General features: G+C 40.5%; 120 protein-coding genes, 1 other RNA gene and 5 pseudogenes (2 of these 126 running past the window's edge). 39 read left to right on the forward strand and 87 right to left on the reverse strand.

Going from position 1 to position 115,343, the window contains the following annotated elements; genetic code table 11:
* Both AC4IFO_RS04560 and grcA read right to left on the reverse strand, forming a co-directional pair.
* Positions 1–1,289: the 5' portion of an ankyrin repeat domain-containing protein gene (locus AC4IFO_RS04560; protein WP_490732212.1), read on the reverse strand. It extends 157 nt beyond the left edge of the window; the window shows 1,289 of its 1,446 coding nt (coding positions 1–1,289); it begins with the start codon at positions 1,287–1,289; its stop codon lies off the left edge, out of view.
* Positions 1,290–1,447: 158 nt separating this feature from the next.
* A complete protein-coding gene (grcA, locus tag AC4IFO_RS04565; protein ID WP_042844740.1) occupies positions 1,448–1,831 on the reverse strand; it encodes an autonomous glycyl radical cofactor GrcA in 384 nt (127 codons plus the stop codon).
* A 382-nt stretch (positions 1,832–2,213) separates the two neighbouring features.
* Between grcA and ung the strand changes: the two genes are divergently transcribed.
* On the forward strand, positions 2,214–2,894 hold the full coding sequence (gene ung, locus AC4IFO_RS04570; protein ID WP_490732214.1) for a uracil-DNA glycosylase: 681 nt from the start codon (positions 2,214–2,216) through the stop codon (positions 2,892–2,894).
* A gap of 55 nt (positions 2,895–2,949) precedes the next feature.
* Here ung and grpE read toward each other — a convergent pair whose 3' ends face one another.
* A complete protein-coding gene (gene grpE / locus AC4IFO_RS04575) occupies positions 2,950–3,543 on the reverse strand; it encodes a nucleotide exchange factor GrpE (protein WP_490732215.1) in 594 nt (197 codons plus the stop codon).
* Between the two features lie 101 nt (positions 3,544–3,644).
* Here grpE and nadK point away from each other — a divergent pair, with 101 nt between their 5' ends.
* From nadK to bamE, 3 genes are all read left to right on the forward strand, one after another.
* Positions 3,645–4,544, forward strand: coding sequence for an NAD(+) kinase (gene nadK / locus AC4IFO_RS04580; protein ID WP_490732424.1), 900 nt, complete (start codon positions 3,645–3,647; stop codon positions 4,542–4,544).
* 85 nt (positions 4,545–4,629) lie between these two features.
* The gene (gene recN, locus AC4IFO_RS04585) at positions 4,630–6,291 is read left to right on the forward strand and encodes a DNA repair protein RecN (protein ID WP_490732217.1); all 1,662 of its coding nucleotides are present in this window, start codon (positions 4,630–4,632) and stop codon (positions 6,289–6,291) included.
* Between the two features lie 112 nt (positions 6,292–6,403).
* A complete protein-coding gene (gene bamE, locus AC4IFO_RS04590) occupies positions 6,404–6,781 on the forward strand; it encodes an outer membrane protein assembly factor BamE (RefSeq protein ID WP_490732219.1) in 378 nt (125 codons plus the stop codon).
* Between the two features lie 151 nt (positions 6,782–6,932).
* On the opposite strand, the gene AC4IFO_RS04595 is transcribed toward bamE, so the two are convergent.
* Complete coding sequence (locus AC4IFO_RS04595) at positions 6,933–7,229, reverse strand: RnfH family protein (RefSeq protein WP_490732221.1); 297 nt, start codon at positions 7,227–7,229, stop codon at positions 6,933–6,935.
* The gene (locus AC4IFO_RS04600; RefSeq protein ID WP_490732223.1) at positions 7,222–7,656 is read right to left on the reverse strand and encodes a type II toxin-antitoxin system RatA family toxin; all 435 of its coding nucleotides are present in this window, start codon (positions 7,654–7,656) and stop codon (positions 7,222–7,224) included. The genes AC4IFO_RS04595 and AC4IFO_RS04600 overlap by 8 nt, the downstream gene beginning before the upstream one ends.
* A 153-nt stretch (positions 7,657–7,809) precedes the next feature.
* Here AC4IFO_RS04600 and smpB point away from each other — a divergent pair, with 153 nt between their 5' ends.
* Together smpB and ssrA are read left to right on the forward strand one after the other, a co-directional pair.
* A complete protein-coding gene (gene smpB, locus AC4IFO_RS04605; protein WP_206082532.1) occupies positions 7,810–8,292 on the forward strand; it encodes an SsrA-binding protein SmpB in 483 nt (160 codons plus the stop codon).
* Between the two features lie 48 nt (positions 8,293–8,340).
* Positions 8,341–8,704: a transfer-messenger RNA gene (gene ssrA, locus AC4IFO_RS04610) on the forward strand.
* Positions 8,705–8,864: 160 nt separating this feature from the next.
* On the opposite strand, the gene AC4IFO_RS04615 is transcribed toward ssrA, so the two are convergent.
* From AC4IFO_RS04615 to AC4IFO_RS04730, 24 genes and pseudogenes are all read right to left on the reverse strand, one after another.
* Complete coding sequence (locus AC4IFO_RS04615) at positions 8,865–9,470, reverse strand: phage baseplate protein (protein ID WP_490732426.1); 606 nt, start codon at positions 9,468–9,470, stop codon at positions 8,865–8,867.
* A gap of 546 nt (positions 9,471–10,016) precedes the next feature.
* Positions 10,017–10,397: pseudogene (locus AC4IFO_RS04620) on the reverse strand (phage baseplate protein); the annotation flags it as partial.
* A 5-nt stretch (positions 10,398–10,402) separates the two neighbouring features.
* Positions 10,403–11,062, reverse strand: a complete 660-nt coding sequence (locus tag AC4IFO_RS04625; protein WP_334001519.1) for a DUF2612 domain-containing protein — start codon at positions 11,060–11,062, stop codon at positions 10,403–10,405.
* The gene (locus AC4IFO_RS04630) at positions 11,059–12,246 is read right to left on the reverse strand and encodes a baseplate J/gp47 family protein (RefSeq protein WP_334001518.1); all 1,188 of its coding nucleotides are present in this window, start codon (positions 12,244–12,246) and stop codon (positions 11,059–11,061) included. Before AC4IFO_RS04630 ends, AC4IFO_RS04625 begins: the two co-directional genes overlap by 4 nt.
* Entirely contained in the window at positions 12,239–12,583 is a 345-nt protein-coding gene (locus AC4IFO_RS04635; protein WP_181468526.1) for a contractile injection system sheath initiator, read from the reverse strand. Before AC4IFO_RS04635 ends, AC4IFO_RS04630 begins: the two co-directional genes overlap by 8 nt.
* Complete coding sequence (locus AC4IFO_RS04640; protein ID WP_181468527.1) at positions 12,580–13,272, reverse strand: Gp138 family membrane-puncturing spike protein; 693 nt, start codon at positions 13,270–13,272, stop codon at positions 12,580–12,582. The genes AC4IFO_RS04635 and AC4IFO_RS04640 overlap by 4 nt, the downstream gene beginning before the upstream one ends.
* A 3-nt stretch (positions 13,273–13,275) precedes the next feature.
* Positions 13,276–14,091, reverse strand: coding sequence for a baseplate hub protein (locus AC4IFO_RS04645; RefSeq protein WP_181468528.1), 816 nt, complete (start codon positions 14,089–14,091; stop codon positions 13,276–13,278).
* Complete coding sequence (locus AC4IFO_RS04650; protein ID WP_181468529.1) at positions 14,084–14,377, reverse strand: phage baseplate plug family protein; 294 nt, start codon at positions 14,375–14,377, stop codon at positions 14,084–14,086. The genes AC4IFO_RS04645 and AC4IFO_RS04650 overlap by 8 nt, the downstream gene beginning before the upstream one ends.
* A 3-nt stretch (positions 14,378–14,380) precedes the next feature.
* Positions 14,381–14,908, reverse strand: coding sequence for a phage baseplate protein (locus tag AC4IFO_RS04655; RefSeq protein WP_181468530.1), 528 nt, complete (start codon positions 14,906–14,908; stop codon positions 14,381–14,383).
* A complete protein-coding gene (locus AC4IFO_RS04660; RefSeq protein ID WP_490732228.1) occupies positions 14,905–17,415 on the reverse strand; it encodes a phage tail tape measure protein in 2,511 nt (836 codons plus the stop codon). Before AC4IFO_RS04660 ends, AC4IFO_RS04655 begins: the two co-directional genes overlap by 4 nt.
* Positions 17,416–17,497: 82 nt before the next feature.
* Positions 17,498–17,956, reverse strand: coding sequence for a hypothetical protein (locus AC4IFO_RS04665; protein ID WP_181468531.1), 459 nt, complete (start codon positions 17,954–17,956; stop codon positions 17,498–17,500).
* A gap of 50 nt (positions 17,957–18,006) precedes the next feature.
* Positions 18,007–18,459, reverse strand: coding sequence for a phage tail fiber protein (locus AC4IFO_RS04670; RefSeq protein ID WP_096863412.1), 453 nt, complete (start codon positions 18,457–18,459; stop codon positions 18,007–18,009).
* 9 nt (positions 18,460–18,468) lie between these two features.
* Positions 18,469–19,956 carry a DUF3383 domain-containing protein gene (locus AC4IFO_RS04675; RefSeq protein ID WP_286210470.1) on the reverse strand — a complete coding sequence of 496 codons (1,488 nt, stop codon included), beginning with the start codon at positions 19,954–19,956 and terminating at the stop codon, positions 18,469–18,471.
* A 9-nt stretch (positions 19,957–19,965) separates the two neighbouring features.
* The gene (locus AC4IFO_RS04680) at positions 19,966–20,481 is read right to left on the reverse strand and encodes a phage gateway protein (RefSeq protein ID WP_181468533.1); all 516 of its coding nucleotides are present in this window, start codon (positions 20,479–20,481) and stop codon (positions 19,966–19,968) included.
* Entirely contained in the window at positions 20,471–20,839 is a 369-nt protein-coding gene (locus tag AC4IFO_RS04685; protein ID WP_181468534.1) for a phage collar protein, read from the reverse strand. The genes AC4IFO_RS04680 and AC4IFO_RS04685 overlap by 11 nt, the downstream gene beginning before the upstream one ends.
* The gene (locus tag AC4IFO_RS04690) at positions 20,839–21,297 is read right to left on the reverse strand and encodes a hypothetical protein (RefSeq protein ID WP_181468535.1); all 459 of its coding nucleotides are present in this window, start codon (positions 21,295–21,297) and stop codon (positions 20,839–20,841) included. The genes AC4IFO_RS04685 and AC4IFO_RS04690 overlap by 1 nt, the downstream gene beginning before the upstream one ends.
* Positions 21,297–21,728, reverse strand: a complete 432-nt coding sequence (locus AC4IFO_RS04695) for a DUF4054 domain-containing protein (protein ID WP_080972721.1) — start codon at positions 21,726–21,728, stop codon at positions 21,297–21,299. The genes AC4IFO_RS04690 and AC4IFO_RS04695 overlap by 1 nt, the downstream gene beginning before the upstream one ends.
* 2 nt (positions 21,729–21,730) lie before the next feature.
* Positions 21,731–22,072 carry a hypothetical protein gene (locus tag AC4IFO_RS04700; protein ID WP_181468536.1) on the reverse strand — a complete coding sequence of 114 codons (342 nt, stop codon included), beginning with the start codon at positions 22,070–22,072 and terminating at the stop codon, positions 21,731–21,733.
* Positions 22,073–22,128: 56 nt separating this feature from the next.
* Positions 22,129–23,196 carry a major capsid family protein gene (locus AC4IFO_RS04705; protein ID WP_181468537.1) on the reverse strand — a complete coding sequence of 356 codons (1,068 nt, stop codon included), beginning with the start codon at positions 23,194–23,196 and terminating at the stop codon, positions 22,129–22,131.
* A complete protein-coding gene (locus tag AC4IFO_RS04710) occupies positions 23,196–23,693 on the reverse strand; it encodes a structural cement protein Gp24 (protein WP_181468538.1) in 498 nt (165 codons plus the stop codon). The genes AC4IFO_RS04705 and AC4IFO_RS04710 overlap by 1 nt, the downstream gene beginning before the upstream one ends.
* Positions 23,693–24,949, reverse strand: coding sequence for a DUF2213 domain-containing protein (locus AC4IFO_RS04715; protein WP_490732233.1), 1,257 nt, complete (start codon positions 24,947–24,949; stop codon positions 23,693–23,695). The genes AC4IFO_RS04710 and AC4IFO_RS04715 overlap by 1 nt, the downstream gene beginning before the upstream one ends.
* On the reverse strand, positions 24,946–25,659 hold the full coding sequence (locus AC4IFO_RS04720) for a phage head morphogenesis protein (protein ID WP_181469339.1): 714 nt from the start codon (positions 25,657–25,659) through the stop codon (positions 24,946–24,948). Before AC4IFO_RS04720 ends, AC4IFO_RS04715 begins: the two co-directional genes overlap by 4 nt.
* A gap of 37 nt (positions 25,660–25,696) precedes the next feature.
* Entirely contained in the window at positions 25,697–27,199 is a 1,503-nt protein-coding gene (locus AC4IFO_RS04725) for a phage portal protein (protein WP_490732235.1), read from the reverse strand.
* Between the two features lie 4 nt (positions 27,200–27,203).
* Positions 27,204–28,808, reverse strand: coding sequence for a TerL protein (locus AC4IFO_RS04730; protein WP_490732237.1), 1,605 nt, complete (start codon positions 28,806–28,808; stop codon positions 27,204–27,206).
* 102 nt (positions 28,809–28,910) lie between these two features.
* Between AC4IFO_RS04730 and AC4IFO_RS04735 the strand changes: the two genes are divergently transcribed.
* On the forward strand, positions 28,911–29,390 hold the full coding sequence (locus AC4IFO_RS04735) for a hypothetical protein (RefSeq protein ID WP_490732239.1): 480 nt from the start codon (positions 28,911–28,913) through the stop codon (positions 29,388–29,390).
* A gap of 191 nt (positions 29,391–29,581) precedes the next feature.
* Here AC4IFO_RS04735 and AC4IFO_RS04740 read toward each other — a convergent pair whose 3' ends face one another.
* Both AC4IFO_RS04740 and AC4IFO_RS04745 read right to left on the reverse strand, forming a co-directional pair.
* On the reverse strand, positions 29,582–30,592 hold the full coding sequence (locus AC4IFO_RS04740) for a terminase small subunit (protein WP_490732241.1): 1,011 nt from the start codon (positions 30,590–30,592) through the stop codon (positions 29,582–29,584).
* 112 nt (positions 30,593–30,704) lie between these two features.
* The gene (locus AC4IFO_RS04745; RefSeq protein ID WP_490732243.1) at positions 30,705–30,947 is read right to left on the reverse strand and encodes a hypothetical protein; all 243 of its coding nucleotides are present in this window, start codon (positions 30,945–30,947) and stop codon (positions 30,705–30,707) included.
* Positions 30,948–31,348: 401 nt separating this feature from the next.
* Between AC4IFO_RS04745 and AC4IFO_RS04750 the strand changes: the two genes are divergently transcribed.
* Positions 31,349–31,480: an entericidin A/B family lipoprotein gene (locus tag AC4IFO_RS04750; protein WP_048607741.1), complete on the forward strand. Its 132-nt coding sequence runs from the start codon at positions 31,349–31,351 to the stop codon at positions 31,478–31,480.
* 271 nt (positions 31,481–31,751) lie between these two features.
* Here the strand turns inward: AC4IFO_RS04750 and AC4IFO_RS04755 are convergent, their stop codons facing one another.
* From AC4IFO_RS04755 to AC4IFO_RS04800, 10 genes are all read right to left on the reverse strand, one after another.
* Positions 31,752–31,955, reverse strand: coding sequence for a crAss001_48 related protein (locus AC4IFO_RS04755; RefSeq protein ID WP_490732246.1), 204 nt, complete (start codon positions 31,953–31,955; stop codon positions 31,752–31,754).
* Between the two features lie 590 nt (positions 31,956–32,545).
* Complete coding sequence (locus tag AC4IFO_RS04760; protein ID WP_490732248.1) at positions 32,546–32,995, reverse strand: lysis protein; 450 nt, start codon at positions 32,993–32,995, stop codon at positions 32,546–32,548.
* Positions 32,996–33,170: 175 nt separating this feature from the next.
* Entirely contained in the window at positions 33,171–33,641 is a 471-nt protein-coding gene (locus tag AC4IFO_RS04765; RefSeq protein ID WP_490732250.1) for a lysozyme, read from the reverse strand.
* A complete protein-coding gene (locus AC4IFO_RS04770; protein ID WP_004918813.1) occupies positions 33,641–33,910 on the reverse strand; it encodes an HP1 family phage holin in 270 nt (89 codons plus the stop codon). The genes AC4IFO_RS04765 and AC4IFO_RS04770 overlap by 1 nt, the downstream gene beginning before the upstream one ends.
* A gap of 169 nt (positions 33,911–34,079) precedes the next feature.
* A complete protein-coding gene (locus AC4IFO_RS04775; RefSeq protein WP_473743164.1) occupies positions 34,080–35,123 on the reverse strand; it encodes a hypothetical protein in 1,044 nt (347 codons plus the stop codon).
* Positions 35,124–35,248: 125 nt separating this feature from the next.
* Entirely contained in the window at positions 35,249–36,307 is a 1,059-nt protein-coding gene (locus AC4IFO_RS04780) for a DNA-methyltransferase (protein WP_490732253.1), read from the reverse strand.
* A gap of 141 nt (positions 36,308–36,448) precedes the next feature.
* The gene (locus AC4IFO_RS04785) at positions 36,449–36,646 is read right to left on the reverse strand and encodes a TrmB family transcriptional regulator (protein ID WP_109911379.1); all 198 of its coding nucleotides are present in this window, start codon (positions 36,644–36,646) and stop codon (positions 36,449–36,451) included.
* A 161-nt stretch (positions 36,647–36,807) separates the two neighbouring features.
* The gene (locus tag AC4IFO_RS04790) at positions 36,808–37,341 is read right to left on the reverse strand and encodes an antiterminator Q family protein (protein ID WP_264403720.1); all 534 of its coding nucleotides are present in this window, start codon (positions 37,339–37,341) and stop codon (positions 36,808–36,810) included.
* Positions 37,329–37,643, reverse strand: coding sequence for a Ref family recombination enhancement nuclease (locus AC4IFO_RS04795; RefSeq protein ID WP_473743162.1), 315 nt, complete (start codon positions 37,641–37,643; stop codon positions 37,329–37,331). Before AC4IFO_RS04795 ends, AC4IFO_RS04790 begins: the two co-directional genes overlap by 13 nt.
* Positions 37,644–37,654: 11 nt before the next feature.
* Positions 37,655–38,248 carry a DUF1367 family protein gene (locus tag AC4IFO_RS04800; protein ID WP_047755803.1) on the reverse strand — a complete coding sequence of 198 codons (594 nt, stop codon included), beginning with the start codon at positions 38,246–38,248 and terminating at the stop codon, positions 37,655–37,657.
* A gap of 140 nt (positions 38,249–38,388) precedes the next feature.
* Here AC4IFO_RS04800 and AC4IFO_RS04805 point away from each other — a divergent pair, with 140 nt between their 5' ends.
* On the forward strand, positions 38,389–39,882 hold the full coding sequence (locus AC4IFO_RS04805; protein ID WP_490732257.1) for a ParB N-terminal domain-containing protein: 1,494 nt from the start codon (positions 38,389–38,391) through the stop codon (positions 39,880–39,882).
* 94 nt (positions 39,883–39,976) lie between these two features.
* A complete protein-coding gene (locus tag AC4IFO_RS04810; RefSeq protein WP_490732259.1) occupies positions 39,977–40,822 on the forward strand; it encodes a DNA adenine methylase in 846 nt (281 codons plus the stop codon).
* Positions 40,823–40,884: 62 nt separating this feature from the next.
* Here AC4IFO_RS04810 and AC4IFO_RS04815 read toward each other — a convergent pair whose 3' ends face one another.
* The 7 genes from AC4IFO_RS04815 to AC4IFO_RS04845 form a co-directional block, all read right to left on the reverse strand.
* Entirely contained in the window at positions 40,885–41,223 is a 339-nt protein-coding gene (locus AC4IFO_RS04815; protein WP_490732261.1) for a hypothetical protein, read from the reverse strand.
* A gap of 39 nt (positions 41,224–41,262) precedes the next feature.
* Positions 41,263–41,736: a hypothetical protein gene (locus AC4IFO_RS04820; protein WP_490732263.1), complete on the reverse strand. Its 474-nt coding sequence runs from the start codon at positions 41,734–41,736 to the stop codon at positions 41,263–41,265.
* A 61-nt stretch (positions 41,737–41,797) separates the two neighbouring features.
* Positions 41,798–42,520 carry a replication protein P gene (locus tag AC4IFO_RS04825; protein ID WP_490732265.1) on the reverse strand — a complete coding sequence of 241 codons (723 nt, stop codon included), beginning with the start codon at positions 42,518–42,520 and terminating at the stop codon, positions 41,798–41,800.
* Positions 42,517–43,473 (reverse strand): phage replication protein O, encoded by a 957-nt coding sequence (locus tag AC4IFO_RS04830; RefSeq protein ID WP_490732267.1) that lies wholly within the window; start codon positions 43,471–43,473, stop codon positions 42,517–42,519. Before AC4IFO_RS04830 ends, AC4IFO_RS04825 begins: the two co-directional genes overlap by 4 nt.
* A gap of 1 nt (position 43,474) precedes the next feature.
* Positions 43,475–43,699: a hypothetical protein gene (locus tag AC4IFO_RS04835; RefSeq protein ID WP_490732269.1), complete on the reverse strand. Its 225-nt coding sequence runs from the start codon at positions 43,697–43,699 to the stop codon at positions 43,475–43,477.
* A 17-nt stretch (positions 43,700–43,716) separates the two neighbouring features.
* Positions 43,717–44,172, reverse strand: a complete 456-nt coding sequence (locus AC4IFO_RS04840) for a toxin YdaT family protein (RefSeq protein ID WP_272656982.1) — start codon at positions 44,170–44,172, stop codon at positions 43,717–43,719.
* 44 nt (positions 44,173–44,216) lie between these two features.
* Positions 44,217–44,465, reverse strand: coding sequence for a helix-turn-helix domain-containing protein (locus AC4IFO_RS04845; RefSeq protein WP_125892425.1), 249 nt, complete (start codon positions 44,463–44,465; stop codon positions 44,217–44,219).
* A 107-nt stretch (positions 44,466–44,572) separates the two neighbouring features.
* On the opposite strand from AC4IFO_RS04845, the gene AC4IFO_RS04850 reads away from it, so the two are divergent.
* The 8 genes from AC4IFO_RS04850 to AC4IFO_RS04885 all read left to right on the forward strand — a co-directional run bounded on the left by AC4IFO_RS04850 (position 44,573) and on the right by AC4IFO_RS04885 (position 50,777).
* On the forward strand, positions 44,573–45,325 hold the full coding sequence (locus tag AC4IFO_RS04850) for a LexA family transcriptional regulator (RefSeq protein WP_125892427.1): 753 nt from the start codon (positions 44,573–44,575) through the stop codon (positions 45,323–45,325).
* 378 nt (positions 45,326–45,703) lie between these two features.
* On the forward strand, positions 45,704–46,036 hold the full coding sequence (locus tag AC4IFO_RS04855) for a hypothetical protein (protein ID WP_490732272.1): 333 nt from the start codon (positions 45,704–45,706) through the stop codon (positions 46,034–46,036).
* 12 nt (positions 46,037–46,048) lie between these two features.
* On the forward strand, positions 46,049–48,019 hold the full coding sequence (locus AC4IFO_RS04860) for a phage-associated endonuclease (protein ID WP_490732274.1): 1,971 nt from the start codon (positions 46,049–46,051) through the stop codon (positions 48,017–48,019).
* Positions 48,019–48,519 (forward strand): siphovirus Gp157 family protein, encoded by a 501-nt coding sequence (locus AC4IFO_RS04865; protein ID WP_042844832.1) that lies wholly within the window; start codon positions 48,019–48,021, stop codon positions 48,517–48,519. Before AC4IFO_RS04860 ends, AC4IFO_RS04865 begins: the two co-directional genes overlap by 1 nt.
* 45 nt (positions 48,520–48,564) lie before the next feature.
* The gene (locus AC4IFO_RS04870; protein WP_096863384.1) at positions 48,565–48,744 is read left to right on the forward strand and encodes a hypothetical protein; all 180 of its coding nucleotides are present in this window, start codon (positions 48,565–48,567) and stop codon (positions 48,742–48,744) included.
* A 442-nt stretch (positions 48,745–49,186) separates the two neighbouring features.
* Positions 49,187–49,393: a hypothetical protein gene (locus AC4IFO_RS04875; protein ID WP_131680615.1), complete on the forward strand. Its 207-nt coding sequence runs from the start codon at positions 49,187–49,189 to the stop codon at positions 49,391–49,393.
* Positions 49,394–49,437: 44 nt separating this feature from the next.
* Positions 49,438–49,647, forward strand: a complete 210-nt coding sequence (locus AC4IFO_RS04880; RefSeq protein WP_096863381.1) for an excisionase — start codon at positions 49,438–49,440, stop codon at positions 49,645–49,647.
* Positions 49,602–50,777, forward strand: coding sequence for an Arm DNA-binding domain-containing protein (locus AC4IFO_RS04885; protein WP_490732278.1), 1,176 nt, complete (start codon positions 49,602–49,604; stop codon positions 50,775–50,777). The genes AC4IFO_RS04880 and AC4IFO_RS04885 overlap by 46 nt, the downstream gene beginning before the upstream one ends.
* Positions 50,778–50,840: 63 nt before the next feature.
* Here the strand turns inward: AC4IFO_RS04885 and AC4IFO_RS04890 are convergent, their stop codons facing one another.
* A complete protein-coding gene (locus AC4IFO_RS04890; protein ID WP_490732280.1) occupies positions 50,841–52,229 on the reverse strand; it encodes a hypothetical protein in 1,389 nt (462 codons plus the stop codon).
* Between the two features lie 362 nt (positions 52,230–52,591).
* On the opposite strand from AC4IFO_RS04890, the gene AC4IFO_RS04895 reads away from it, so the two are divergent.
* Positions 52,592–53,422: a hypothetical protein gene (locus AC4IFO_RS04895; RefSeq protein ID WP_490732282.1), complete on the forward strand. Its 831-nt coding sequence runs from the start codon at positions 52,592–52,594 to the stop codon at positions 53,420–53,422.
* 583 nt (positions 53,423–54,005) lie between these two features.
* On the opposite strand, the gene AC4IFO_RS04900 is transcribed toward AC4IFO_RS04895, so the two are convergent.
* The 9 genes and pseudogenes from AC4IFO_RS04900 to AC4IFO_RS04940 form a co-directional block, all read right to left on the reverse strand.
* Positions 54,006–54,215, reverse strand: a complete 210-nt coding sequence (locus tag AC4IFO_RS04900; protein WP_490732284.1) for a hypothetical protein — start codon at positions 54,213–54,215, stop codon at positions 54,006–54,008.
* Between the two features lie 76 nt (positions 54,216–54,291).
* Positions 54,292–54,486 (reverse strand): hypothetical protein, encoded by a 195-nt coding sequence (locus AC4IFO_RS04905; RefSeq protein WP_490732286.1) that lies wholly within the window; start codon positions 54,484–54,486, stop codon positions 54,292–54,294.
* A gap of 301 nt (positions 54,487–54,787) precedes the next feature.
* Positions 54,788–55,198 carry a phosphate-starvation-inducible protein PsiE gene (psiE, locus tag AC4IFO_RS04910; RefSeq protein WP_490732288.1) on the reverse strand — a complete coding sequence of 137 codons (411 nt, stop codon included), beginning with the start codon at positions 55,196–55,198 and terminating at the stop codon, positions 54,788–54,790.
* Positions 55,199–56,072: 874 nt separating this feature from the next.
* Positions 56,073–56,195, reverse strand: a pseudogene (gene ymcF, locus AC4IFO_RS04915) (cold shock small protein YmcF); the annotation flags it as partial.
* Positions 56,192–56,404, reverse strand: coding sequence for a transcription antiterminator/RNA stability regulator CspE (gene cspE / locus AC4IFO_RS04920; RefSeq protein WP_123381878.1), 213 nt, complete (start codon positions 56,402–56,404; stop codon positions 56,192–56,194). The pseudogene ymcF and the gene cspE, both read right to left, overlap by 4 nt.
* Before the next feature lie 381 nt (positions 56,405–56,785).
* Positions 56,786–56,992 (reverse strand): hypothetical protein, encoded by a 207-nt coding sequence (locus AC4IFO_RS04925; RefSeq protein WP_490732291.1) that lies wholly within the window; start codon positions 56,990–56,992, stop codon positions 56,786–56,788.
* Between the two features lie 2,177 nt (positions 56,993–59,169).
* Positions 59,170–59,358, reverse strand: coding sequence for a hypothetical protein (locus AC4IFO_RS04930; RefSeq protein ID WP_180312529.1), 189 nt, complete (start codon positions 59,356–59,358; stop codon positions 59,170–59,172).
* A gap of 661 nt (positions 59,359–60,019) precedes the next feature.
* A complete protein-coding gene (locus AC4IFO_RS04935) occupies positions 60,020–60,523 on the reverse strand; it encodes a GNAT family N-acetyltransferase (protein ID WP_490732293.1) in 504 nt (167 codons plus the stop codon).
* Positions 60,524–60,838: 315 nt separating this feature from the next.
* Positions 60,839–60,967 (reverse strand): annotated as a pseudogene (locus tag AC4IFO_RS04940) (transposase); the annotation flags it as partial.
* Between the two features lie 673 nt (positions 60,968–61,640).
* Here AC4IFO_RS04940 and AC4IFO_RS04945 point away from each other — a divergent pair.
* Entirely contained in the window at positions 61,641–61,895 is a 255-nt protein-coding gene (locus AC4IFO_RS04945) for a hypothetical protein (protein ID WP_272536583.1), read from the forward strand.
* Between the two features lie 773 nt (positions 61,896–62,668).
* On the opposite strand, the gene AC4IFO_RS04950 is transcribed toward AC4IFO_RS04945, so the two are convergent.
* Together AC4IFO_RS04950 and AC4IFO_RS04955 are read right to left on the reverse strand one after the other, a co-directional pair.
* Positions 62,669–63,028 (reverse strand): hypothetical protein, encoded by a 360-nt coding sequence (locus AC4IFO_RS04950; RefSeq protein ID WP_490732296.1) that lies wholly within the window; start codon positions 63,026–63,028, stop codon positions 62,669–62,671.
* A gap of 145 nt (positions 63,029–63,173) precedes the next feature.
* On the reverse strand, positions 63,174–63,320 hold the full coding sequence (locus tag AC4IFO_RS04955) for a hypothetical protein (protein ID WP_490732298.1): 147 nt from the start codon (positions 63,318–63,320) through the stop codon (positions 63,174–63,176).
* 125 nt (positions 63,321–63,445) lie between these two features.
* Here AC4IFO_RS04955 and AC4IFO_RS04960 point away from each other — a divergent pair.
* The 3 genes and pseudogenes from AC4IFO_RS04960 to AC4IFO_RS04970 form a co-directional block, all read left to right on the forward strand.
* Positions 63,446–63,694, forward strand: a pseudogene (locus AC4IFO_RS04960) (glycine zipper domain-containing protein); the annotation flags it as partial.
* A 141-nt stretch (positions 63,695–63,835) separates the two neighbouring features.
* A complete protein-coding gene (locus AC4IFO_RS04965; RefSeq protein ID WP_490732429.1) occupies positions 63,836–64,255 on the forward strand; it encodes an aspartate/glutamate racemase family protein in 420 nt (139 codons plus the stop codon).
* 743 nt (positions 64,256–64,998) lie between these two features.
* Positions 64,999–65,684: pseudogene (locus AC4IFO_RS04970) on the forward strand (tyrosine-type recombinase/integrase).
* 290 nt (positions 65,685–65,974) lie between these two features.
* On the opposite strand, the gene AC4IFO_RS04975 reads toward AC4IFO_RS04970, so the two are convergent.
* Together AC4IFO_RS04975 and AC4IFO_RS04980 are read right to left on the reverse strand one after the other, a co-directional pair.
* Entirely contained in the window at positions 65,975–66,574 is a 600-nt protein-coding gene (locus tag AC4IFO_RS04975) for a thiamine pyrophosphate-dependent enzyme (protein WP_490732300.1), read from the reverse strand.
* A gap of 450 nt (positions 66,575–67,024) precedes the next feature.
* Complete coding sequence (locus tag AC4IFO_RS04980) at positions 67,025–68,164, reverse strand: glycerate kinase (RefSeq protein ID WP_490732302.1); 1,140 nt, start codon at positions 68,162–68,164, stop codon at positions 67,025–67,027.
* Between the two features lie 762 nt (positions 68,165–68,926).
* Here AC4IFO_RS04980 and AC4IFO_RS04985 point away from each other — a divergent pair.
* From AC4IFO_RS04985 to AC4IFO_RS04995, 3 genes are all read left to right on the forward strand, one after another.
* The gene (locus tag AC4IFO_RS04985) at positions 68,927–70,417 is read left to right on the forward strand and encodes an allantoin transporter (RefSeq protein ID WP_490732304.1); all 1,491 of its coding nucleotides are present in this window, start codon (positions 68,927–68,929) and stop codon (positions 70,415–70,417) included.
* Between the two features lie 100 nt (positions 70,418–70,517).
* On the forward strand, positions 70,518–71,882 hold the full coding sequence (gene allB / locus AC4IFO_RS04990; protein WP_490732306.1) for an allantoinase AllB: 1,365 nt from the start codon (positions 70,518–70,520) through the stop codon (positions 71,880–71,882).
* Positions 71,883–71,952: 70 nt separating this feature from the next.
* Positions 71,953–73,248 (forward strand): uracil/xanthine transporter, encoded by a 1,296-nt coding sequence (locus tag AC4IFO_RS04995; RefSeq protein WP_490732309.1) that lies wholly within the window; start codon positions 71,953–71,955, stop codon positions 73,246–73,248.
* A gap of 185 nt (positions 73,249–73,433) precedes the next feature.
* Here the strand turns inward: AC4IFO_RS04995 and glxR are convergent, their stop codons facing one another.
* The 5 genes from glxR to AC4IFO_RS05020 form a co-directional block, all read right to left on the reverse strand.
* Positions 73,434–74,315, reverse strand: a complete 882-nt coding sequence (gene glxR, locus AC4IFO_RS05000) for a 2-hydroxy-3-oxopropionate reductase (protein WP_490732311.1) — start codon at positions 74,313–74,315, stop codon at positions 73,434–73,436.
* A 13-nt stretch (positions 74,316–74,328) separates the two neighbouring features.
* Positions 74,329–75,105 (reverse strand): hydroxypyruvate isomerase, encoded by a 777-nt coding sequence (gene hyi / locus AC4IFO_RS05005; protein WP_490732313.1) that lies wholly within the window; start codon positions 75,103–75,105, stop codon positions 74,329–74,331.
* A gap of 12 nt (positions 75,106–75,117) precedes the next feature.
* Positions 75,118–76,899, reverse strand: a complete 1,782-nt coding sequence (gene gcl / locus AC4IFO_RS05010; RefSeq protein ID WP_490732315.1) for a glyoxylate carboligase — start codon at positions 76,897–76,899, stop codon at positions 75,118–75,120.
* 178 nt (positions 76,900–77,077) lie between these two features.
* Positions 77,078–77,887: an IclR family transcriptional regulator domain-containing protein gene (locus AC4IFO_RS05015; RefSeq protein WP_219246744.1), complete on the reverse strand. Its 810-nt coding sequence runs from the start codon at positions 77,885–77,887 to the stop codon at positions 77,078–77,080.
* Between the two features lie 74 nt (positions 77,888–77,961).
* The gene (locus AC4IFO_RS05020; protein WP_490732317.1) at positions 77,962–78,447 is read right to left on the reverse strand and encodes an ureidoglycolate lyase; all 486 of its coding nucleotides are present in this window, start codon (positions 78,445–78,447) and stop codon (positions 77,962–77,964) included.
* A 324-nt stretch (positions 78,448–78,771) separates the two neighbouring features.
* Between AC4IFO_RS05020 and allS the strand changes: the two genes are divergently transcribed.
* Complete coding sequence (gene allS, locus AC4IFO_RS05025) at positions 78,772–79,698, forward strand: HTH-type transcriptional activator AllS (protein ID WP_490732318.1); 927 nt, start codon at positions 78,772–78,774, stop codon at positions 79,696–79,698.
* 11 nt (positions 79,699–79,709) lie between these two features.
* On the opposite strand, the gene AC4IFO_RS05030 is transcribed toward allS, so the two are convergent.
* The 5 genes from AC4IFO_RS05030 to fdrA are packed head-to-tail and all read right to left on the reverse strand — an operon-like array spanning position 79,710 to position 85,299.
* A complete protein-coding gene (locus tag AC4IFO_RS05030) occupies positions 79,710–80,546 on the reverse strand; it encodes an aldo/keto reductase (protein WP_490732320.1) in 837 nt (278 codons plus the stop codon).
* 33 nt (positions 80,547–80,579) lie between these two features.
* A complete protein-coding gene (locus tag AC4IFO_RS05035) occupies positions 80,580–81,482 on the reverse strand; it encodes a carbamate kinase (protein WP_490732322.1) in 903 nt (300 codons plus the stop codon).
* A gap of 25 nt (positions 81,483–81,507) precedes the next feature.
* The gene (locus tag AC4IFO_RS05040) at positions 81,508–82,320 is read right to left on the reverse strand and encodes an oxamate carbamoyltransferase subunit AllH family protein (protein WP_490732324.1); all 813 of its coding nucleotides are present in this window, start codon (positions 82,318–82,320) and stop codon (positions 81,508–81,510) included.
* Positions 82,321–82,352: 32 nt separating this feature from the next.
* Positions 82,353–83,618 carry a YlbE family protein gene (locus AC4IFO_RS05045; protein ID WP_490732326.1) on the reverse strand — a complete coding sequence of 422 codons (1,266 nt, stop codon included), beginning with the start codon at positions 83,616–83,618 and terminating at the stop codon, positions 82,353–82,355.
* Positions 83,619–83,628: 10 nt separating this feature from the next.
* Positions 83,629–85,299 carry an acyl-CoA synthetase FdrA gene (gene fdrA / locus AC4IFO_RS05050; RefSeq protein ID WP_490732328.1) on the reverse strand — a complete coding sequence of 557 codons (1,671 nt, stop codon included), beginning with the start codon at positions 85,297–85,299 and terminating at the stop codon, positions 83,629–83,631.
* A gap of 357 nt (positions 85,300–85,656) precedes the next feature.
* Between fdrA and allD the strand changes: the two genes are divergently transcribed.
* The 5 genes from allD to AC4IFO_RS05075 all read left to right on the forward strand — a co-directional run bounded on the left by allD (position 85,657) and on the right by AC4IFO_RS05075 (position 91,217).
* Positions 85,657–86,703, forward strand: a complete 1,047-nt coding sequence (gene allD / locus AC4IFO_RS05055; protein WP_004261559.1) for an ureidoglycolate dehydrogenase — start codon at positions 85,657–85,659, stop codon at positions 86,701–86,703.
* Between the two features lie 235 nt (positions 86,704–86,938).
* Positions 86,939–88,171: an allantoate deiminase gene (allC, locus tag AC4IFO_RS05060; RefSeq protein WP_490732331.1), complete on the forward strand. Its 1,233-nt coding sequence runs from the start codon at positions 86,939–86,941 to the stop codon at positions 88,169–88,171.
* 57 nt (positions 88,172–88,228) lie between these two features.
* A complete protein-coding gene (gene allE / locus AC4IFO_RS05065; protein WP_490732333.1) occupies positions 88,229–89,014 on the forward strand; it encodes a (S)-ureidoglycine aminohydrolase in 786 nt (261 codons plus the stop codon).
* Between the two features lie 168 nt (positions 89,015–89,182).
* Positions 89,183–89,761: a 2-oxo-4-hydroxy-4-carboxy-5-ureidoimidazoline decarboxylase gene (gene uraD, locus AC4IFO_RS05070; RefSeq protein WP_490732335.1), complete on the forward strand. Its 579-nt coding sequence runs from the start codon at positions 89,183–89,185 to the stop codon at positions 89,759–89,761.
* 439 nt (positions 89,762–90,200) lie between these two features.
* Positions 90,201–91,217 carry a linear amide C-N hydrolase gene (locus tag AC4IFO_RS05075; RefSeq protein WP_490732337.1) on the forward strand — a complete coding sequence of 339 codons (1,017 nt, stop codon included), beginning with the start codon at positions 90,201–90,203 and terminating at the stop codon, positions 91,215–91,217.
* A 66-nt stretch (positions 91,218–91,283) separates the two neighbouring features.
* On the opposite strand, the gene AC4IFO_RS05080 is transcribed toward AC4IFO_RS05075, so the two are convergent.
* From AC4IFO_RS05080 to AC4IFO_RS05120, 9 genes are all read right to left on the reverse strand, one after another.
* Entirely contained in the window at positions 91,284–92,768 is a 1,485-nt protein-coding gene (locus AC4IFO_RS05080) for a TolC family protein (RefSeq protein WP_490732339.1), read from the reverse strand.
* A complete protein-coding gene (locus AC4IFO_RS05085; RefSeq protein WP_490732341.1) occupies positions 92,768–94,636 on the reverse strand; it encodes an FUSC family protein in 1,869 nt (622 codons plus the stop codon). Before AC4IFO_RS05085 ends, AC4IFO_RS05080 begins: the two co-directional genes overlap by 1 nt.
* Positions 94,623–95,663: a multidrug transporter subunit MdtN gene (gene mdtN, locus AC4IFO_RS05090; protein WP_226693951.1), complete on the reverse strand. Its 1,041-nt coding sequence runs from the start codon at positions 95,661–95,663 to the stop codon at positions 94,623–94,625. The genes AC4IFO_RS05085 and mdtN overlap by 14 nt, the downstream gene beginning before the upstream one ends.
* A gap of 3 nt (positions 95,664–95,666) precedes the next feature.
* Positions 95,667–95,948: a YtcA family lipoprotein gene (locus AC4IFO_RS05095; protein ID WP_226693952.1), complete on the reverse strand. Its 282-nt coding sequence runs from the start codon at positions 95,946–95,948 to the stop codon at positions 95,667–95,669.
* 595 nt (positions 95,949–96,543) lie between these two features.
* A complete protein-coding gene (locus tag AC4IFO_RS05100; RefSeq protein WP_490732344.1) occupies positions 96,544–97,680 on the reverse strand; it encodes a Gfo/Idh/MocA family protein in 1,137 nt (378 codons plus the stop codon).
* A gap of 11 nt (positions 97,681–97,691) precedes the next feature.
* Positions 97,692–98,756 carry a sugar phosphate isomerase/epimerase family protein gene (locus AC4IFO_RS05105; protein WP_490732346.1) on the reverse strand — a complete coding sequence of 355 codons (1,065 nt, stop codon included), beginning with the start codon at positions 98,754–98,756 and terminating at the stop codon, positions 97,692–97,694.
* A complete protein-coding gene (locus AC4IFO_RS05110; protein ID WP_490732348.1) occupies positions 98,753–99,829 on the reverse strand; it encodes a Gfo/Idh/MocA family protein in 1,077 nt (358 codons plus the stop codon). Before AC4IFO_RS05110 ends, AC4IFO_RS05105 begins: the two co-directional genes overlap by 4 nt.
* Entirely contained in the window at positions 99,822–101,081 is a 1,260-nt protein-coding gene (locus AC4IFO_RS05115; protein WP_490732350.1) for an MFS transporter, read from the reverse strand. Before AC4IFO_RS05115 ends, AC4IFO_RS05110 begins: the two co-directional genes overlap by 8 nt.
* A gap of 27 nt (positions 101,082–101,108) precedes the next feature.
* On the reverse strand, positions 101,109–102,026 hold the full coding sequence (locus tag AC4IFO_RS05120; protein ID WP_490732352.1) for a GNAT family N-acetyltransferase: 918 nt from the start codon (positions 102,024–102,026) through the stop codon (positions 101,109–101,111).
* 269 nt (positions 102,027–102,295) lie between these two features.
* On the opposite strand from AC4IFO_RS05120, the gene AC4IFO_RS05125 reads away from it, so the two are divergent.
* The 3 genes from AC4IFO_RS05125 to AC4IFO_RS05135 all read left to right on the forward strand — a co-directional run bounded on the left by AC4IFO_RS05125 (position 102,296) and on the right by AC4IFO_RS05135 (position 104,542).
* Entirely contained in the window at positions 102,296–103,276 is a 981-nt protein-coding gene (locus AC4IFO_RS05125) for a LacI family DNA-binding transcriptional regulator (RefSeq protein WP_490732354.1), read from the forward strand.
* A 336-nt stretch (positions 103,277–103,612) separates the two neighbouring features.
* Complete coding sequence (locus AC4IFO_RS05130) at positions 103,613–104,188, forward strand: DUF2239 family protein (protein ID WP_490732356.1); 576 nt, start codon at positions 103,613–103,615, stop codon at positions 104,186–104,188.
* A gap of 24 nt (positions 104,189–104,212) precedes the next feature.
* Positions 104,213–104,542, forward strand: coding sequence for a GIY-YIG nuclease family protein (locus AC4IFO_RS05135; protein WP_490732358.1), 330 nt, complete (start codon positions 104,213–104,215; stop codon positions 104,540–104,542).
* A 59-nt stretch (positions 104,543–104,601) separates the two neighbouring features.
* On the opposite strand, the gene AC4IFO_RS05140 is transcribed toward AC4IFO_RS05135, so the two are convergent.
* From AC4IFO_RS05140 to AC4IFO_RS05165, 6 genes are all read right to left on the reverse strand, one after another.
* Complete coding sequence (locus tag AC4IFO_RS05140) at positions 104,602–105,180, reverse strand: histidine phosphatase family protein (RefSeq protein WP_490732360.1); 579 nt, start codon at positions 105,178–105,180, stop codon at positions 104,602–104,604.
* Between the two features lie 167 nt (positions 105,181–105,347).
* A complete protein-coding gene (locus AC4IFO_RS05145) occupies positions 105,348–106,955 on the reverse strand; it encodes a GMC family oxidoreductase (protein WP_490732362.1) in 1,608 nt (535 codons plus the stop codon).
* A gap of 369 nt (positions 106,956–107,324) precedes the next feature.
* Complete coding sequence (gene uhpC, locus AC4IFO_RS05150; RefSeq protein WP_490732364.1) at positions 107,325–108,650, reverse strand: MFS transporter family glucose-6-phosphate receptor UhpC; 1,326 nt, start codon at positions 108,648–108,650, stop codon at positions 107,325–107,327.
* A gap of 183 nt (positions 108,651–108,833) precedes the next feature.
* Positions 108,834–109,463: a Rossmann-fold NAD(P)-binding domain-containing protein gene (locus tag AC4IFO_RS05155; protein ID WP_490732366.1), complete on the reverse strand. Its 630-nt coding sequence runs from the start codon at positions 109,461–109,463 to the stop codon at positions 108,834–108,836.
* 62 nt (positions 109,464–109,525) lie between these two features.
* On the reverse strand, positions 109,526–110,782 hold the full coding sequence (locus tag AC4IFO_RS05160; RefSeq protein WP_490732368.1) for a type II toxin-antitoxin system HipA family toxin: 1,257 nt from the start codon (positions 110,780–110,782) through the stop codon (positions 109,526–109,528).
* Complete coding sequence (locus AC4IFO_RS05165) at positions 110,779–111,099, reverse strand: helix-turn-helix domain-containing protein (RefSeq protein WP_353243041.1); 321 nt, start codon at positions 111,097–111,099, stop codon at positions 110,779–110,781. Before AC4IFO_RS05165 ends, AC4IFO_RS05160 begins: the two co-directional genes overlap by 4 nt.
* Positions 111,100–111,427: 328 nt before the next feature.
* Here AC4IFO_RS05165 and hemP point away from each other — a divergent pair, with 328 nt between their 5' ends.
* From hemP to AC4IFO_RS05185, 4 genes are all read left to right on the forward strand, one after another.
* Positions 111,428–111,601, forward strand: coding sequence for a hemin uptake protein HemP (gene hemP / locus AC4IFO_RS05170; protein WP_225819117.1), 174 nt, complete (start codon positions 111,428–111,430; stop codon positions 111,599–111,601).
* A 360-nt stretch (positions 111,602–111,961) separates the two neighbouring features.
* Positions 111,962–113,974 carry a TonB-dependent hemoglobin/transferrin/lactoferrin family receptor gene (locus AC4IFO_RS05175; RefSeq protein WP_490732371.1) on the forward strand — a complete coding sequence of 671 codons (2,013 nt, stop codon included), beginning with the start codon at positions 111,962–111,964 and terminating at the stop codon, positions 113,972–113,974.
* A gap of 26 nt (positions 113,975–114,000) precedes the next feature.
* Positions 114,001–115,050: a hemin-degrading factor gene (locus AC4IFO_RS05180; protein WP_490732373.1), complete on the forward strand. Its 1,050-nt coding sequence runs from the start codon at positions 114,001–114,003 to the stop codon at positions 115,048–115,050.
* 18 nt (positions 115,051–115,068) lie between these two features.
* A protein-coding gene (locus tag AC4IFO_RS05185) for a heme/hemin ABC transporter substrate-binding protein (RefSeq protein ID WP_219246671.1) crosses the window boundary here: on the forward strand, positions 115,069–115,343 show its 5' end (the start). 547 nt of this gene lie beyond the right edge of the window; only the first 275 of its 822 coding nucleotides appear in the window; it begins with the start codon at positions 115,069–115,071; its stop codon lies beyond the right edge, outside the window.

The raw sequence follows: 115,343 nt of genomic DNA on the forward strand, positions 1-115,343 counted from the left end.
ACATCTAATGCATGACTATTTAAAGCATCATGCAATGGCGTATTACCTAAACTATCTTTAATATTAACCAGCAAACCATTCTCTAACAGTATTTGGGACTGCATCACTCGGCCACTTTGCGCGGCTAGATGTAAAATACTTTTATGTTGTGTTAACTGTGAACTCTTAATCGCTTGCCCATAAGGGGAATCAAGCAAGACTTGCATAAATTGCCCATTTATTGCCCTAGCCGATTGCTGAGCGAGAAAATTAATATCGCAAGATTTATCATGGCTTTTTATAAGATTTGAAAACTCCACAATATTGCCTTTTTTAATTGCACTCTTACAACATTCTTGCCAATTTATATTTTGTTTTTCATCAGCCGCCGGAAATAATTTTAACGGAATTTCCACCTCTTTATCATATTCCCCTGTAATTGCATTCCAATTATTCCACGGTTTATGTTTACACATCATTTTAATGATTTTCACCATCGAATGGGCAATAAAACTTCTTGTTAATAATCGGTGCGGTAACCAATTTTTCCAAGAACTCTGTTCGCTATAAGCCATTTTAATACGCGTTCCCAGCGCTGAAGGGATAGGTAAAGTATTTTGTAATGAGTCAAGCCAGTCATATTGTACGGTATAAAACCGGATCAGCCCGTCTCTCGCTATTTGTTCCGCAATGTCATAATCGAGCCCAATTCGGTTTACAGTATTCTTTGCAAGACCAGCTGGACTAAATGCAACTCCTGGGCTTTGGCTGGCTAATGCAGCAATTGATGCAAGGCCACCACCTAATGAATGCCCTGTACAAATCATCTTTCCATTGACTGAATTAGACAAAATATTAGCTAAACCAACTGCTTGGTAGTATTGCGGCTCATATTGACCAAGACCTTGGCGAATATTGGCGTAAAAATCAACGATGTCATTTGTTCCCGCAAAGCAGAGTATGTATAAATTATCGTATCGGCATATATTGGCTTGAAACCCTGAAGACTCATCTCCCAATAACTCCGCATCAATTCCTAATACGTTAAGTTGTGTCGTATTTAATCTTTCCACTCCCAAAATGTGTTGCCAGTCTTTGTAGTAAGCTCCATGTGACAATAAAGCCAAAATATAGTCTTTTTTTTGAGCATCAAAGCCCCAAAAATGGTCTTTTGTCATATTTTGGGGCCAGCGCTCTCTTTCACACAGTGGAATATCTAAACTGTGATTTTGCAAATAGATACTTAAACCTTCCCTAGCGAGAGAAAGCTCATCCAATGAGTCTAGTGTTGGTTGTATTGATAAAGGCATAGATTCTCCCTAACAAATGCGTATGTTGGAAGAATATTGAATGCTAAATAGTGTTGAAGAGAAATACTCAACTTTATTAGAGGTAAATAAAAAGCCATTGATATCAATGGCTTTAGAATTTATTACATTATGCTAGATGTGATAGTGTTTAAACTTTATTACAAACTTTCAGTGAAAGTACGGGTAATAACATCACGTTGTTGTTCAGGGGTTAACGAGTTAAAACGAACTGCATAACCTGAAACACGGATAGTTAACTGAGGATATTTTTCTGGGTTTTTCACTGCATCTTCTAATGTTTCACGACTTAATACGTTAACATTTAAGTGCTGACCACCTTCCACACGGACAGTTGGTTTCATTTCCAGTGGCACTTCACGGTACTCAAAAGCCCCTAATTCGTCTTTAGCAACGATCTGGCCTTCATTATAATCAGCTTTAGCACAAACGCAGCGCGCTTCATTTTTCTCGTTATCCAGTAACCAGAAAGAATTCAATAATGCTGCATTATCAGTTTTAGTAATTTGAATACCTGTAATCATGTCGACCTCCACGTTCGAACTAGATTGCGCTCGATTTTTGTATCAATCAAAGCTGCATTAACCATCAATCTTATATACATTTGCAATTGGATATTTGGTCTAACCAATGTCTCTGAGTATTTTATACCAGCTCAATAGGTCATTTTCTTTGATATTTATCAATTATTCCGTATAGCAATTAACCAAACCAGTTCAACTTTATGATTTAAATCAATATTCATCATGATGACATTTTAATTATTTTTATAAATTTTCAAATTAATTTGAAATGAATTATAAAGATCAGGGCTTTATCTCTGCTCAACGAACCAGTAAGCTTATTACCATCATTTGGTTCAGTTATAAATTGCGCCAGCCAACATTCATTGTTATGGAAAATTTCATGTCAAATACCATTACATGGCACGACGTCATTGGCCCTGAAAAATTAAAACCGTATTTTAAAGAAACCTTATCCTATGTCGCGCAGCAGCGCCAAGCTGGCAAAGTTATCTATCCGCCACAAGATGATGTTTTTAATGCTTTCCGCTATACCGAACTTGCAGATATTAAAGTCGTTATCTTAGGCCAAGACCCTTACCACGGGCCAGGACAGGCTCATGGACTCTCATTTTCAGTTTTACCGGGTATTAAGCCACCTCCATCCCTTGTGAATATGTATAAAGAACTCGAAAAAGACATCGCAGGGTTTACGCGACCATCACATGGTTATCTACTCAGTTGGGCGCAGCAAGGTGTGTTGCTATTAAATACTGTGCTCACTGTAGAGCAAGGTAATGCGCATTCTCATGCCCATTTAGGGTGGGAAACATTTACAGATAAAGTCATTGAAGCGATTAATGAAAATACCGAAGGCGTCGTATTTTTACTTTGGGGCTCACATGCTCAGAAAAAAGGCAAAATTATCGATACCAAACGCCATCACGTTTTAAAAGCACCTCACCCTTCTCCACTTTCTGCTCATCGTGGCTTTTTAGGTTGTGGTCATTTTTCACAGACGAATGAAATTTTAATTCAACAAGGCAAAGCGCCAATTGACTGGAACCCTGTGATTAATGAATAGCTGCCTGTTTTAGGTAAGAAAAAGAATGGGATACACATGTATCCCATTTAAACAATTATTTCGAAACAATAACCATTGCAGGTCTGAGTAATCGGTTATTTAACGTATACCCTTTTTGCATCACGTTAATCACATGATTAGGTTGGTGATCAGGTGATTCAATCATTGTCATTGCTTGGTGAACTTCAGGGTTGAATGGTACATTCGCATCCCCCACAGGTTCGATACCAAACTTAGCGACAGCATCTAAGAACGTTTTCAGCGTTAAATCTAACCCTTCTAACATCGCTTTAGATTGCTCATTATCGCGATCAGCGGCATCGATAGCACGTTCCAAATTATCAATCACAGGCAAAAGCTCATTTGAGAACTTCTCAAGTGCAAATTTGTGCGCTTTCTCGATATCTTGCTCCGTACGACGACGAATATTTTCAATTTCAGCATGTGCGCGTAACATCGCTTCACGTTCTGTTTTTTGAGAAGCCACTAATTGTTCCTCAAGCTCAGCAATACGCGCTGCTAACGCTTGTTCGTTTGCTTGCATTTCTTCAGCTTGCTGAACATCCATTTCTTGCTCTGTTTGCACTTTTTGTGATTCATTTTGCTCAGAAGCTTGCTCATCATGCATATTTTGGTCTTTACTACTCATGAATATCTCCGCGTATTTAGCATTAATCCCATATATGAGAGTATTATGGGGATCTAATACAGGGATTCAAGGGAAGTCATACAATGAGAGGCCAAAAAAGTATGCAAAAGGACAATAATACAGCACATTCTCACTTCAAAACGATAGGCATTGTCGGGCACCCAAGGCATCCTGAAGCGTTAGCAACTCATGAACTTATTTATCATTGGTTAATTTCAAAAAATTACCATGCCATTATTGACAAGCAAGTCGCTAAGGATTTGAAGTTAGTGAATGCGACAACTGGCACGTTAACTGAAATTGGCCAACAAGCCGATTTAGTCATCGTAGTGGGTGGTGACGGTAACATGTTAGGTGCAGCTCGTATATTATCTCGCTATAACAATAAAGTTATTGGTGTGAATCGTGGAAATTTAGGTTTTCTCACTGACCTAGACCCCGATAATGCCCTACAGCAACTTTCACGCGTGCTTGAAGGCGAATATCGTGAAGAAAAACGTTTTCTTCTTGAAGCCCAAGTCATTAAGCCTAATCAAAAAGCACGCAAGAGCAGTGCGATTAATGAAATCGTACTCCACCCCGGCAAAGTTGCTCATATGATTGAGTTTGAAGTCTATATTGATGATAAATTTGCATTCTCACAACGTTCTGATGGGTTAATTATTGCCACACCGACAGGCTCAACAGCCTACTCTCTATCCGCGGGAGGCCCTATTTTAACCCCTAATTTAGATGCTATTGTCTTAGTTCCTATGTTCCCGCATACCTTATCATCACGCCCGTTAGTTATAAGTAGCGATAGCAGTATTCGCTTAAAATTTATACGCACCAATATTGATTATGAAGTCAGCTGTGACAGCCAAATCATGTTACCAATTCAAGATGGTGAGGAGGTCATTGTAAAACGTAGTAATAAAAGTCTGAATCTTGTGCATCCTCAAGACTATAATTATTTCAATACATTAAGCTCAAAATTAGGGTGGGCGAAAAAAACTTTCTAGTTTTTTTGCTCTGCCTCTTTACTGTATAAAAAAACAGGCTAAACTGTATGAAAACACAGGTGTGTATTTTTACAGGAGAGCGCAGATGCTTACCCAATTAACCATCAATAATTTTGCTATCGTTCGTGAGCTAGAAATTGATTTTCGTAGCGGTATGACCACCATCACTGGTGAAACAGGTGCGGGTAAATCTATTGCAATTGATGCGCTTGGCCTGTGTTTAGGTAACCGCGGCGAAGCCAATATGGTGCGTCCAGGCGCTCAACGAGCTGATCTTTGCGCTCGCTTTTCTTTATCAGATGCAAAAATGGCAGCGAATTGGCTGGCAGAGCATCAACTTGATAACCAAAATGAATGCTTACTGCGTCGTACTATTGCCTCAGACGGTCGTTCACGTGGGTTTATTAATGGTGTTTCGGTTCCACTCTCCCAACTTAGAGAATTAGGTACCCTATTAATTCAAATCCACGGTCAACACGCACATCAATTATTGCTTGATACTGCACATCAAAAATCTCTGCTTGATGCCTATGCAAACCAGCAAGACCTGCTTGCACAAATGAAGCAAGCTTGGCAAACATGGCATGATTCATGCCAACAACTTGCTGTATTTCAAAAACAAATGCAAGAACGTGAATCACGTCAGCAATTATTGGATTATCACTTAAAAGAACTCAATGAATTTCTTCCTGTTCAGGGGGAATTCGAAGAAATTGATCAAGAATACAAACAGCTTGCTAATCATGGTCAATTTTTAACAATTGGGCAGAATGCCGCACAAATTTTGTCTGAGAATGATGATGCCAATGTCATCAGCCTGCTAAACATGGCAAAAAATGAGTTAACGGATCTCGTCGCACTAAATCCTAAATTTTCAGGCTTACTTGATATGCTAGAAGAGGCATCGATACAAGTCAGCGAAGTCAGTGATGAAATAAAACACTACTGCGACCAATATGAACTTGATCCTAATCGTTTGTTTGAACTAGAGCAGCGTATTTCTAAACAAATCAGTTTAGCGCGTAAACATCACATTGCGCCCGAAGCTCTACCTGAATTATTTCAACAACTTTTGTCTGAACAAACGCAAATCGCCAACCAAAATGAAGACTGTGAAGCATTAAACTCACAAGTCCTTGCTGATCACCAAAAAGCGTTGGCTTGTGCTGAACGCTTACATCATGTTCGTTTACATTATGCGCAAGAACTTAGCACACTTATTACTAGCAGCATGCACCAGCTATCTATGCCACATGGCTTATTCACGATTGATGTAAAATTTGCACCTGAACAACTTCAAATTGATGGTGCTTGTAAGATTGAATTTAATGTCACAACCAACCCAGGGCAACCACACCAAGCACTTGCAAAAGTCGCTTCTGGGGGCGAACTTTCTCGCATAGCACTTGCAATCCAAGTGATCACTGCGAAAAAAATGGATACCCCTGCATTAATCTTCGATGAAGTGGATGTCGGCATTAGTGGTCCAACTGCTGCCATTGTAGGTAAATTACTACGTGAGCTTGGTGAATCAACGCAAGTCATGTGCGTCACCCACCTACCTCAAGTTGCAGGTTGCGGCCATCATCATTTTTATGTGAGTAAAGAAACAAATGGCGTTGACACCGAAACACATATGCAATTACTAGATAAAAAAGCACGATTACAAGAACTGGCAAGGCTTTTAGCGGGTTCTGAAGTCACAAAAAATACGTTAGCAAATGCAAAAGAGTTGCTTGCAGCATAATTTTTGACAACTTTTTTGCGCTCGTGTGGTCTTAGAGTCGATAAGGAAGGTTTTAAAATGTATCAATGTCGATTATCATTGATGTTCTGACTCCAAAAGGAATGAGATATCCATGCGTTATAAATTGTTAACTGCTGCTGCACTATCACTCGCATTAATGTCTACGGGCTGTTCAATGATGGAACGTCTTGTCTATCACCCGGACATTAACCAAGGTAATTACCTCACAGCGAAAGATGTTGCTAAGATCCAAAAAGGAATGACTCAGCAACAGGTCGCTTATACTTTGGGCACACCAATGTTATCCGACCCGTTTGGTACTCAAACCTGGTATTATGTATTCCGTCAAGAACTGGGGCATGATCCTGTTAAACAAGAGACTTTGACACTTATTTTTGATCGCAACGGTATCCTTACTGACATCAAAAATGAGAAAAATCTTGCAGCTCAAGAGTCTATGGAAGCAGCTGAGGCTAAAACAGCTGACTAAAAGTATGGACACATTGATCTATAACTAAAACGTAACTAACCCCCCGATTATTCACCGGCGGTTAGCTATGTTTGTCACTGTGTCATAGCTGTTACTGAGTGACGAATACAAAAAAGCCGAGCAACAGCTCGGCTTATCAATGTCACAAAGCCTAAATTTTTTTCGCTTCTTTTGATTTTTCAGCACGCTTACGGCGTAACTCTTTAGGATCTGCAAGTAAAGGACGATAAATTTCAATCCGTTCCCCATCTTGCACTACATCCGAAAGCTTCGCTGGACGACTATATATCCCTACTTTATTCTTCTTTAAATCAATATCATCACGCAAAGAAAGAATGCCAGAAGCGACAATTGCCTCTTCTATAGTCACACCATCAGTAAGCTTTACAGATAATAAATATTGTTTCTCAGGTAGTGCATACACCACTTCAACATTGATATCAGACACTATAGACATCCTTAGCTCTTAGTGTGAAAGCCTGAACCATGTTATTGGCCAGTTCTTTAAATATTTTTCCAAATGCCAACTCAATGAGTTTATTGGTAAATTCAAAATCAAGGTGAAATTCAATTTTACAAGCATCGGCACTTAAAGGAATAAACTTCCATCCACCAGATAGTTTACTGAATGGACCTTCTACTAATTGCATATGGATGCATTGATTATCTTCAAGTACATTTTTAGTAACGAACGTTTTACTGATTCCCGCTTTTGAGACTTCAACAGAAGCCGTCATTTCCTCAGCACTATGGCTGATAATACGACTCCCCACACACCCAGGCAAAAAACTTGGGTATGAAATCACATCATTTACGAGTTTATACATTTGTTCTGCACTAAAAGGGACTAACGCAGAGCGACTAATCTGTGGCATATCAATTCCTATCCCTAAAAACTGCGCATATAATAGCACTATTGATTGGTTAAACAAAAAACAAAACCCGCACAGGGCAAGAAATGCACAATCAAAAAAATATCAGCGCAGAAAGATTTCATTCAACGCATCTTACAGTATAATGAATGCACTATGACAAAGAAAAAACCATATAAACCCGGTTCAGCAACAATTGCAATGAACAAGCGTGCTCGCCACGAATATTCTATCGAAGAGGAGTTCGAGGCGGGTTTGTCCCTACAAGGTTGGGAAGTTAAATCACTACGTGCTGGCAAAGCTAACATTGGTGACAGTTACGTATTACTTCGAGATGGCGAGGCCTATTTATTTGGTGCTAACTTTACGCCTCTCAATGTTGCATCTACTCATGTGGTCTGTGACCCAACACGTAGTCGTAAACTTTTGTTAAATCAACGTGAATTAGACACCCTTTATGGTAAAGTTAACCGTGAAGGCTACACCGTCATCGCACTTTCTCTCTATTGGAAGAATGCATGGTGTAAAGTAAAAATCGGTGTTGCTAAGGGTAAAAAAGCCCATGATAAACGTTCAGATATTAAAGAACGTGAATGGCAACTCGATAAAGCACGTATAATGAAACATTCTAATCGCTAAGTCCTAGCTTTATAGGATAATTTTCTGTTATACTGCGTTCAACAACTTGGGGCTGATTCTGGATTCGACGGGATTTGCGAAACCCAAGGTGCATGCCGAGGGGCGGTTGGCCTCGTAAAAAGCCGCAAAAAAATAGTCGCAAACGACGAAAACTATGCTTTAGCAGCTTAATAACCTGCTTAGAGCCTTCTCTCCCTAGCCTCCGCTCTTAGGACGGGGATCAAGAGAAGTCAAACCCAAAAGAGATCGCGTGGATGCCTTGCCTGGGGTTGAAGCGTTAAACTTAATCAGGATAGTTTGTTGATGGCGTGTCTGTCCGCAGTTGGCAAATGAATTTAAAGACTAGACTAAGCATGTAGTACCGAGGATGTAGAAATTTCGGACGCGGGTTCAACTCCCGCCAGCTCCACCAAATTTGGTGGGTCAGTGATAGGACAACAGGTTTAAAAACAGGAAGTTAGCAAAATCAGTTGGACTAGACACTGGCAACATTAAGGCTAGAAAGTGCACGTGAAATGCACGCGCATTTGAAAGTTACTAAAAGCCCACTTCGGTGGGCTTTTTTATTATTTTTAACTAACTCGATACCACCCCATCAACATAATATAAGCGTTAGTTATATTTACAGCTGCACCGCTTCCCGCGTTACCAATCATTCCTGTCACTGTATGACTATGTGCTCCACTATTTGATGTATCCCCAGTCCATGCATTAGCAGCGCTTATATTAATCTGAGTTACATCCGCATTAACGACGCCAGAAGCGGTATTTACTTTGAGACTTCGTGTCGATTTACTGAATGCGCCGGAAGCAAAGCCCGGTGCTTGTGATTCTGATTTTCCCCCACCAAGAGCCAATGAGCCTGTTATGTTCATTGTTCCCCTATTATGAGTATGTCCCCCCGCAGAGGATGTTGAACCTGAGAAACTGTGGCTATGAGCTGGCATATGTGAAGCCGTTAACGTCACTGAATCAGAGCCACCAGTTGTCAACACATTCGCACCACTCGCTGCAGCTAATCGAATAGTTTTATTTTCGCCGATGTATTGCCATTTCGTACCAGGGAATAATGTATTGGGGTTCTTGTTTTGCGCGAACCACACCACAATACCAATAGGGTAAATGGTATTAAGATTGACCGCGTTTTGTAATGCATCAGTGACGGCTTTCTGACTCATCACGCTAGTTGTTGATGCGCCAGTCGATTGGACGACACTACTTGTATTGAGCTTATTATTAAGCCCGTTATTGAGTGCTGTGTTTGTTGCATAATCCCCCGATGGTTGATAATTCCCCTTAGCTTGGTACCGTGTATCCCCTTCCGCTTTGGTGTAGCTTTCGCCTTTGAGAGCGTAATTACCCGCAGGGGCATAATTGCCCTTAGGTTGATAGTTGGTATCAGACTCCGCTTTTGAATAACTATAGCCTGCTGCTTGATAGCTGCCTTTAGGTTGATACTTACCATCGGTCTCAGCCTTGGTATAACTATCCCCTTTTAAGGCATAGTCCCCTGATGGTTGATAACTGCCTTTTGGCTGGTATCGTGTATCCCCTTCGGCCTTCGTGTAGCTTTCACCTTTAAGTGCGTAGTTGCCTGCGGGGGCATAGTTGCCTTTAGGTTGATACTTGGTGTCAGATTCGGCTTTAGAATAGCTATAACCTGCCGCTTGGTAATTACCTAACGGTTGGAAACGCTTGTCAGATTCGGTTTTGTTATAAACATTGATATCACCCGCACTTAAATCGGCTTTCAGTTCCTGCCATGCGGTACCTGAGACAGGTTCAGCATTGTTATTTTCAATCTTCGACTGCCACGTCTTGTTTTTATGATAAACAATGGCGCGAATAGGATATGGCTTGCCTTCTGCTGCCCACTTAGGAAAACCAAAGCTCTGCAGCTCTCCAATGGCTTCCGTGATATCGTGAAACATGCCGTTCATCTTTTCACGTTCAATATCTTTGGCCGCAGGGTCAGTTTGTTGGTCACGCTCATAATCGTAACTATAACCTTGCGTGTAAGAAACTGCGCCATCGGCTTGCACATCATCGGGAATAGAAGTCCTGTCCCCTTGTGTTGCAAAGGGGATTTTAAAGATTTTTGTCATGAGTTTTAGGCTCCGAAATTACTGCTAAGGAAGTTTTTGCGATATTGGCCGTGACCGAAAGCTTTCTTCGTCACGATACGGTATTTAACACCCACACCCGATGGGCGAGGCATAAGATCAAAGTTTTCAAGAAGAACCCGTAAACGTTCGTCCGGGTTGAAATTAAACACGTAATACAGATAGGTCATATCCAGCGGATCAAGCACAAATACCTTGCTGTCGTCCTGCCAGAAGAACCGTTTAAGAAATTCGTTAATATGGGTGACCGTGGGGCTTTGCGTAAGGTTAAAATAACGCATACGCACGATGAGACGCTTTTGGTCGACCGTCAGCGATAAAGTGTAATCGGCATTACGTCGAAAGTTGCCTTTGAAATTGGCATTCTTTTTACCAAAACCAAAACCGATTTTCGTTTTATCGCTCGGGGGGACATCAATCCCCAACGGCACATCGAGTATGCGCGCCCAAATATTCAGCCCAAACTCGTTCGCAGTATCGATATTAAACACATCACGGTACCAATCACGCCAAAACTGGACAGTGGATTGTTCAAAATAGTCTGCTTTGTATTTAGCTATTGCTTTGAGATTTTCCGCATCTTCATATTGCCAAAGGATCGCCTTTAATAAATCAGAATGAAAATCAAATGATTGAATTTTGCTCATACCAGCACCACCTGTACCGCACTGCGTTTGAGCCTTGCCACCTCATTCATTTTGATTTCATAGTTATTTGAAGACCAGGCTTTGCCATCCGTTGAAAGTTCGACGCGTGTAATAAACAACCGAGGTTCGACAGCATTGATACCGGCTGATATTTCGAAAGGTGATACATCGCGCCCCACCACTAAACCGCCCTCGCCATCGATATCCCCATTTGCCCATGACTCAACTGCGGCGGGAATAATCGTTTGTGCATCGACGGTGGCTTTTTTCACCGTTACTCGGCAGAACAACACAATTTCTTTCGCCCTATCGAATTTAACGGGATAAATTTGGCCGCTGATGTTTTCCAATACTTCAACTTCTTCACTGCCGTTAAAAGCCGCACCGAGTGTTTTTGTGCGCAACAGTGAACGAGCAATCGCCTCTTTATCGCCCCCTTCAACACACACATAAATGCTATGGGGAACTAACGTGATCCCATCAAACATCATCGGTTGGTCTGTGTAATTTTCTCGATAGGCCAACGAACGAACCCCCTCAAGTTCATACAATGCAGAGGTAATCGCTTCTCCCACACTGACGGTGTTTTTGGCTAACGTCTGCTTGCGTCGTCGCCTTGATTGTAGGTCTGATTCGGCATCTCGACCCAACACCGCATTGCTGGGGTTATGAACGTTTTCCCAACCTAATACCGAACTGGCTACTTTATTGAGTTGGCCCACACCGCACTCAATCGCGCCCGTTTCAATAGCGCGCATATCCCCAGTGACTGAGCCATCTTTGCCAATAATTAAAGTCTTGGTAGTTTCGAATAAATCACCATTCAGTGTGGCGGCTTGTGATCCCTTGGGAATAATGGTGTCGGCAATACCCGTGAATTTCACCTGTGATAAAAAGGAGTGAGTCGCATCAAAACGTTGTCCCCCCATTAAAGCCCATATTGCATCAAGGAAAATACCACCGGCTAAATCGGGGTTAATTTGATTGGCCAGTTCAGCATTGTTGCGCACAACGGCGTCCCGATTTTCGACCTCCATGGTGATCAATGCCCCTTGTGGGGTTTCGGGGTTAACATCCAGTTGCTGGCCAAAGACACTTTTAAATTCGTTTTCAACGTCATCACGTAAGGTGCTGGTATCCGGCACAATTACACCCTGTGACGTGAGATATTGATAATCAGCCATTGAGCGTTATCTCCCCATAAATGGTTTGGATCACCGCGGTATAGTTCAGCGAGTTATCTGCGATTAATGCCGAGAATGACACGACCGATATCACATCATCCAATTCACGCATTCGGTCACGAAACGCTGCTTCAAATAACGGAATGTCCGCCTGTCGCCCAAAGGTGGTTTTCCAGTACGGAATGCCCATATCGAGTTTATGTAGCATTTCACCACGGAGTGCTTTGACGTAATGCTCACAACGGTTTTTCGATGCCCGTTCACCACTCACAATCGATAAGTTTCCATCATTGCCAAGATGAATGTCGTTACTACTGTTGACATTAAATGTCTTCATACGGGGACTCCTGAATTGCTATTACCACTTTGAATACCGCTGTGTTTATGGGTTGAGCCGATATCTTTACCGTTGTGTTTCATCGTGCCACCATTTGAGTCGCTGTTGCCATTTACAGCCTGATTACCATTCACCGTGACATTACCGTTAAACGTAGTTTCGGGCACATTGACTTCAAGAACGGGCGAATCTAAAACCGCTTTTCCTGCATGCAATGACAAGCACACAGAACCATCCATGGACTGGATCACCAAGGCATCAGCGTTTTTACCATCAATTAGCCAGCCTTTCAGGGTGTCGGGGTAAAACATCGCATCGCTAAAGGTATGTAACCGTGCTGTATTGGGTTCATCTTCTAAACCGCCACGTTGAAAAACCAAGCTGATATCTCGGTCATTGGCTTTTAACCAACCGAAATCACCCGCCTTGATCGGCATGCGAATAAAAAAGCCACCGCCGCCAAAACGAAAAACGGGAATATTCGGTACCGCTGCTCGCCCGATTTTTTGGCCTTCTGTCGATACCATCATGACTAAGGGCTTAATCACGGCTCGATTAGTTTTATCGTTATAACTCATCACCACAGAGGGAAGCATGTCATCGATGTTCATCAAAAAGTTACGAAATGCGGCCGAGAGCTGCCCTGCCAAGCTGCCTTCGCTAGCAATATCACTATTGGGTTGGTTCATGGTTTACACTCGTTTGCAGGTCGCTTGGTAAAAAAAGGGATCGTCGTGAGAGGCAATATCGAACTTAAGTTGTTCGATAATGTAGTCGCCATTTAAGGCAGGATTAAACTGGCTTTCAAGGCGTAACATGCCACCCAATGACGACTCGCTATCAATTAAATAAGTGACATCGACGCCTTTTTCCGTGGCTTTAGGAATACCGACCATGCCCGATTTTTGGTTGAGGATACGCAAGCGGCCACTTAACGCTTTATCCTGGTCTTTCACATACAACATGTCATCGTCAATAAACGCTTTCACATTGCCCGCATCTTGCAGTCGCTCGACTTGTTTGAGCGCTGGCCCGCAAAAATACCAATTAGCGATATTTTTATCAGTCGCTTGGAAGTCCAATTTAACCCCGCAATCCTGTGCAATGTTCTTGGCTAGTTCGCTCATTTTGCTTATTGCACTACCCGATGAAGAAACAATGTCACGCGCGTTGGTATTGTTGGTTTTCGCTTTTAAGGTCAGTGTCACATCGGGCGGTGAGGCGATTTCTGCGCTAACAATATCCCCCACATAAATGCGAAATACGCCCGTACTGGCGCGTCCCGCTTCAACAATTAAACGGTGCGGTTTCTTCGCTTGGGTGTAAGGGCTGGTTTCGGTCAGCAACATATTGCGCGTTGTCGCATTGAGGCCATCGATATTGACCGTGCATTCATTCTGCAGGGGATTGGCATATTTAGTGCCACTGGCTCGAATTCGCAGCCCCTCATACCATTGCAGCCGACCATTAACTTCAATGCCTAATCGGATACGGCGTAAATCAATCATCTTCACCCCACCAAACAAGACTGTGTGATTGGCCAAACTGCGCCCACCACGGATATTCATCATTTTCAGTGATAAAGGCGAAATTACCGTTACCCGATAAATAGCGGTAGGGGATCAGCGGTTGATTGGGGATCACACGAATACCTTGCAGTAAAACCACATCATTGCGCTTGATATCGCAACACATTGTTGTTCGCGCCACTTTAATCGTCAGCTCCCACTCGTCACCGCCAAGGCTCACGCGCAAACGTTGATTAGGTATGGCATTTAAAGGGATCTCTTGCATGGGTCACCACCCTAACGTAAATTCACCGTCAGCAATTTTGGTTGCTGCCGATTTTTTCTTTTTGTCTGGTACCGTGGACGTTTGCACTTTTCCGCGATTCACTGTGCTCGATTGCTCTTTTTTTGCCACCTTACGGGGCGGCAGGTCGCCATATTCTGGCTCAACCGTTCGCCACTCACTAAAGCGCAGCGAGAGTTTAATCGCATCGGCCATCTCTGGAATTTCATCGTGATAGAGATTCACTAGCAACATCGGTTGGTAGGTTTTCACCCGCGTTTGGATACCCACTAACTGATGCTTATCGTAGGCTTGCTGTAGGGTTTCAAAGGCGCTTTTCATTTCGCCAGCTAAAATTAAATCCATACCAATTTCGACTGGCTGAACCACCACATGGTCACTGCGTGTTTCCCCCGACTCAACGGTAAACTGTGTTGCTTTGTGTTCGTCACGGACGTTAATTTGAATTGGATTGGCCGTTTCAAATAACGTCGAAAAGTTATCGACATTGAAGATTTTCACCTCGGTGATCATTTGCTTACCCCCGAACTGGTTTGATGGGCTAAATCTTGTAGCTGGGATTGCAACGCATCTTTCGTGCCATTAGCCATGCCTTGCGCATCCGTGGCTTGAGTTTCCACTTTGATTTCACCAATTGACAAGTTAGTTTCATTGGTGGTACTGGATTGATTACTGATGGCTTGGCTGGTCATCGGGTTGATTGGATTAGCTGACATGCCATTAATTTGTTGGCTCAGCCCTTTTACTAACAACGCAGTATCTTCTTCAGATAACGTGGGCTGTTCGGGGATTTGGTGCTCTATCGTGCCGTCAGTCGTGATTTTGCGTTCAACCGTTTGAGTCACTTGTGCATCCTCAAAACCAAACCACCCTTTGACGGTACTCCAGCCATTTTTAATCGCGTCTAAACCGTCATTAATCCAACCTAAATACTGTTTGATTTGCGCCCATAGCCACTTAAAAATCCCGACAACGGCATCAGAAGCCACCGTAAAGACGCCTTCAAATTGCTTGCCCCAATCCGCTAAATCGTTAATAAAACCCGTGAGCCATGCCCATAACTGCTTGCCACCATCAACAATAAAGTTAAAAGCTGACACTGCCACATCGGCAACGACCTGAGACAAGGCGATGACAAAATCAAAGAAGGCTTTAAACGCTTCCCACAACGCAATAATGACCGCTTTAAGTTCGGGGTATTCATCCAAAATACGGCCTATCATCGAATCATTGCCGTCAATAAAGTTCATGATATCGTCATAGACTAAGGCAAACGCCGCAGCCAGTAAGGCAATAATCGCGATAATCGCCAAGATGGGCCATGTTGCTGCCAAAGTCGCTGCCGCCGCCGATAACATGGCAGGCACATAAAACGCCGCAATAGCCGAACCTATTGCAATAAAGAACCCCACAATAAGCGACTTGTTTTCTTTGCAAAAGCTCACAAAGCGGTTAATCCACTCTAACCCTTTGGTTAAAATCGGGATCACCATTTCAAGAAAGCTGTTTTTCAGTAAGCCTGATGATTGCTTAAAGCCTTGCATGGCTTTGTTGAATTTGATGGATTGTTCAATACTCTCTTTGTTGATACCAGAATATTCCTTTTGAATGCCCATCATGCGCTCGAGCTCTTTGCGGCCGTTCATCATCAGCTCGACGGTTTTATCATCCGTCACGCCCAGCCCCGCAAGCGTTGCCTTGGCTTTGTCGAACTTCATGCCCTGCACTTTATCTGCAGTCTGAAGTACTTTTTCCATAGTGTTTTTCGCAAAACCAAACGATTTGGCCATCGCGGATAAATCCGCTTGAGCCGCATCACGCGTACCGCCCAGTTCAGCTATTGAACCCGCGAAAGCGTCCACATCGGCAGTCGCTACATTGATTTTTTTACCCAGTTTGTCGAGGGTTTCAATATCAGCCGAACGTGAAATCGATTCCCCCACCAAAGCAGTCGCCCCCATCAATAAACCAACCGCCCCCAATGCCTTTTTGGCAAACGACATGACCGTATTACCCGCCTGCTGGTATTTGGTTTCGGTATTCTCAAGGGCTTTTTGCACGGATTGCTGTGCTTTAATTTCACTGGTCGCTGCTTCAATTCCCTTCACTTTCATCGAATCCACAAGACGAATTAACTCGCTGTAATTACCTTGCAGTGCTTGAATAATAGCGTTGGACAGTTGCTTCGCGGTGATACCTTGGTGTTCGGCTAACGTGAGGTCGGTGACACCTTGATTAAGTTGAATGACGTCTTGTTGTAGTGCCTGGTAGTTTGCATCGAGCTCGCCCAAAACACCCTGAGTGGATTGCATGCCTGCATCAGATATTGACCGCTGTGCCTCAAGGCTGGCCATCGAATCTGTTACTGTCTCTAACTGTGTTTTAACCGAGCCTGTTTGGGCAATAACCTCATCTGCATTAGTAACAAAATCAATCGAATGTTCAACCGATAAGCCTTGCACCGATTGGCGTAAGTCTGCCATCACACGTTCAATTTCTGCGGCGCCATCGGCCGTGGTGGTCGGGATTTTTTGCAGCTCGTTAACATACTCACAGACCGAGCCTTTTACCTGTTCTAATGCCGCTTTTTGGTCACCCACCGATAACGAGCCGAGGTCATTTTTTAATTGGGTGATATCAGATTGCAGTGATTGCCCCCAATCCCCTAGCGCATTCCCCCCGGAGACCCAAGCAGCGTCTGCATTTTGCCGTTGCTCATCCAATGCGCTTAATGATGAGCTCACCGCATCTAACCGAGCCACGATTTGGCTTGTCTCAGCACTGACCTCGCTGGCATTGGTGGTGAACAAAATGGCATGTTCAGTCGACAGCCCTTGCAACGATTGCCAAAGCTCCGTCATGACACTCCCGATGGTCAGTGAACTTTGCTGCGCCGCTTGTTGGGTTTGTTTCATGCCATCAATAATGTCATCGGTCGAACGTTGCACCTTTTTAAATGCCCCATCCGCTTGCCTTGTATCAAACTCAAAGACCTGCACAAAGGTATCCATTAATGACATTAGCGATCCTTTGAAGCCGCAAGGGCTTCGTTATAACGGTTAGTAATGGCAATTTCCCACAGGTCCATTGCTTCTTCTAAATCTATTGAGGTTTTGAGTTCGGTGAAGGTGGCGAGGCGTTCGCTGACGATGACGGCAAAGAACCCATCAGCGTTTTTATAATCGACGGGAGTGAACCGCTTACCTTGCTGAGCAGGAAGTGGAGGAAGCCTGAGTTCCCGTCGCCCCCGAAAAAACTGGTGTTGTACTTCAACATTTCCAACTCTAAGCGGATCAACGATTCGCCATCGGGTACATGGTTATCAATAAGTGTTTGTGTTTTAAGGGGGATTTCTTCACCATCGATAGTGACACACACATAGGCCATCATTTTTAACATGGCCTCTTTGCTGACCTCATAATCACCAATTTTGGGGGCGTTAGATAACGGATATTTGGCTAGGATTTCACGCCCGACTGTAGCCGGCAGGCGACTAATTACAAATAGCTTTTCAACGCCATCAACGTCTTTGATAGCCACTTCTTTAGGTTTAATCAACATGGTAAACACCGATAAAAAAGGCGGGGAACCCCGCCAGAAATTGAAATGAATTAACGGACGCGCGTACTGTCGAAATCCTGAAACACAAAGGTATAGGCTTTGGATTTCAAACGTCCCGCAGAGGCCGCAGAGTTGCCACGACTGCCATTGGTAATTTTGCCGTTACGCGCTGTGACCGTTGAGCCATCACCGTAAGACGCCACAAAGGTAATGATATCCCCTGCGTGTCGGCGCCCTTTTTTCGCGGTATTCGCCTCGAGCAAAATCGACAAGTTTTGATCTTCTTCGCTACCAGCTAAAACGTTGATGGTGACGGTTTGTGGTGTCGGTGTGGACCAACTCACCAAGTTACCATTAATGTCCATGCCCGTTTGTGCAATATCGACAGCCGGTAAATCCAGTGGGTCAGCATCGTCAGCAAAGGCGGTAATTAAAATCCCAGTGGGAAAGGTTTTGCTGGCTTGAATGGTAAAACTCAAGCCGGTTGCAGATACATCATGCATGTTCTACTCCTAGACTAAATTATGTGAGCCTTCGACTTTGCGAACCCAATCGCCTTTGCCGTAAATCAGCACGTATTTCATGACATACTCAGGCAAGTCGCTTTCATCCGTGTTTTCAACAATCTGCGCGTTATACCAATAGCCTTTATCCTGTACGTCATACCAAGCAAGGTCATCGCCAGACGCATCCGCAATCGCCAGCTTTTGTACGTCACTCAGCGTTTTACCGGCTAAAATTGTGCCGTTATTAATCGCTTTAGTGACCGCACCGGCGATCACCATCAACGCACGCGCTTCACCGTCCTTATTCGCAGGAACACCGCGTGTGGCCAATAACACGTTAAACCATTGCTGAGCGATATAGGCTTTTAGCCATTGCTCATTAGCGTGCACACTCATATCCAGCGGATTAGACGCACCACCGCACAAGAAGCCCCGCTGATAGAAACGAATTTGTGAGCCAGCTATCGCGGTTTCACCGTAATAGTTCACGCGCAGCTTATCGAATCGGTCAGCGGCTTTATCTGTGGTCACTTGCGCAGGGAACGTGACGCCTAATTGACGGAACATGTAGTTTGTCGTGGCGTTGGTTCGGTCATAATCCGTCGCCGCCATAACGGCCATGGGTAAGGTTTGAATAAAATAGTTGGTATCTGTTTTGAGGCTTAACCCCACAGAAGCGGTTCCCATCAACGCTGCGCTAAAATCTTCAACCTGCTTTTCGCTCACGCTAATATGTAACTGGTATTTGACGTTTTCACCGGAAACATACTGCGCCAACGGCACGGCTTGCTCTAACGTCAACTCATCCAAGAATGTCGCACTGCCGAATGAATCGGAAACCTGCTCGGCAACCATAAAGGCTTCCAGCGGCGTTTGTGCAGGGTTACCTTCAGATGCAGTACCGGAAGACAGCCCCATAGCATTCGCCAGCACCGAATATTCAACACTAATGGATGCGCGTTCTTGCACGCCGCCACTCAGCTCAAAGGCGCTATCGAGTGAATTAAACGTCAAATAGCTACTGGAAAATTGCGGTTCTCTTTCTGCATTGAGCTTTGCTTGAATGGTGGACGCAATATCCGCATAGGACTTCGCTTCTGACAAATCAATATCTTTGTAGCTTTTAGTGACGGTACCAATCGTGACTGATAGCGTCCCATCCGCAATAATTTTTAAATCTGCTAACGCGGCGGCTTTGGTACCAAATAGCGTAGGTGCTCGCCCGACGGGCTCATAAGAAGCAATTTGTAATTCCTTCGGCTTACTCACTGGTGCAGGGCTAACATAGCTAAAATATTGTCGTGCAAAATGGGCTTCAGGAGAATCAACACCCAGTAAATCCTCTATTTGACCACTGGCGAACTCTAAAACTTTACCTGCGGGAATTTTGGGATTAGTGGAAAATAGGCGACCGGTTAATTTACGCATCGGAACAGCAGACGCGCCAATAACCGCCGATGCGATATCAACGTATCGAGTTTGTTTAATTGGCATAATAAAACCTTATATGCGGTGGATATCAGGATAGAGCGCGCTTATGGCAGCTGTATCAGGGAAAAGAGAGCGTTTAAAAGTCACATTAAAATCAAACGAGGGGTTTTGTTCGTAGTCACCATAGTCGTTCACAAAGTAAGGCTGGCGAACGAATGTTGCCCGTTGTACACCAATACCTTGCTTTCTCAGTGTGGTCACAAAAGGCAGTGAATTGACAACCATTCGGGCAATGGCGGTAATATCATTGGCGGTATATGGGCCTAATTGGGTAATGAATGCCTGAACTTGGTACGTTTTTTCCGATAATTGGTTTTCTTGGTGATTGGCATTGTTGCCTTGGACATTGTAATGGCGACCTTGCCACCCATGCCCGCTTTCATTGATGGAAAAGAACATCACCATATTATCTTCACGGCCTTGCTTGGTGGATTGAAAACCCGCTTTCACGGGGATATCAATACCCACTTCGGCCAGCTGCCGTAATAACTGTTTGCGAATGGCAATATCAACGTCATTATCCGTCATAGGCCCCTACCTCAATGCAAATCACCGATTTCCAGCCGTCCTGCTCGTACCAATCCGCATCCCCCATCACATCGTATTTCTTGCCATTAAAAACAAGGTAATCGGGAGACGTACCGCGCTGAATGCCCTTGATATCATGGGAGGTATAAAAACGCCGATAAACCTGGCTTGAATCAAAACCCATTGATTGTACATCTTGGGTATCAACTGCTTGCCAACTGCCACGAATATCAACCGGCTCATGATATTGGTTTTGGTCATGCCCTCGCTCATCGGGTTCACGCTTTTTAAAGCGAAACCACAGGGCCGTTTGCTGAGGAATATAGCGAGAAGCGATACGGTGTAAATTTCCGAACATTACTTATCCTCCACGGCAAAACTGACGGCCTGTAACATCTGTCCCGTGTCCACTAAGGGCTTATCGGTGGATTTACCTTTGCTATGACGTCTTGCTCTGGCTTTTACCGTTGAATCATCCAAGGCAGGTGTGGTTACCGCTTTAATGGCCAGTTTCACATCCCCAGCCGCCTTTGCACCAACTTGGGTTAGCCCATCGGTAACAGAAATATTGCCAGCGGCCGCCGCTTTGGCCACACGGAAGATCAACTGGCCATACTCTGTTTTTTTATCGCTCATCGTCGGGCGAAAAAACGAACGGGGAGGAATGCCACCAGCGGGGTAACCTAACTCTTGAATAGCGGCAATATAGGCAATGGGCGTACCATCGGGATACTTCGAGTGTTCAAAGAAACCCACTTTCAATTGTTTCTTGGCTAACTCATCATAGACTTTTTTCAACTGAGCTAATTTCGTCATTAACGTAACCGCCCCCCTCGTGTGAACCGGCCACCCACACCGCGAAATGCCGAGCGTTCACCCGCACCACCGATGTATTGCGGCACACTACAGCGTTTTATCAGTGCTAAGAACTGTTGGCCATAGGTGGTCATTTTGAACCAGTGTGACCAATCAGACCCCGCAGGGGGCGCAGAGAATGACACGCTGACTTTATCGATGGTCACACTAGTCACAACACCAGTTGGGGATTCATCATCCGCAATCCACTTTCGCAGTGATAGCATATGAGCAACAACCAACATCCACAGTTCGTTAGTACATACGCCCCTGCAGGGAGAAAAGTAATTTAAGGCAGATTGAGCAATAATATAAATGTCATCATCACTCACACCATTAAACGATGGATAGAGCACACGAAATGACGTTAGGGGAAATGTGCTCGCCTCCATCATTATTTACCCTTTTTGTTGGTTTTCGGGACCGCTTGTTTTTCTGCTTCCAATGATTCCACGGTATCTGGCGCTGACTTATCGCTAGCCTCCATATTGGTGGCCACTTTTTCAGGATCTTCTTTGCGGTTTTCAACGCTGATAAACCCGTTTTCTTTGTGTAACTGAAAAACGTGGTTATCTTTGAGTTGGACGTATTGTTCATCACTGATTTCCGTGACGCGCCCGCGCGGGGTATACATGTGCTTAGTCATGATGTTGGCTTGGCCGGCAATAAACACTTTGCCATCGGTGACCGAGTAATTTTGGTCATTCGATAACGTGCAATAAACATACAGAGACATAGTTTTATTCCATAAAAAAGCCCTCATTTGAGGGCGTAAAAAAGGAAAGTGGCAGGTTAAATGCCAGTTAGGCGGGTAATCGCCCAAGGGCGCGTGACAAAGACACCCGCTGTCGCGTTGGTCGCATCCTCTAAATACCCTTTGATTTGTGCTTGTGAGCCCAACAATTGATACTTAACCGGCACCACTTGTAAAATGGTCGCGCTGGTTGCAGTTGAACCATCATCGATGGTATCTGCGAACATATACGCCACATCCGCACCACCATTCGCCCCGACAAATTCAGGTGAGAACACAAAGCGCAGATTTGGATAGTTCTCTTTCACCCATTGATACACCGTTTCACCACGCGCCACAGGGTTAGCGACGTTTAGCGTTGAGCGATAGCCCAGCGGTAACGTCAACGTGATCGCGATATCGTCTTTGATGATCCCGCCTGAACTCATTTCAATGCGCGAGAACATATCGGTAATATCTTGGGTGATATCGGCAAACGTGCCGCCCTTCCATTTTTTCGATGCGGTTTCATAAGCGGGTAGATTCGGTTCATTCATCAAGCCAAACACGCGGGTTTCAGGGCTATTAAACCCATAGTAACCAATCCGCTCACGCCCTTGTTCTAAGGATTCTGTCGCTGAGTTACGCTTTTCTGCGGCGGCTTCAAAACCAGCTGCAGATTGGCGTGCTTCCTCTAACTTACCGACTTGAAAACCTTGTTCAAAACGCACGATACCGCGGCGTTCTTGGTCTTGAATGTAAGACGCTAACGGCACATTGGTATGGTCACCGTAGAGCTCAGCTTTACCAGTTGGTGTTGCCACGTTCAGAATGATTTCTTCATCGTGCCATTCACCCGCATTCAATACACCAGTGATTTCATCCAACACACGAACACGGGTTGCGGTGCGAATGAGACCAGGGAGAACGTGTTGCAACATTTCACGCTGAATTAAACCGCCTTGTACAGCAGCACCAGTGATCGCGGAGTCCATCGACGCCAAACCGCCAAAACCAATTTGCTCAAGCTCGCGATACGTCCACTGTTGGTTAGGTTGGATATTAAGTTGGCCATGCTTGCGAATATCGCGGCCAGACATATAAAACTTTTGCTTGCTAACTGGCATTATTCACCTTCCTTTACTGCCGCTGGGTATGGGATTTCGGTTAAGCGAATAACGCTCAAATGCGGTGTGTCAGCTGACGACAAATGACGACTGACAAAGCCAATCACGCGATCACCTGCCGCTACGGTTTCTTTGGCCGATAATGAACCGTCCGTTTCGCTGAACACGACGGGATCATTGATTTTGCCTTCGTCATCACTTAACTCGACATACACCTCCCCCATCGCTAAAAACTCACCTTGAGTACCATTGCGTGCATAGTTCACTTCAACACGATACGCTTTCGGGTTAATCATGATCCCCGCAAAAGCACCCTTACCACCCACTTGGACAGACTCCACAGAATCATCTTTGTAGGTGTAAGCCCGACCGAAGATATTTTGTTTTTCATCCGCTGAGCTGAGAATGGCGGCAACGGCACGAATAGGCCCTGCATGGCTGATTTCACCCACTACGCCAGACGTTAAGCCATGCGCCACTGATTTAGGAATTGCCATTATTTCGCTCCCCATTTATCCATAATTGATTGATTGCTAACCTCAGAGTCCATCGTCACTGTGGCTTTCTGTGAATCTGGTACCCGCCCTTGCATCCACGCATCGAGTGCAATGGCTTCATTACCTTTACCGCATTGAATACCAAGCTTATCAACGCCATACTCCGCCACTTGTTGCTTGGTCATGGCGGCATGGTCAAATACGCCAAGGAATGGGGTCAGCTTATGGGCTAACGAATCACGCTCGCCGATTTGCTTTAGCAGCAATCCAGTGTCCATGGTGGGCTTTGATGCTTCCAAACGCTTAATCTTGCGTTTTAAGGATGCAATCTCATCCATCGTACCGATGCCGTTTTTCAAGCGTTTGAGTCGACGATTTAAGCTATCCGTGGTCGCTTGGTCGAGATGCTCCTTAGCTTCTTCGATGGCTTCGACAGCTGTCTCAATTGCCACCTCAGCAGCTTCTACGGCTTCAGGTGTACCGGTTGTGGCTTCTTCCGCTGCAACTTCGGCAGCTGACACGGCTTCTTCCGCTTTTTGCTCTTCTTCGGGATCAGCATCAGTGGATTTCTTTTCTTCTTTCGGCTCTTCATCGGTTGAAGGCTTAGTTTGTGCAATCACCTCTGCAATAATGCTTTTCAGCGCAGTGACTTGCTCCGCTGTAAACGCACCTTCATCAGCGGTTTGCTTCTCTTTGTTTTCTTCTTCGTTCATGCGAATAAGTTCCTTTGTGTCGATAGTGATAACGAGGTGATCTTGCACAGCGACGTCAGGGCCAGTTCGCCCTTCATCCACTAATGCGAGGTGATTTCCACGTAGGTGACGCTGAATGACGTCATAGTGTTGGCCTTCATAAATGCCAGAGGTGAATTCATATTTACTGCGATAACCAGGGGAGAGGTCGATTTTGCCACTGTCGATATTGCTAAGCGCCACATCTGAAAAGATTTTGATATTGGCTCTAAGATACGGTGGGTCAAAATACACGTTCTCACCAATCACCCCTTGGATGCCTTTTTTCTCCGCTGGGGTCGCGTGTTTGCCTAACATTTCATGTTCAATAATGAACGGGGTGAGTTTGAAAGAGTTAATTGTCGCTTCGCTGGCCAGTTCTTCTGGTGGCCGCAATACGCGATAGATTTTATCGGGTATCGGCGCACCAATTTCTGCCCCCAAATAATCAAAAACCCCAACTTTAGAGATGGGGTTGTCTGTTACTTCGAGCCAGCCGTTGTTGTCATAGGTTCGTTTTGTCATGTCTCCTCACCAAAATTGATAGCTGGCGTCATAAAACATTTACATTCGGGCAATTGCCCAGGCAATCCTCGCTCACCAGTTTTTTCATCAATCACCGGTGGGTTATCTAGATCGAACTCTTCTCCATCTAGATGCAGATGTAACGCTCTTGGCTCTGCGCTTCCTCCCGAGTGGTTCCAGACGGCTTTACGAATACCCACTGATTTCATGCGTTCACAGTTTGCCGCAGTCGTGATTTTTCGTGTTTGGTCAACAGCGATAAAATTCGCTCGGCTTTCCGTGACACTGCCAGTGTGTCTGATTACATCTAATAAGGTTTTTGCGCCCTCGCCTCCTTGAGAAATAGAGCGCAGGGCAGCACTTTCGATACGCTGGTGAAATTGGCTAGGAATGGATTTAATCAGGGAAACATTTTCAGCCGTGGCGGCTATCATTCGGTCTTTTAACGCTTCTGGCATTACAGGGGTTTTGATGGTAATACCGCCAGAGAGCTGTTTAAGGGAGTCGTCTAAATTACGCTGAGCGCCGATATCGACTTGGGAAACAAACTTATCGGCCATGGCGCTAGACTGCGTATTAAAGATTTTATCCCACTTGCGTTTTAACCGGTTGAGCCAAATCCGTGTTTGACTCGCAATGCTGGCATCCATCGTGGCGCCGTCAAAATCATCACTCAATTCACTAAATACGTTTTCATAGTCTTTAATCATTGAGCGGATTAACCGTGATAGGTCACGTTGATAACGGCTAGATGGCGCTGCTGAATACTGCAGGGGCTTGCCCTTCAATACCGCTTGGCGGGAGGTTGCCCACTTCGCCTTTTTCGTTCGGACTCGTATTCGTCTCGACATAATCGCCCTCATTTACATCAATGCCGTAATAGCTCGACTCTTTATCAGCTGCGAGTTTTTTACGGATATCTAACCCATCAATGGCACCCGTAGCTGCTAGAGCTGCATCCGTCTGAGCTGATTTCAACTCAATATCGGCACTCTCTGCCGCCGTTGGGCTATCGAGTGGCGCCCATGTCACCGATATTTCAGTCAGCGGTAATTCTTCGCTACGCATCAACATGTCGTAATGACGCTGCAAAAGTTCTTCTAAGTCATTTGATTGGACGCTTTCCAGCTCTTCACGATAGTTCGACTCTTCATACTCACCCGTCGCATTAAAGCCCTTCGGCGTGGTACCGAGTAACTTAGTTGCAGGCACGTTTGCCGCCGCTGCGACTAACTGGTATTGCGTCATAATGGTGGCGTCTAAATCCGCTAACGAGGTGTCGAACTGCTGTGCAACGTCCTCTTTCCCCATCACTTGCACGCCATAGTTATCGCGCATCTCCATAAAATAAAGCATGTTTTCCTGAATGGTGTTCTTATCCGCACCTTCAGGGTCTGCCATACCAATAGTCAATAACCGTTTAGTCATCGCCAGTTGTGGCGCTTCATTGGCGGTACGTTCGGATGCGTAGACCCGCTCATAAATACGCTCTGGTACGGATACGCCAAAGTAGTTATACAGCGGCTTTAACACGTTAGGCACTGGGAACGGCACAAACTTAATAAAGTGCGACTTATGGTATTTGCGACCGCCTATGATGTAATACGTAGGGTCGTAAAAATCCATGCTGGCAGGGTCTTGGATATTGGAGTCGGTTAAATCAGGCGTTACCCATTGTGGGTCAATTTGCTTGATCCCCTTGTACATTCCCTTGGTCACACCATCGAGATTAAACGGGTTTTCATACCACTCTTTCGGGTTTGAGGTTTCCACCACAAATAACGCTAATCGACCACCATACACACGCCCAAAGTGAATAAGCTCCTTCAAGTGATGTTGTATACGGTACTTTTTATCCCGTTTACGCAGCTTTTTACTGATAGCGCTGTCATCGTCATTATCGCAATCAATATCATACCCTTGGCGAATAGCATCACGAGCAGGCATATTACAGGCCTTATCCACTAGCCAGTGCTTCGCAATAATGGCGCACATATTGTTGCCAATAAACATTTGCGAGGCATACCACGCCGCCTGTGACTCAGGTACACCATAAACTTGCTCACCTTTGAATGAAGGAACGGAAGTATCAATACTGTCCATCCCCACACCGTTAATCATCGGCTGCGGTAATGCTAACCCGTTAAATCCATTCTCTTTTGCTAATGCAGGGTACAAATCTGTGGTAAACGCTGACCGCTTCGGCGGTGCAATCTGCTCTGCAATTTTTCGCCTTTTAAACGGCCACATAGAATTACCTCTTGGTTGTGAAGAAACCTCCACCTTTTTTCTCGGGGGATTTTAGAATCACTAAGCTATCAGCGCAGTTGGGGGACATTGCACCATTAGGTTTTTTATCCACGACAATCTTACCCGACGAGTTTTTACTGTAGGTTGGCTGGCTAAGTTCGGAGGTTAATCTTGATAGTGATGATAGTTTTGACGAAAGTGAGATTATTTCATCGGCATCATATGCCATCCCATTGACAGCTCTGTGGGTATTTAAAAATAACGTCCGTAAGTGCCACCATGACTGAGATTTGAAGTTTTGGAAGAAATCCTTATTAGTGATATTTCTACCTGTAGCATCTTTCATTAGAACTTTGTCAGGATTAAGAACACCAGAGCTACCTTTATAGGCTGAGAATAAAACTGGATTCAGCCCTGACCGTTTTCTCTCTTCGTTTACTTGCCTTGAGTCCCCTCGACAGCCAGCCCCAATGCCATCCGCATCATATAAAACCTCACTGCAGCCATAGTCACTAGCTAAGTTAGTGGCTTTAACAACTGTTTGATATATATCCGCACCCTTGCCACTCCATTCTTCACAAGCATCAACCAATATTCCCTTGCCTGAAACAAAGGCATTTTTATCAATACCTTCATCGGCAACATCAAGTGCTCCAGTGCGTTTACCAGTTGGTTCAATACCGAGTTTAATGTGCGCATCAATAGCAGACTGAATCCATGTAGAGGGAATAATCACTCCTTCAACCGATGCGTTGTAATCAATATCAATTTCTTGCGCGACGGTCACAGGGTCTAATAATTCGACTTGTTTGTCGTACCACTGCTGATCTTTGCGCGGATCATCACGCCAATGGAACGTAAATACAGGTATTTTCCCGCTATGCCTGCGGATAGCAAAACTATTAGCGTTACCGTTAGGAGTTGAAATATCTTGCCTGCAGTTAGTTGTCGCTGATAGTGACGCATCTACTAATGACGGGCGTTCAAGGAAAGCGGCTTCATCCACAATGTAAAAACTGGCACGGTCACCACGCCCGATACCATCACCACACTCACCTGATATGATTGAGTCAGTATGAGGGAATTTCATTCTCATGTGTGGTGCGTCTTTGGCTCTATCCCAACCGAAACGAAATTCAGTCGGTAGATAAGACATAAAGATACGGGCTTTTTCTAACAATGATTTAGGCACGCCAATTTTATCGACGTACTCTTCTTTACGGCTACCAATACCCACGCTGATACCGCGATTAAAATTACATACCGTGCAAGCCAAGCCTACCGTTAACCAACTCATTCCCATATCACGGGTTTTTTCCGTAATACCTGGTTCTTGTGATTTCCACCGTTCCATAAACCATTCAGCCCATTCTTCTTGTCGAGGAAATAGCAGAAATGGAATATAAGAAGGTAAGCCACGCTCAGGGTTTCGCGGGTCATAAGTCATTCCCCAATCAATGATAAATTGAGCAGGGTTGTCTTTGTAATAAGCATTGAGTACTGGTATGGCTTGAGGGTTTTGGCGAATACGTGTTAATCGCTCCATTCGCCATTCAAACACCTGCGCATAGTCAGGATTTTTAAAATCAAATGGAAATGGGATAGGCATAGTAAATATACACTTAGAACTAAAATAATTAACATTGCAATTGCATTCACAAAGGCAATAACATAAATTTTATTTATGTTTTTTTAATTTTAGAGGTTGATAATGGAAATTATTCATGAAACATCTATTGATGCAGCATTGGCTATTATAGAAAGTGGTAAATTCAAACCTAGGTTTTTTAATGAGTATGATGCTGATTCAGGATTAAACTGTGCATCAACAGTAAGGCCTTACTCAAAAGGGCAATTACAAGGTCATGGAGCTGTACTATTACTCGAATGGAAAGGGGACGTTGAAGTGTGCTCTCACAATAAAAACCCTCCTTATACTAAAAACATTTTATTAGACCAACATCCTTGGCGTTGTTTTATTCCTAGAGATAACGACCCTGAACTACTCTTATTAAAAAATATTGATTTTAACCTTGACGCTTATAAGCGTGAGTTTAGCAAAAAACCTCTTTTCTCGTTTTTCAAAACTAAAGAAAAAATTAACTCTTGGATAAATACACAAATTGAAAATGAAATAAGCAATATCAAAACAAAGCTTCTTGCTACACCTGTAAATATCAAAATACTTTAAATATTCCGTAATTTAACATAATGGTGCTTACACGTCCTACGGAAAACAGGTTCGATCCAGTTTCTGCAGGTAAGCACCATTTATCTATGTTATCCATCAAAAATACTTAAATTCTTAGTGAATAAAGCATGCATAAAACAGGTGTGATTTTGCATAGCCTGTTTTTGGGCTGAAACGGTTATTTTTACCAATTAACCCATTAGCTTTTTATAAGCGTCTGCGGCTTCTTGAGAGGTCATGTTTGCAACTTCGGTTTTGATAGGTTCGCCATCTTTACCGGTTAATTCAGTTCGGGTTTTTACCATCCCTAAATGCTGTGCAACCATCTTAAGCGCATCATCTTGATTACGAGTGATCACCTCGACACCAAACTTCCCCTCTTTCACACCAGCGAATAAACGACGAGCGGCGCCAGTTAAATCGCGTGTATCATGAAAATGCGCACGACCAATTCCAGCGCCATTGCATCGAGGGCAATCAGGGTTAGGGTCTAATGTGTCATCGTAACCGTAGCCACCCACATCTTGCGGAGGCGGTTTATTTGCTGCCATGGATTTTTTCACAGCATCTTCATATTCGACCGCATCACGCCACTGATAATTGAAACCAAAGCCCCAGCAGTGACGGCAACACAATCGACGATATTCTGTCAGCTCGTTAACGTCTGCAGTCGCAATATCCCACCACATTTTTAATACAGCATCTTGGGTGATTTGAGTTCTGCGCTCCCTATCCGCTAATGCGTCTGTAATTGCACGATTGACCTTAGCATTTCTGTACATCCGACTCGCGCCAACATAAGCAGTATTACCTTCGCCATTTCCACCGGCTCTCTTATAGGCTGCCGTCCGATTTAAATCGACAAGATACTCATTAACGAATCTTAACTGCATATCGTTAAGCCCGTAGTTGCGCAGGTTAAATGTGTTTTCATCATCGTGCGCATTATCTTGTTCACTGCTCTGCGCAGTTGGTATTGTGCTATTACATATAGGCTCTTTTGCGCATTCTTTTTCGTGCGCAGTGCGCAATTTCTTTTGCGCAGTTTTTTGCGCAGATTGCGCAGCTGGCCTTTTAATATATCGTCGTGCTGTCGCGTAATTAAGTCCCTGGTCTTCACACCACTCTTTAGGGGATACTCCTGATTTAGCATGTTCGGTGAGGAACTGTTGCTGTAGCGTCCCCCAATCCGGTTTAGCCATCGTGTTTATCTCCTTAGCCTATTAGAAAATCTACTTGTAGGAATAAACTTTCTAATTAGATATTTCCCTCAAATAAAAAACCCGCTCTAGGCGGGTTATTGCGAATTCTTTTTTATTTTGCTTCTGGAGTAGCATCTCTCATTGATTTAGGAATTTCTTTTTCACCATATTCTTCAGCTATGGCCATTATTTCCTTATATGGGCGAGCATACGGACCAACTACAACTGTAATGTTTTTCCTTTCCGCCTCTTCAGGCGTTAACTTCATAGCTTCAACTGTCATTATCAAGGCTACTTTCAAAGCAGCGCCTGTCCATGGTAAATACTTAATATCGTTCTCTTCACTACCTGCCATGACAGCCTCCCTAAATGCTACTCACTTACTAGATTCTACCCTACAAAAAAGACGGATGCCTTGCCTAACCAGTTTGGTATGGCTATTGATGTTAATAATAAGAGAAAACCAACTACTAAGTATTGGAAAACATAAAGCATACGGATAAATAGCTCTTTTAATATCATAGAGTGTACCCTTTATTGCTAATGTGATTAATTACCAAAATAAGTATTAACACTTAAAATATAGCAGCTCATTTTTATTTGTCAGGTATCCCTAACCATACCAATCCCATACAGATATCATGGATTAATACTAATATTACAGCTCTATGCAGATAAAAATGGTAATCAAATTGTTCTGCTATAATTAAAAGTGATCTTTTGTAACTTATAACTTCACACTAAAAGGAAGAAAATATGTTGAAAAAAATCAGTTTCCTCATCTGCTCATTAGCTGTTGCTTTCACATTAACTGCCTGTAACACCACTAAAGGTGTTGGTGAAGACATAGAGGCTGGCGGAGAGGCAATACAAAGAGCAGCTCAGTAAAAAATCTACTCTCATGTCTAAAACACTAGAGGTTATATTTATTCTTCTAGTGTTTCTCTGGACATTTAACGACACTCAATTCTGTATTTTCTTTTCCGTATTTGCTTACACTTAATTCATGTGAAAACTTTGCTAATCATATATGCTGATAGTGTATTCAAACTATTGCTTCGTTTTATTTCGCCCCTAAACTGGGGCTTTTCTTTGTTTTTACTGCGTATTTTCTCATACCTCCCTTATAAAACTCGTATAGGCTGGCTATTATGTATTATTATTTTCTATCATTTACTATATCTACTCTCATTTTTAATATTGATGATAGCGTCTTCATTGAATAAAGTTGCGACTCAAATAATCCTTTTTCACTGTCTGGTAGTTTATTAAACACTCTACTACGTATGAATTTGACTAAATATCTAATTCTTAAGTCTAAGAGTGCTGAATCATTTAGTAATTGTTGGTTTCTATTTTTCATACTACTTTAGTATATCTAATTACACTAATAATGGGTATTTAAAGGGTAGATGTAAACACAGAGATTTCAAATTACTAATGAGTGGTCATACCAGGCTAAAGACTGATGAGAGACTTATTCAATATCTGGCTACTAAAAAGCCCCCAAATGGAGGCTCATTGTTCACTTAATCGACTATCAACTTAAAATACTTAGAAATAATTTTGCATACTTTGAAATACCGACTATGTTTAAAGAGATATTCAATTGTATAAAGCAACATCTTTTAGCCTACTGCTGTGTAGGCTTTTTTTGATTTCATCGCCTGTCGTTGTTGTTCAATTTTTCGCATTGCTTTCTTGTTAAGAATATATTTTACTATTTGATAAGAATTCCATCACAAAGAGAGCTGTATCAATATATATGTATACTTACCCCATTGAGCTCTTACTCATATCTATCCCTATCCTTATCTGCATCCTATTCATTATTAGTAAAGATAAAAAACAACCAGATATAACGACGCTTTTTTTAAAGTTTTCCATCTACTTATTAAGTGCCCTTACCTTCATAAGTTTAATTTTTTTTGCAAGAGCATTTACCGATTGGTATTAACGTAAACACTCCGTTCTAATGTAATCCTGCAATCCAAGTATCATTTGCTTGGACTCTGCAATTCGCTCTCTGAGTAACCAATAATTTCGGATAGCGGTGTCAGTAGGTCGGGCGGTGATTGCATCATCCAAGTCGGAGGTGGTAGTGCTTTCGGTTTTTTTACAACTAGCTTTGATGTACACCCGCTCAGGATTACGCTCAGCAGCAATACGCAACTTATCAATTTCAATTTTTGCATTGGCTAGTTCCTGAGTATGTTTTGTATCGAGTTTATGGAGAGATTGGACTCGTTCTTGGTAATCTTCATTGATTTTGACTTGCTCTGTCAGCTCAACGAGTAGTTCGGCATTCTTGGTGTTTAATTCACCTATCTTCTCGTGTTGTTTCCACATTCCCCATATGGCTATCCATGCGGTGATAAATAACGCGACTCTGATTGTATTCATGGTAGCTACCATATAGATGATTAAAAGTTAACTTGTCGGCCTTTATAGTGATCTATGGCTTTCTGGCAGCGTTTTTCTAAACTAGTCTTATCAATGCTGCATGTATTATCAGTAAGCCTGCGGGCACCAAATGCAATTATTGATATGGCAAGCAGCATGAATAAAATTACAGTCACTATAGGTTTCCATGACATATAGCCGCCTCCGCCTCTCTGCGATTAACTAACCCACGCCAAACCTTTCCACCAGCATAAACCCATTTTTTTAGCTCTTCACAAGCTCCGTATTGATCACCTGCATTGAGCTTTTTAAGCATTGTCGACTTAGCAAATGCGCCGGTACCAACGTTGAAAGCAAATGAATAAAGGGCTGCTTTTGTATGTTCGTTTACAGGAACTTTGACTAAGCGGTCGACCTGTAATTTAGTTCTCATAAAATCCAACTCTAGCAACTCATTACATTCTTCTTTTGAATAAACTTTGTTGGGGACAATATCTTTTCCTGTATACCCATAGCAGACCGTTAATACCCCACCCACATCTTCATAGGGCTCATATCTAACACCTTCAAAATGTGCAATCACCGTTAAAGCGATAGCCGAAGCCCCTGCGCCAACAAGCACAGTTAGTTTTTGTTTGAGAGACATTAGATATCCTTAGGGGCTTTCGCCATAAGTTCGGCGGCTTTTCGTGCAGTAGCAGAAGGGTTTAGAGGGTCAGTTTTATTAACGAGTTCTTCAAATAAACGTGTTCGCTTTCGTTGCTCTCGTCGATTCATAAAGAAAGTAGCAAGACCAAGGATGATGCTAAACGCCATCCCAATAATAAAGCCCCACTCATAAAGTGATAAGCTTGCGAAAAATGCTGTTAGCCCAGCACTACCGTAGGCTGCGTTGCTATATTTATCCATACGCATGATTTCACCCCCTACGGAGTGCCTGAGATTGAGTTAATGGGTAGCCTACCGCAATGTCATTGCAGTAATTAAACATGTTGTGTGTAATTTGCGGTGGCGGTATACGAAAAAAGGTCGCATCAGGCGACCTAGTAAATGAATATTCTTGAACACCAACAATATGAATGGATTACTTTTTAGCTACTTTTTCTGCTATTTTATAAATCTCGCCAGTTTTCTTGTTATAAATAATTATTTTTAAAATATCTCCATTGATTAACTGATACTCATCAATAACTTCTCTGGGGCTACTAAAGGTGGGGGTCTTACGGTTTTCAAATGTGGTCACATAATTAGGAACCCATTTGTATTGAGCAATAAACTCAATATCACGACCATCAACTAATTTCGCTTTTTCAATTGGAAAAGGAAAACTTATTTGTTTTGAATATTCATTTGGATTAACAACAACAATTATAGAAGATAGTAGTTTGAAAAAATCACTTGACTTCAATCGTACCCCTTGATTCAAGGTTTCTTTTTTTTCAACATTTGCCTGTGCACCAAATGCATTTGTTGCAGTATAACTATCTGCTGATTTTGTATTTTTATTTGTTATTAAATCTAAATTATCTGAACCGTAACTACTTTCATCATGTAACCTAACATCCCACGATTGACTATCAGCGTCATAAGTTAGGTATGTTTGTAACTCAATACATTGTTGCCCATATCCAATATTTTCAATGCTCTGCTTAAATCTTTTATCATATTCATTTTTAGTTTCATATTCATTTTTTGTTACTTTTTTATCTCTATATATATCTAAAATTTTAGGTATATCTGCTCCTTTGAACCCAAAAGGAACTCTTTTCCCTGTAATATTGCAATATTCAGCTAATGCTACGCTTGCCTGCGCATCTGATTCTAAATTAGCCATATTACTATAGATATTTTTTAACAACTCATTAGCTGCTTTAGCCTCACCAGACTGTGGAAACCTATTAATTAGCTCTTTTAATGCTGTTATTTGCCTTCCTATTTCCTGATGTTTTTTAGCTGAAGCAAGTAATTCTTCTGGGGTTTCTTTTAATTTCAAAATTTCATTATTTTTATCTTCAATTTGTTTTTTTAAGTCATTGTTTTCTTTAATTAAATTATCAACCTCTGTTTGTGATGGGCCACAACCAGTTAATAATGACAAAATTATTGCAGATAACAAAAGCTTCTTCATTAGACACCTTCTATCAGAAAAAATGTTTATAATTAATTTTCCTAATAGAAGGTATCCTCATTTATCTTAATATTCAAATCAAAAAATATAAGCTTAATTTAGCTCAGGTAAGCAGTTATTCTCCACTACAGCTTTTGTCGCTCTGTATTTTGTTCTATTTCTAACTTTGTTTGTTCAAATCGCTCAGTTTCAAGCTCTACCCCAATAACACGACGATTAAGATTTAATGCCGCTTTTATTGTGGCGCCAGAGCCCATGAAGAAATCAGCAACAACATCACCCTCTCGGCTACTGCTATTAATAATGTGTTCCATCATCACAGCTGGTTTTTCACAAGGATGCTTGCCCGGGTAATATTGCACGGGCGGATAGGTCCACACATCGGTATAAGGAACATCAACAGTAACTGAGAAAGGACGGCGTAACAGTTGATACTGCTCGGCAAGCTCTCGATATTCTCGGTTAAGTGTTACTTGAGTTTCTGCTAAATCTGAATGGCTTCTAGTTAACAGGTTTTCGCTATGCTTTTCACTGGCTACACGGCGAAATAATTCTTGTAGTTTTTGATAATCAGACTCATTGGGTAATTGCCATTGGCTGTAGCTGAACCAATGAGATGCCATTTGCTTACCGGTTGCTTGCTGTATTTCCTTTGCTGTTATCCCAAGCGATTCACGCGACTGTTTGAAATACTCAATCAAAGGCTTGAGCACGTTTTCTTTTAGCTGCTTACATTCCTGTAAATAATCACTACTTTTTCCTTTGTACGGGCTTTGATAATGCTCAGCGAAAAGAATTCTTTCAGTACTTGGAAAGAAACTGCGTAGGTCAGCTTTGCATGCTCTACGCCACGGCCCTGATGGTTTTGCCCATATAATATGATTCAGAACATTAAAGCGTTCTCTCAATAACAACTCAGTATCTGCGGCGAGTTTTGAACCACAGAACATATATAAGCTGCCATTTGGCTTCAGAACGCGCCAAAACTCCGCCAGCATTTCATCAAGCCAAGATAGATAAGCAGTGACATTTTCCCACTGATTGTCCCAACTGCACGACTTTACTTGAAAGTATGGCGGGTCAGTTGCGATTAAATCAATACAGTTGTCTGGAAGTGTTTTTATGTAGTTTAGTGAGTCGCCATTGACTAAATTGATACTGTTTAAATTTACAGTGTTTTTCATAGATCAGGGAAACCTTTTTTGATAAGCTTCATTTGCTTTGTGCACATAAGCAGTGGGCTTTAGTTTGTCCGTGATCTCGCGGAACGGGCGAATGGCTGGTAAGGTGCTACCAACACCCACCAGCCGCCCATTTTCACAGTGCTAGATATTTTGAAATGTATTTTCTTCGATGTTTTCTTTGATAAATCCCGCCATCGCTAGTTGCGTTAATATCAACTGACAGCGTGATTTTGCTAATTCAGTATAACTTGAAATTTCTTCTATTGTTGCCCACCAGGAGTGTGGAACAACTTCTAAAACAATTTTTGCCTCTTCTGTCATATCAATCTGTTTTAACATGATATTTTATACCTTTGGTCGTTTATTGGTCGTGAATACACATGTAACTCTGAACAAAGGTGACAGCAAGCTTTACTTGCTTTAGAAAGCAAAAAACCCAGCGCATTGGCTGGGTTAGTTGGTGAAGTTACTAAAATGGCAACTTACCTTTAAATAGTGGATCATTGGCTCAAAGAAGTCAACACGTTCTTACTATTATTTTTCTTTTTCCACTCATTATCGCGTATTTTAAATGCATTATAGAGATGTGGATAAATTAAATACTCGGCAGAACGGATGATTTCTTTTACCTCACGGCGACATGTGGCCATTGAGGGCTTTCGATATTCAAGTGTGCGATTCCTGCGAACCATTTGCCGTGGCTGTGCAATACCATAGTAATAACGAGCAATGGCACGATCGGAGCTCACAAAAGCATAGCGTAATAACAATAACGTGAATGCGACTCGGTCTATATGATAAATTTTATCAACCACCTTGGTGATTAACATTCCATCGTCGTCATTACACATTTCCCTTTCTGGATAATCACGCTTTTCCACAGTGGCCATAAATTCAGCGATGATACTGCTTTGGCGTTTCTCTAATCTACCGCTGTAAACCCAAGCACCGAATTTGGATAGCCAACCTTGTAACCAGGCTTCTTGCTCTGCATCGAGTACAAGTCCGTCAGAAATATTTTTTATACTCGACATGCGCGCAGCTCCATCACTTCTCTTTTGATTTGTTCCAGTAGCTCAATTTCGGTACCGTGAATCTGTTGCCATGTTTTAGGAGCCGCATGAAAGCCAGTGTCATAGCTAGCCCGGTGGTGAAGTGGACATAACGGCAAGACATCTTTATGACTAGCCCGTTGAGCCATGCCCTGCCCCGTTCTCACATGATGAATTTCCGCGAGACTTGCCCCATACCCCATATTGCGACAGCAAATACAGCCGAGTTCTGCTACATCCGATAGCCACTGTTTATCTTCTTTGGTCTTTGATTTTTTGGTCATTGGTCTTGCCTCTAGGTAAAATCTAATAGCTGAGCAGCCGCATTTTCAGCAGCTTCTTGAGTGGGAAATTTACGGAATAGAATGAAGTTCCAGAGCACATCGAGGGTTGATTTATAGAGTTCGCCAAAGGCTAGGTCATCCATTTTGGCAAAGCTAATTGATTTAGCGACACGGCGTAGGCTACCGTCTGGCATTTCAAAGGTTTCATAGTGGCCAGATTGCTCTACCACCCAATAGCGGAAAGCATCAAATGATTTGGTTGCTGATATATTATGAGCGCGTTTCTGTGCTATCTCATTGAGGTAAACATCTGCAGCAGATTGGAGGGCATCGTCGTTATCGGTGTAGTAAGCGAGAAATTTAACGTAGCCACGCACCAGTTCTTTTTCTTCAGGCGAAATAGTGCCACCAGTTGGTTCCCAGTATTCATACCCTAGATTAAGTAGTGCGAAGTATTTACGGTGGAAACGTGGGTTACGAGCTTTCTTGAAATCAGCCGAAAGCACATCACCACACTTGATTTTGGAATGCAAAAAATCCCTTGCCGCTGGATTAGCCGGTACAAGAGTGTCGTTAGACATTTTGATAAAGCTATGCTGTGCCATACATTTCTCTCAGTAGACACAGCAAGTGTTAAGATTGGGTGTTCAGACCATCTCTAATATAGCATGTTTATACTAATTGAAAAACCATGTATCATAAGCCAAATTTATATCTTTATACTCTACTTAAGGAATAAATAGAGATGGCAACGAGAAAAACAATAAAAGTAAATAAGTTATTATTAGATATTAATAATCCTAGATTTCCTGATTCGGCTGATAATCAAAGAGATGCAATTTCTAAAATGCTAGAAATTCAATCAGATAAGATTATTAAGTTAGCAAAAGATATTGCATCAAAAGGTTTAGATCCATCCGAGAATATTCTTGTCCACGAAAGCGAAGATGAACCTGGATTTTACATTGTTGATGAAGGAAATCGTAGAATTACTGCCCTAAAGCTACTGTTATCCCCTGAGCTAACATCGAATGAAAAGATAAGAAAAACTTTTGAGAAAATACAACCTACGCTAAATACAATTATAGATAGTGTAGAAAATTGTATTGTATTTCAAGATGACTCTTACGCCCATTGGGTAAATATGAAACATACTGGTCAAAATAATGGTGTTGGTAGAGTTGAATGGACATCACCAGAAAAAGCTCGACATATGGCGCGAAATGGGAAACTATCTTTCGGGCATCAATTGTTTGAGAATATTCAATATAATTATGATGCAAAGAATATAGATGAATTTAAAAAGCATGTACGAATTACAAACATTAGCCGTTTATTTGATGATCCTGATGTTAGAAGAAGCATGAACATTCAAGTTATTGACGGTTATTTATACTGCTATCAAACTCATTCTCGATTCTTAGAACAACTTAGTAAAATTTTAGATGCAATGACTGAAAAAGATGATAAAGGAAAAACTTTATTCACGGTCAATCGTATTAGAAGTAAAACTGATAGAGCTCACTTTATTATTGAGATAGGTATTTCTGCTAGTACATCTTTATTATCTAAACCTTGGAAGATCATCGATGGGATAAATAAGGATGATTTAAATAAAGTAGAAGAAAATAATGCAGGTCTGCCAGAAAAACCATCTCCAACATCTCTTTCTCCAAAACCTATGGCTGATGTCTCTGATGTCATGCCTGATACAGATGACTCATCAGACAAACCCATAAATGTTGATTCAACCTCAGACACTAAAGATTTAAAATTCACTAGACCCCCAACATCAAATAGAAACTATGTAATTCCTGCTAATATCCGCTTGAATTTTAAATCTCATAAGAAGTGCTCAAGAATATTCACTGAGTTGAAAAAAAATCTTAGATTTGATGAAGCTACAATATCTATTTCAATAATGCTTAGAATATTTATTGATTTATCTGTAACTGTCTTCGCTGAAGAAAATAATCTTTCAGACGAATTTAAGAAAACTCACAAAGGGAGAGAACCAGGATTACATGATAAAGTAGTAATTTGCGCCGAATTCTTACACAAAAATAAAAAATTATCGGGCTATGAATCCAAAGCTGTTATGGCAGCTTCAAGTCAAATTACTAAATCAGCCGGCTCTCTGCAACAATACGTTCACAATCCCAGTTTTTTGCCAATAAAAGAAGCTGTCAATACCGAATGGGATAACTTTCAGCGGCTATTAGAAGAAATCTGGAAATAATTCCCTCAAAATCAACAAGGTGACGCAATAGACATCTTGTTGATTTTGCAATATAATTATACGAGTTATTAACTTTATAAAATGGATGGTTTAAATGTTCTATACTCCGCTGCGTTATCCTGGGGGAAAAGGTAAACTATCTTATTATATTAAATCATTAATTGATGAAAATTCACTCAATGATGGTGTTTATATTGAACCATATGCTGGTGGGGCAGGAGTTGCTTTAGAGCTTCTTTTGCAAGAGTATGTTAGGCATATTCATATAAATGATATTGATATTGCTATATATAGTTTTTGGGATTCTATTCTTAATAATACCGAAAATTTCAGTAGGCTTGTCCATGACACAATAATTAATATTGAAAATTGGGAAAAACAAAAAAATATTTTATTGAACTCAGTTAATCACTCAACATTAGAAATTGGTTTTGCAACATTTTTTTTGAACAGAACTAATCGTTCAGGTATATTAAAAGCTGGTGTTATCGGAGGGAAATCACAGTCAGGGAAATGGAAATTAGATGTTAGATTTAATAAAACAGAGCTACTAAAAAGAATAGAGAAAATAGCTAATTATTCATCTAGAATTCATATTTATAATCTAGATACCATAGATTTATTAAAATCCTTACCTGTTCAATCACCTGAAAAGACATTACTTTACCTTGATCCACCATATTATGTTAAAGGCCAAGGATTATACCGTAATTTTTATGATCATGATGACCATGTTGCAGTCATGAATGCACTCGCCGATACTAATTTCCCATACTGGATTGTATCTTATGACAATCATGAGGAAATAAAAAATATCTATAATAATTTTAGAGTGAAAGAGTACGATTTACAATATACAGCACATGAAAAAAAGACGGGGGGAGAAGTGATGATATTCTCTAATAATATAAAAATCCCCGAAATTCGTCTCGGAAAATAAAATATATAATAAGCAGAATGCAGTTCATTGCTGCTTATTATATTAGTAATATAATGTTTTAGTTAAATAATTAACTTCAACTCATGCCACCCTAACGTACTCCAACATTCAGAACTACCACTAAGGCAACACGCAGCCACCGGCAACTGCTCATTACATTGTTTACAACGCCTTTTATTTAGCTCTGAGATTAACGACATCACGGAACGGTCATCAATTCTAATCAACATTGAAAGATATTCAGCGATATCATAGGGCTCTCTTCCTAGTCTACGTAATGCGCAATTTCTTTGAAGCATTTCTAATTCTTGATCATCAAGAAATAACTCTATTTTAGTAACACCTGATTCTTTTTGCCGCTTACGCTGTTCAGCTTTGCGCTCTGCTGCTGTTTTTGCCATTGGTCTCGCCTCTTTCTCATAAAACTAATTACAAACACTTTAGCCATCAAAATTAAATTCAAATAAAAGAGAACCATGCCTAGAATGGATCACAAAAATATCCCACCGTATTGCATACCAAATTGGTGGAGATATATTCACCCTGTATATTGAAGAACCAACAGTATATGGCTGAATTAAATCACTAAAACCAACGACTAAATCCTTTAGTAAATCCGAATGTTTTGCAGCAAAACCAAGCTGAAAAAACCATTCCTCCACTATCTTAATCATGTCGTTTTCGCTGATTTGATCTAACGAAACATGCCAATGCTCAATGGGATGCTTATCGCTATGACGAACAATTACTGACTGAACTGAGCTAAGTAAAGTCGTTTTTTCTTCAACATAAGTGCATTCATACTCAGGGGCAACATTCGGCTCTCTATTCAACGACTCAACAGCACATAAATAACCATTGATTTTTTCAACATCCAACAAAACAAACTCTTTAGGCATCGGTTTATATTTCATTTTTCATCACTTTTATTTGATTTAGGTTTCACTATATACAATATATTCAGCCAATAACTAATTAACTATCCCGATATAAAATTTTAGCCCTAATTTCCTTTAACGCTTGCTGCCCTATCAGTCGATATTTACCCTCTTTATCAATTAACTCTGACGTAGAAACCCCTCTTTTAGTTTGACCTATTAACGGCTTGATTGGCGGGATTGGCTTACCTTCCTGTATCTGGTTGTAAAAGGCTATCAGTTGCTTCTTGATGGATTCCCTAATCTCTTTATCGGACAAGTTATACTGCGTCATACGTCGCCTTGCTTCTGGTACAATCCAATACATAACAGCTGATTTCCAAGGGAATGACTCAACAGATGGATATCGCCACTCCATGTTGCTATAGCGTTTCATTTCAGCCATGACTTCACAAACTGACGGTAGGCCCATAGCTTGCATCATTCCCTCTCGGCACCAACTGATAAATTTTCCACAGGATGGGAAAAAATCAGACTCTTGCTGCCTAGCCACACTCATCCCAGCTTTCAATTGCTCAACGGATGTTATGCCATTCTCGATAAACGCCAGCACCCATTGTCGTTTGGTTGCTGAAATATCTTCTTGATTTGAAAACACAGTATGCTTTGCCGCTGGGAAAATTTGCACTAAGTTATCAAACAGCATATCAACCAACTTTTCCGCATGTTCATTGATTCCAGCAGGTTTATTGATTGGCTGAATTAGGCTCGATAATTTTTTGTTATCTCTGTTTTCAATTGCGGAGAGAAGACTTTTCATAGCGTGTTCTCCCATGCTTCAGGGCTATTCCAATGGGCTTGTGCTGGCAAACAATCTTCACCTTGTGGAATTTCAGCAAATTTTAATACTAGCTTGTCCCACTGCTTGCGAAGTGTGCTTGGGCTAAGAATATTTTTGCACCAAAATGGGTCCTTATTGGCCCTATCAAACAACCTACAAATCTGCCTGTGCGTTCTGCCGTCAATCGTGCGCATCAACCGCACCTCATTGGCCCATAAAGCCCAGTTAGGTTCTTTCGGGGGTTTGATGTCGTCATCAGATGCAGATACATTTTCGTAAAGCTCAGTCACCCGTTTGTATATCCACTGCGCACAAAGCAAATCATCCGATGTACCCCACTGCCGCTTTCTTGCACTGAACACAACGGCATCAGGGTGGCGAGCCACAAACGAATTATCATTCATGTTTTCGTCGGGTTGTGAAACGACCGGACAAGAAGGGCTTATATTCTCTGTAGTATTCTCTGTTGTAATCTCTGTAGGATCGAACTGCGGATTTGTTTCACCGCCACCGTCGAATTTGTCTTGTGGCGGCTGTTTGTTTTGTTGTTTCGCCAAATCCCCATTGTGACTTTCCCCGATTGCGCTTTGCGCATTTGGGACTTTATCAATAGGTTGCGTCATAATTTGGTCAAGTTGGTCACAATCTATACGGTAATATATTTTGTGTTCTAAACGCCTATCCGTTTCAATTAAAATCCCACGTTTAACAAGATGCTTTCTGGCGGTGAGTTGCTCGCGATAGCTTAAGCCCGTTTCAGCCGTAATATCCTCAGATGACTTATAGACCCCTAATTCAGAGTCCGTTTTATCCTGCCAATAAAATATCTGGCTAAAAAATATTACCGCATTGACGCTACCAAAGCGTTTAACTAGACCAGGGTAGTAAGCCACAGGCCGCCCAAAATCGAGTAACAAGTCTGATGGTCTCATTTCACACCCCCAGCGCTTTCGCGATATCACGGCAAGCGTTCTGGTACTGCTCCGGCGTCAATCTCTTTAAAAGTAGCTTTTGTTTTTGTTGTTCGTATTGCACCCCAATGTTGAGCGCTATCGCCCTTCTTCCCTCGAAAATATCTTCGATTTGTTTTCTGTCTGCTGGCTTTCCATTCAATAAAAAACCATTGCAGTAGGTAATCAATTCAGTCGTTCTTAGCATTGGTCTTGCCTCTTGAATTAGTGCACGCTGGTCGGGCGTGATATTGCATTGAGTGCGTTAACGGCATTATTTATTCGGTGTGACATGTCACGCCCCTCTAACAAAATTTCGGTCATAGCTTCTGCAAATCGCTGTATGGCCACTGATGCTAAATAGTTTTTAGTATCGCCACGTACTCGAGCTAACCTCGAAGCTGGCAACGCCATTTCAATCGCAGGCATCAGCTCTGCTAATTTTTTCATTGATGCGTTCGAGTCGCCTCGCAACCAACGAAAGATCTGCTGCCGGTTGTTGTTAATCGCTTTCCAATCCGCTTGGCCTCGTTCATCTTCAATAACATGCAAGCGACTCGGTGATTTGTCTCGCGTGATCTGCAAATACGCGCGACTTATCTCAATCGCTACGTGCTCTTGACCGTGTTCTGTAGCCCAGCTCTCAATTTCAGAGCGGACAATATCGATATCAAAACTCATCTCTGCGTCTCCTGTCGCAAAATTGATTATGAATAATCAGTTTTTTAATCTGATAGCTGTAATACTGATGGCTCGTTGGGTAAGCCATCGTAAGGGTTTGGGTAATCTATCGGGTTCAAATCATGTGGGGTTACTAGCCAATTTGTTTTGGATGCCCACTCAATAGCTTTGCGTCCCTTTGGAATGTAATTCCCTGCAATGACTTGGCTTATGTAGCCCTGTGTCACGCCAACTGCCTGAGCAAACTCAGACTGGCTAATTTGCTGTTGCTTTAGGTAGATATTTAATTTCATTTGTTAGCTCCTTTTTAACTTAACAATGCAATATTAGCAATGCTAATTAAATAGATCAATAGCAACGCTATTAGAAAAATATTAGTAATACAAATAAACTAGACGGTATGAACAGAAAAATTTCCGAATCTGACAAGGTAGCAGCCCAGAATTTACGCAATATCTGGGAAAGCAAACGTGAATCTCTCGGCTTAACTCAAGAAAAAGCCGCGGAGGCACTTGGTTTTGCTACACAAGGAGCGGTTAGTCAGTACCTAAATGGCCGTACCGCCTTAAATACAGATACCACATTAAAATTTGCTGCTTTACTTCGCGTTGATCCTGAAGATATCAACCCTGAATTAAAAATTTTACTCGACTACGTCAGGTCAACAAATCGAAATGTTGAGATAGCTCAGCCGCAACAATCGGTTAGAAATGATCACAACACATTGAGATTAATGGATATATATGCGAAAGCAGGCCCGGGTGGTTTTATTAACAATGACTTCCCAGATACCATAAAATCTATCGAGTTCTCTTCCGAAAAAGTTTTTGAGTTATTTGGCCGTAAAAGTCTGAAAGGCATTGAGATGATTAATATCAGTGGTGATAGCATGTCCCCTGCAATTAATCCTAGAGATGTTGTCTTTGTTGATACACATAGCGATTTCTTTGATGGGGATGGCGTTTATGTGTTTAGTTTTGAAAATTCCCTATTCATTAAACGACTACAACGCGTTAAAGGCCGAAAACTTGCTGTCAAATCAGATAATCCCGCCTATGAAACCTTTTATATCGAAGAGTCTGAAATGCATGACTTGCGTGTGATAGGTAAAGTTATAAAATCTCTTCCAATAAAAATGGTTGATTTTGCTTAACTAAAACAAACAGTTAAATACCGCCGCTAATATTAGCGGCTTTTTTTTGCTTAAAATAATTAGCAATGCTATTGATAATTAAAAATAGCGCTGCTAATATTCATTTCATTAATACAAACACAGCAAGTGTTTAGATAAGTGTTCAGACTTAAAAATTAGCCCGCACCAGGGAAACAGTTAGACCAACGCTTGAGGCAAGACCAGACAGCTCGGAAAGACGAGTATTGATTTGGAAACGTAAAAAAACCCACCGAAGTGGGTTCCTTTACCTCGGGTCGCCGACCAAAGCTAACCGAGAGTTCTACTAGCGCGACCAAACGCTAGAAGAGGCAAGACCAATGATAAATCACTGATCACAGTTATTTTAAAGGAGCTGCTATGAAAGCACAACCTAAAACCCTAAGTGTCACCTTATACATTCATGCTCAGCAACAATTTGACGGCTCATACAAATACCGCCCTTATCCATTCAAATATGATATTGAATCTGGTTTAGGCTTTGTCATTGCTGAGCATACTATCGACATTCCCTTTACTGCTCCGTCAAATACTGAGCTAGTTCAATTAGAGATTGACTCACTCAAAGCTGAGCAAAGCAAAATTCTTGCTGATGCTCAGGTGAAATCAAGCCTACTGGAAGACCAAATCCAGATGCTGCTGTGCTTAGAAGGCAAACCCATTTCTAAAACTGACGAACAAATCCCTTATTAAGAGGCAAGACCAATGACAACTTTTATCTGTGTATTTGAGCCTACGACCGAGGCTCGAACCAATGGCGCTGTACCTTTAACCATCGCTTTCAATGCGGCTAACGCTAAGATTGCGGCAGCTACGGCAATGATTAAGCTATCGGAAGTTTATCCTGATTCTCTGGATAACTTTAATATCGATGAGCCGATTATTTGTGAGGATGCTGTAGGTTCCCCCCGCCCTGCACTCGATCAGTTCGATGAAAAATTTGCTGTTGAAAATGAATTTGACGGCGAAAAATGGCAACCCATTAAATATAAAGAATTTAAAAAGCTGGCCACTAAACCCCGCGTAGCTGCTTTACTGATGTTTGGTAAAACTCAAATTACTGATAAAGAATACACTTCAACATTGAAATATCTCAATGAAAGTAAAGAAGCGCCAAAGATTCGACATATCGCCACAGGCCTTGCTGAAATCACCAAAGTTTCATTAATGGATGCCGAAGCCACGATGGAAATCGCGCAGGCGGTTTATGAGTATGCTGACGATAATGTCACTATCGAAGAAGCTAAGGCGCTTGGTGAAAGTTGGTTAACCGAGGAACCTGAACTACCTCCCGTTGAAGATGAGCCTGTTCTTAAACGTGATTATGCCGCTCTTGACCTCGAAATTGCCCTCGCTCTCATGGACGTTAAACCAAGCGATGCAAAAAGCGCAGATATTCGCAAAGCAAAAGAACTCATCAGCGCTGAAGATAAAGCATGGAAACGTTTATCTATGGATTTACGCACATTCCCTAGCGTTCTAGATATCCCTCGCGAGAACATCTTTGCACTAGTGGCAGAAGCACGCGAAAAGCCCGAACTATTTGATGATGCGAATGCCCGTAAAGCGTTTATTGATTCAAAACTTGGTGCCAATAACCCTAAAGTAACCTCACTCGGTAGTGGCCGTTTCGCTGTTGATAATTTAGATACTAAGCCGGCTAATGATGAAGCACCTGAGCAACCAGCTAAAGCAGAGAAACCAAAACGCACCAGCAAGAAAAAAGACACACCGGCTAGAGTAGAAAAAGAGCCTGAACCAGCTGTGATTGAAGCACCTGTTATTACTGCGCCAATTGCCACTGAACAAGATGATTTTGAACAACGTGCAGCGGTACTTGATGAGGTGCTTAATAGCGGTAATACAAACCACCTTAATATTTGGAAGCAAGTACAACGTACTGATTCACGCTTTACCAAACCACTTGATGGCATGGGCTTTGTTGGTACCAGTATCAACAGCACCTATATGTTTATGCGTGCGACTGAAATATTTGGCCCAATAGGTGAAGGCTGGGGTTATGAAATCATTGAAGAAAAAATGATTGATGGGAAACCCCTTGTCGAGCCCGTACTCGATGCCCACCATAAACAAGTCGCAATGAGGTTCCTGCGTGATGGGGATGGAACATTACTCTTTGAACAAAATCACTCAATCAAGATCCGCTTTTGGTACATCATCGAAGGCGAAACTCGTGGTGAGTTTGAGAGTTACGGTGCCACACCTTATCGCTATCAGACCAAGCAAGGAATAAGGACGGACAGTGAAGTGATCAAAAAATCACTCACCGATTCCATCAAAAAAGCACTTTCCATGCTGGGCTTTAGTTCTGACGTATTTATGGGAATGCATGATAACCCTGAATATGTGGCGAGTAATAAGCTCGAGTATGAAATCAAAGCCGCCAGCGATAACGCTGAAGATGCGACCCGCATTCGCAAAGAGTTAGACGAGAAGTTCACGCGACACACTGAAACGATGCGCAGTGCGGTGACGCCAAACGAATTACGGGGCATCACATCTACTCTCACCCGCGAAATTTCAACGCATGCCAAGTTGGCCAAACAACGTGGCGACAGTGAATATGAAAAATATTTAAACGGCCGTTTGCGCCGGCTAAATGAAATTGAAAAAGAGTGTTTAGACCAACTGAAACAAAAAGAAGAGGCAATCTAATGACCAAGACAACTGCTATTGCAATGGCTGCTGACTACAGCAAATTACAACAACTCGTCGAAACAGGTGAATTCACCGCAGAAGATGTTGCCGATACCTTAGAGGGTATCGAGTGTGAACTAGGCGATAAACTCGATGCAATTATGCTTCATGCCCGTAATTTAGAGGGGCAAGCCAAAACACTGGATGAAGAATCAAAACGTTTGGCTGACCGTAAAAAATCATTCGAAAATCAGGTTAAGAACCTAAAAAAATATGCATTAGATTGCTTATTAACATCAGGTAAAGACAAGTTAAAAACCACTAAAAACACATTTACCGCTCGCGCTGGTGTTGTGCGTGTCATCATCGATAACGAAGCAGCCTTACCCGATGAATTGGTAGATGTTCAAACCATTACCGCCCCTGATAAGAAACGCATTAAAGAAGCGATTGAAAACGGTATTGAGATACCTGGTGCTCACTTAGAAGTGGGTGACCGTTCATTAATGGTTCGTTGATCAATATAGCGCCCAGCCATGGGCGCATTATCAGGAGATATTTTTATGGCCATGAAATTAGAAGTCATCATTACTCACGATGAAACTAACAATAAATGCAGCGTTGAGTGGACCACTGCATCGACTCAACAAGTCACTCGCCAAGAAGAACAAACGCTATCACTGGTAAAAAAAGCATTGTTACTTCAACTGGGTTACCCAACGGCACCGGCTGTTATCCATTAATGTGACATATCACAAACGAGGCAAGACCAATGCTAAGACACGAACATCAAAAAGACCAGGAAGTAAAAATCACCCTACCCGATGGCTCGCACGGGTTTGTTTCAACAGATAGACGTTGCAAGGTTTCTTATGACTTTCCTGCACATATTAGAATAGAAATACAGCCTACTCAGGCAGAGCTACAAAGGAGTAAACAATGATTTATGGTTTATTCCTACTAATTTGCAGTGGTGCTGATTGTTTATATAAATCTAACGGCTATACCTATCCCGATGAGCAGAATTGTTTAATGGATAAAGAAGCCCTAACTCAGCGGGGTGTTTTGTCTGAATGCTATCCTATCGAAGCGATTATTCGGACCAATAATTGATTAAGCATAATCAGTTTTATTCTGCATTTTTTCTTACTGTGGTGGTTTATTCAAAACCAATGGATAACCACCATGAAACAACCACAATTAACCCCTTGGGTACCCGAGGAGCAGTTATTAACTGAGTTTGATATTAAGTTAGGCAAATTAGCTGCCAGTGTAAAAAACAGACCATGTACTGAAGCTGATATCAAGCATGCCTGCAACATTGCTGATCAACTTATTTTATTAATGATGAGGCAAGACCAAGATGAGACAAAATATCACAGAAGGCTATGATTTATTTCCCCGCGACATTAAGCAAGCGGATATAGGAGGAAGTTATGTTATATGAATGTTTGCCTATTTCCGCGTACTGCAATATGTACGGAGAAACACCAGAGTCCATTAATAAGCGCATACAACGGCAATATTGGATAGTCGGTGTACATGTTTTAAAAGTTGAAGGTTCAAAAGAACGTTGGATTGATATTGCTGAGGTGAATAAGTGGGCGCGAAAAAACAAACAGGCTACGCACTACCACGAGGGGTGACGGTTCGTAACAACAAAACCAGCCAAACTATTGTTATCACGTTTACTTATAGAGGGGCGCTCTGTAGAGAGCCTCTCTCTAGACTAACCGTCGATAATAAAAATATTAAATATGCTGAAAGGCTACTCGCTGAAATTCAAAATAACATTGAAAAAGGCACGTTTAGCTATCCAAAATATTTTCCTAATTCTAAAAAACTAATGCTTTTTGGCGTTAATAATCGTGAGAAAAGAGTGATTGATTATTTAGATGAGTATTTAGTTATTTGCGAAACTCGAAATTTATCGCCCTCTACGATTGGCGGTTATAAAAAATGTAAAAGTGCCTTGTCTGATTTGCACCAATTACATGTTTCATCACTCACACCGGCGATCCTAAAAAACTGGATACAAAAACAAACAACAGTATTAAAAACTATACGTAATCAGCTCTCATTTTTGCGTAGCTCCCTAGATGAAGCCATTACAGATGGGATTGTATCAATTAACCCAGTAAGCCTTGTATCTGCTTCAAGATACCAATCAAATAACAGTGACAATGAAAGCAGCTATATTGTTGATCCATTGTCACCTAAAGAAGTCTCTGCCCTACTCGCTGCGGCAAGATATGAGCAATGGAGAAACTTATTTCAGTTTGCCATTAATACTGGGTTAAGAAGCTCTGAATTATGTGCATTAAGATGGAGTGATATTGATTTCATAGAAAATACTGCACACGTGCAATCCGCCAGCGTCGTTGGTGTTATTAAGAAAACAAAAACTAAAGCTGGTACCAGAAAAGTTGAATTAAATAATGAAGCCATGAATGCTCTGAATGATCAAAAACAATTCACCTTTATGAAAGATAGTGTGATTTTTGAAGACCCAAAAACAAATAAAGCTTGGGCAGGCGCTGATGCGATCAGGAAAAAAGCATGGATACCGACGCTGAAAAAAGGGGGTATCAAATATCGCAATCCATATCAAACGAGGCATACCTTTGCCACGAGGCATATTAGCCAAGGCGCTAACCTATTTTGGCTAGCAGGACAAATGGGGCATAAGGGGCCTGAGATGCTGTTTAGGCATTATGGGGGGTATCTTAAGGAGTATGATGGGAATATAACAAAGGATACTAAACAGATTTTTTGAATAAAAGAGTTTATATCAAAGTATCGACATAGTATTAATATGTTTTATTATTTCTAACGACCCTCAATCGTCAGTAATCTTAATTTTCATTGGTAATTCATCTAAAAATCTGGCCAACGTCTTGTTAAAATTTTTCTTTTCAAAACCGAAATAAGAAAAAAAATAAATTGCCCTTAATAAATTTTTAGAACAAAAGCTAACAATGTTAAAGTTTAATTTTTCATCAATCGATGTTCCATGGACAATTTTTGAGCGAACATCATAAAGGCGTCTCGCTTTTTCTTCTATCTCTACATTGGGGCCTGCATAACTAATGTTTAAATTAGTAATTCTTCGTTTGAAAGCATCTGTAACATCACCATCATTGAAATTAACTAATGCTTCCATCGAACTAACTAATTTTTGAACCTGTAGATAATAAACAGATTCGGTAACAGCGTCTCCATACCATAGCAAAGAACGTTCCAAGCGTTCTACAACTCTTTCATTACCAAAGTTGGGAAGTAATAATAATTCTATAACCTCTAATGCTGTATGCATTATGCTATCAACTTCATTTTGACTTCTATGAAACTCCATCCAAAACTGCTTGGAATCAAACTGAAAAAATGGAAAACGGTAGGTTGTTGCATTACTTATGCTTTCTCTATTCCCACCATATCTGTAAAAACTAAATGGATGCGCAATTCTATCATTAGAAGTTAATAAAGGTATTGCGTTAGGTGATAGGTATGTAGCTAAAAGTTTTAAAATATTATAAGTTGCATCTCTTGCTTTTTCAGACTGTTGAAACGCAAGCTCTTTGCTACATCTCGCCTTAACATATATTTCAAGATAAAAATTACAATTAAACACTCTACCTTTATTAAAAATAGCTAATTCATTTTCTGGAAGATCCATTGATTCAACAGGTATTAATCGAATACTATCACTTAACTTTAGTTCTTCCTCTAAATTAAAAATCGTAACTGGAAATTGAAATACAGAAGACATGAATCCCTTTTTAAACGCGAATACTCTTGTGCTCATTATTTTCATAAAAGAATCTAATTGAAACTTATAATCTGTACTAACTTGTTCAATACTATCAACGAAATCTTCCAAATTAGCATTAATGTACTCATAAACAATTGCTTCTATCACAGAATGTAACTCTTCTGGTAAGCAATTTAAGTTGCAGCATTTACGTACAGCTACAGACACCTCTTTAACTAATAATAATGATTTACTCGAATGATATAACTGATAAATACAATGCTCTTTATTTTTATGTTTTTTCGACATTTCCTCACGTAGATCACTTGGTGGATTTATAGTTGTAAATATTAGTTTATCCCGATTAATTTCTTGATAATATGTATTACGATCGTAGGTCCATAATTTATATGTTTGTGCTAGCTCTGTTAATAGTTTTACAAATGATGCTCTTCCATCTTGCGAGAACTGTATCAAGTGACTTACTCCTAAAAAATTTGAAAAAATATAATCTAAAAATGAAGTATCTAAACCCTAGTAAATATAATTGATTCAATATATGTAGATATTTTACTTGCTTAATCCTAATCATATATTAACGTTGAGTGTAGAATTGTTCTCACAAAAAAATTGTATAAGAAATACTCTTGGATTGGATATTGCAGGATGGATAAGCTAATCAAAAACTTAAACCGGGATTTCCCCAGTTAAACCTGGGGAAATGTGCTCTAACTGTCCCCCCCATAGTATTTTGGTGGAGGGGCCCGGGATTGCTCTGTTATGATGAGGCTTACATCATTAATGTAAGCAGTCTATAACTTAAATACTGAGAAGTAAATATGACAACACTTATATCTTGGGTAGGCATCGACAGTCATGGGCCAGCATCTATTTATATAGCTAGTGATAGTAGAATTTCTTGGGGGTCAACTGGTAAATGGGATGTAGGCCGTAAAGTGTTTGCTTCAAGAAACTACCCTGAAATATTTGGTTATTGTGGCGCAGTAATCTTTCCTATACAAATAATTACTCAGTTGATTGATTTAATTGATGATGGATTATTGTTTATTGAAGAAGATACCATAGATATAAAAATTCAAAAGGTGGAATCTAAAATTAAAACCAGCCTTATGGCAATGCCTTCTGCTCATAGCGGAAATTGCGAAATAATATATGCAACACGAATTAACAATAGAATGCAATCAGTTTTTCATTCTGCAATTATCAAAATTATAGATAATAAAATTTTTTCTGAAAAGCTGACTCTTCCTAATACATCAGGGGTAATTGTACGTTCAGGCAGTGGCGCGACATCCTTTAAACAGTGGCATGATATTTGGGTTGGTACTCCTCACAAAGATCCTTTCCAATCAGGAAGAACAAGTAGAAATGTTTTCAGTTCATTTTGTGACTCACTTACATCTGGTCAAGATAAATATAGCGGAGGAGCCCCACAACTTATAGGTATATATCGCGAAGGTCCAGCAAAAAATTTTGGGGTAATATATAATGGGACAAGATATCTTAGTGGGATAGAAGTAACCCCTTCTGATCAATTAAATTTGATTGAATGGAGAAATGAGTTATTTGAACGATATGATGGCAACTCAATGAAAATAATAAAAAAGGCACAGCGGCAGCCTAGGTTAAATAACTTACCTACTCCATAACTATATGACTTGCTTAGAAAAATTGCTTCTATTAAATAACCCTAGATAAATAAAAACGAAGATAACATTACTAACCAAAGTAAAAATATAAAGCCAGCAATAGAACAACAAGCTGACCTCCATATGCACGCCTAGTGCACATGATTGAAGCCCAGTGAAAATATTTTTTAATAATCAATCAATTAAAAAATTACGGACTCGGGTTCAACTCCCGCCAGCATAAAAACCTTTAAATTCAAAATGTTATGGTTTTTATAAATATGTCCTTTATATAGACTATTCGTTGGCTATCTAAAACTGAGGAGTATGATTGTCTTGTACTTCAGTGCTATATGCAAAATATAGCTAGTCGGGGAACTTATTGTAAGAAAGTTTTATGAAAAATTTTTAATTATTATAATCACATTCCCTAGAATATTTATTTTTCAGCATTCCCTTGCTTGCACTTCTTATCTCATAGTACCTTGTAGATTTTATAACCGAACACTACTAATTCAGCAGCTATAACTAGTATTTTAGATATTACCAATGTACTCAAATATTCTTATTCATCGTGCTTAACTCATTGTTAAATGGTTAAAAGCTAAGTACAGCGTCGCCTAGATTCCATTAAATCAATTGCTATACCATATATGACAATCATGTATTTGTCTTGCTCACTTTCTCTCTGCTCTTTTAAAATCGCAGATATACGCTCTCCTGTGATATTATGTTTTGATTCATTTAGCAACATAACTGCCCTACCAACTACTTGGCATATCCGTATATAAATTACATCTTTATCTGTGTCCATAATCACCTCTGTGTATTCACTCAACACTAACACCTTATTGAAATAATACCCTGATAAGATTTGTATAGCTTTCAATCTAATCAACATTTCTATGCAAAAACTCAATGGACTCATTCAATAGTTTTTTATATTCATCATCTCCTGATGCTACCATCCTTTCGGTTAACTCGTTCACTAGTGTCGACTTAAATACCATCATATTTCCAAATAATAACTTGACGGTTGCATATCCGATTTCAATCATTATTTCACTTGTTCTACTATCAGCCATAATTCCCCCCTCTTTATTGTATTAAGTTTAGACAATTATTACCTAATTTCGTTTGTTTTAAATGCGTTACCACTATGAAGTTAGCCTTTGATAACAAATACAACCTAAAGAATAATAAAAATTTCTTATAGAACATAACTTATAACAAATTATATATTTCCACACCGAATAAATTATTCTTGCTACTGCATTATATTTATAAAAGAAATTTAATTTTTACGCTATTAACTAAAATAGTTCTAAATAAAATATAACTATTTAAATATTTTTCAAGATAAAAATAGCCATCTTATTACAAACTTTATTCTTTGGGTTTCAGTCTATCAGCATTAGCAATGTACAGGGCAATAATAAGTATTAGTATTGAAACAGAGTAAATAATAAACAGCTGTGGGTCCTTATGTTCAACTATAATAAGCCGAATTACAGCTGTAATTGCAATATAAATAAAATATTGTAATGGGAAATGATAATTTGACTGAAAGTACTTGATAATCAAAGCAACAAATTCAAAATATAGAAAATATATAATAAGCTCATCGACCAGCAAATAAATAGAAATGGAATCACTAGCGGAAAATAGTAGTTTCGATAAAACAATAGTTTCTTTTATTAAAAAAGAAATTAATATAATAGCAAGTAAAATCAGCGCAGCACTGCTAATCCACTGCAACACTCTACATATTAATTTTGATTGACTTAGTCCTGACATGGTAACTCCCCAGGAGTTTAACCTTTCTCATTAAGAATATAGCATCATTAAATATTTAAATGGACCACCATCGAGGCCTCGAACCTCGACTTTTAGTTTTGTCAGGACTAAATACTCTTCCAATTGAGTTAATGGTGGAATAAATTTATTTAGCTAAATTTATAATATATGCGATAATTAGAATGAATATGACAATCATTACAAAAACAACAAGCATGTTTTGTGAAAAATTCAAAATACGTTGATAAAGATTTGACCATTTCATAAATAATACCCTAGAAATCTCAATTACCTTTCAGATAATATTTTGTAAATGCAAGAGTTATGGTAATGAGATACTTTAAATTGCTAATGTTTAGAGAATTGTAATTTTTTCAATTAATTACTATAAGAACTGAATTAAGAATGCTACTCGCTTTAAAACATGACATAGAGCATACTCTGGTTAATAGGATCTTTATTCACAATAACATAACACTTTAGAAAAGCTATACACTTGATTAGTGTTAGTTTTTAGGAAAAATGTATCCACCACCGAGCTGGCTCCATGATGAACTATCGAACAAATAAATTACACCAAGAACGACGATAATTAGTACAGCCACAATGAGGATTTTTTTATAGATACTTAGAACTCGACTATAAAATGTTTGCTTTTTCATTCGTGTTTCCTTAGGAAAGTGATTCCCTTGGATACCACATCTATTTTTTAGATAAAAGCTTGCGGAGGCAAGATTTGCTACTCATAGCAATGGGGTATAATTATCAAACAAGCATACCACGTCAGCTTAAATAAATACGATTAATGCGATAAAACCTCATTAAAAAGAGGTTTCAATGTGAATCAAATTATTTATCAGCTAACTTGAGCTTTCATGACGCTTTTACAAAAGATACATTTTGCACCATGTGGATTATTAGCCGAAACATCAAACTGTGAAGTTCTATACTGGGATCCACTACAGCAAGGACATTTAAAATACAAATAGATTTTTATAGTGCCACCACGTTTCCAGCTGCAGGGCCTTTCATTCCATTCTCGATGGTAAATGAGACTTGTTGGCCTTCAATTAACGATTTAAAGTCATCGCTCTGAATAGCAGAAAAATGGACAAATACATCTTTACTACCATCTGCTGGAGTAATAAAACCGAAGCCTTTATCATCGTTAAACCATTTTACTGAACCAGTTAATATATTAGACATAGAAATTCCTTTAATTATTTAATATTTGCCATAAGGCATAATAGAGTTTGTTTTTAATTTTTACTTATGGGAATTAATTAGAAGGAATTCGCGATGAAGTGATATCAGGGATAACGCTAAATGGTGAACAACTTGAAACTGACTAACATAAATAGGTTTGTACTTCCAAAACAGTAAGGGCATTAGACCACCCCTCCCCGATAATAGCAAGTTTTATTTTTCACTCCACTTTAAGATAGATTATTATTTAACGAATTTCTTTTCAACACAAGTATTAAAAAAGTAATTACTTTTAAAATGACGACTTTATCTCTGAGTTAACACCTGTCTTAGTGGAATAAATGTAAAAAATCTATAGCTTTTAATTTTATTGCTTATAATTTAGTGTTTCATACTATTTTTTATACAATCAGAGCATATTTTAACAATCTTATAGCGTGATTTTTTAGCAGCTTCAATAGCTTGCATAGCATTAAAAAAGTTACCAAGGTAAAATCTATTTGAAGCCATAGGCATATTCTTGCATCCAACCTTATGTATTTTATAACCACCCTGTGGTTCAATTATAGTCTGAATATAATAATTCATTTATCTCTCCTTTATTTTTCAAAGGTACTATACCAATATTTTTCCAGCATAAATTAGTCCTCGAATCTCAGCGTTGTTAAAACTCATTACTCATTTAGTTTTAGCTAACTGTGGAATAATTTTACATCCAATATACAAGTGCAAATGTAGCCAGAAGTAATACCGTTATAATTAGTACATTTTCTGTAAATGATAAAATCCGATGATATAATGCAGATAAATTCATAGGTAATTCCTTAGGAAACAATTCCTTTGGATACCACATCTATTTATTAGATAAAAGCTTGCGAATGCAAGGTTTGCTTTTTATGGCAATGGGGTATAATGATTTGAACCACTATAACACATTATCTATACTTTTACTTGGTTAATAACCTCTGAATGTCATTATCCATCGCAGAGTAATTTAATTGAAATAACTATCTAATTGATTTAGCTAATTATATAACTTTAATCAATAGATTAAATTTCGTAAGTTAACTGCTTTACTCTTACTAATTTTTTATTCACCGTAACTAATCTATAATATAGCTAAAAAAACCAATGTTATTTACACTAATTATGAGTACTTAAAGGGTAGATGTAAACCTAGATATTTCAAATTATTAATGATTGGTCATATCAACTTAAAGGCTGCTGAGAGGGCTATTCAATATCTGGCTACTAAAAAGCCACCAAATGGAGGCTCATTGTACACTTAATCGACTATCAATTTAAAATACTTAGAAATAATTTGCATACTTTAAAACACCTATTATGTTTAAAATGATATTCAATTGTATGAAGTAACATCTCTTAGCCTACTCCTGTGTAAGCTTTTTTTCATTAAAAATGACCCAGTAAATGCAAGAGTACTCGTTCTTTATTACTCTTTATTACTCTTTATTACTCTTTATTACAATATCTCATCATTTTCATATGTATCATTCGTCATTGTTAACTTAAGTATGTTATTAAGAATTATTTATCCTTTAGCCTACTCACAAAGTAGGCTTTTTTTAATCTTTATCGAGTCAATTCCTCTTGTTTTTTCTTTGTTTCACATGACTTTATTCATAAATAAAAGCTACCAACGATTAGCTTATGGCTATGAATATTTACAAATATAAGATAGCTATTATTTGAATAAACACGTATTGTCATTGGCCTCATGCAGTACACCCAGTGTCATTGGGAATAACAATAAGATTTATGCTAACTCATTGTTTACTATCCCGTGACAAGGATATAGTGAAATTACTGCATTATTTGCTCATCCATGATGGGCTATTTTTTTATCTTTAGTCCTCCAGTTGCAGAGCGCCATGTTCTTCCGAGCCTAAATAAGCAATCAAACCTTCATAATAGATTTCAGTACCAGCAAAAATGATCCCCACTCCAATACTATAAGATGATTACCCTCCTTCTTGTTCAAACCCATGAAAAGAGTTAATTTATTCTAGTGTTAATACAATTCTGTATTTGATCCTATATTTCCAGACACTTTTTATCAATTACCTTAAATGAAAAAACCACCAGTGATCAGCTGATAACTATAAACCTTTACAAATATAAGTTGGCTATTATTTAATCAGTAATGTACTGTTGACTAACTCATGTAGTACACCTACTCATTAGGCATAATAATAAGACATACTGTAGCCCATAATTCAGACCCTCATTAGACACGTGGGTCTATTTTTTCTCTCCACTCAAACATCTTAAATCGCCTCTAATTATAACAACAGAGGACTAACTGGTAATTATAAATAATTATAAACACATGCTAACCATAGAGATCTATGATGCAACGAATTCTACTATTGTTTTTAATATCAATACCCCAATTGTCATGGGCTTCATATGTCAACTCATGCAATCTGGATATTAATATTCTAGAAAATACTTCCGCACAAACGTCTTGTCTTGATATGGATGAAAATATTTGTAGCCACAAGGAAATATCTATTCTAGTTAGTGGGAAAATAATTAATACAAGGCCCTCTGGCCGCGCGGATAAGGGATGTCATCAATATATAGACAAAAAATATCGACAATCTTTATCAGTGGGAGATCCAAAGCTAAGCCTTAAACGAGGCGGCATCGTAATACTGCATGAAACATTTGAGGAGGACAGTCGAAATCCAATGAGCCGCTATACGCTATTTATTCGTATTAAGAAGTAGTTAAATGGAAATTTAACCTAATTTTGTATGAAAAAGACAGTCTTTAGCTTCAAGTAACTTGCGAAGCCCTACTGACTTTTCAGTATCATCAGGTAACTGTGCACCCATCTGCTTAGATAGATCGCCAATCGGCTTACTAACTTCTTGTAAGTGAGCGAGTAAATGTTGGTATTCAAAATATTTCATAATTGGGTTAGACATTTAGTACTCCTATTGATATTAAAAAGCACCCTAATTGGAGGCTCGTTGTTGTTCTATTTCCCATATTGCTTTCTTGTCTAAAACATCCACTTGCAGCAGAGATAAATCAGACCTTCAATGACTCCCCATCCGCGCACCGCACATACAATACCGAGGATAAGGAAAGCTGACACATATGAATCATTAAACATGATGCTTTCCTGCTTTTAGTTATTGCTTCTAGTCGCTTCAATCTCTCGAATGCCTTTTAATTGCTCATTAGCTTTATCTAAAAAGCTGATAACAAAGAGTTATCCATAGTACCGCTTGGCAATAAGTTAATGTGCTGGCAGTAGTGGTACTGGTTCGGTTAGTGTTTTGGAGATCGGCGCACATTGACCTAGGAATAATGCTCCTGCCGCTGTAGTAATTACTCCGAGAGCATAGGAAAAAGGGCTTGAGTTTTTTTCATGCATACGCATATCCCCACCCTGCGGAGTGTTCCGGTTTATTGAATTAATAAGTAGCCATCCGCAAGATCATTGCAGTAATTAAACTATATGTGGATGATTTACTGTGACTATTTACAAAGAAAGGCCACACTAGGTAACCTTTGTAATTGATTGCTAATTAAACTAACTTGGCACTCAGAGTTATCTGATAGATGATTTTATATTGTTATTTATTGTTCCAATGTATAAATACAGTCATCGAACAAAAATCCGCCAATAGCGTAATTATCTTTAATGATTTCTGTAAGGGTAAATCCATTTTTTCCCAGAACTCGAGCTGATGCATTGTTTCCGCCAGTAACCACAGCTTGATACCGTGAAATGGCAGATAATTCAGGTAATGCCAATAAGGCTGCTAATGAGTCCGTTGCTAAAGACATACCTGAAAACTCACTCGCTATCATATAACCAACCTCAGCCACTGGCTTACCACTTTCTCGAACCATCTTTAAGCCAATTAGCCCCATTGGAATCCCGTCAACTTCTCTTCTGATCACTAAACATAACCAATGAGAAGACTCCAAGTCCCACTCTGGTAGACGGCCTTCAAAGGCATCTTTAATTTGCTCATCACTTAGCGGGTCAGAAATAAACCTCATTATTCCAGCGTCGCTATATAACTTCCTAAAAAAATCCCAATCTGCTTTCGTTATTTTTGTTAGGCTAAACATCATTTATTCTCCAGCAATATTTTTATGATATTAGTCTCTTTCTCCCTATTAAATCATTAATATCATAAACATCAGCAGCAAAAATCAACAAACCAAGAATAAATATTTTCCCTACAGAGTGTTCAGATGCTTAGTTAACAGAAATCCACTGTAATTGCCACTATATTTCCAGACACTTTTTATCACTTATTTCATTATGAGTTCGACGCCGCAGGTACTCTCGCGGAAAACGATAACCCAGTTCACGGTGAGGATGCCATTCATTGTAATGCTCGAAGGCTGCCGCAAGATTCTTTACTGTCGTTAATCCATTAGGTTTACCGCGGTCAGGCCTCCTTCTTGATACTGTTTACGCCAAAGGAAAAGCAGGCTTGCCGCGACACCATGTTGTCGAGCAACCATGGAAACACTCATACCTGACTCAAAGCTTTGTTGAACAATGGCCATTTTTTCTTATGGGGAACGTCGTTTTCTGCGTTCAGGACCTAATATCTCGATCATGTTATCTCCAAGAACTAGTCTAAAAACTAGTATTAAGATTATCACTAATTTAAGTGATACCAACTGTCTGGAGATCTAAGGGGCCAGTCTATCCGCCAGCAAACGAAGATAAAAAATAGTAGTTATTTCAACTTCTAAACAAGACTTTCGAATTGAATAAATATTTACTTGTAGCAGAGCAAGTTGCTCTAGTAGCTAAAGTGGTCCTATCCGACAAGCAATATTTTTTAGCTCTAAAATATTGATAGAGTCAATACTAGATACTAATTTACAGCTCATCGCTGCTTGCATTTCAGTGAGCTGTTTTTCTAATTTTTTTATTCGTTCTTCTAAACTACGGTCAGCCTTTACCATAGATATTCGGGGAGTTCATGTATTTCTGATATTTCGACTCATAACTACCTTTCTTAAATAGAAAAAGGCCACGCAATGCGCAGTTCTTGTAATAATTTATGGAATATTTTGTTGTTAGAAATGGTGTTGTAGAGGCACATACTGAGAGTGTATTTATTTAGGTTCCCATTGCATGTAACCACTTCAGACTGAGTGGTTATTTCATTCCCTAATGCCACTAACTTGTGTATAATTTAATCACCAACGTAAACAAGGAATGAATTGTATGTCTAGCACAATCAATGAATTATCTTTAAATGAGTTGGTTTCTCAGATTGATGAGATTAAGGCTGAAAATAGTGCCATAGAAATACTGTTAACTATGGTTATTCACCAGCTAAGCAATGAGCAAAAGTCGCGAGTTAAGTTAAGAGCTTATGAGTACAATAACCTCATCGCTAAAAATGGAGATTCAGAAGCGGAAAAGGGCTCTGCTATACGCCATGAGACTCTTAGTAAAATTCTTGATGCCGTAATTTAATCCTCCAATCTATTAATGACTTCTACATAAATGTAAGCATATCTTATTTAGATATGCTTTTGACTTACAATTAATCTATAAACTTTATATCTATCCTTTTGCCGGATATTCACAAATCTTGCACCCCTTTCGTTCATTACATCAGGCTATTACTGGTATAAAGTGGCTTTAGTATTTTCCACAATGAAAAGGAAGCATTCAACTTTATGAATTTGATAACTCTTGTGTAATTTCGCTGTCGCATGAATGTAATAGTTAATATGCCTTCCCATTTATATACAAAGGGGTACAGCTAATATGAACCGCCATCGAGGCATCTAACCCCGACTCTTAGTTTTGCTAAGACTAATTGGTCTTCCTGTTGAGCTAATGGCGGTATAAAGTTATTTAGCTAGATTGGTCAGATAGGAAACAAAAAGAATGAATAGCACAACCATTACAACAGCAATAATCATATTCTGTGAGAATATCACAACGCGCCTATAGAAGGTTGACCATTTCATGAGGAGCTCCTTGGGAGTTACTCCCTTGGATACCACATTTATTGTTTAGATAAAAACTCGCAAGTGCAAGATTTGCTTTTTATTGCAATGAGGTATGATAACTTAGACACTATAACACATCAACTATAAATTAGCGCGATTAATAATCAGAAAGCAAAAAAACCGCCATTGCTGACGGCTCTATACCGCAATCCAGATTTACCTAGTATGGGACGCCATGATTAAGTAAATCGGAGTGGTATTTATTTTTTTCAAGGCCGCCGTACAGCATTAATTTAATTTATATCCATACCCTGCACATTGCTCAATAATACTGTTGTACTTGTATTCATTATCACCAACGAGGACAACTCGACGTAAGTCAATCTGACCTATAGGCGCAGGCATTGAAAGAATAAAAGGGATTGTCTCTTTATTTGATTCAGCGAATGACCCGCAGTATGCATCATATGGATTAGCAATCATTTTGCCGAGTTTAAACTTTACAGATGCTGGTAATTTAAGGTGGTTTTTTATTAGGCTAACTACCTTTGCTTCTTCCTCCTTATTCAGATCTCTCTCCGCTGCTAAAGTGCTGCTTGATACAGCCATAATTGAGATGGTTAGTACTACTGAGAATAATCTACTCATTTAATTATCCCTCATTAAATATGAACATCCGATATCTATTTAATTTAGGTCGATAATATTATTAAAGATAAAATGGTGAGGCAATAAAGAACCCCGCATTCCGATATTTCATTCTATGATTTTGGTTGCAACGCATTCACTCTTATCACAATAGCATCAAATTTGCGTAGTTCACTAATACCTTTTTACTATCTATCACTTTTACTTTATTAACTACCTCGTTATCCATTTCTAGAGTCACATCCAGCATAGCTAAACAACCATCAACAAAGCCCTCAGCGACTTTCATCATTTGACGAATTCGTCCTTCACTCAGTTTCTATTTTTTGCAATACTACATTTAGATACTCCGTAAAGGTAATGCAACACTATCAAGCCTAATTCTTCTTCTTTTCAAACGTAGGTGGATTTGTTGTAGGAGCCAAAGCAGGTGCAATCATCGGTTCATTCATCCTCCCTAGTGTTGGCATAATTATCGGTGGTGGAATTGGAGGTACCACAGGTAAAGTATTCGGTAAACAAATTAATAATCTTGCGGGCCAAGGGTTTATAAAACCGAAAGATAATACTCGAAAACAAATAAATGTAACCTTAAGACTTACTTATGGCTACATAAAGAAAAAATCACTATTGGGATTATTTATGAACTTTAAAAGCATAGCATAAACCACGGTATCGTTTGTAACAGTTAGTATCAATTGTCAAAGTGCCATCACTTCAAATCAATATTCTAATTCAAAGAACTACGACATTACCTTTCCATCACAGTGAAACTTAAAGTATGAAGGCGTTGATTTCGATCTTGGCATTTATAGTTGTAAAGATTTAGTACAACTACAGTCAAATGCTCAACGTAAGCAGTTTGGAAAACAAGTTGAAAATTTTGGCCTAGCAAACCGGTTAGCTTCCGTGAGAACTGTTTCAATGACAGGCGCAGAAATCGTTAACAATCCAGATAAAGCTTATGAAATGATAGTGAAACTCAGCGATACCTGTGCACAAAAAGATGGGGCATCCTGTGTCATTTTGGGGGGAGCTGCACTCGCAGGTTTCCCCGCAATCCTTCATGAGCGAGTAAGTGTTCCACTGATTGATAATCTCGCAGTAACCATTTCAACGGCACTCACTCTAGCAAAGTACGTTCCCCAGCCAAATCGTAACCAGCAAACGCCATCACCTAAAATGGGCAGCCAAAATTTATCACCAGAACTTTCTGATTTTCTTTAAAAAAAAACAACAGATTAGTTAAAATTACACCAATGAATCTATCGAAGGTACTATTAATATCTATATGAATACGTCTCAATTAATGAAGATAGATATTAAAACTTATGTTAACCGAAAAATATTATGGCCCGCATTAGGCATGTGGGCCTTTTTTAGTTTAATTTCTAATAGACTAATTATAATTTACCTTCAGTAAAACCCACATTTCACAATAATTATCAATAAGTTAAAGTTTCTGGTTAATTTAAATTATGGCCAATAATATTCAATACCGTAAGAACTAAGGATGTTATTCTAGGTTTTAAACAACATTATTCATATCCTGAACAACATCCATTATGTTTTATACAAGAGCCAATAATGAATAAACCTTGAAGGTTATTAGAGAATTAATAGTATTACAGCCACTATGAATATTTCCAATATGAAAAATTATACCTTATTTAAAGCTAACCGAAAAAAATATAGTTTTTTACGTGAATTTAAGTAATCATAGACTCAAGAAATAAACTAATTCATTTTTAGGCACCTTATTAGGCACTTTTGAAAAGTTGAATTGAACATTAGCACTATAAAATCATTTAGTTAAGCGACGAATTCAGACTCCGCCAGCGAGTTGCGGGCTTTTTTATATCCTGCACTGTCCTATTTTATCCCACACAAGCTAATTCCTTTAGGCCCATTGATAGGCCCAACGAAAAAAACTAACATCTTTGTTGGGCCTAAACGCATGGAGATTTTTCATGGCAAGAAAAACTAAGCCATTAACCGATACCGAAATCTAAGCTGCTAAACCACAAGATAAGGACTATCAGCTATATGACGCTGATGGACTCACACTGTTAATCAAATCTAGCGCAAGCAAGTTATGGCAATTCCGTTACTACCGCCTTTATACAAAACAAAGGACCAAACAAAGTTTTGGGGCATATCCCGCCCCGCGAAAGCCCGTTGGGACGAAGTCAACTTTGAAACTAAGGAATGGAAGATACCCGCTGCTATAATGAAGATAAACCACCGTGAGCACACTGTTCCATTATCTGACGCTGCTTTAGCTATACTAGAGCTCATGAAACCACTCAGTGGTCATCGTGAGTTTATCTTCCCTAGCCGTATTAAACCTACCCAACCAATGAACAGCTAAACCGTCAATGCTGCATTAAAACGCACTGGATTCGGTTGTATGTTGGTTTCACATGGCCTACGTTCAATTGCCAGCACCGCCCTCAATGAGCAAGGCTTTCCACCTGATGTGATTGAAGCCTCCCTCGCACACGTTGATAAAAAAGAAGTGAGACGCACCTATAACTGCAGTGATTACTTAGAGCAAAGACGCCCTATGATGCAATGGTGGGCTGATTTTATTGAGAAGGCTGATAGGGGAAGTATTATTGAAGCCGGGATAAGAGGGATATCGCTAGTTGGGTAATTTGTGTGTACCCGCTCGAATTCGAACAGGTACAATAACAGTATAGAGCTATACGCCATCTATATGTCAGCTCTGCACCATTATCGGACATTACAGCAGTCTGCACGCTATTAATAATAAGGGAGCAAATCATTCCACCTTCAGTGTCCGCATATGAACGACTTCGTTTTGTGAGTGCAATCGATGGTGATACCAAAATAGCGTGTTCAAGTTACTCTGCTGTTCAATTATGAGTTTTTAAAACTCGCCTAAATATCAGGCGAGCGATTAAAATTAGTGCGGATAGCTGACTAAATTAACGGCGGGATTGACGGTAAAATAGGTACTTCAATGACTGTTGGACCTTGTCGATTGAAAGCCTCCTTGCATGCCTCTTTGACTTGCTCTGCTGTCTCTGCTCGAATAGCAGAACACCCATACCCTTTAGCTAATGCCACAATATCTAACCCGGGAATATCAAGCCCTGGTACATTCGGCGTTTCTTCCAACACTGCGAACGATTTCAATATCGCGTATTCATTATTTTTAGGTATAACAAAAACAATCGGCAATTTCTGCTGAACGGCACTCCAAAGCCCCTGCACCGAATACTGCATTGAGCCATCACCAATTACCGCAACAACGGGGCGATGACGACCGCTATCTTTTTCTCCCAAAGCAATACCTACACTCGCCGGTAAGTTCCAGCCTAAAGAACCACTGGCAAAGGTATAAAACGAATCTGGCGCTTCAATCGGCCACTCACGGTGTAATTCACCCAGATTAGAAGGGGATTCTTCAATCAAAATCGTATTTTTAGGAGACACTTCGCGTAATGCTCGGAAAAGTTCCGCTGCACTTAATACTGATGACTTAATAGCGAGCTCCTCTGCCACAGGATGAGGAGCCATATTATGCACTTGCTATGGAGCAATAGCAGTGAGCCCTTAAAACTCGACTCTGTCGGAAGGTAATTATTTTATTTTTCTGCTTAAATCAAGCTACTGAAACATAATATAGTCACACCTTTAGTTAATTATTGAGTATAACTAGCCAAAGGTGTAATAAACAGGAACGGCAAGTTTTATATTAATATTAGGTATAAAAACTCTGCAAGTGTGAGGTTATTTCTAGTTTAATCTTAAATTATCCATTGATGCTATACCACCCTAGTACTTCATTATTGCGTTTTCTACATGTTGAATAACTATTTTTATCCTCATAAATATACGATTAATTCAATCATCTCAAAAAGTCATCCTAACATCATACCCGTAATAAACACTAAAATTGATTATATCTATTTTGTGGTAAGCATTATTGATATTATTCAACATGCATTATCACCATGTTAGAAATGGCTACAATGATTTACCTAACTGTAAAACTTTTGCAATATTATACGCCGCTTGTTGCAGGTTTTCTGCTCCCTGCTTTAGCGCCTCATCTAACGGGCTTAACCTTGGTAAAATACTGAAAAAGGCATCGATACCTTCTTGGTGCAGTGCTTCAACGCCTTTACCTAATACGCCACTTAATGCAATAACAGGAACATTGTGTTTGGCCGCAACTTTGGCGATCCCTAAAGGCGCTTTCCCCCCTGCCGTTTGCCCATCCATGCTACCTTCCCCCACAATAACCAAGTCGGTATCAAGGATTTCTTGCTCTAACTTCACTGCATCAATAACGATATCAATGCCTGGTTTAAGCTGAGCATTCATAAATGCAGCGGCAGCAACAGATATCCCACCAGCAGCACCTCCGCCAGATAAATGCCTAAAATCATGCCCTTTAGTTTGTTGGATAACCTCAGCAAAACGATTTAAGCCTTTTTCCAATTCCAATACCATTGAAGCGGTTGCCCCTTTTTGTGGCCCGAATATCATCGCGGCACCCCGCTCCCCAACCAGTGGATTATCAACATCACAAGCCACTTCGATCGTACAGTGTTGCAATTGCGGAGACAGACTTGACGTATCAATCGTTGTGATATGATTTAAAACTTCACCGCCCAAACCAAGTTTATTTTGTTGATTATCATAAAAAACAACACCAAGGGCTTGAAGCATACCGACACCACCATCAACGGTTGCGCTACCGCCAATCCCTAAGATGATTTTTTTCACCCCTTTTTCAAGTGCATCTTGAATTAGCTGACCTGTTCCATAACTCGTCGTCAGCATTGGATTACGCTGCTCTGGACTAACTAGCATTAATCCACTGGCCTGAGCCATTTCGATAACAGCGGTTTTGCCATTATGTAATAAACCATAGTAAGCACTTACCATATCCCCTAATGGGCCTTTAACCTCAAGTGATACTCGCTCACCGCCTGCGGCTGCAATCAATGCATCAACGGTTCCTTCACCACCATCAGCAATCGGTAAACAAAGATATTGGGCATCAGGGAATACACTTTTAAATCCTTTAGTTATGGCATTTGCGGCACATTCTGCACTCATGCTTTCCTTGAAAGAATCAGGGGCTATGATAATTTTCATATATGGCTACCTATAGAACGGTTAAGTAATCAGTTAAATAATATTGTTAATTTCGAAAAATATTATCGGTTATCAAAATACACATCCATTTTTACAAAGTGCGCATATTACTGATAAATAGATTAGCTTATTAAATTGAGAGAATTATATTCAGCACCACTTCCTAAAAAACGTTTTAGTACTGAGTATAGCCATTAACTTCTATTCGCCATTGTATCAAAAAAAAACAATTGATAAAGATTTAATTGGAAAAATTTTCCAATTATTTTTACCTATAAAAATCAAATGATTATGCTTGCAATAAAAATAAATAAACATTAAAACAAACCTAAAATGAATCCACCCTCATTAAAATCAAGCAAAAATAGAGTAAATTAACTTAAATTGAACAAAACATCTCAAAAAAACAACAAAAAAAGAAATAATAAAAAACAAAATGTTTTGTAACATAATGTTTATTAAGTGTATTTATCACTAAAAGTGCTCCAGATCTATTTTTTGGAAAAATTTTTTAAATTTATATTGCATCCATCAGTTAACGGTGGCTATATTGAGTTCAAGAATTAATTCCTTGGTAGTCAATATAATTAATTAAACTGACGCTAATAACTATATATAAACCATTAGTTATTAAGTTGATGTGTATATAAAAAATAATATTATTTAAAAATTTAAAACAATAACTTTATTACTTTATTAAAAATTCGATTAGTTAAATCTCTCGTTTTCAAATTTAAATTATATGCGTGGAAGGACTCATATATGAACTATTCAGAAGAAAAAGAGATTTATCGTGAACGTGGTTATACAGATGATTTATTACCTAAAACACCGGAGCAACGAACATGGAAAACATTTAACTACTTTACGCTATGGATGGGTTCTGTACACAATGTCCCAAATTATTTAATGGTTGGCGGTTTTTTTATTCTGGGCCTTTCTACTTTAAACATTATGTTTGCCATCGCACTAAGCGCAATATGCATCGCTTTCGTTATGGTAATGAATGGTGCGGCGGGGTCTAAATATGGTATCCCATTCCCGATGCTACTTCGGGCATCTTATGGAATTAAAGGCTCACTCTTTCCTGGTGTATTAAGAGGCTGTATTGCTGCTATTATGTGGTTTGGCTTACAATGCTTTACCGGTTCATTAGCGCTACTAATATTAATCGGGAAAATTTGGCCTGAATTTTTAAATATAGGCAATGGTGAAACCTATATGGGAGTTACCATTCCAGCCTTTATTGTTTTCATCATCTTCTGGGCAATGAATGTTGCCATAGGACTAGGTGGAGGCAAGGTATTAAATAAACTTACTGCCATTCTTAACCCTTGTATTTATATTTTGTTTGGTGGTATGGCAATTTGGTCAGTTTCTTTAGTTGGCATTCAACCTATTTTGGATTACATCCCAAATGGTATTAGTGAAACGCCAAGTAAAGTATTCTTTTTCTTTATCGTGATTAATAGTGTTGTCGCCGTCTGGGCAGCTCCTGCAGTAAATGCTTCTGATTTCACACAATATTCGACTAGTTTTAAACAACAAGCCATTGGACAAACCGCTGGCCTGTTAGTGGCTTACTTGCTCTTTGCCATTAGTAGCGTATGTATTTTAGCTGGCGCCAGTATTCACTACGGTGTTGATACATGGAACGTGCTCGATATTGTTCAAAAATGGGATAGTTTATATGCCTCACTCTTTGCGGTAGTCGTTATTCTGATGGCGACAATTTCCACCAACGCTGCTGGTAATATTATTCCTGCAGGATACCAAATTGCTGCATTGTACCCATCCAAACTCACTTATCGTCACGGCGTTATTATTGCCAGTGTTATCAGCGTATTAATTATGCCTTGGAAATTAATTGAGAACCAGGACAGTATTTATACTTTCTTGGATATTATTGGCGGTATTTTAGGTCCAGTTATTGGTGTCATGCTATCGCATTATTTCATCGTAATGCGTACAAACATTAATTTAGATGTCTTATATACCCGTGCAGGTGATTACAAATTCTATGAGCACGGATTTAATGTTACCGCTTTCGTTGTCACTGTTATTGCAGTTATTTTCTCCCTTGGTGGAAAATTCATTCCTGTATTAGAGCCTATATCACGAGTGTCTTGGTTTGCTGGCGTCATATTAGCCTTTGTTCTCTACTCTTTATTCAAAAAAGACACCACTAAGGTGGTTGAAAATAAAGTAAAAGCTACGAATGATTCAGATATCGGCATAAAAAACCCAGTGTAATCTGAATTAAATACCCTATTCAGCCCGTTTTAATATATTGAAAACACGCTGAACAGTAATGTTAATAAATGAAATTATAATCTTATCTAAGGAATACCCTATGTCATACGATTTAATCATTAAAAACGGTACTGTCATTCTTGAAAACGAAGCAATTAAAACAGATGTCGCGGTAAAAAATGGCAAAATTGCCGCTATTGGCTCTGGTTTATCTGGTGCAAAAGAAGAAATAAACGCCGAAGGCCTAGTCGTTTCACCAGGTATGGTTGACTCTCATGCCCACATCTCTGAGCCTGGGAGAACACATTGGGAAGGCTATGAAACGGGGACGCGTTCAGCAGCAAAAGGTGGTATCACAACTATCATCGAAATGCCATTAAATCAGCTACCTGCAACCGTTGACCGTGAAAGTATTCAAATAAAATTCGACGCTGCCGCAGGTAAACTGTCAGTAGATGCAGCCCAATTTGGCGGTTTAGTCTCTTATAATCTCGATAGACTGCACGAGCTAGATGAAGTGGGTGTTGTTGGCTTCAAATGCTTTATTGCCACCTGTGGTGACAAAACTATCGATAATGACTTCCGTGATGTTGATGACTTTCAGTTTTTACGTGGCGCAGAAATTATCAGTAAATTTAACGACTCTCGTGTATTAGTTCACTGTGAAAATGCATCAATCTGTGATGAATTAGGTCGAGAAGCTGAAGCTCAAGGACGCATAACCGCTCACGACTATGTGGCCTCGCGCCCTGTATATACTGAAATTGAGGCAATTCGCCGCGTGTTATATCTGGCAAAAGTAGCTAATTGCCCAATACATATTTGCCATATCAGTAGCCCTGAAGGCGTCGCTGAAGTGACTAAGGCGCGCAATGAAGGACAGGATGTTACCTCAGAATCTTGCCCTCACTATTTTGCCTTAACAACCAATCAGTTTGAAAAAATTGGTAATTTAGCAAAATGCTCACCACCGATTCGTGATGAAGCGAACCAAGAAGGCATGTGGGAGAAACTGTTTAATGGTGAAATCGACTGTTTAGGTTCTGACCACTCACCATGCCCACCAGATATGAAAGCGGGTCATGTATTCAAGGCTTGGGGTGGAATTGCAGGGATGCAAAGCTGTGTTGACTTGATGTTTGATGAAGCTGTGCAAAAACGTGGGATGGAGCTTCCATTATTTGCCAAATTAATGGCAACTAATGCAGCTAAGATCTTCGGCCTTAAGCATAAAGGTTCCATTACCGTTGGTAAAGATGCAGATTTCGTGTTCATCAAGCCAAACTCACCTTATGAATTAAAAGCACAAGATTTAGAGTATCGCCATAAAGTCAGCCCTTATGTAGGACGCAAAATAGGTGCACAAGTTGCACGCACTATTTTACGCGGAGAAACTATCTACGATATTAATACTGGTGTTCGTGAAACGCCTATCGGGCAGTTTATTTTAAAACACCAACAGTAATATGATGTAAATAATACAGCACACTCTTTACTGGGTGTGCTGTATTGTTATTTATAACAGGATGTAATTTATGTTTAGTTTGAACAAAGATAATGTGTTATCAGGCTTGCAATGGTTCTTTTTTATTTTCTGTAATACAGTCGTTATACCTCCTACATTACAATCTGCATTTCATCTGAGCAATGCCACCACTCACACAATTACCCAGTATGCTTTTTTAGCCACATCACTGGCTTGCTTAATTCAAGCTATTTTTGGACACAAACGCTCTATCATGGAGGGTCCTGCGGGGCTGTGGTGGGGAACGATTTTATCTGTTGCATTTGCAGAGTCTGCTCAAGGAACACCATTAGAGGTTATTGGTGGTAGTTTTGCAGTGGGAATTGCCATTGCAGGGATCATCACTGTCATTATCGGCTTGAGTGGGGCAGGAAAGTATTTGGCTCTGCTATTTTCGCCTGGCGTGATGGCAGTATTCATGCTGTTACTCGGCGCTAACTTAATTACTATTTTTCTAAAAGGGATGTTGGGCTTACCTTTTAGTGCCACAACAGATGTTGTCCATATTAATTTCAATACATTCTTGTTAGCTTTATTTATCATGGTGTTGATCATTGGAATTATTGTCTTACTCCCTCGTCATATTAATAAATATGCTGTGCTGATTGGCTCAATATTGGGTTGGTTATTATTTTCAGTTATCTTTCGAAGTGACTCAACTGGCGTGGGTGGAATTGACTGGCAGCTTTTCCCTCTCGGAAAAATTGAAACTATCAATTATGGTATTGTCACAACCTGTGTTATTGCCTCACTGCTAAATACGTCCAATACGTTTGGTGCGATTAAGGGAACAGATTTATTTCATCCAGACTCGCCAGCAACGCCAGCCATGTATCGTCGTAGTTTTATTAGTTCGGGTGCACTCACTTTTGCCTGTTCACCACTAGGAATTGTGCCTTTCGCGCCATTTGTTTCTTCAATAGGGCTCATTACTCAAACCCACGATTTTAGTAAAAAACCCTTTATTATTGGTAGTTTGTTATTCTTTGTTATTAGTATCGTTCCCGTTTTTTCAGGGCTCTTTTCTACCTTTCCTTTAGTGATCAGTAGTACCGTGATGATGGTCACTTACTTACCTCTACTTTGGTCTTCTTTGTTATTTATTCGTATTTTAGATTTAAACCCACGCAATATTTATCGGCTTGCTTTACCTATTTTTATTGGCATATTTTTGATGAGTGTTCCTCCAACTTACATGCAAGATATTCCATTGATGGTAAGGCCTATCATCACAAATGGGTTATTAATGGGAATTATTATCTCTATTATCCTTGAAAATATATTTAAGTGGGATGCTGTAAAATAGAAAGGATAAATAAGATTTTATAGAGGTAATATACATTAATTATATTACCTCTTTTTTATTCACTTAATGCTATGCAAAAAAAGCCCCAGATACATGGGGCAAATAAACGACTAGTTAAACTGTTTACTACTTACATTTACACTTAAAACATGAGGATCATTACATTCAAACAATTAGACTGAGTATTAGTCTCCTAATTTATGGTTAGCCATAATTTCAATTGCTTTGATTAAGGCTGAATGGTCATTATCTTGACCGCCATGTGCAGCACATAAATTGAAGAGTTCCTGACAGGTCGCGGTATTTGGTAAGCTCATCGATAAAGCCTTCGCACCCTGTAAAGCAAGATTTAAGTCTTTTTGATGTAAAGAGATCCTAAAGCCTGGGTCAAATGTGCGTTTTACCATGCGCTCGCCATGAACTTCAAGGATACGCGAGGATGCAAATCCGCCCATTAATGCTTCACGAACACGTGCAGGATTGGCCCCTGCTTTTGACGCAAAAACTAATGCTTCAGAAACGGCTTCAATGGTTAATGCAACGATAATTTGGTTGGCAACCTTACAGGTTTGCCCATCCCCATTTCCGCCCACCAAACTGATATTTTTACCCATTAATTCAAATAGCGGTTTTACCTTAGCGAAAGTCGAGTCTTCACCACCCACCATAATGCTTAATGTGCCTTGCTTAGCGCCAACTTCACCACCGGAAACCGGTGCATCTAAATACTGACCGCCTAATTCATTGACTTTTCTTGCGTATTCTTTTGTTTCAATCGGGGATATGGAGCTCATATCCACAATGATTTTGCCTTTTAACGCTGTAGATGCACAGCCGTTCTCACCAAATAGTACCTCCCCAACGTGGGGGGTATCTGGCACCATAACAAAGATAATATCAGCGTTTGCTGTCACTTCTTTAGCCGATGAAAACGTCTTTGCCCCTTCATCCGTAAGATAAGCTGGGATTTGCCCACGAGTATTTACAGCCAGCTCATGGCCACCCTTTAATAAGTTAGCCGCCATTGGGCCACCCATAATTCCTAAACCAATAAAGCCTAATTTCATGATACTCTCCTAATTATAAATACGGTTTCATCCAGCCTAAACCCGCTTCTGTTGTCGTCGCAGGCTTATATTCGCAACCGATCCAGCCTGTGAAGCCCATTTGTTCTAGCTGTTTAAATAAATAGGTATAATTAATCTCACCCGTTCCCGGCTCATGACGGCCAGGGTTATCTGCGAGTTGAATGTGGCAAATATGCTTTAATAAACGTTTCATTGTCTCAGTTAGCTCACCTTCCATTCGCTGCATATGGTAAATGTCATATTGGAAGTAAATATTGGCATGACCGACACGCTTAATTAAATCTTCGACCTGCGCTGATTTATTCAAATAGAAACCTGGAATATCGTAGGTATTCACGGCTTCTACCAGTAAACGTATATTCTCTTTTTCTAACTGCTCAGCCGCATAACGAAGATTTGCTACGAGGGTTTCCATCGTTTGTTCTTCACTAAGGGATGGGTCTTTACGCCCCACTAAGCAGTTAATTTGTTTACAATTCAAGACGTTTGCATATTCAATTGCTTTTTTGACGCCTTCTTGAAACTCTTTTTGTCTTTCAGGCAAACAAGCAATGCCTCTTTCACCACCATTCCAATCACCCGCAGGAAGGTTAAAAAGAACTTGAGTCAGTTTATTTTCATCTAACTCTTGCTTGATAGACTGCGCTGGAAAATCATAAGGAAACATGTACTCTACAGCTTTGAAGCCATTTTTAGCCGCCAATTTAAAGCGCTGCATAAACTCTGCTTCAGTAAATAGCATGGATAAGTTAGCTGCAAATTTGGTCATTTTCTCGCCCCCTTATTTATATTGGTAAAATGCGGTCGCGGTTGGCGCATCGGCTTCAGAAGTTGCTATCTCTTCGAATTCAGTCACATTATCCAACTCGGTTCCCATGGAGATATTTGTGACGCGCTCTAGAATGATTTCCACAACGACAGGCACACTGAATTCTTTCATGAGTTTTTCAGCTTGTTTAAATGCTGGCGCAATATCTTCTGGTTTAAAGACACGAATAGCTTTACAACCTAAGCCTTCAACCACTTTGACGTGATCAACACCATATTCACCAATGGCATCATTATTGATATTTTCAAAGGAAAGCTGGACGCAATAGTCCATATCAAAGCCACGTTGTGATTGACGGATCAGACCTAAGTAAGCGTTGTTCACTAATACATGGATATATGGCAATTTGAACTGAGCCCCGACCGCCAACTCTTCAATCATAAATTGGAAGTCATAATCCCCTGATACGGCAACGACCTTACGTTTAGGATCAGCGGCACATACCCCTAATGCAGCTGGTAAAGTCCAACCTAATGGGCCCGCTTGACCGCAGTTGATCCAGTGACGCGGTTTAAATATGTGTAACATTTGAGCGGCTGCAATTTGCGATAAACCAATGGTTGTGACATAGCAAACATCGCGGCCAAATGTTTTGTTCATTTCCTCGTAAACACGCTGTGGCTTCACAGGTACATTGTCAAAATGCGTTTTACGTAACAGCGTACGTTTACGCTCTTGGCACTCATCTACCCATTTACTGTAATCAGGTAAAGCACCCGCTTGTTTACGTGCTTTTGCTCGCTCAACCAAGAGCGCTAACGCCGCTTTAGCATCGGAGACAATCCCTAAATCAGGACAGAAAATACGGCCAATTTGTGTAGGCTCGATATCAATATGTACTGTTTTACGGTCACCAACATATTTTTCTACAGAACCAGTGTGTCGGTTCGCCCAGCGGTTACCCACACCCAATAAGAAATCAGATTCTAATAAGGTTGCATTTCCATAACGGTGAGCTGTTTGTAAACCAACCATACCAGCCATCAGTTTATGATCATCAGGAATAGTTCCCCAGCCCATTAAAGTTGGAATGACTGGCACGTTACAAATTTCAGCTAGCTCTTGCAGCTTATCTGCCGCGTCCGCGTTAATAACGCCGCCACCGGAGATAATCAGTGGTTTTTTCGACGCGAATAACATATCCAGTGCTTTATCAACCTGAGCAACTGTTGCCGCTGGCTTGTAGGCAGGTAATGGTTCATAAGTTTCTGGGTCAAACTCAATTTCAGCGACTTGCACATCAAAAGGTAAGTCAATTAATACGGGGCCAGGACGACCAGAACGCATTAAATGGAAAGCTTGCTGCAATACTCGAGGAACCAATGCAGGCTCTAACACCGTTGTTGCCATTTTGGTGACCGGTTTTGCGATAGACTCGATATCAACTGCTTGGAAATCTTCTTTATGCAATTTAGCTCTTGGCGCTTGGCCTGTAATGCACAAAATAGGAATTGAATCCGCAGAGGCGGAATATAATGCTGTGATCATATCCGTTCCCGCAGGACCTGATGTACCAAGACACATTCCAATGTTACCCGGATTTGCTCTCGTATATCCCTCAGCCATATGAGAAGCGCCTTCTACGTGACGAGCAAGATAGTGTTTGATCCCACCATGCTTGCGCATCGCACTATAGAATGGGTTTATTGCGGCTCCAGGAACACCGAATGCGGTTGTGATCCCTTCTTTTTCCAGTACATACATTGCAGCATCAACTGCGCGCATCTTAGCCATAACAACTCCTATTTGGAAAATTTTTCCAACTTTATTTTTTGTCTAAAAAAACCGTTTTTTAAAACGGATTATCTATGTGTTCTGTACTTGTTGCTTAGTCAGCTCGTTGGTTGCTAGCTAACTAGCTGTTAAATAATCTCTTTTTAGCGGATGATTAACACCCGCTGATCTCTGGTCTTTATGATTGGCGCTCACCTAATGCCGCACTGATATCCGCAGCAACGTCACGAACCAGTTCCCCTAGCTCAGTAAAACGTTCTTCAGTTACCCTTGCACTAGGACCCGAAATAGATATTGCTGCTATCACTGAATTATTACGATCAAATATAGGTGCCGCTAAACAATTAAGACCCAGAGCATGTTCTTCATTATCAATGACGTAACCCAGCTCTTGATAATGCCCTAACGCCTTTCTCAACACATTAATGCTGGTGATGGTTTTAGGGGTGAATTCTTGTAAACCAGAGCGTGTGACAAGCTCTAACATTTCCTCTTCATCAAGCGGGAACAATAATGCCTTCCCAGCCCCTGATGCATGTAATGGTAAACGACTCCCCAACGGTGCGCACATTCTCACTAACGCATGGCATTCACATTGGCGGATTAAAACAGCATCTAAATTATTACGGATAGCCAAGTTTGCCGTTTCCCCTGATAGCAACATTAGCCTGCGCATAAATGGCCCAGCAACTGATACGACATCCCTATCATTCATATAGGTGGCCCCAACTGTGAATGATTGCAGACCGATATGCCACCAGCCAAGCTGTGGGTCTTGAAAAATAAACTCTGATTGCTCAAGGACTTTCAGCAAGCGAAATGTCGTTGATAAAGGTAAACCTAACTGCTCAGATAAAACAGAGACTGATGAGCTACCACCAGAGTTAGCCAGAAATTGAAGAATATCCAACCCGCGCTCAAGTGCTTGCGCACCTTTTGGCGAACTTTTATCTGTCTGCGGTCTTCCTTTTGTGCGTGGTTCAGTCATTTATTTTTACCTTTTATGTTTACTATCGGCAGAAAGGAATTATATTACCTAGCCCTTATTGCCCAATAGAGTAGTTAAGGAAAAACTATTTGACAAGGCTCAGGGAGATCCATAACGACACAATTGTCAGCACCGCCTCTATCTACCGTTAAAAAATCCGTTTGTGATTGAAATGCATAAATCGGATGATGCCAGACATCACGGTGATAGTTTACACCCTGCTTACCGTTGGTGATAAATGCACGTAAGGTACCAACTGGGATATTATCCCCTGGCTCAGCAACTACCACAATGAAACGCTCACCATTCATTGGGATAAAAGCTTGGCTGGAAAGCGGATGCTTCTCTAAAAGTTTAACATTCATTGGCATATCAATAGGTTCTGAACGGCTAATACTCATCAGAACGGGGCTTGCATCTGTAATCTCTGCTTTACCTAAAGCATGATAACGTTCTGTCGTACCATCATTGATATGAAAAAATTCAGATCCTTCAACTTGGATGACGTCTCCATAGGGGGCAAACGCTTCCGGTGTCAGATCAGATAGAACAAGTTCCATTATTTTCTCCTAACACGCTAAAAATTTTAAGCCACTATTTTGTACAACCACCTACATGACAAAATCAGTTTATCAGGTTGTATTACATTTAACATCATTTTTTGGAAAATTTTTCCATAAAAAATCATAAGTCACAGTTTTTCATTTTATTTTGAATATAATTCTTTAATATTCAGTAAGATAATAATTACTAACAATTCTACAGAATTTATACTTATCACTTTCAATTATGATGAAGCCAACTTAATGGATGACGTGAAACAAGATGCAGATCTAAAAAATATTATAAATTAGTTTTTCCTTTGACTTTAGGGAGATACAAACATGTTAGATCAAGAAACGATGACAACCTTTATCACTGTTGCGCAGTGTCAGAGCTTTTCTCAAGCCGCAAAACAACTCTACAAAAGTACCGCAACCATCAGTTACCGGATCAAAATCTTAGAAGAATATGTTGGAGTCCAGCTTTTCACTCGTACGACACGAACCGTTAACCTAACGTCTGCGGGGGAATATCTCCTTGAACATTGCCGCGAATGGCATAATTGGTTAAGTAATATGCCAAATCAGTTACGGCTGATTAATGAAGGCGTCGAGCAAGAAGTTACTATTGCAATTAATAACTTGCTCTATGAACCGAATGCCGTAGCGGACTTACTTCAACACCTCATCGAGCGCTTTCCTTTCACTCGCATTAATATCACTCGCCAAGTGTATATGGGGGTGTGGGATTCCCTACTCAGTAACAAATGTGACATTGCTATCGGTGTCCCAGGTTCTGAATCATTAGACAGCGATGTGAACACCTTATTTTTAGGCAAAATCGATTGGGTTTTTACTGTCGCCAATCAACATCCACTTGCCTCTATTGAGGGTATTCTTAGCGATGAACAACTCCGTTGTTACCCTACTATCAATGTGGAAGATACCTCACTAGTTTTATCCAAACGCACTGCTTGGCTATTATCCGGCCAAAGGGAAATTAAAGTGCCTGATATGAAAACCAAAGTACTCTGTCACCTAAAAGGAACAGGAATTGGTTTTTTACCTGCCTCTATTTGCAAACCCTATATTCAAAACCAACAACTCATTGCAAAATTGATAAAAAGACCAAGAAGGCCGTCTCCACTCTCTTTAGCGTGGAATAGTGACCATCAAGGGGAAGTATTAAAAACTGTGGTGAAGCTCTTCAAACTTCGCGACCCTATCATTCAAGGCTTGCTGAGCCCAATTGACCCAGCAGCTAAGTAACTTTGGCTTAATTATAAAATATCCAGATATTGCTTATGTGTTGGTGGTGGAAAGCTTTCATCCAATAAAGCAATATCGTCTTTGTCTAATACCAACTGGCAAGCGTGCGCATTTTGCAGCGTATGCGCCCTGCTACCTGACTCAGGAATGGCAACGACCCCATCACCACGGATCACCCACGCCAATGCAACCGTTGCTGGTGCGACCTGATATTTTTGCGCAATCATCTTCAACGCTGGGTGCCTAAGTAATTGATTGCCACTGCCGAGTGGTGAATAAGCCATTAATGGCATTTTTTTGTGCCGACACCAGTTAAGTAATGAATAATCAATACCGCGGCTACCAAGGTTATATAGCACCTGATTTGTCGCACAATAACGTCCACCCGCGAGGTGATCGTACATATCTTGCAGTTCATTGATATCAAAGTTAGATATTCCCCAATAACGAATTTTCCCAGCAGATTGCAGTTTTTCGAAACCATTAATGGTCTCTTCGAGAGGAATATCGCCAGCCCAATGTAGCAAGTAAAGATCAAGCCTATCCGTTTTTAACCGGCGTAAAGATGCTTCACAAGCATTTACTAACGCTTTACCTCCAGCATTGAAGGGATAAACTTTTGATACTAAAAACGTTTCATCGCGTCGTCCTGAAATTGCTTTACCAATTAATTGCTCAGAAGCCCCATTGCCATACATTTCAGCGCTATCAATTAATTTTAAGCCTGCATCAAGGCCTGCTTGTATCGCCTCAATTTCTTCTTTCGCACTTTTTCGTTGCTGCCCCAAATTCCAACTACCCATACCAATTGCGGGTAAAACATCATGACCAAATGAAACGTTTTTCATTAATACTTCCTTGATTATCAAAGCAATTAACCACTATGGCATAATTTTAGTGCCTGCCTCTCCTTTCAAAATAGCATCTATCTGCTTTAACGCACCGATATAAGCGGGTTTACCTGAGCGTTGCACAAAACGGCTGACCGCCATCAGTTTCGGGCCCATAGAGCCATCATCAATCGCCATAGGGGCAACTTCTGCTACCGTTGCACTTCGAATCTCGCTTTGCTCAGGTGTTCCCCAATTTCGATATACAGCGTCTGCATCTGTTAGAATAATGAGATGGTCAGATTCAAGCACTTCCGCTAATAGCGCAGAGGATAAATCTTTATCGATAACCGCCTCGCTACCACAAAACCCGTGATCCTGCTGAATAACAGGAACGCCTCCACCACCATTACAAATGACAATATGGTTTTTATCTAACAAACATTTTATAGCATCAATCTCAAGGATACTTTTTGGTTCTGGTGATGGCACGACCCGGCGGTAATATTTACCATCGGCTTTAATTGTCCACCCCAGTTTAGCCTCTAAACACGCTTTTTGCTGTTCATCATAAACAGGCCCAATGTATTTAGTTGGGTTCTGATATGCAGGATCCGTTGCTTCAACTTGTACACGGGTGAGTAGTGTCGTCACGGGTTGCAAAGGGTGATGACGTCCCAATTCCTGCATCAACATATAACCAATCATTCCCTGACTTTCGGCCACTAAAATATCCAAAGGATAAGCAGGAACATCGGTATAGGCTAAATTCTGTAACGCCAATAATCCGACTTGTGGCCCATTGCCATGTACAATCACCACACGATACTTCTGCGCCAGTTGCCCCAAAGTCCCCGCAATCGATGCGATGGCTTGGTATTGATTTTCAGCGGAAAGCACTTCTCCGCGCTGCAGTAATGCATTGCCACCTAAGGCGATAACAATAGTTTCCATGTTTATCCTTGTTTATTCGCGAACGTTAACTCATTTCATCCATACCCGCTAACCACACACCGATTAACGTATCAGCACCAGAAAAATGACCGACCTGAAGCAGTAAGCGAACCGCTTGTGATAATTTCATCGGCTGCACTAATGCAGTTGCTAATGTTTGTAGTGGGGTCGAAAAGATACTTTGGGAGGCAAAACGTAAATAATTCACACTAATCAGAGTCGTTAATGACTCCAGTGGCGGAGTTCCTTGAAAGAAATTGGGGAGTTTTCCTTGGTTAATTTTCTGGTCCAGAAAAGTCACTAACAGCATACCCATTAAAATATCATCGTAACTCGGCGTTAATCCTGGCCCTTTACCAATGAGAGACTGCCAATCAATGGTATCTCCTTGTAAATAGCGATGATAATTCGCTTTAAGTTCCTTTAATTCCCGACATAACGTCCCCGTCGTAACCTCAGACAGGCTACCGTGGAGGCCACTTTTGGCTTTTGATTGCCGTAATATGTCCCACAGTGCAACCAAGCTTCCTTCAGGTATTGTTTGTGGCATTAATTTCAATGACAAACGCTCTTTAGGGGCTTCAAGTTGCCAATGAGGGCTAGTCAATCTATCCCGTTGGTACTCAATCAGCTCACTTTGGTCATCAAAAATTGCTTGAAAATCAGTGTCAGAAACCATCCATCCCATCGGACTCAAACCACGACCATAGCGATGTAAAGTCAATAATTCACCTGAAGGAGTGACAAAATTGAGTGCATGATTAAAGCGTCCAACGCAATTCAACATTCCTGTTTCTTTAGGTAAGTGAGCGCTAACAGACAGTGCTTGCATGATCATTTTTAAGCTCCTTCAGAGTGAAAATTATCGATTTATTCGCTGATACCCATTTTTTCAGCTAGCGCAACAATCGCCTTTTCGAAGCAAGCCAGTGGCGCTCGTACCGTACCTGCACCGATTTGGCCAATCCCTGCTTCTTTATGGGCGATCCCTGTATTGATTAACGGTGTTATACCCGTTTCAACGACCCTACGAGCGTCCAGCCCGATACACGCACCTTGGAAATCCCAAGTCGGAATTTGCAGCATCATGTTGTGTTCTAAGTAAATTTCCGTCATTTCCTCAGACACGTCTAATGCGGCACTCATACCACCACTTGCACCAACAAAACGTGTAACACCCGGTGCTGCCACCATCGCGGCACCACCAATACCGAACGCTTCAGTGATTGCACTGTCACCAATATCTGGGTTGGCATCAGCTTGGCTATAACCTGAGAAAAAGAGACCTTCAGGTGTGTTAACTGGCGCGGTAAACCACTGATCACCCATCCCACTGATTTTCACACCAAAGTTTTTACCATTACGCGTTAATACGGTCACAATGGTGCCATGCTGAATTTCAGCGCCAGCATCCATCGCCGATTTACAGTAAGCCATTGCAAGATTGAGGAAAAATTGGTCTGTGATACTTAAAAATTGCATCACTTGCTGGAGTTCAGTTTTATCAATATCCAGCGAGCTCATGATAGGGGCGAGTTGTCTTAGTAATAATGCTGAAGTCGCAATGTTGCGTTGGTGGAATTCATCCCCCATAGTGATGCCTTGTGCCATCACGGCTGTCAAATCAATACCATTTTCCAATGTTTGTAAGGTTTTTTTCAGTACAGGACCTAATGAGTCACGCATCCAACGATGACGTGCTTGAACATCTTCACCATATGCCCCAAAACGCATGACTTTACCAATACCTTCATTGAGGTTGCAGTAAGCAAAGTTGCCATGGGTCATATTCTTGACAACTAACATTGGCATGTTGGCGGAAGTAATTCCCCCCATTGGCCCCACTGCTTTTACACTGTGGCAAGGAATAAATTCAATTTGACCATTATTCAATAAGTTAAGTGCTTGCTCTTCATTATCTGCCCATTTTTCGAATAAACAGGCTCCGATACAAGCACCACGCACAGGTCCACTCATCTCATCCCAAGTAACAGGCGGGCCTGCATGCAGTAATTTTTTGCCTTGTTGCAAAGTTGGGACGAGATCTTTTGCAGGCTCAACACTTTGCCAAAAAGGACGAGCGGCACGAATACGTTCAATTACTGCGGCATTTGCTTCTTCAATCGTTGAGTACATATCCAAACCCTTATTTCAATTTTTTCAGAATATTAGCTAATTTTTTATTACCACCAGCAACTGGAGCCCACTGGTAGTGAACAACTGGAATATCATTGGCTTGTAAATCATCTGCAAAGCTGCGTACGCCAGCATTAATCACTGAAACACTTTGCAAGATGTCTTGCTCTTTTTGAGGGAATGCAATCACAGGCGGGGAAATAATATTGCATGCCAGCGTCACGGCTTCAGGCAGTGAATTCATTACTGCCATTCCAGCCTCTTCTAAATAGGCGATTTGTTCAGAGCGTACTTGAGGATCTTGTTCAGTCCCCGTCACGGTAGCAATAACGGCAATCGGTGCATTACTTGGACGGTTTTCTCTTAATGCTTTAATTTCTTTGGCTAGTGTTTGCGCTGAATCCATTTGAGCACCGTAACCAATAACCACATCCAGTAATAACACCCCAACATCATCTTTCTGAGCAAGCGCAGCAATTTGCTGGTTGCGAGTAGAAGGGTCAATCATTGGATGAGGCTTGCCTTGTGTATAGAAGTCATCACCTAAATCAATAATTCGATGGCCATCTTGGTTAAGCATCATGCCCTGATCGTGAGTAGCGTCTGTTTGCAGCCCTAATTTTTCTGCCAATAACATGGCGCACTCCGCCGCGAGTGTCCCCCCAGCATACAGGCCTGAAATTTTCTTTCCCTTTGCTTGCGGTTGAAATGCTGCCGCTTTTTCAACGCGGCCAAGCATGGCGGCAACACGTGCAGTTTCATCCAATGTTTCAGTAAAATATAAGTTTCCATCCTGTTTGATTTCTGGCTTTGTACCGAGAAATAATGCAACAACAGGTTTTCCTTGAGCCTTAAGCTTATCAATCACTTTGCTACGGATTTCTTTGGCTGGTGGCTTAGAAACAAAGGCGATAACATCACTCTGCGGATCAGATGCGAGTAGTTCAATGGCAGTCATGGCACTGACGCCACCGATTTCCGCCGTTAAATCACGCCCACCTAATCCAATCGCATTTGTAATACCTTGCCCAGCAAGCGTAATTTGAGATATAAGCTCTTGAATACCCGTTCCCGATGCCCCAATAATGCCGATGTTTCCTTGTGGTGCTACGTTAGAAAACGCTAATGGTGCCCCGGCTAAGTAAGCCGTACCACAGTCTGGCCCCATCACTATCAGACCACGTTCGCTTGCTTTAAGTTTTAATCTACGCTCATCCGCTTGCGACACATTATCGGAGAACATCATGACGTTACAGCCATCATCTAATGCTTGGTCAGCCAGTTCCGCTGCAAACTCCCCTGCTATGGAAACTAATACAACATTCGCATTAGGAAGTTTATTTTTTGCCATTCGCCAACTACGAACACGCTGGAGTTTTTTTCCTGTTTGCTGCTGCCCTTGAGCTAATGCTTTGAGTGATTCATCCAACGCTTGTGCAATTTCATCAACAATAGCGGTATCTGTAGATTCGGTTTTAATCGCAACACAAATATCATTCGGCGTTGCGTCATCAAAGGATGAATGCCAAAATCCGGTCGCATCAAGTAACGACTTATTCGCTGGCGTTCCCATCATGACGGATATTTCTGAAACATTTGGAGATTCACTTAGTTTTCGAGATATCAGCATTAAGCTTACTGAATCTTGGAAGCTCCCTTTTTTTATGAAAGCATGGATCATAGTGACATCCTTTAAACAACATTTATTAATTGAAGTTTTATTTACTCAATAAATGAGATAAGAAAGTAAATAGGCATTTATTGAAAAATAAAATTACAAATAAACTTCATAAATAAGTTGAGAATGCTCACACTTTATATATTGTTAGAAATTCCTTTAAAATAAACTGGGTATTAAAAGAAAAAAAACAAATTTAAAACTATTAGATTCGTTCTAATAATTAAGGGGCTATTTACATAATTTTTTATAAAATCAAATAAAAATAATCTAGATCACATTTATAGATAATTTAGTTGTTACATTGGTATCAGCAAAGAGTTTTATTAAACTTCGAAAACACTAAAGGGTTATTTATGTATGAAAGTTTCTAAAGAAAAACTCCATCAGCTCATCGCTAATAAAATCCATGCAGCAGGATTATCAAAAGATCATGCTGATATCGTTTCTGATGTCCTTGTCCATGCGGATGCGAAGGGTATTCACTCTCACGGTGCAGTGCGTGTCGAATATTATGCAGAGCGCATCTCAAAAGGTGGCACAAATAACTCACCTAATTTTACTTTTGATAAAACAGGTCCTTGTAGTGCTGTCTTTGACGGTGATAACGGTGCAGGCCATGTTGCTGCCAAACTGAGTATGGACGAAGCCATTAAAATGGCAGAAGAAAATGGGATTGCCGTAGTCGGTGTGCGCCGCATAGGTCACAGTGGCTCATTGTCTTATTTTGTTCAACAGGCTTCTAGTGCTGGCATGATAGGTATTTCCGTTTGTCAGTCAGACCCGATGGTTGTGCCTTATGGTGGTGCTGAAACCTACTATGGTACTAACCCTATCGCGTTCTCTGCACCGGGTGAAACAGATAATATCACTTTTGATATGGCGACTACCGTCCAAGCCTGGGGCAAAGTGTTAGATGCCCGTTCAAAAAATGCAAAAATTCCAGATACTTGGGCTGTAGATAAAGACGGTAACCCAACAACAGATCCATTTGCAGTAACGGCATTAGTCCCGATTGCAGGGCCTAAAGGTTATGGATTGATGATGATGGTCGATATCCTCTCCGGTGTATTACTTGGACTGCCTTTTGGTAAACACGTCAGTTCCATGTATCACGATTTAACGCAAGGAAGAGAATTAGGCCAATTACATATTGTTATCAACCCAGCTTATTTTACTGACCCAGTGATGTTCCGCAAACACATCACTCAAGTCATGAATGAACTCAATGCCGTTAAGCCTGCTCCAGGCTTCGATAAGGTTCAATTCCCAGGACAAAATAGCTTAGCAAGAGAAAAACAAAGTGAAGTTAATGGTATCGATATTGTCGATGAAATTTATGATTATTTGGTCTCTGATGATATTTACCAAAAATCCTATGACAACAAATCACCATTTGCCAGCTAAATAAATACGGAAATACGATGATTAATCGGATCTCCTGCCAATATTTATTGCATCGTTCTCCCCCTAGTCACTCGATAAATAAGTGATTAGGGGCACCTTGCCAAATATAACAAAGATACAGTAGAGCCATTAATTATTTTCTTTTGCCTATGAAAACAAATATCGCGCTTTAGTGACAACACTAACTGTTTTGTTGCTACAGCACACAGTATGAAAATCACTAGGTGGTATGGATATGAAGGACTTTACAAAAGAAGTTAAAGAAACTTCAAATTGGCTGTCTCAACACGGCGCGGTAGAAAATAATGGCATGACGCGCCTGCTTTACACTCAAGAATGGGTCAGTGCACAAAAAGCGTTAAAAAATGCATTCGAAGGTTCCGGCCTATATGCCTATTACGATGATATTGGCAATCTATTTGGTCAACTCAAGGGCAGTAAATATCCGGATCAAGTGATTTTATCAGGATCACATATCGACACCGTTATTAATGGTGGAAATCTAGACGGGCAATTCGGAATTGAAGCGGCCTATATCGCTTTAGATTATCTGCATAAAACATATGGTCAGCCACTCAGAACATTAGAGGTTGTTTCCTTAGCGGAAGAAGAAGGCAGCCGCTTCCCTTACGTGTACTGGGGTAGCAAAAATATTGTCGGTATCGCCAAAAAGGCAGACGTCGAACATATTTCAGATGCTGACGGGATCAATTTTGTTGATGCAATGTCGCAAGCTGGTTTTAAATTTCGTCCCTCCAGTCAAAAGCCTCGCGGTGATATTAAAACCTTTGTTGAATTACATATTGAACAAGGTAACGTGCTCGAACGTGAGCATATTACAATTGGTGTCGTGAATAGCATTGTTGGTCAACGCCGTTACAATATAACCTTAAAAGGTGAAGCCAATCACGCAGGCACAACGCCAATGGGGTATCGCAAAGATACTATCTGTGCCTTTAGTCGTATTTGTTATGAATCCACTGAAAAAGCCAAACAGTATGGTGACCCATTAGTGCTCACATTTGGTCGAGTGGTTCCCCACCCAAATACGGTGAATGTGGTTCCAGGCCAAACTGATTTTACGATTGATTGTCGCCACACCGATAAAGCAACGCTAGTTGAATTCACCACTATGATAGAGAACGACATTCAACGAATTTGCGCTGAAATGGGTATTGAGGTAAAAATCGACCTATGGATGGACGAAGCACCCATTCCAATGGATGAGCAGCTTGTTACTTTCGTAAAAGAAATTTGTGATGAAAATCAATACAGCTATAAAGTCATGCACAGTGGTGCAGGCCATGACTCACAAATATTTGCCCCTATTGTTCCAACCGTCATGATGTTCGTTCCCAGCATTAAAGGGATCAGCCATAATCCTGCGGAAGCCACTACATTAAGCGATCTCGCTGAAGGCGTGAAATTACTGACGGAAGTTTTATATAAATTGGCCTATCTGGAATAGATTTCCTGCAACATATAGCCAAAAAACAAATAATGAAATTACTTAGGAGAGGATAAAATGGGTTATTTAGATAATCAAATTGGCTACCCAAATGATATTTTGGCGTCACGTGCAATTATCAAAAAAGATAATTATGCCATCATTCCACCTAACGGGGTTGTTTGTAATATCATTCCCGGCTTCACTGACTGTAATATGACAATTTTATCCACCCCAAAATTAGGGGCTAGTTTTGTTGACTACGTCGGAACCTTATTCAATGAAGGGGGGAACTTAGCGGGTTTTGGTGGTGGTAAAATTGAATGTATTATTTATGTCATTGAAGGTGAGCTCATCGCTTACTCTGATAAAGATGAACATAAATTAACTCAAGGTGGTTACTTGTATTGCCCTGCGGGTGTCACCATGCGCTTTAAAAATAATAACAAGGGTAACCCTTCAAAAATATTTTTATACAAACGCGTTTATGAACCAACTGAGGGCCATAAAGCTCATGTTGTTTGTGGTAACGTCAACGCGCTTCCTAAAATTGATTATGAAGGAATGCACAACGTCCATTTACAAGACTTGTTACCTAAAGACCTTGGTTTTGATATGAATATCCATATCCTAACCTTCCAACCCGGTGCTAGCCACGGTTATATCGAAACCCATTATCAAGAGCATGGTGCGTTAATATTATCGGGTAAAGGGATGTATAACCTCGATAATGATTGGATTCCTGTCAAGAAAGACGATTATATTTTTATGGCGTCATATGCACTGCAAGCAGGTTATGCTGTTGGTGACGAAGAATTTAGCTATATTTATTCTAAAGATTGTAACCGTGATATTGAACTATAATTTAAAATAACCATTTTCAATTTATTATCTATATTCTAGATTATTTAAATTGTAAAAGATTAGAGTAGTTTCACTCACAGTCAAAGGCATTAATTATTAATGCCTTTCATTTCTTCAAAATCCATTTTCAAATTAAACTTAATCTCGCCATAATATAAAGGAATAGATATGAAATTAATTAAATACGCCCTAATTTCTTTGCCTTTGTTACTTTCTGCAAACTATGCAACTGCTAATCAAGTTTATAATATTGATGAAGTAAATAAGATGAGTGTTCTTGATTATGAAAAAACATTCTCGAATATTTTTGAAGATACAACATGGCCTATTGTCGAGAGTGCCTCTAAACGCCCTTTCACTGGTTTTGTTAATATGTATATAGATATTATCGATGTCGTTGAAAAATCGGGAGCAGAGAAACAATTAGAGCTCATTAAATCTCATCCTCAATTAGCGTGCAAAAATTTGCGCAATGATAATATCGCCGCTTTGTCACAAGGGGAACAATCAGGTGCTGGTCTCAATGAATGTACAGAAAATGAAGCCAAAGAACTGGCTCAATTAAATAAAGAATATAATGAAAAATTTGGTTTCCCTTTTTTATTGGCGGTTAAAAAAGCCACTAAACAACAGATTTTCTCCTCCCTTAAAACCAGAATCAATAATACAAGAGATCAAGAGTTTAAAATTGCCTTACAGCAAGAGTACAAAATTGTGCTATTTCGTTTATTAGATACGGTTCAATAATCACGCCTATTGAGTTATCCGGTGAGTCGAAAATGAATTACAGTCGTAGAAATTTTTATACTCGGAGCATCTGCCTTAGCCGCCGTTGCTGCCACTCAAAAACCATAGAACCTACCGACTCACCAACCAATAATGCAATAAAAAAATACGCACGCAAGTTAACCTCTGCCAACCATTAGCCCCCCCCTCAATATCATCGTTAACAAGTCCAATATCTAAAAACATTAAAAATAGCCAATCCATTGATTGATAAATATTTTGTACTCATCACATTAAAAACATAAGATTAAGATAAATTCACAAAAAACAATTAAACTCAACACGTACAACAATTTGATGTTTTAATGATTAATCTCTATGTTAAAACACGCTGATAATGAGCAAGCAGCATGGTTAACTGGAGGGTTCTCGCTCATCATCTCTATAAGAGGATAATAAAATGTGCACCAGCTTATCGATAACAGATAGTCACAATAATATTTACCAAGGGCGAACATTAGAATTAACCGAAGACCTTCCCTCTTGGGTCACGTATTATCCTGCCAATACATTCTTTCAGAAAAAAGCCCCAAATGGAGAGAATGGCATTAATTACACATCTAAATTCGATATTCTTGCAATAGCTACCGAAGTGTATTTTGATGGTGATAACCAGAATATATTCCAAGGGTTAAATAGTGCAGGATTAGCCTTTAGCGCTAATATGATATCTGAAGCTGAGCTGGCACCGATTAATCCCGAAAAATATTCGCTCTCATTGCCTGTTACCTCATTAGGTGAATGGGCTTTATCCCTTTTTTCTCATGTTGATGAAATTAAAAAAGCCGTTGAAAATGGCTACTTTTGGTCTCCCGTTCTGGTTAATTTTAGAAATTTAACATCACCATTCCACTATGCTTTTTATGATAAACAAGGTGGTAGCATTGTTGTTGAGGCAGTCAATGGCAAATTACAGGTTTTTGATAACCCTACCCGCGTTATGACTAATGGGCCTGATTTTCAATGGCATCTAAAAAACCTGAATAATTATAGCCAGTTATCAAACCTTGATATATCAACAAGCATGCTGGGTAATATTCGTGTTACTCAGCCTGATAGCGGTATTGCAACGTCAAATCTTCCTTCGTCAGATACTTCTGTTGGGCGTTTCGTTCGAGGAGTTTTTTACAGTACTTATGCACTGAAAGCCGATAACGCAAAAGAAGCGATGATGACACTCGCACATATTATGAATAATTTTGACCGTACTAAAAATATGACCGTTGATAATATGGGGGAAGGCGAAGGAGCTGCGGATCGTTTGCTTTCTGAATATACGGTTTGGAGCTGCTTATCTGATTTATCTAACGGTGTAATGTGTATTAGAGGCTATGGTGAAATGAACTATACTCAATATTCACTGAGCCAATTTAGCGGTGAAGGAAAGCCTATATTTCAACAACTTGATATTTACTAATTTAAGTTATCATTGCAGAAGATAATCTAGGCTCAATTATCTTCTGCATGTCATAAACCAAATAAGCTATTTAATAGCAGCACCTTCATACTTTGGCATAGCCTTTTCAATTTCACCTAATGCAAAGGCTAAATCCACAGCCGCAATAACAGAGCCTGTATAGGAATCAATATGTGCAAGCTCTGCGGTTAATAATGCAATTTCCGCAGCATTTATTTCAGTCACCGTTCCTAAACCATTTTTATAAAAATCAACACTCGCGGTATAACTTAGTTGGGTTGTTTCGACTAAGTTTTTCGCGGCTTTATTGGCCTCGATCGCTGATTTTAAGGCATTTTCGGTTAAACTCATTTCTCGAATTGCTACTTCTTGGCTTTTTCGCAAATTCTCTTGGGCAATAAGAATATCCGACTGGGCGTTCTTCATCCGTGCCTGCCTTATCCCTCCTTCATAAAGCGGGATGCTGACACCGATCAGAATATTTGAGGATGAAGAGCTCTGGTTAATACCCGGTAGCCCTTGTACATCTAAACGACTGTTCCCCCCCGCGACTGCGCCCGCTAAATAAACTTTGGGAAAATAATCAGATTCGACAGATTGAGTCGTTTTCATAGCTGCCAGTGATAACTCATAGTTAGCGAGTACATCTGGTCGTTGGGCTAACGCATTTCTGATCCTTTCATGGGTCAATGGTGCAATATTTTCAGGCAGGACATCGTTGTCATTATATTGAATATTAATCGTTTTAAGTGGGGACATGCCTATGCTAGAAAGTAATAATTGGTATTGATCTCTTTCTTTTCCCCTCGCTAATACATTCTGAAACTCTAATTGTGAGACTTGCTGTTTTGCCAATGCAACATCCAATACGGTTGCTAGCCCACGTGCTTTCTTTTGTTCTACAGCATACAGTATTCGTCGACTTCGCTCTAAAGCGTCATCCGTTATTTTTGTTTTTTTCTGTGCGGCCCCATATGCATAATAGGCAATGGTCACATCATGAATAATTTTTTGATGAAGCAAATTAAAGTTCAAATCAGAGGCTAAAGAGGCATGTTTGGCAGCATCAGCGAGTGCGCCTCGTTTGCCAAAATCAAACAATAACCATTGAAACGTAATCGCAGGGATAAAAACATGATTAGAAACATCAATTTTATCGACCAAGTCATTATGAGGAAGTTTTAATGTTCCCCGTTGATAACCGCCCAAGGCCGTTGCAGTTATCACTGGTAAATAGGTGCTTTCAACCATTCCCACGTTGGTTGCAGCTTTTTTAGCGAGTTCCCAAGCAATGCGTGTCTCTGGGTTATTTTTTTGTGCGACATCGATAAGGCTTGCTAAATTATACTGTTCTTTAGATGGTTCGTTATGTTCAGCATATAAATTCTCTTCGGGGGATGAAATATACTTGTCAGTTTCATATTGTAGAGGCTGCTGCGCTTTTTCCATAAATGAACGGCTTGTATCAACACAACCGACAAGAAAAATACTGAGTATCGAGATGAGGATAACGCGTTTTTTTGCATATCTCATTAATGGGGTCATTGTCATTACTTCTCGCTCACTAGTTCTTTAATGACTTGCTCTTTTTCTTGAGCTGATAAATTTGAAGGTATTGCATTTAACACAGCATATTTCAAATCACTGGCGGATTTTAAGTTTGTATTCGAATCAAAATGGCCTTTATGGTTGAAAGCAATAAACTCAGATGAATAATTATGGTAACTCTCTACCGAAACGTCAGTTAAAAATTGATTAAAGAAATGCGTTAAGGCCCCCCCTTTATCTTTAAAGTGGGTTTCAAACATCAATAAATTAATATCATCTTTTGTTTTAATGACGCCCTCATTTATTGCCGCAACCAAGCTGAGAGCCTCTACATTGTTATTATAAGATTTTAATTTAAGTGCAACATAATTATCTAGAATATTTCTAATTTGCGAGTTAACTGCGGTCATGATAGACACTGGCCACACTTTAGTGAACATAATGTACATCACAACATTACCTAATAGGATGCCAAGGATCCTATCGGAAGCAACGTCCATATCATAGCTCGGTTTAAAACCATGAAGAACGGTTAATAAAAAAGCCAGTCCAACTTGAACCCCCGCATAAGATATACGTTCATTGCCCGCGGCTACCCATGCAGCAGGTAAAACACAGAAGAAGATGAGTACCATTAAGCTAAAAATATCGGATAAATGCGGGATGATATACACAAGAGAAATAATGCCGATTAATGCACCAATTAAACACCCGATAATACGCAGTGTTAACTTATGGACAGTTTCACCGACTGAAGTTAATGCAACAACATAGCAAGTGATCATCGCAGTGTGGATCCCCTGCCATTCAAAATAATCATAAAAGACGTAGCATATTAGTGCAGCACAGGTTGTTTTGATGGCGAAATATTTATGGTTTGGATTGGTAAATGCATCTTTAACAAAAAAAGAATTTTTAACTTTAGGGTCATTAATCACTTTATTTTTAAATAAGATATCCTGAAAGTCAGCCAGTATCTGTGAGTTTTCAAGATGGCTACTTTTTTCGTTTTTCAGCGTTTCCAGCTGTTTAATTTGATTATTTTCCAAACATTGTGCAATAAATTGACATTTTTTTGCGAGTAATTGGCGAGTTTCCGCTGAAGTATCATCCGGTAAATTTAAGGACATGATCAGTATTTCATAGGAATTATCAATTATGCTATCTAGCCACTGAATTTCTTCTTTTCCTTTAAGAAAAAAAAGCTTAATTAGCATTAGATCCCGCTTACATTCAGACTGTGTACTTAAAGCGTCAGTGATGTTAATTGAATACGGTACTTTTCCTAAAAAGAATCGGCTTGCATCCCCAAAGCGTTCAGCCAACTTATTCATTAATAGTTTTTTGGGGCTAATGCCAAAAAAGTAATTAAAAATAATCACCAATAACATAGGGGATACAGCCATTAACAAGGCATATAAAAGCCCTCTTGTCGCCGCATCACCAAAAGGAACATCATCAATCAGAGTCATTAAAAATGCGATAACAAGCGCAATTAAGTTACCGATATCCCCAAGGGTGCTCGCTGAAGATAAATACATAAATAACCCTGAGAACAGGGCCATAAAGAAAAAACGCAGCATGACATTTTGGATGGTGAGGTTAAATAATATAAAAATCATACAAACGGCAATACTGCATAGCACCATAACACCCACACACAACAGAATGTTTTCAATCGCATTTGTTTTAACAAGGTAGATAATCAGGTAGCAGCTGATCGCCGATTCTGGAATTTCATATAACATTGCAACGCCAGCCATTAATGCACATAGCAAGGCGATACGCCATGTCGTTGCAAAACGAAACTTAGATGGCAATAAATCTTGTTTTATTTGTTGAACAACCAGCAACGCTTTAGCAGTCATCATCTTGAGATACAATAGTAACAGTGGCTGTGGCACCAACCCGCATCAGGTTTTTCGGTGGGTTTTCTAAAATGACTCTCACAGGGAAACGTTGCTCAACACGTACCCAATTTAAAGACTTGGGCACATAAGGCAAGTCTCGAGGTATATTCAGCAAGTCGGTAGACATTACCCCCCAGCCAGCACCTTGTACCCGACCTTTAATCGGTTGCTTGTTATTAATCATTGAATAAACAACTGCGCAACGACCCATTTGGATGTTGTCTAGCTCAGTTTCTTTAAAATAAGCGGACACAAACCATGTTTCGGTATCAATGAGTGTAAAAACGGATTGCCCTGAAATAACAAACTCACCAGCGGACATTGTTAGCCCAACAATATACCCATCACTCGGTGCTTTAATTTCTGTGTTACCTAGTTCCCACTCTGCCATCGCGAGGGATATTTTTAGTGACTCAACAAGTGCTTCTTCAGATTTTGTGTTATTAATTAATGCTTCTGACGCGACATTTTGCTTCTGAGCTTGCTTTAAGCTGACTTCTGCATCGCGTTTCAAGGTGCGCGCATCATCAACTTGTTGAGCGGTGACAAAACCTTTTGCTAACAAGGGTTCTAAGCGTTTTAATGACTGAGTTGCGAGAGCAAGGTTAACTTGTGCACGTTTTATTTGTTCTTCAGCGACTTCTGAATTTGATGTTTCGGCGACAATAATCCGCTTCTTGTTACTTAATGCCGCTTCAGCAACGAGTAACTCAGATTTAGCTTGGTTCACTCGTAGAGCATACATTGTAGGGTCAATGGTAAATAGCCGATCGCCTTTTTTAACTTCCTGATTTTCTTTAACATAAAATTGGCTTACACGCCCTGGAACGACAGAAGAAATGTTGATTTTATTCGCCTCAATCACAGCATCTTCACTTAGTGGATTCAGAATCGATGATTGTAAGCTTTTCCATATCAATAGTAATAAGGCAACAAATACACCGATTGATATGATGATGGCTATCTTTTTTTTATTTTTTATATTCATAATTTAATGAGAAAAATAAAGTAAGGATACGGTAATAGAGATTGATAACAAAACAGCAAAATAAAACATAAGAGGAAATGGCAATTTATCATCAATTTCTAAATAAACGAGAATAACACGCAATAATATAGCGCCAACTAATCCAATTAAGACACATAACATCCAATAAGGAAAATAAGCGCCTAACATAGGAAAGAGTGGAGAATGTCCTTGGCTGCATCCCATTAGCAATAAGGATAGCAAGCTCACACTGATAATATGGCGATATTTTTTAATTAAGCTCAAGATAACGCACCTATCATATTATGATTAATTAACTTATTAATTAATCATTACTATAACTCTTTTTACATAATAATCGAATGATAAATCGAAAGTTTATTAACCCTATAAAATTAAGCAGAATAATGGGATAACTCGCCCATTTAGCAATGTCTACACTACGGTAGCCACATAAGTTTTAATTGGTGGTTATTAAAATTTAGCTTATGTGTATTTTGGCCACGATACTTAATTAAGCTGACGGGTAGGAGATAACATTGGCCGAACTCATTATTTATGAATTTCTATTGGAGATCATGGTGTTTTTTTTGCTTTTGGAATATTGGTCGCTCGAATACATTTTAGGCTTTTATTCAGTTTATTACTGGGATACACCTTATACTCATATGTGCGGGCTCGGCCTGCTCATCGCCTATGTCGCCTCGTATTGAACAACTCGCTGTAAATCCTTACTCTTTAGGCCTCAGTCACTTTGATAAGCTATTGAGACCGTTTTTAAAATAATGAGGTGACTTCATATTTTTGAACGGCCATCTTTTTAGCAGAATGCAAGAATTGACGCAGTCCCATGTGAATACCAGACCACACGTACCTGTTGTTATGAACAATGATATTCTGTGAAATCAATCCACTGCCCATTGTTATCATGACTTCGTTTTGCAGCATCAATAAACGCCATCCCCTGTAGCCCAGTTTCAATCCCTGGTAATAGTGGTGATGCCGCGTCACCTTCGCGTAAACACATCGCGGCTTCACGATAAATCTGTGCAAAACCTTCTAAATACCCTTCCGGATGCCCAGCTGGCACTCTCGCCATAATACGATTATCTTCACGCTGATTCATTGACCCTCGAGTCACACAATATAGAGGCGAATCAAGCGGTTTTAACCATAATTGATTAGGCTCTTCTTGGAAAAATGTGAGGCTTCCTTGGCTACCATAGATGCGTAGTCGGAGCCCATTTTCTTCACCACAAGCCACTTGGCTCGCCCAGATACGCCCTTTTGCCCCATTGTGATAACGCATTTGTATACGCACATCATCATCTAACACTCTTCCCGTGATCATAGATGATAGCTCAGCGCTAATCGCCTCTGGCAACATCCCCGTGACGAATGATGCGAGTTGCCACGCATGAGTACCGATATCGCCAATGCAGCCTGCCCCCGCCTTTTGTGGGTCGTTACGCCACCCCGCTTGCTTGTTTCCCGTATCTTCTAATCGTGTTGCTAACCATTGCTGCAAATATTCCACTTCTATATAACGAATTTCCCCTAATTCTCCAGCCAATATTCGACTGCGAGCCTCGCGAACAAGGGGATAAGCACTGTAATTATGAGTGAGGATCAGTTTCCTGCCCGTTTCACGCACCGTTTTGGCAAGTTGCAAGGCCTCTGAGTATGAGGTACACAGGGGTTTATCGCAGATCACATCGATACCCAACCTCAAAAATTCAGTCGCAATAGGCGCATGCAGATAATTTGGCGTAACAATTGTCACAACATCAATACCATCAGCACGCTCAGCCTCACGTTGTGCCATTTGTTGGTAACTGGCGTAACAACGTTCAGGAGCGAGGTGTAACTGTTGCCCTGTGCGTTTACAGTTTTGCTCATTCGACGAAAAAGCACCCGCGACTAGCTCAAACTCATCATCCATACGAGCCGCTAATCGATGTACTGCGCCAATAAAAGCACCTTCTCCGCCACCAACCATTCCGAGCTTCAGTCTCATTGTGTCATCCTTTATTTATCACTTTCAATCCCAAGTAATGCTCTGATTTGCTGACGATTAGTGTCTACCGCAGCAAAATCATCAAATGCATGCTCTACCGCAGGAATAATATGATTTGCTATAAAACTAGCCCCTTCTTTCGCCCCTGCTTCAGGAGACTTGAGGCAGCACTCCCACTCCATCGTGGCAACGCCTGAAAAATCATATTGAGTTAATTTGCTGAAAATAGACACAAAATCAATCTGCCCATCACCTAATGAGCGAAAACGCCCTGCTCGCTCAATCCATGGTTGGTAACCGCCATAAACACCGCTGCGCCCATTTGGCGTATATTCCGCATCTTTGACATGGAACGCACGAATACGAGTGTGATAACAATCAATAAACGCAAGATAATCCATTTGTTGTAGTAATAAATGGCTTGGATCATACAGAATATGACAACGTGGATGGTTGTCGACTAACCCAAGAAAACGCTCAAATGTCACACCATCATGTAAATCCTCCCCTGGATGCAGCTCATAACACACATCGACACCACATTCATCAAACACATTAAGAATAGGCAACCAACGCAGGGCAAGTTGAGCAAACGCCTCTTCAAACAATTGGGCATTATGAGGCGGCCAAGGATAAAAGTAGGGCCATGCTAGCGCTCCTGAAAACGTAACATGGGTTGTGAGCCCTAAACGCTGGGAGGCTTTGGCCGCTTTGATAAGCTGCTCCGTCGCCCATTGCTGCCGCTTTCGTGGGTTCCCCCTCACATTCGCAGGCGCAAAACCATCAAATACCGAGTCATAAGCAGGATGTACTGCAATCAACTGCCCTTGTATGTGTGTCGATAATTCACTGATTTGGACATCATATTGCTGCAACATGGCAATCAACTCATCGCAATACGTTTGACTGCTTGCAGCCAAATCTAAATCAAAGATGCGTGGGTCAATAGTCGGAACTTGAATTCGGGTAAAACCCAACTCTGATGCCCATTTTGCAAGCCCTTGTAATGAGTTAAAAGGGGCTTTCTCGCCAATAAATTGTGCCAGAAAAATGCCTGGACCTTGGATAGTTTTCATGACTCTCTCCCTAAAATCACGGTACGTTGCGTACGCACAGCTTCATCTGCGGCAAGGACAATTCGCAAGCTATTAAGTGCATCCTGTAAATGCTGTTCTAAAGGCAATTGCTGTGTAATGGCTTGAATAAAATAACGTTGTTCACTTAGGCACAGTGCTAAATGGTCTGGTTCGTCTTGGCAGTCAACCCAGCGGTCGGGGTGCGTAAAAGCATTGTTTTTATCCAGCTCAGCGTAGTGAATACGTAAAGAGTCCGTGCGCGTATGTCCATCAACATTATCACTATTCCCTTCACCATGGCGTGCCATAATCGAAACCGCACCCCGTGGGCCTATGACATCTTTAATGAAATAAGCCGTTTCGCTTATCATCGGCCCCCATCCTGCCTCATACCATCCAACAGAGCCATCATCGAAACGAACTTGCAGTTGGCCGTAGTTATACATATTTTCAGGTAATTCATCGGTCAATCTAGCACCGATTGCGCTGACACTCACAGGCTGTGCTTCGGTCATCTGACACATCACGTCCAAATAATGAACGCCACAATCAACTATCGGAGAAAGTGACTGCATCAGGTTACGGTGTACATTCCACATCTGACCATGACTTTGTTGATTTAAATTCATCCGCATGACTAATGGCTTGCCTAAATCATGTGCTAAATGAATAAATTGTTGCCACGAAGGGTGATGGCGCAGGATATACCCTACAACAACTTGCCGCTGGGCTTGCTTAGCCGCAGTAATAACCCGTTTAGCGCCTTCAACCGTTGTTGCTAACGGCTTTTCAAGAAACACATGACATCCCGCTTCAAGGGCTAATAATGCATAAGCTTCATGAGTATCAGGGTACGTGGTTAAGCAAACAGCATCAGGTTGCGTTTCTTTTAATGCATGTTCGTAATTATCAAACGTCGCATATTCACCACCTAAATGTTGATTGAGAACGTCTTTTGAATCACCGCGAGCCACCAGCCCGCAGATATCAACCCCCTCCATTTGGTGATAGGCCTCTGCATGAGAGGCCCCCATGTTGCCACAACCAACGACTAAGACGCGTAAATTAGCCATCGAGTTTCTCCTTGGCGGGTTGGTCTTTATAGTTGAATGTAAAGAAGAAGAGCGCGGCAATCAGTAATGCACCAATCGCTGGGTACCACCAGAAACTTTGCCATTGTGGCAACGCAGCGGCACCTTCAGTCGTCACAATGCTATTGAATAACATGCCACTGATTTGTGAACCTATTAACATCCCCACACCGTAGGTAAACAATACCAACAAGCTTTGTGCCTGACCTTTGACTTTTTCGCCTGCAACTTTATCGGTATAAATAAAACCAATCACAAAAAAGAAGTCATAACACATCCCATGCAGGAAGATACCAATGTAAATCATCCAGCGTAGTTCTTCTGCTATCCCCAACGCGAACATCACATAGCGTAAACACCAAGACAGCATGCCGATAAGCAGCATGACTTTAATGCCAAGACGAGCAAAAAAGAATGGGATCAATAGCATGAACAGCAGTTCTGACATCTGCCCTAAAGACATTACACCGCCGACATTAGTAAACCCTGTCGCCGCAACAAATGGCGCCGCATAAGCGTAGTAAGCCGCCAATGGAATAGAAATCAGCATTGCACAAATAATAAATATTAAGAAATGACGCTGTTTAAGCATGGCAAACGCATCTGCGCATAACAAATCACGCATCGCAACAGGTTTGCCCCGTTCTGGTGCTGGAGTATGCGGTAATGTAAAGCTGTAGATGGCTAAAACGAGTGAAGCCGCTGCCGCCAATGTGAAAATTTCTATGCTGTCGGATAACCCCGTAGAGCCAACAATCAGCCCTGCAACTATCCAACCAAAGGTACCGAATGCACGCACAATCGGGAACGCTTTTTCACTATTAGGTAAACTGTAAAATGCAACGTTGTTACTAAGAGCAATGGTTGGCATATAGCAGAGCATATAACCAAAGATTATCCATAACAGCCCACTATGATCACCTGTAAAATAGCTTGGGATCATCCATAACAAAATAGCGCCGATGAGGTGCAACACACCTAACACTTTTTGTGAGGCAAAAAAACGGTCAACAACCATTCCTAATACAAAAGGAGATAAAATAGAGGCTATCGGCCCCGTTGAATAGGCATCACCAATAATGGCAGATAACCCGTATTTCCCCATGACAACGCCGAGCGTGACATACCATGCCCCCCATACAAAAAATTGTAGGAACATCATTAATGCCAGTCGTGGCACTACCCACGCATGGAGAGTATTTTTGCCCCCTTGAGCAAGACTATCTGTACCCATAAGACCCCCATTAATTTCTATTTTTTATTAGCCACTTTCAGGTAAAAAGGACGGCATAACCACGCCGCTTGGTTTCTGCGCAGTGCCTTTAACTTGCGCAAAATGTAATTCACAAATTCTGCCTCCCCATTGGACTAATGCTTGGCACAGTGCACTTCGCTCCACAGGAACGAGAACCACTGGCGTCGCGCCACGATGATGTTTGTCCAACATCCAACCCAGCAAATCCAGCGCCACTTCGTCACGATAACTGCAACCCGGCCCTAGCATTCTTGATGCGGGGTGTGCGATAGAGGCGAGATAACCTTCAATCCGTTGATGACGCTCCCAGACGGCAATTCGCCATAACCCACTGGTGTCCTTTAAAAAATATTCAATATCTCGCTGACGCTGAATACCTAATACGTCAAATTCCAACTGTAAAATAGCGGGTAAGTCTTCGATTCGTGCATCACGCACAATGCCTTCAGTTAAACGCGGGAAATTCACACCTTGGGTCGGCACAGAAATCGCCATGTCTTGGTAAACCGCATAAGGTGTAAAACCACCACGTCGATAAAGAGAATAAGAATCAAGATTTAACGCACTGGAAATTAAGCGAATGGGTAAATTTCCAGCCAACTCATCCGCCTTGGCGAGTAATTTTTTTGCTATCCCTTTCCCAAAAGCATCAGGATGGACATTCATTATCCCAAGACCCAAATGCGTTTCGCGTGGGTGAAAAAAACAAGAGCCAAGAATAGTCGATTGGGAATCACAAGCGACCCAGTGATAACCCGCATCAAGTTGTTGATACACATCAACAAATAAATGACACTCTTCTGGTGCTGACTGAAATATCGCGCCTAAGCCATGCTGCTGGTACCAAACATTCGTTGAGTGGTAAATCAAACGCGCGATTTCACTCCGATCCGTAGGCTTCGCAACCTGTAGTTGTATATCCATTCATTACCTCTCATGTTTTATTGTTTATAAAATGAGGCTTTTGATTAAATGGCAGCTAAAATTCAAAATGAAATCGATTACATTTTTACTGAAATCGATTTCATTTATAAAATATAATCAAATAGTTTATTTCAGCAACTCGCTAAGTGTTGTAAAAATGACCTAAAAGATAGATTTGCAACCAGCATCACAAATTACTTGTATCAATCGTACTTTTCATCACGATGTTGCATACTGTGCATGGCAATAGACAAAAGGAAAAATGAACGATGTCGATAGAAAAAGTAGCGAAAATCGCAGGAGTCTCTGCCGCAACGGTTTCACGTGTATTAAACGATCAACATATTGTAAAACCTGCAACTCGTGAAAAAGTACTTGCCGCCATCGCACAATGTAATTATCAGCCTAATTTATTAGCCCGCCAACTGCGTACCTCCCGCAGTCGCATGCTCTTAGTCTTGGTATCGAATATCACTAACCCCTTTTGTTCATTAGTCGTTCGTGGTATTGAAGAAGAAGCAGAACGCCACGGATATCATATTTTATTATGTAATTCTGAATCCAACCCAACCCGCGAATCTGCTTACTTGAGTTTACTCAGAGGAAAAGTTGTTGATGGCGTGATTACCATGGATGCCGTGAGTTGCTTACCGGGACTTACTGATATGATTGGTGATTTTCCTTGGGTGCAATGTGGTGAGGGGGATCCTGAATTTCGCGCCTCCTCTGTTACTATCGATAATTCACAAGCTGCCATAGCGGGTGTTTATCATTTGGCAGCAAAAAATCGCCAACGCATCGCATTAATTAACAGCGATATGCGTTACCTCTACTCACAACAACGAGAGCAAGGGTATCGAAAAGCACTTGCCGAGCTTGGCCTTGAGTATTGTAAAATCGAATATGTGGATGAACTAGATTACATTGCTGGCGCCCAAGCAATGGAAAGGTTGCTGCAAAATGGCCAAAAGCCAGATGCCATATTTGCAATTTCCGATGTCATTGCGGGTGGTGCAATGAGTGTTTTACATCAACAGGGTTTGCATATTCCCAATGATATCGCTGTGTTAGGGTTTGATGGTGTGCCTTTCGGTGATGTGACCATTCCCCCACTAAGCACCATTGTGCAGCCAATGCATCAATTTGGGACCCGCAGTGTCCAATTACTCCTCAATAAAATTAAGCACCCACAGCTTGATGACTGCCATGAAATTCTTGATTGGCATTTAATTGAGCGAGGTTCAACGTAAACTACGCCTTCAATTCCTTTCTTACCATCAAGATCAAAATATTGAATAAAAACATCGTTACTTCAATGGCAACATGCTCAAAACTTGCCTCAATAATTCAGCGTAGGCTTTTGGCTCACACCAATAGAATACAGGCAATCATAATCGCCCCTTGCAGCGTTATTTGCTAAGTAATTCATACGGTAATCTAAACTCCAAATAGCTCAACGCTATGCTTCAATATCATCAAAACATTGCATTCATGTTCACGTCAAAATAAATTTTACCCGGGTATAATTGACAAATGTGATAAATTAGGCAAATATATTTTTACCCTGATAAAAATAGGTATTTAACATGAGTGTGAACCTCACTGCCTTTTCGCTTAGCCAAAAAATTGCAGAAGGAACGCTGAGTGAAATTATTACCACAATTAAGTGCAAAACCGATATTTCAGAGCCTATTTTTATTTTCAATGATAAGACAGGCACTCGAATAGAGGTAAATTTTGAGTTTGCTAACGCGTCTATTTTAGCAATGACGCTGCAAGCATACCCTGAATTGAAGCCACCCGCTGATGTACAAGCCCCCCCTTTGGTTGAAAAATCTAGAGGTCGGCCAAAATTAGGCGTTGTTGCAAAAGAAATAACGCTTTTGCCTCGTCAGTGGGAATGGTTGTCCACACAACCAGGGGGCGCATCCGCCACAATACGACGTTTAGTTGATGAGGCTAAAAAGTTAGGCGCTGATGAAGATAACTTACGGCGCAAGACAGAAGCTGCCTATAAGTTTCTTTCAGAAATTGGCGGCAACTTACCAAATTATGAGGAAAGTTTGAGAGCGTTATTTGCTAACCAGCAAGCGGCCTTCAAAAAGATGTCTGCAACGTGGCCCAATGATATTCGCCAATATGCGCTGAAACTTGCATTCTAACCATCGTTTATTAAGTGTAACAATATGAATCGAAAAGAATTAAAGCAAAGCTATAAAGATGCGCCTTCAACCGCTGGGGTGTATTTAATTAGAAACCAAAATACAGGCATGATCCTCATGCAATCCGCTAAAAACCCCAAGGGGATCATTAACCGCCATATTTTTGAGTTGAAATATGGTCAGCATAGAAATGCCCAGCTACAACAAGACTGGAACTCTTTTGGTGAAAATGCATTTGAATTTTCTATTATAAAGACAGTAAAACCCGATGAACTTAATATAAATAATGCGTTAGATGAAATGTTAGCAAAATGCCGAGAAGAGTTTAGCGTGACTGAAGATAACTCATATTAACAGTCGTTATTTATGAGCAAACGCCATAGCCAATACCTATGGCGCCGAATGTCGTTCCATCAGAGCGAGTTTGAACACACGTCAGAAACATGATTCAAGCCTTGCTGAGTATGCTCAAACGTTATTTTCGTTGCATTGCTCTCACGATTAATTCTTAAAACATAAATACTATCAAAATCCGAGCCTTTCCATTTTGGGATCTCGTCAGGGTTTCCCCCTTCACTTTTCATTATATTTTTTGCTAACTTGACTAAATTATCATGTTCCCAAGCGAGGTAAATAACTGAGTTTTCATATTGCGGACTCAATAATGCTTGTTGTAATTCCTTCGTTTCTTTAGCGTGGTAATTAAGATGAATAGGCAATGATACTTTGATGGCTGTTGGTGTGATGGTTTGTACTGCACGTAATGAACTACCTAATTTATTCTGTTTTGGCGCAGAGGCAAATAACGCATCAGGCTTGCCATACTTAGAAATAAGCACATCAGGTAATGCCAATGCACGATTAAGCCCCTTACAGGTTAACTGCCCACTGTCATTATCTGGTTTTTCACCATGTCGGACTAAAACAAGGGTTTGTGAAGAATATGCTACAGTACTAAATAACAGCGTTAAAAATACTAAGGCATGGCGCATCAGCTTGACCTTCAAATGAATAGTAATGTTTTTAAACTATAGTATTTAGTATGAAGAATTCGTCAAAATTTTATTTTCTTGCCGTTAATCTTATTTTTAAGTGGGCCTAACTAGAAATAGGCCATCTTTTTGAATAGCCTATTCCCACTAAAATTATTAATTGATAATTACTGTCTATCTTCAATAATCATTGCTGCTGCACGTTCGGCGATCATAATCGTTGGCGCATTAGTGTTACCACTTGGGATCTCAGGCATGACAGAGCAGTCTACGACTCGTAAGTTTTCAATACCATGCACACGTAAGCGTAAATCCGTCACCGAATCTTTAGTGTCAGTTCCCATACGGCATGTTCCCACTGGGTGATAAACGGTTTTACAGAAGTTACGTACAAACTCTTCAAGCTGCGCATCATCATGGCGCACTGAGTCAGGTGGCATTAATACGTTTTGGCTAACCGCTTGTAACGATGGTGAGCTTAAAACATCTAAACCAAACTTAACTGCACGCTTACACCCGTCCATGTCTTCAGGGGAAGCAAGGTAATTGGCATGAATTTTTAACGGAGCTAGAGGGTCTTTACTGCGTAATAGAATTTCGCCTCGGGATTTAGGTTGCAGATAACCGACTTTTAAGGTGAAACCGTGAGCGGCAGGTAACGGCTCACCCGGTACATCATCCCAGCTATCTAAAATAGGGAGAAAATGAATTTGCACATCTGGACGACCTTGCTCACAGCTATCTTTAAACGCGGCACCTTCGAGGACATTAGATGCTAATAACCCGCTGCGAAATGCCATCCATTCGAAGCCGTGTTTAATGGCGTTTAAACCTTGATCCGCCCCAAACAAACTGATTGGCTGCTTAGTTGTCACATTGATCGACATGTGTAAATGGTCATGAAAATTTTTACCAACAGGTAAATTCGCCACCGTATCAATGCCCAACGAAGACAAATGCTCTTCAGGCCCAATGCCTGATAGCATCAATAATTTGGCTGAGCCCATTGAGCCAGAGCAGATAAGCACTTCGTTCGCTGCGATAGCGTCGACTTCATGACCGTTTTTTCCTTGGTAGGCAACCCCGACAGCACTGCCATCCTGAATAATAATTCGATTCACTTGTGTGTTGAGTTTTAAGGTGAGTTTTTCACTTTTTTCTACTGATTTTAAATAGGTTTTCGATGTACTTGCCCTTTCGCCATTATGGGTCGTCGTTTGGTAAAAACTGGTGCCTTGCTGGCTTTCACCATTTAGATCATTCACATAAGGTAACCCATGCTCTTGTGCAGCACGAATAAATGCCATAGAAAGTGGATGACGATAACGGTTTTCACTGACAGGCAACGGGCCATCTGTACCATGATGCTCCCCTGTCAGGCTTTCATTTCGCTCTGCTTTTTTGAACCATGGCAGCACATCTTTATAGCCCCACCCTTCACAACCATATTTTTCAGCCCAATTATCATAATCCTGCTTTTGGCCTCGAATATAAATCATGCCATTAACGGAGCTACTTCCACCAAGAACTTTACCTTGGGCAATTTGCATTTTGCGGTTATTTGCATGAGGCTCTGGCTCCGTTTCATAGGGCCAGCTTTTTTGAGCGATGATTTTAGCGACCCCAGCAGGCATCTTAATAAACATATGGTTATCGCTTCCACCCGCTTCGAGTAGCAATACACGCGCTTGAGTTTCTTGGATCAATCGAGCTGCTAATACACACCCCGCAGAGCCTGCACCGACAATAATATAGTCATATTTTTCTGTACTCATGATTTAACCCCATTATGCAAACGCAACAATAAATACACATTAAGTTAACAATAACCCTTTATTTTATTAATGTATTAATGATGTTCTCGTAATGTGATTTCAATCAAAAACAATTTACTTTGTGACTATAAAAATATAACTCAATATACTGATATTAAAACAATAGAATAAATAAAAAATTTCCAGCATTTTTATTATTACATTATTAATAATTTAATAATAAGGATATCCAGCAAGAACCTAACCATCGATTAGCCATGATAATTTTTAAATCACGGCTGTATTTTGGCATAAAAATACCCCCAGTAATTGGTTGCCCAACTATTGGGGGTTACTTAATATGCTCGAATTTTCAATGCACTACACAAATTAATCTTCTATTATCACTTTCTTTTTGGTCATTGCCATCGCAATGATCAACAATAAAATTAAGAAAATAGATAAAGTTAACAGTAACGAGTAGAAGCCGTTCCACTGGTATTTTTCAATCACAATGGATAGTGGATACCCTGCGATTGATGCACCAATATAGGCAAACAAGCTGACAAAGCCTGTCGATGCACCTGCGGCATTTTTATGGGAGTTCTCAGCAGCCGCCATCGCAATTAAGAACTGCGGGCCGAAAATAAAGAAACCGGTCATAAAGAATAAGAACGAGAAGACATATTCATTATCGACAGGCACAATCCATAAACAGAAGGATGTGACAATAATACCCAATGCGTAAATCACGTTCATTTGCGCACGGTTACCTTTAAAGATTAAGTCAGAGCCCCATCCTGCAACAATGGCACCAAAGAAACCGCCAATTTCAAACATCATCACGACGGCGTTTGCTGAAAGCAAATTAAAGCCATGTTCTTCGATTAAATATAAGTTTGCCCAGTCGTTGATACCTGTTCTGACGATATAAATAACTGCGTAGGAAATCGCGAGAACCCAAAGCACTTTATTTTTGAAGATGTATTCGTTCAGAATTTTACCTAAAGGCAAACCTGCGCCTTTAGCTTCATACTTGAGTTCCTCGAGGTCATTACGCCATTCACCAACAGTGGGTAACCCCATGGTACGTGGTCTATCACGTAAAAAGATACATAACCCAATACCAATCACAATAGCAATGATACCTGGAATGATCATGCCGTAACGCCAACCGAGGGCAAGTGCAACACCACCCGATAAGATAGGAATTATCGCCCCACCAATATTATGGGAGGTATTCCAAATCGCCCACCACAGCCCACGTTCATTACGTGAATACCACGTATTGAGGATTTTAGCACATGGCGGCCAGCCCCAACCTTGGAAGAACGCATTCACCATCCATAAGAAAATAAACATGGATATTGAAGAGGTTAAACCAAATAGAATATTAACAACGCCTGTTGCGATTAAGCCAATCCCCATAAAATAACGCGGGTTCGACCTATCCCCGATAATACCCGACAGGAATTTAGATGCGCCATAAGTGAGGTAGAACGCGGTTCCTACCATACCGATGTCCGCCTTGGTGATCCCTAAGTCTGTTAGCATCTCAGGCATCACGAAGTTAAAGCTTTTGCGTGTGAAATAAAAAACTGCGTAGCCAATGTAGCTCACAATCATTAAATGTAATCGCCAGTATTTATATTTAGCGTCGATTTCAGATTTCGACATTGTGACTGGTATATCTGGTTGTTCTTTAAATATTGACATATTTAACCCCGTCTAAAAGTACAAGCAGGCAAAAATATGACAATAAATATGCGGCAACAATAAGTGAATACACTTAAATATTACATTTTTGTTACATTTTTATTTCAAAGTGTTAGATACGTCAAATAATGCACTTTTTCTTATTTTATCTATAACACGAAAACAAAGTTGCCCAATAAATTGTTATGCGAGCTGTTTTGATGAAATAATTTTCACCCCTTTTTCGGGATGAATAACTGAATTTAGCAAGGCGCTAGCAATATTTTTTGCAGGGCTAATTTGGCAGCTAGCGGGTAATATGCGGGATAAACAAGAGATAATACGAATAACTACCACTTCACCAAGACGCTCTTGGTTGCGATGGCCACTAATGACGTTAGGGCGCACTAATGTCAAGGACTCAAAATTCAAGGCGATTAAGCTTTGTTCAAGCTCCCCTTTTATTCGGCTGTAAAAAAATGGCGAGTTGGCATTCGCCCCTAATGCAGAGGTTAACGCATACGTCGGACAGCCCCATTTTTTGGCAAGTTTTGCACAGGCTAACGGGTAGGTGTAATCAACTTGGCGAAACGCGGCTTTTGACCCCGCCACTTTCATTGTTGACCCTAACGTACAAATAACCGCATCCACCGCCCAAATATGGGCTTCATCGGGAAGTTGGTCAAAATTCACTATCGGCGCAGATAATTTGGGGTGTTCAGGTAATGCATGACGCACAGGAGCAATAATTTGGCTAACCCGGTCATCAGCAAGCGCTTGCTCTAACACATGGCTTCCCACTAGCCCAGTTGCACCTATGAGTAATATTTTCATGAGTAATCGCCTTTTATTATGAACAATGCGTCATGTAATAAACCGAAAAACGTATAATAAAATCACTTAATGATAAGATCATCACTTAGCTGCTGCCAATGTTGATGCAATTGCCTTTTTTGTTCTGGGAACATAGGTAATTCTTTTAGCATTGATGGCCAATTAGCCCTTGCTTGCTGAATAACATCTTGTAAATGTGGCTTTACAACGACCCAAGGAACGCCGACATCTTGTGACCAGCGTTCAAAATGTTTCAACGTAATTTTATGCCATTGCTTTGTTCCTGCCAAATTTAAGGCTAATTTATCATTCTCAATGTAAGGGCTCGTGAAAACCACATCATATAGTGGTGATAAGCAAGGGGATATTTTATCTCGATAGATTAGCGACCAATTTTTTAAATCCGCATCTCCATTACCTAATAAAATATTGATTAATAATCTCCTCGCCATTTGTTGAATATCTTTATATTTCTCAGAACTTGAATGATAAAGTGTTTTACCTAAAAGCTCATAATTCGCTTTTTCATATTTATCACTAGGGTATAAGCCAAATATTTGGGCAAAATCTTCTGTATGGATTCGCCCAGCTGCGCTACGGTCAAACCGTTTAATCCCATAAACATATTCTTCATCAGCTAATTTTATATTGGGAAGCCCATCTAGCTCAGTTAATCTAATTAAGCGTATTTCTGGAATTTCCGCGCCCACACTTTCTGCTAGTTTCATACAAGTATATTCATTAACAGAAACACCTTTATGCAGTGTAGATGGTGTTTTAATAATCCACATATCGTCAGAAATTGCTTGGTTTACATAATAGCGTCCGTCTACATATGAAGATGAAAATTTTATTTGAACACCTGCTAATGAAAACTTATTATCTACATGTTTAACATCGATTTGCTGCGGTTCCGTAGACGTTCGATATGCCAATGCCCAATCAGGAATATTCCCAGCGCTAATTGGGTCTATACATAATGCGCCGGATAAATTGCGGCCTAAATATGCCAAAAGTGAAAACTCATTATCAATTTGGCATTTAATTGCCTTGGCAGTGTATTCTCTTAATACCCCTTCAGGTAGTAAATTGGATAAAACGGGTGGAAGCTTTATCCGACTCATCAAAGGTTTATTAAGGTAATTAATATCCATCAACTGCCGCAATGTAAATACTGGGCGTTCTTCTAATGGCATACCAACAAAATCGGGGTGAAACGTTAATATATTTCGCCCCCCTGCATAGTGAACAACAATTGCGATGTCCAAACCATATAATTGGATTTTAAGTCCCTCAATATTTTCAATTTGCTTACTCATTTAGACCTCGTGATATTTGACCAAAAATCGAGATCGTCATTTTCTGGTATTTCTGTATTCCCCCATTCTTCAGATTGATTGTTAGGATTTGAACCAAGTACTGATGATTTACTCGAACCCTTTTGCCCGATTGAAAGCTCTAAATTTAGCCCTTCAAGCACACGGAGAAATGTTGATAATTTAATATCATTACCCGCTTCAACACGTTGGTATTGTTGCTGCTTCATACCGATGCGCATATACATATCTTTTTGCTCAAGACCTAAACTTTTTCGTTGTTGAGTCAACATATTGGCAATCTTTTTAATCTCGTCCATAGCCTAACCTTCTTATATGGGACACTCAACTTACAACTTAAGTGATGTTTATTGCTTAAAATACAATCTTAGCATTGTGAAACATCAAAAAACAACTCTTATGTTGTCTTAAACACAAAAAACAACGCTTTAGTTGTTTTTATTAAAAATACAACTTATAGATTGTAAATAATCATTTTACAACAATAAGGTTGTTAATAGTCAGAATTTGAACTTTGTAGCTCTTTTGTTGTTTGATTGTGAAAATCACTTGATATTGGGCATAATTATAAAGATAATCATTCTCAATATCATTTCTGTTATCAGTATAGTTAGCATGGTAAATAATATGACAGCGCCAGTTGCAGAAAATATCGCCGAAACGGCCAAGCAAACAATCAAAACTGACGTCGTAGAGAGCCAGCAGCTCTTGGGGCCGACAGGAAAGGTTTCCATCCAGCACAATGGCGAGCTTTACCAGTTAAGGCAAACGCGTACAGGTAAATTGATTTTAACGAAGTAACGTTCCAACAAAAATTTTATCCGCAAGCCACCTAGGTCACTCATCCAGGCAGCCAGCTTAATCTAAAACATAGGAATAGGTTTCTATGGAGTTTAAACTGCCGTCTGTATTTGCTGATTTTTCATCCAAAAAGCAAACAAAAAGGTCATACTCCGACCACGTAAAATTCGCAATCATTGCTCGCACACCTTGTGATATTCCTGCGCATCTTACATTCGAAGCTCCCTATGTAATGCCAACCTCCTATCCCCCTGATGGGCTACATGCCTGTCCATAAGTATTTTAGCCATTACATAAATAGCCTTTTATTTCCGCTAATTAGCCTAGCAAAAAATGAAATTTTTACGGAGTATCACCATTATGTCTCATGTTTTACGGATATCTGTGTTGACCAGCGCGATCTTAAGTGTCATCGCCAGCGCTCATGCACAAACAGCTGAACCCTCAACGACTAAGAAAAGCAATGACGTCATGACTGTTTATGCGACAGGGACTGAACGTGATAGCTTTGATACACCGATGATGGTGACAGTGATTAAAAATAATTCACCTGAAACCCAAACGGCAGGTACAGTCAATGACATCCTACGCAAAGTGCCTGGTATTAACGTGGCAGGCACTGGTCGTTCAAATGGGCAAGATGTTTCCATTCGTGGCTTTGATCGCCGTGGGATATTGACCCTAGTAGATGGCGTTCGCCAAGGTACTGATACGGGTCATGTTAATGGCACATTTATTGACCCTGCCCTGATCAAGCAAGTGGAAATCGTTCGCGGTCCATCCGCCCTGCTTTATGGTAGCGGTGCAATGGGAGGTGTGATTGCATGGGAAACCGTTGATGCTAAAGACCTACTACGTGATGGGCAAAATCACGGTTTTCGCGTCTTTTCCCAAGCCGCAACCGGCGACCATAGCTTTGGTTTTGGTGGCACAACGTTTGGGCGTACCGATAACCTTGATGGTGTTTTCAGCTTTGTAACGAAAGAAGTGGGTGATATTCGCCTCAGTAACGGCGATGACATGGATAACAAAGAAACCATTGCTTATCTCCTAGCGAAAGGGACATGGCAAATAGATGATGCACAAAAACTTGCGGGTCAGGTTCGTTATTATAATAACGATGCCCATGAACCTAAAAACCCACAGGAATTGAATGTCGGTAAAGATAACCTACAAGTTAACCGCAACACACGTCAGCGTGATGCCCAAGCGACTTACCAGTTCAACCCTGCATCACAAGATTGGTTAAACCTAAAAGTCACTCCTTATTATTCTGATGTGAATATTACGGCTAAAGGCAAAGGAACCCCTTATGAAGGTCGCACGCAAAAAACTTACGGTTTAAAAGCGGATAACCGCTCTAATGTTTATGATTTACCGCTGGCGGCTCATAACCTCACCTATGGCAGCGAAGCTTATAAGCAAAAGCAAACCCCTTACGCAAACACAACCCAATTCCCTGATGCGGATATCACCTTTGCATCTGGCTTCTTACAAGACGAAATTGCCCTAAAAGACTTACCTGTGTCATTTATTGTGGGTACACGTTATGACCACTATAAAGCGACGTCTCAAGGAAATGAGGATGTTAAGAAAGGAAAATGGTCATCAAAAGGCGCAGTGAGTATCACGCCAACAGATTGGTCAATGTTATTTGCATCTTACTCTGAGGCTTTCCGTGCACCATCAATGATGGAAATGTACAACGACGATGTTCACTTCCAAATGGGGCCTATTGTTAATAGATGGCGACCAAATCCAAATCTAAAACCTGAATCAACACGCACTGCTGAATACGGCTTTGGCTTGCGTTTTGATGACCTATTAATGGAACGTGACAACCTGCAATTTAAAGCCAGTTATTTTGATACCAAAGCCAAAGACTACATTAATACCTATGTGAATTTTGACAGACAAAATATACAAAATAACTATACCACCTCAATTAATACCAAAGAGGCAAAAATCTGGGGCTGGGATGCCACGATGGATTATAAAACTGACTACTTCAATTGGAGTCTGGCATATAACCATACGGAAGGAAAAGACCAATCAAACGGTAAGTCACTGACCTCAATTAAGCCCGACTCTGTCACCAGTAACCTTGCAGTACCCATTGCAGACAGCGGTTTCTCTGTGGGCTGGTTAGGGGAATTTACTCGCCACACCGACTTCAATAAGGCCTCTCAAGCTGAACAACAAGCTGGCTATGCCGTCCATGATTTCTACGTTAGCTACAAAGGTGACGGTGAACTCAAAGGCTTAGGCACAAGCGTGGTGTTAGGCAATGCCTTCGACAAAGAATATTACTCATCACAAGGCATTCCTCAAGATGGACGTAATGCCAAACTACTGGTCAGCTTCCAGTGGTAATTCATAATAGTATTAAGGAGATAGATGTGAATTCAACCATTTTCGAGCGTTACCAACAAGCCAAAGCAGATAACAAAGCCAAATACGCTCGTGATCTTGCTGCTTACCTGAATATTTCTGAAGCTCAGTTGCTGCACAGCCGTGTGGGTCATGATAAAGCCGTGCGTTTAGACGTTGATGCGCCAACGTTATTGACTGAATTAGCAGCGGTTGGGCAAGTCAAAGCCATTACCCGCAACGAATACGTGGTGCATGAGCAAGTGGGTCGTTATGACAACGCAACATTCAGCCCTCACGGTGGTTTAATTTTAAACCCTCGCGCCCTTGACTTACGTATGTTTTTTGCTCATTGGGATGCAATTTTCGCCCTGACAGAAGACACCAAACACGGTGAGCGCCACAGTATCCAATTCTTTGATAAACAAGGTGATGCACTGCATAAAGTCTACACCACTGATGAAACTGATATGGCGGCATGGCAAGCACTGATTGAGAAATATGCGACGCAAGATAATAGTGAATTAACTCATGTGCCAGCGACGCCATTTACCAACCAACCTGTTAGTGATGAGCTAAAACAGCAATTAGAGCAAGAATGGCGCAACATGACAGATGTGCACCAATTTTTTGTTTTATTGAAAAAGAATAACTTGAGCCGCCAGCAAGTTTTCGCCGCCGTGAGTGATGATTTAGCATGGAAGGTGCCGACTGATTCCTTCAATCAGCTGATTAATACGGCGTTCAATGACCAGAACGAAATCATGATTTTTGTGGGCAACCGTGGATGTGTGCAAATTTTCACTGGTGAAATCAAAAAAATCATGCCATATCAGAGTGAAGGTTCAGATTTGAAATGGCTCAACATTTTCAATCCTGATTTTACCTTACACATGATTGAAAACGGCATTCATGAGTGCTGGGTAACACGCAAACCAACGCAAGATGGTTTTGTGACTAGCCTTGAAGTTTTCGATATTGAAGGGAATCAAATCGCACAAATGTACGGTCAGCGCACTGAAGGCACGCCAGAGCAAGAACAATGGCGCCAACAAGTCACTGCGTTACCCCGCATTTAAAATTTAGGTAAATTTATTATGAAACAATGGCTTCTAACCTTATCGGTCCTGTTTGTCTCGTTCAGTTCTTATGCTGCGCAGCGCATTGTCACTCTCGGTGGTGATGTGACAGAGATAGTTTATGAACTTGGCGCACAAGACCAACTTGTTGCCCGCGACAGTACCAGCCTGCACCCAGAGCAAGCGACCAAACTGCCTGATGTTGGCTACATGCGAATGCTTAATGCTGAAGGCGTACTTTCGATGCGCCCAACCTTGGTGCTCGCCAGTGAATTAGCAAAACCGTCCATGGC

Source organism: Providencia sp. UF-224 (genome assembly GCF_058245955.1).

What these genes read in the sequence shown, in the direction of transcription:
- grcA (WP_042844740.1), bottom strand. Translation starts at nt 1,831, where the DNA reads ATGATTACAGGTATTCAAATTACTAAAACTGATAATGCAGCATTATTG.
- ung (WP_490732214.1), top strand. Translation starts at nt 2,214, where the DNA reads ATGTCAAATACCATTACATGGCACGACGTCATTGGCCCTGAAAAATTA.
- grpE (WP_490732215.1), bottom strand. Translation starts at nt 3,543, where the DNA reads ATGAGTAGTAAAGACCAAAATATGCATGATGAGCAAGCTTCTGAGCAA.
- nadK (WP_490732424.1), top strand. Translation starts at nt 3,645, where the DNA reads ATGCAAAAGGACAATAATACAGCACATTCTCACTTCAAAACGATAGGC.
- recN (WP_490732217.1), top strand. Translation starts at nt 4,630, where the DNA reads ATGCTTACCCAATTAACCATCAATAATTTTGCTATCGTTCGTGAGCTA.
- bamE (WP_490732219.1), top strand. Translation starts at nt 6,404, where the DNA reads ATGCGTTATAAATTGTTAACTGCTGCTGCACTATCACTCGCATTAATG.
- AC4IFO_RS04600 (WP_490732223.1), bottom strand. Translation starts at nt 7,656, where the DNA reads ATGCCACAGATTAGTCGCTCTGCGTTAGTCCCTTTTAGTGCAGAACAA.
- smpB (WP_206082532.1), top strand. Translation starts at nt 7,810, where the DNA reads ATGACAAAGAAAAAACCATATAAACCCGGTTCAGCAACAATTGCAATG.
- AC4IFO_RS04615 (WP_490732426.1), bottom strand. Translation starts at nt 9,470, where the DNA reads ATGAGTCAGAAAGCCGTCACTGATGCATTACAAAACGCGGTCAATCTT.
- AC4IFO_RS04625 (WP_334001519.1), bottom strand. Translation starts at nt 11,062, where the DNA reads ATGAGCAAAATTCAATCATTTGATTTTCATTCTGATTTATTAAAGGCG.
- AC4IFO_RS04630 (WP_334001518.1), bottom strand. Translation starts at nt 12,246, where the DNA reads ATGGCTGATTATCAATATCTCACGTCACAGGGTGTAATTGTGCCGGAT.
- AC4IFO_RS04635 (WP_181468526.1), bottom strand. Translation starts at nt 12,583, where the DNA reads ATGAAGACATTTAATGTCAACAGTAGTAACGACATTCATCTTGGCAAT.
- AC4IFO_RS04640 (WP_181468527.1), bottom strand. Translation starts at nt 13,272, where the DNA reads ATGAACCAACCCAATAGTGATATTGCTAGCGAAGGCAGCTTGGCAGGG.
- AC4IFO_RS04645 (WP_181468528.1), bottom strand. Translation starts at nt 14,091, where the DNA reads ATGATTGATTTACGCCGTATCCGATTAGGCATTGAAGTTAATGGTCGG.
- AC4IFO_RS04650 (WP_181468529.1), bottom strand. Translation starts at nt 14,377, where the DNA reads ATGCAAGAGATCCCTTTAAATGCCATACCTAATCAACGTTTGCGCGTG.
- AC4IFO_RS04655 (WP_181468530.1), bottom strand. Translation starts at nt 14,908, where the DNA reads ATGATCACCGAGGTGAAAATCTTCAATGTCGATAACTTTTCGACGTTA.
- AC4IFO_RS04660 (WP_490732228.1), bottom strand. Translation starts at nt 17,415, where the DNA reads ATGTCATTAATGGATACCTTTGTGCAGGTCTTTGAGTTTGATACAAGG.
- AC4IFO_RS04665 (WP_181468531.1), bottom strand. Translation starts at nt 17,956, where the DNA reads ATGTTGATTAAACCTAAAGAAGTGGCTATCAAAGACGTTGATGGCGTT.
- AC4IFO_RS04670 (WP_096863412.1), bottom strand. Translation starts at nt 18,459, where the DNA reads ATGCATGATGTATCTGCAACCGGCTTGAGTTTTACCATTCAAGCCAGC.
- AC4IFO_RS04675 (WP_286210470.1), bottom strand. Translation starts at nt 19,956, where the DNA reads ATGCCAATTAAACAAACTCGATACGTTGATATCGCATCGGCGGTTATT.
- AC4IFO_RS04680 (WP_181468533.1), bottom strand. Translation starts at nt 20,481, where the DNA reads ATGACGGATAATGACGTTGATATTGCCATTCGCAAACAGTTATTACGG.
- AC4IFO_RS04685 (WP_181468534.1), bottom strand. Translation starts at nt 20,839, where the DNA reads ATGTTCGGAAATTTACACCGTATCGCTTCTCGCTATATTCCTCAGCAA.
- AC4IFO_RS04690 (WP_181468535.1), bottom strand. Translation starts at nt 21,297, where the DNA reads ATGACGAAATTAGCTCAGTTGAAAAAAGTCTATGATGAGTTAGCCAAG.
- AC4IFO_RS04695 (WP_080972721.1), bottom strand. Translation starts at nt 21,728, where the DNA reads ATGGAGGCGAGCACATTTCCCCTAACGTCATTTCGTGTGCTCTATCCA.
- AC4IFO_RS04700 (WP_181468536.1), bottom strand. Translation starts at nt 22,072, where the DNA reads ATGTCTCTGTATGTTTATTGCACGTTATCGAATGACCAAAATTACTCG.
- AC4IFO_RS04705 (WP_181468537.1), bottom strand. Translation starts at nt 23,196, where the DNA reads ATGCCAGTTAGCAAGCAAAAGTTTTATATGTCTGGCCGCGATATTCGC.
- AC4IFO_RS04710 (WP_181468538.1), bottom strand. Translation starts at nt 23,693, where the DNA reads ATGGCAATTCCTAAATCAGTGGCGCATGGCTTAACGTCTGGCGTAGTG.
- AC4IFO_RS04715 (WP_490732233.1), bottom strand. Translation starts at nt 24,949, where the DNA reads ATGACAAAACGAACCTATGACAACAACGGCTGGCTCGAAGTAACAGAC.
- AC4IFO_RS04720 (WP_181469339.1), bottom strand. Translation starts at nt 25,659, where the DNA reads ATGATTAAAGACTATGAAAACGTATTTAGTGAATTGAGTGATGATTTT.
- AC4IFO_RS04725 (WP_490732235.1), bottom strand. Translation starts at nt 27,199, where the DNA reads ATGTGGCCGTTTAAAAGGCGAAAAATTGCAGAGCAGATTGCACCGCCG.
- AC4IFO_RS04730 (WP_490732237.1), bottom strand. Translation starts at nt 28,808, where the DNA reads ATGCCTATCCCATTTCCATTTGATTTTAAAAATCCTGACTATGCGCAG.
- AC4IFO_RS04735 (WP_490732239.1), top strand. Translation starts at nt 28,911, where the DNA reads ATGGAAATTATTCATGAAACATCTATTGATGCAGCATTGGCTATTATA.
- AC4IFO_RS04740 (WP_490732241.1), bottom strand. Translation starts at nt 30,592, where the DNA reads ATGGCTAAACCGGATTGGGGGACGCTACAGCAACAGTTCCTCACCGAA.
- AC4IFO_RS04745 (WP_490732243.1), bottom strand. Translation starts at nt 30,947, where the DNA reads ATGGCAGGTAGTGAAGAGAACGATATTAAGTATTTACCATGGACAGGC.
- AC4IFO_RS04750 (WP_048607741.1), top strand. Translation starts at nt 31,349, where the DNA reads ATGTTGAAAAAAATCAGTTTCCTCATCTGCTCATTAGCTGTTGCTTTC.
- AC4IFO_RS04755 (WP_490732246.1), bottom strand. Translation starts at nt 31,955, where the DNA reads ATGAAAAATAGAAACCAACAATTACTAAATGATTCAGCACTCTTAGAC.
- AC4IFO_RS04760 (WP_490732248.1), bottom strand. Translation starts at nt 32,995, where the DNA reads ATGAATACAATCAGAGTCGCGTTATTTATCACCGCATGGATAGCCATA.
- AC4IFO_RS04765 (WP_490732250.1), bottom strand. Translation starts at nt 33,641, where the DNA reads ATGTCTCTCAAACAAAAACTAACTGTGCTTGTTGGCGCAGGGGCTTCG.
- AC4IFO_RS04770 (WP_004918813.1), bottom strand. Translation starts at nt 33,910, where the DNA reads ATGCGTATGGATAAATATAGCAACGCAGCCTACGGTAGTGCTGGGCTA.
- AC4IFO_RS04775 (WP_473743164.1), bottom strand. Translation starts at nt 35,123, where the DNA reads ATGAAGAAGCTTTTGTTATCTGCAATAATTTTGTCATTATTAACTGGT.
- AC4IFO_RS04780 (WP_490732253.1), bottom strand. Translation starts at nt 36,307, where the DNA reads ATGAAAAACACTGTAAATTTAAACAGTATCAATTTAGTCAATGGCGAC.
- AC4IFO_RS04785 (WP_109911379.1), bottom strand. Translation starts at nt 36,646, where the DNA reads ATGTTAAAACAGATTGATATGACAGAAGAGGCAAAAATTGTTTTAGAA.
- AC4IFO_RS04790 (WP_264403720.1), bottom strand. Translation starts at nt 37,341, where the DNA reads ATGTCGAGTATAAAAAATATTTCTGACGGACTTGTACTCGATGCAGAG.
- AC4IFO_RS04795 (WP_473743162.1), bottom strand. Translation starts at nt 37,643, where the DNA reads ATGACCAAAAAATCAAAGACCAAAGAAGATAAACAGTGGCTATCGGAT.
- AC4IFO_RS04800 (WP_047755803.1), bottom strand. Translation starts at nt 38,248, where the DNA reads ATGGCACAGCATAGCTTTATCAAAATGTCTAACGACACTCTTGTACCG.
- AC4IFO_RS04805 (WP_490732257.1), top strand. Translation starts at nt 38,389, where the DNA reads ATGGCAACGAGAAAAACAATAAAAGTAAATAAGTTATTATTAGATATT.
- AC4IFO_RS04810 (WP_490732259.1), top strand. Translation starts at nt 39,977, where the DNA reads ATGTTCTATACTCCGCTGCGTTATCCTGGGGGAAAAGGTAAACTATCT.
- AC4IFO_RS04815 (WP_490732261.1), bottom strand. Translation starts at nt 41,223, where the DNA reads ATGGCAAAAACAGCAGCAGAGCGCAAAGCTGAACAGCGTAAGCGGCAA.
- AC4IFO_RS04820 (WP_490732263.1), bottom strand. Translation starts at nt 41,736, where the DNA reads ATGAAATATAAACCGATGCCTAAAGAGTTTGTTTTGTTGGATGTTGAA.
- AC4IFO_RS04825 (WP_490732265.1), bottom strand. Translation starts at nt 42,520, where the DNA reads ATGAAAAGTCTTCTCTCCGCAATTGAAAACAGAGATAACAAAAAATTA.
- AC4IFO_RS04830 (WP_490732267.1), bottom strand. Translation starts at nt 43,473, where the DNA reads ATGAGACCATCAGACTTGTTACTCGATTTTGGGCGGCCTGTGGCTTAC.
- AC4IFO_RS04835 (WP_490732269.1), bottom strand. Translation starts at nt 43,699, where the DNA reads ATGCTAAGAACGACTGAATTGATTACCTACTGCAATGGTTTTTTATTG.
- AC4IFO_RS04840 (WP_272656982.1), bottom strand. Translation starts at nt 44,172, where the DNA reads ATGAGTTTTGATATCGATATTGTCCGCTCTGAAATTGAGAGCTGGGCT.
- AC4IFO_RS04845 (WP_125892425.1), bottom strand. Translation starts at nt 44,465, where the DNA reads ATGAAATTAAATATCTACCTAAAGCAACAGCAAATTAGCCAGTCTGAG.
- AC4IFO_RS04850 (WP_125892427.1), top strand. Translation starts at nt 44,573, where the DNA reads ATGAACAGAAAAATTTCCGAATCTGACAAGGTAGCAGCCCAGAATTTA.
- AC4IFO_RS04855 (WP_490732272.1), top strand. Translation starts at nt 45,704, where the DNA reads ATGAAAGCACAACCTAAAACCCTAAGTGTCACCTTATACATTCATGCT.
- AC4IFO_RS04860 (WP_490732274.1), top strand. Translation starts at nt 46,049, where the DNA reads ATGACAACTTTTATCTGTGTATTTGAGCCTACGACCGAGGCTCGAACC.
- AC4IFO_RS04865 (WP_042844832.1), top strand. Translation starts at nt 48,019, where the DNA reads ATGACCAAGACAACTGCTATTGCAATGGCTGCTGACTACAGCAAATTA.
- AC4IFO_RS04870 (WP_096863384.1), top strand. Translation starts at nt 48,565, where the DNA reads ATGGCCATGAAATTAGAAGTCATCATTACTCACGATGAAACTAACAAT.
- AC4IFO_RS04875 (WP_131680615.1), top strand. Translation starts at nt 49,187, where the DNA reads ATGAAACAACCACAATTAACCCCTTGGGTACCCGAGGAGCAGTTATTA.
- AC4IFO_RS04880 (WP_096863381.1), top strand. Translation starts at nt 49,438, where the DNA reads ATGTTATATGAATGTTTGCCTATTTCCGCGTACTGCAATATGTACGGA.
- AC4IFO_RS04895 (WP_490732282.1), top strand. Translation starts at nt 52,592, where the DNA reads ATGACAACACTTATATCTTGGGTAGGCATCGACAGTCATGGGCCAGCA.
- AC4IFO_RS04900 (WP_490732284.1), bottom strand. Translation starts at nt 54,215, where the DNA reads ATGGACACAGATAAAGATGTAATTTATATACGGATATGCCAAGTAGTT.
- AC4IFO_RS04905 (WP_490732286.1), bottom strand. Translation starts at nt 54,486, where the DNA reads ATGGCTGATAGTAGAACAAGTGAAATAATGATTGAAATCGGATATGCA.
- psiE (WP_490732288.1), bottom strand. Translation starts at nt 55,198, where the DNA reads ATGTCAGGACTAAGTCAATCAAAATTAATATGTAGAGTGTTGCAGTGG.
- cspE (WP_123381878.1), bottom strand. Translation starts at nt 56,404, where the DNA reads ATGTCTAATATATTAACTGGTTCAGTAAAATGGTTTAACGATGATAAA.
- AC4IFO_RS04925 (WP_490732291.1), bottom strand. Translation starts at nt 56,992, where the DNA reads ATGAATTATTATATTCAGACTATAATTGAACCACAGGGTGGTTATAAA.
- AC4IFO_RS04930 (WP_180312529.1), bottom strand. Translation starts at nt 59,358, where the DNA reads ATGTCTAACCCAATTATGAAATATTTTGAATACCAACATTTACTCGCT.
- AC4IFO_RS04935 (WP_490732293.1), bottom strand. Translation starts at nt 60,523, where the DNA reads ATGATGTTTAGCCTAACAAAAATAACGAAAGCAGATTGGGATTTTTTT.
- AC4IFO_RS04945 (WP_272536583.1), top strand. Translation starts at nt 61,641, where the DNA reads ATGTCTAGCACAATCAATGAATTATCTTTAAATGAGTTGGTTTCTCAG.
- AC4IFO_RS04950 (WP_490732296.1), bottom strand. Translation starts at nt 63,028, where the DNA reads ATGAGTAGATTATTCTCAGTAGTACTAACCATCTCAATTATGGCTGTA.
- AC4IFO_RS04955 (WP_490732298.1), bottom strand. Translation starts at nt 63,320, where the DNA reads ATGATGAAAGTCGCTGAGGGCTTTGTTGATGGTTGTTTAGCTATGCTG.
- AC4IFO_RS04975 (WP_490732300.1), bottom strand. Translation starts at nt 66,574, where the DNA reads ATGGCTCCTCATCCTGTGGCAGAGGAGCTCGCTATTAAGTCATCAGTA.
- AC4IFO_RS04980 (WP_490732302.1), bottom strand. Translation starts at nt 68,164, where the DNA reads ATGAAAATTATCATAGCCCCTGATTCTTTCAAGGAAAGCATGAGTGCA.
- AC4IFO_RS04985 (WP_490732304.1), top strand. Translation starts at nt 68,927, where the DNA reads ATGAACTATTCAGAAGAAAAAGAGATTTATCGTGAACGTGGTTATACA.
- allB (WP_490732306.1), top strand. Translation starts at nt 70,518, where the DNA reads ATGTCATACGATTTAATCATTAAAAACGGTACTGTCATTCTTGAAAAC.
- AC4IFO_RS04995 (WP_490732309.1), top strand. Translation starts at nt 71,953, where the DNA reads ATGTTTAGTTTGAACAAAGATAATGTGTTATCAGGCTTGCAATGGTTC.
- glxR (WP_490732311.1), bottom strand. Translation starts at nt 74,315, where the DNA reads ATGAAATTAGGCTTTATTGGTTTAGGAATTATGGGTGGCCCAATGGCG.
- hyi (WP_490732313.1), bottom strand. Translation starts at nt 75,105, where the DNA reads ATGACCAAATTTGCAGCTAACTTATCCATGCTATTTACTGAAGCAGAG.
- gcl (WP_490732315.1), bottom strand. Translation starts at nt 76,899, where the DNA reads ATGGCTAAGATGCGCGCAGTTGATGCTGCAATGTATGTACTGGAAAAA.
- AC4IFO_RS05015 (WP_219246744.1), bottom strand. Translation starts at nt 77,887, where the DNA reads ATGACTGAACCACGCACAAAAGGAAGACCGCAGACAGATAAAAGTTCG.
- AC4IFO_RS05020 (WP_490732317.1), bottom strand. Translation starts at nt 78,447, where the DNA reads ATGGAACTTGTTCTATCTGATCTGACACCGGAAGCGTTTGCCCCCTAT.
- allS (WP_490732318.1), top strand. Translation starts at nt 78,772, where the DNA reads ATGTTAGATCAAGAAACGATGACAACCTTTATCACTGTTGCGCAGTGT.
- AC4IFO_RS05030 (WP_490732320.1), bottom strand. Translation starts at nt 80,546, where the DNA reads ATGAAAAACGTTTCATTTGGTCATGATGTTTTACCCGCAATTGGTATG.
- AC4IFO_RS05035 (WP_490732322.1), bottom strand. Translation starts at nt 81,482, where the DNA reads ATGGAAACTATTGTTATCGCCTTAGGTGGCAATGCATTACTGCAGCGC.
- AC4IFO_RS05040 (WP_490732324.1), bottom strand. Translation starts at nt 82,320, where the DNA reads ATGATCATGCAAGCACTGTCTGTTAGCGCTCACTTACCTAAAGAAACA.
- AC4IFO_RS05045 (WP_490732326.1), bottom strand. Translation starts at nt 83,618, where the DNA reads ATGTACTCAACGATTGAAGAAGCAAATGCCGCAGTAATTGAACGTATT.
- fdrA (WP_490732328.1), bottom strand. Translation starts at nt 85,299, where the DNA reads ATGATCCATGCTTTCATAAAAAAAGGGAGCTTCCAAGATTCAGTAAGC.
- allD (WP_004261559.1), top strand. Translation starts at nt 85,657, where the DNA reads ATGAAAGTTTCTAAAGAAAAACTCCATCAGCTCATCGCTAATAAAATC.
- allC (WP_490732331.1), top strand. Translation starts at nt 86,939, where the DNA reads ATGAAGGACTTTACAAAAGAAGTTAAAGAAACTTCAAATTGGCTGTCT.
- allE (WP_490732333.1), top strand. Translation starts at nt 88,229, where the DNA reads ATGGGTTATTTAGATAATCAAATTGGCTACCCAAATGATATTTTGGCG.
- uraD (WP_490732335.1), top strand. Translation starts at nt 89,183, where the DNA reads ATGAAATTAATTAAATACGCCCTAATTTCTTTGCCTTTGTTACTTTCT.
- AC4IFO_RS05075 (WP_490732337.1), top strand. Translation starts at nt 90,201, where the DNA reads ATGTGCACCAGCTTATCGATAACAGATAGTCACAATAATATTTACCAA.
- AC4IFO_RS05080 (WP_490732339.1), bottom strand. Translation starts at nt 92,768, where the DNA reads ATGACAATGACCCCATTAATGAGATATGCAAAAAAACGCGTTATCCTC.
- AC4IFO_RS05085 (WP_490732341.1), bottom strand. Translation starts at nt 94,636, where the DNA reads ATGATGACTGCTAAAGCGTTGCTGGTTGTTCAACAAATAAAACAAGAT.
- mdtN (WP_226693951.1), bottom strand. Translation starts at nt 95,663, where the DNA reads ATGAATATAAAAAATAAAAAAAAGATAGCCATCATCATATCAATCGGT.
- AC4IFO_RS05100 (WP_490732344.1), bottom strand. Translation starts at nt 97,680, where the DNA reads ATGAGACTGAAGCTCGGAATGGTTGGTGGCGGAGAAGGTGCTTTTATT.
- AC4IFO_RS05105 (WP_490732346.1), bottom strand. Translation starts at nt 98,756, where the DNA reads ATGAAAACTATCCAAGGTCCAGGCATTTTTCTGGCACAATTTATTGGC.
- AC4IFO_RS05110 (WP_490732348.1), bottom strand. Translation starts at nt 99,829, where the DNA reads ATGGCTAATTTACGCGTCTTAGTCGTTGGTTGTGGCAACATGGGGGCC.
- AC4IFO_RS05115 (WP_490732350.1), bottom strand. Translation starts at nt 101,081, where the DNA reads ATGGGTACAGATAGTCTTGCTCAAGGGGGCAAAAATACTCTCCATGCG.
- AC4IFO_RS05120 (WP_490732352.1), bottom strand. Translation starts at nt 102,026, where the DNA reads ATGGATATACAACTACAGGTTGCGAAGCCTACGGATCGGAGTGAAATC.
- AC4IFO_RS05125 (WP_490732354.1), top strand. Translation starts at nt 102,296, where the DNA reads ATGTCGATAGAAAAAGTAGCGAAAATCGCAGGAGTCTCTGCCGCAACG.
- AC4IFO_RS05130 (WP_490732356.1), top strand. Translation starts at nt 103,613, where the DNA reads ATGAGTGTGAACCTCACTGCCTTTTCGCTTAGCCAAAAAATTGCAGAA.
- AC4IFO_RS05135 (WP_490732358.1), top strand. Translation starts at nt 104,213, where the DNA reads ATGAATCGAAAAGAATTAAAGCAAAGCTATAAAGATGCGCCTTCAACC.
- AC4IFO_RS05140 (WP_490732360.1), bottom strand. Translation starts at nt 105,180, where the DNA reads ATGCGCCATGCCTTAGTATTTTTAACGCTGTTATTTAGTACTGTAGCA.
- AC4IFO_RS05145 (WP_490732362.1), bottom strand. Translation starts at nt 106,955, where the DNA reads ATGAGTACAGAAAAATATGACTATATTATTGTCGGTGCAGGCTCTGCG.
- uhpC (WP_490732364.1), bottom strand. Translation starts at nt 108,650, where the DNA reads ATGTCAATATTTAAAGAACAACCAGATATACCAGTCACAATGTCGAAA.
- AC4IFO_RS05155 (WP_490732366.1), bottom strand. Translation starts at nt 109,463, where the DNA reads ATGAAAATATTACTCATAGGTGCAACTGGGCTAGTGGGAAGCCATGTG.
- AC4IFO_RS05160 (WP_490732368.1), bottom strand. Translation starts at nt 110,782, where the DNA reads ATGAGTAAGCAAATTGAAAATATTGAGGGACTTAAAATCCAATTATAT.
- AC4IFO_RS05165 (WP_353243041.1), bottom strand. Translation starts at nt 111,099, where the DNA reads ATGGACGAGATTAAAAAGATTGCCAATATGTTGACTCAACAACGAAAA.
- hemP (WP_225819117.1), top strand. Translation starts at nt 111,428, where the DNA reads ATGACAGCGCCAGTTGCAGAAAATATCGCCGAAACGGCCAAGCAAACA.
- AC4IFO_RS05175 (WP_490732371.1), top strand. Translation starts at nt 111,962, where the DNA reads ATGTCTCATGTTTTACGGATATCTGTGTTGACCAGCGCGATCTTAAGT.